The 114,659-nt window shown below is 73.6% G+C and carries 95 protein-coding genes, 3 pseudogenes and 1 riboswitch (1 of these 99 running past the window's edge); of the genes and pseudogenes, 52 read left to right on the top strand and 46 right to left on the bottom strand.

Features of this window, described 5'->3' with window-relative positions; translation table 11 throughout:
* On the bottom strand, window positions 1-817 hold the 5' portion of the coding sequence (locus tag ACIQWA_RS33145; RefSeq protein ID WP_402488827.1) for a permease. It extends 206 nt beyond the left edge of the window; 817 of the gene's 1,023 nt are visible here — the first part of the coding sequence; its start codon is at window positions 815-817; its stop codon lies beyond the left edge, outside the window.
* 103 nt (window positions 818-920) lie between these two features.
* A pseudogene (locus ACIQWA_RS33140) lies at window positions 921-1,400 on the bottom strand (ATP-binding cassette domain-containing protein); the annotation flags it as partial.
* A gap of 327 nt (window positions 1,401-1,727) precedes the next feature.
* On the opposite strand from ACIQWA_RS33140, the gene ACIQWA_RS33135 reads away from it, so the two are divergent.
* Both ACIQWA_RS33135 and ACIQWA_RS33130 read left to right on the top strand, forming a co-directional pair.
* Window positions 1,728-3,329 carry an alpha/beta hydrolase gene (locus ACIQWA_RS33135; RefSeq protein WP_402488825.1) on the top strand — a complete coding sequence of 534 codons (1,602 nt, stop codon included), beginning with the start codon at window positions 1,728-1,730 and terminating at the stop codon, window positions 3,327-3,329.
* A 356-nt stretch (window positions 3,330-3,685) separates the two neighbouring features.
* Window positions 3,686-4,036, top strand: coding sequence for a hypothetical protein (locus ACIQWA_RS33130; RefSeq protein ID WP_402488823.1), 351 nt, complete (start codon window positions 3,686-3,688; stop codon window positions 4,034-4,036).
* A gap of 548 nt (window positions 4,037-4,584) precedes the next feature.
* On the opposite strand, the gene ACIQWA_RS33125 is transcribed toward ACIQWA_RS33130, so the two are convergent.
* Both ACIQWA_RS33125 and ACIQWA_RS33120 read right to left on the bottom strand, forming a co-directional pair.
* On the bottom strand, window positions 4,585-5,526 hold the full coding sequence (locus tag ACIQWA_RS33125) for a hypothetical protein (RefSeq protein ID WP_402488820.1): 942 nt from the start codon (window positions 5,524-5,526) through the stop codon (window positions 4,585-4,587).
* Between the two features lie 176 nt (window positions 5,527-5,702).
* A complete protein-coding gene (locus ACIQWA_RS33120) occupies window positions 5,703-5,966 on the bottom strand; it encodes a hypothetical protein (protein ID WP_402488817.1) in 264 nt (87 codons plus the stop codon).
* Window positions 5,967-6,883: 917 nt separating this feature from the next.
* On the opposite strand from ACIQWA_RS33120, the gene ACIQWA_RS33115 reads away from it, so the two are divergent.
* On the top strand, window positions 6,884-7,792 hold the full coding sequence (locus ACIQWA_RS33115; RefSeq protein ID WP_402488814.1) for a hypothetical protein: 909 nt from the start codon (window positions 6,884-6,886) through the stop codon (window positions 7,790-7,792).
* A 94-nt stretch (window positions 7,793-7,886) separates the two neighbouring features.
* Here ACIQWA_RS33115 and ACIQWA_RS33110 read toward each other — a convergent pair.
* Window positions 7,887-8,147 (bottom strand): annotated as a pseudogene (locus tag ACIQWA_RS33110) (TetR/AcrR family transcriptional regulator); the annotation flags it as partial.
* 34 nt (window positions 8,148-8,181) lie between these two features.
* On the opposite strand from ACIQWA_RS33110, the gene ACIQWA_RS33105 reads away from it, so the two are divergent.
* Window positions 8,182-8,505 (top strand): hypothetical protein, encoded by a 324-nt coding sequence (locus tag ACIQWA_RS33105; RefSeq protein ID WP_402488812.1) that lies wholly within the window; start codon window positions 8,182-8,184, stop codon window positions 8,503-8,505.
* A 499-nt stretch (window positions 8,506-9,004) separates the two neighbouring features.
* Here the strand turns inward: ACIQWA_RS33105 and ACIQWA_RS33100 are convergent, their stop codons facing one another.
* On the bottom strand, window positions 9,005-9,976 hold the full coding sequence (locus ACIQWA_RS33100; protein WP_402488810.1) for a pirin family protein: 972 nt from the start codon (window positions 9,974-9,976) through the stop codon (window positions 9,005-9,007).
* Between the two features lie 165 nt (window positions 9,977-10,141).
* On the opposite strand from ACIQWA_RS33100, the gene ACIQWA_RS33095 reads away from it, so the two are divergent.
* On the top strand, window positions 10,142-10,633 hold the full coding sequence (locus ACIQWA_RS33095; RefSeq protein ID WP_402488808.1) for a carboxymuconolactone decarboxylase family protein: 492 nt from the start codon (window positions 10,142-10,144) through the stop codon (window positions 10,631-10,633).
* 221 nt (window positions 10,634-10,854) lie between these two features.
* Window positions 10,855-12,063, top strand: coding sequence for a serine hydrolase domain-containing protein (locus ACIQWA_RS33090; RefSeq protein ID WP_402488805.1), 1,209 nt, complete (start codon window positions 10,855-10,857; stop codon window positions 12,061-12,063).
* 36 nt (window positions 12,064-12,099) lie between these two features.
* Here the strand turns inward: ACIQWA_RS33090 and ACIQWA_RS33085 are convergent, their stop codons facing one another.
* The 3 genes from ACIQWA_RS33085 to ACIQWA_RS33075 are packed head-to-tail and all read right to left on the bottom strand — an operon-like array spanning window position 12,100 to window position 16,409.
* Window positions 12,100-14,745, bottom strand: a complete 2,646-nt coding sequence (locus ACIQWA_RS33085) for a CHAT domain-containing protein (protein ID WP_402488802.1) — start codon at window positions 14,743-14,745, stop codon at window positions 12,100-12,102.
* A gap of 34 nt (window positions 14,746-14,779) precedes the next feature.
* Window positions 14,780-15,616 carry a hypothetical protein gene (locus ACIQWA_RS33080; protein ID WP_402488799.1) on the bottom strand — a complete coding sequence of 279 codons (837 nt, stop codon included), beginning with the start codon at window positions 15,614-15,616 and terminating at the stop codon, window positions 14,780-14,782.
* Window position 15,617: 1 nt separating this feature from the next.
* Complete coding sequence (locus ACIQWA_RS33075; protein WP_402488797.1) at window positions 15,618-16,409, bottom strand: hypothetical protein; 792 nt, start codon at window positions 16,407-16,409, stop codon at window positions 15,618-15,620.
* A 247-nt stretch (window positions 16,410-16,656) separates the two neighbouring features.
* Here ACIQWA_RS33075 and ACIQWA_RS33070 point away from each other — a divergent pair, with 247 nt between their 5' ends.
* The 3 genes from ACIQWA_RS33070 to thrS all read left to right on the top strand — a co-directional run bounded on the left by ACIQWA_RS33070 (window position 16,657) and on the right by thrS (window position 20,825).
* Window positions 16,657-18,549 carry a protein kinase gene (locus tag ACIQWA_RS33070; RefSeq protein WP_402488794.1) on the top strand — a complete coding sequence of 631 codons (1,893 nt, stop codon included), beginning with the start codon at window positions 16,657-16,659 and terminating at the stop codon, window positions 18,547-18,549.
* A 30-nt stretch (window positions 18,550-18,579) separates the two neighbouring features.
* Entirely contained in the window at window positions 18,580-19,314 is a 735-nt protein-coding gene (locus ACIQWA_RS33065) for a leucine-rich repeat domain-containing protein (protein WP_402488949.1), read from the top strand.
* A gap of 200 nt (window positions 19,315-19,514) precedes the next feature.
* Entirely contained in the window at window positions 19,515-20,825 is a 1,311-nt protein-coding gene (thrS, locus tag ACIQWA_RS33060; RefSeq protein WP_402488792.1) for a threonine--tRNA ligase, read from the top strand.
* A 150-nt stretch (window positions 20,826-20,975) separates the two neighbouring features.
* Here the strand turns inward: thrS and ACIQWA_RS33055 are convergent, their stop codons facing one another.
* A complete protein-coding gene (locus ACIQWA_RS33055; protein ID WP_402488790.1) occupies window positions 20,976-21,386 on the bottom strand; it encodes a VOC family protein in 411 nt (136 codons plus the stop codon).
* Window positions 21,387-21,457: 71 nt separating this feature from the next.
* Between ACIQWA_RS33055 and ACIQWA_RS33050 the strand changes: the two genes are divergently transcribed.
* Window positions 21,458-21,934, top strand: coding sequence for a MarR family winged helix-turn-helix transcriptional regulator (locus tag ACIQWA_RS33050; protein ID WP_402488787.1), 477 nt, complete (start codon window positions 21,458-21,460; stop codon window positions 21,932-21,934).
* A 25-nt stretch (window positions 21,935-21,959) separates the two neighbouring features.
* Here the strand turns inward: ACIQWA_RS33050 and ACIQWA_RS33045 are convergent, their stop codons facing one another.
* Window positions 21,960-22,655 (bottom strand): C40 family peptidase, encoded by a 696-nt coding sequence (locus tag ACIQWA_RS33045; protein ID WP_402488784.1) that lies wholly within the window; start codon window positions 22,653-22,655, stop codon window positions 21,960-21,962.
* A gap of 241 nt (window positions 22,656-22,896) precedes the next feature.
* On the opposite strand from ACIQWA_RS33045, the gene ACIQWA_RS33040 reads away from it, so the two are divergent.
* Window positions 22,897-23,301, top strand: coding sequence for a RidA family protein (locus ACIQWA_RS33040; protein WP_402488782.1), 405 nt, complete (start codon window positions 22,897-22,899; stop codon window positions 23,299-23,301).
* A 13-nt stretch (window positions 23,302-23,314) separates the two neighbouring features.
* Here ACIQWA_RS33040 and ACIQWA_RS33035 read toward each other — a convergent pair whose 3' ends face one another.
* A complete protein-coding gene (locus ACIQWA_RS33035) occupies window positions 23,315-23,809 on the bottom strand; it encodes an SRPBCC family protein (protein ID WP_402488779.1) in 495 nt (164 codons plus the stop codon).
* The gene (locus ACIQWA_RS33030; protein WP_402488776.1) at window positions 23,806-24,282 is read right to left on the bottom strand and encodes an ArsR/SmtB family transcription factor; all 477 of its coding nucleotides are present in this window, start codon (window positions 24,280-24,282) and stop codon (window positions 23,806-23,808) included. Before ACIQWA_RS33030 ends, ACIQWA_RS33035 begins: the two co-directional genes overlap by 4 nt.
* 385 nt (window positions 24,283-24,667) lie before the next feature.
* On the opposite strand from ACIQWA_RS33030, the gene ACIQWA_RS33025 reads away from it, so the two are divergent.
* The 4 genes from ACIQWA_RS33025 to ACIQWA_RS33010 all read left to right on the top strand — a co-directional run bounded on the left by ACIQWA_RS33025 (window position 24,668) and on the right by ACIQWA_RS33010 (window position 29,535).
* Window positions 24,668-25,372 carry a ScbR family autoregulator-binding transcription factor gene (locus ACIQWA_RS33025; RefSeq protein WP_402488774.1) on the top strand — a complete coding sequence of 235 codons (705 nt, stop codon included), beginning with the start codon at window positions 24,668-24,670 and terminating at the stop codon, window positions 25,370-25,372.
* Between the two features lie 178 nt (window positions 25,373-25,550).
* A complete protein-coding gene (locus ACIQWA_RS33020; RefSeq protein WP_402488771.1) occupies window positions 25,551-26,255 on the top strand; it encodes a histone-like nucleoid-structuring protein Lsr2 in 705 nt (234 codons plus the stop codon).
* Between the two features lie 119 nt (window positions 26,256-26,374).
* Window positions 26,375-28,471 carry an NAD-dependent DNA ligase LigA gene (ligA, locus tag ACIQWA_RS33015; protein WP_402488768.1) on the top strand — a complete coding sequence of 699 codons (2,097 nt, stop codon included), beginning with the start codon at window positions 26,375-26,377 and terminating at the stop codon, window positions 28,469-28,471.
* Window positions 28,472-28,743: 272 nt separating this feature from the next.
* Window positions 28,744-29,535 (top strand): putative protein N(5)-glutamine methyltransferase, encoded by a 792-nt coding sequence (locus ACIQWA_RS33010; protein WP_402488765.1) that lies wholly within the window; start codon window positions 28,744-28,746, stop codon window positions 29,533-29,535.
* A 122-nt stretch (window positions 29,536-29,657) separates the two neighbouring features.
* Here the strand turns inward: ACIQWA_RS33010 and ACIQWA_RS33005 are convergent, their stop codons facing one another.
* Window positions 29,658-30,095, bottom strand: a complete 438-nt coding sequence (locus tag ACIQWA_RS33005; RefSeq protein WP_402488762.1) for a PPOX class F420-dependent oxidoreductase — start codon at window positions 30,093-30,095, stop codon at window positions 29,658-29,660.
* 198 nt (window positions 30,096-30,293) lie between these two features.
* On the opposite strand from ACIQWA_RS33005, the gene ACIQWA_RS33000 reads away from it, so the two are divergent.
* Complete coding sequence (locus ACIQWA_RS33000) at window positions 30,294-30,740, top strand: hypothetical protein (RefSeq protein ID WP_360232591.1); 447 nt, start codon at window positions 30,294-30,296, stop codon at window positions 30,738-30,740.
* A gap of 118 nt (window positions 30,741-30,858) precedes the next feature.
* Here ACIQWA_RS33000 and ACIQWA_RS32995 read toward each other — a convergent pair whose 3' ends face one another.
* Together ACIQWA_RS32995 and ACIQWA_RS32990 are read right to left on the bottom strand one after the other, a co-directional pair.
* On the bottom strand, window positions 30,859-32,280 hold the full coding sequence (locus tag ACIQWA_RS32995; protein ID WP_402488759.1) for a pyridoxal phosphate-dependent decarboxylase family protein: 1,422 nt from the start codon (window positions 32,278-32,280) through the stop codon (window positions 30,859-30,861).
* 175 nt (window positions 32,281-32,455) lie between these two features.
* A complete protein-coding gene (locus tag ACIQWA_RS32990; RefSeq protein WP_402488756.1) occupies window positions 32,456-33,529 on the bottom strand; it encodes a serine hydrolase domain-containing protein in 1,074 nt (357 codons plus the stop codon).
* 264 nt (window positions 33,530-33,793) lie between these two features.
* On the opposite strand from ACIQWA_RS32990, the gene ACIQWA_RS32985 reads away from it, so the two are divergent.
* The gene (locus ACIQWA_RS32985) at window positions 33,794-34,534 is read left to right on the top strand and encodes a MarR family transcriptional regulator (RefSeq protein WP_402488754.1); all 741 of its coding nucleotides are present in this window, start codon (window positions 33,794-33,796) and stop codon (window positions 34,532-34,534) included.
* Between the two features lie 101 nt (window positions 34,535-34,635).
* Here ACIQWA_RS32985 and ACIQWA_RS32980 read toward each other — a convergent pair whose 3' ends face one another.
* Both ACIQWA_RS32980 and ACIQWA_RS32975 read right to left on the bottom strand, forming a co-directional pair.
* A complete protein-coding gene (locus tag ACIQWA_RS32980; RefSeq protein ID WP_402488751.1) occupies window positions 34,636-35,919 on the bottom strand; it encodes an MFS transporter in 1,284 nt (427 codons plus the stop codon).
* A 41-nt stretch (window positions 35,920-35,960) separates the two neighbouring features.
* Complete coding sequence (locus ACIQWA_RS32975) at window positions 35,961-36,599, bottom strand: helix-turn-helix domain-containing protein (protein WP_402488748.1); 639 nt, start codon at window positions 36,597-36,599, stop codon at window positions 35,961-35,963.
* 96 nt (window positions 36,600-36,695) lie between these two features.
* On the opposite strand from ACIQWA_RS32975, the gene ACIQWA_RS32970 reads away from it, so the two are divergent.
* Window positions 36,696-37,433, top strand: a complete 738-nt coding sequence (locus ACIQWA_RS32970) for a VOC family protein (protein ID WP_402488745.1) — start codon at window positions 36,696-36,698, stop codon at window positions 37,431-37,433.
* Window positions 37,434-37,618: 185 nt separating this feature from the next.
* Window positions 37,619-37,888, top strand: a complete 270-nt coding sequence (locus ACIQWA_RS32965) for a hypothetical protein (RefSeq protein WP_402488743.1) — start codon at window positions 37,619-37,621, stop codon at window positions 37,886-37,888.
* A 117-nt stretch (window positions 37,889-38,005) separates the two neighbouring features.
* Here ACIQWA_RS32965 and ACIQWA_RS32960 read toward each other — a convergent pair whose 3' ends face one another.
* The 7 genes from ACIQWA_RS32960 to ACIQWA_RS32930 all read right to left on the bottom strand — a co-directional run bounded on the left by ACIQWA_RS32960 (window position 38,006) and on the right by ACIQWA_RS32930 (window position 47,427).
* Entirely contained in the window at window positions 38,006-40,960 is a 2,955-nt protein-coding gene (locus ACIQWA_RS32960) for a poly(A) polymerase (RefSeq protein ID WP_402488740.1), read from the bottom strand.
* Window positions 40,960-42,810: an RNA ligase family protein gene (locus ACIQWA_RS32955; protein ID WP_402488737.1), complete on the bottom strand. Its 1,851-nt coding sequence runs from the start codon at window positions 42,808-42,810 to the stop codon at window positions 40,960-40,962. Before ACIQWA_RS32955 ends, ACIQWA_RS32960 begins: the two co-directional genes overlap by 1 nt.
* A 158-nt stretch (window positions 42,811-42,968) precedes the next feature.
* The gene (locus tag ACIQWA_RS32950) at window positions 42,969-44,396 is read right to left on the bottom strand and encodes a M1 family metallopeptidase (RefSeq protein WP_402488734.1); all 1,428 of its coding nucleotides are present in this window, start codon (window positions 44,394-44,396) and stop codon (window positions 42,969-42,971) included.
* A 265-nt stretch (window positions 44,397-44,661) separates the two neighbouring features.
* On the bottom strand, window positions 44,662-45,897 hold the full coding sequence (locus ACIQWA_RS32945) for a hydroxymethylcytosylglucuronate/cytosylglucuronate synthase (RefSeq protein ID WP_402488732.1): 1,236 nt from the start codon (window positions 45,895-45,897) through the stop codon (window positions 44,662-44,664).
* A 292-nt stretch (window positions 45,898-46,189) separates the two neighbouring features.
* Window positions 46,190-46,594, bottom strand: coding sequence for an ArsR/SmtB family transcription factor (locus tag ACIQWA_RS32940; protein WP_402488729.1), 405 nt, complete (start codon window positions 46,592-46,594; stop codon window positions 46,190-46,192).
* On the bottom strand, window positions 46,591-47,037 hold the full coding sequence (locus ACIQWA_RS32935) for an SRPBCC domain-containing protein (RefSeq protein WP_402488728.1): 447 nt from the start codon (window positions 47,035-47,037) through the stop codon (window positions 46,591-46,593). Before ACIQWA_RS32935 ends, ACIQWA_RS32940 begins: the two co-directional genes overlap by 4 nt.
* Window positions 47,038-47,169: 132 nt before the next feature.
* Complete coding sequence (locus tag ACIQWA_RS32930; protein ID WP_402488726.1) at window positions 47,170-47,427, bottom strand: hypothetical protein; 258 nt, start codon at window positions 47,425-47,427, stop codon at window positions 47,170-47,172.
* Between the two features lie 242 nt (window positions 47,428-47,669).
* Here ACIQWA_RS32930 and ACIQWA_RS32925 point away from each other — a divergent pair, with 242 nt between their 5' ends.
* The gene (locus ACIQWA_RS32925) at window positions 47,670-48,068 is read left to right on the top strand and encodes a hypothetical protein (protein ID WP_402488723.1); all 399 of its coding nucleotides are present in this window, start codon (window positions 47,670-47,672) and stop codon (window positions 48,066-48,068) included.
* A gap of 60 nt (window positions 48,069-48,128) precedes the next feature.
* Here the strand turns inward: ACIQWA_RS32925 and ACIQWA_RS32920 are convergent, their stop codons facing one another.
* Both ACIQWA_RS32920 and ACIQWA_RS32915 read right to left on the bottom strand, forming a co-directional pair.
* Window positions 48,129-48,584, bottom strand: coding sequence for a MarR family winged helix-turn-helix transcriptional regulator (locus tag ACIQWA_RS32920; protein WP_402488720.1), 456 nt, complete (start codon window positions 48,582-48,584; stop codon window positions 48,129-48,131).
* Window positions 48,585-48,592: 8 nt separating this feature from the next.
* Complete coding sequence (locus tag ACIQWA_RS32915; RefSeq protein WP_402488716.1) at window positions 48,593-48,886, bottom strand: transporter suffix domain-containing protein; 294 nt, start codon at window positions 48,884-48,886, stop codon at window positions 48,593-48,595.
* Window positions 48,887-49,001: 115 nt separating this feature from the next.
* A riboswitch (SAM riboswitch) is annotated at window positions 49,002-49,144 on the top strand.
* A 199-nt stretch (window positions 49,145-49,343) separates the two neighbouring features.
* Here ACIQWA_RS32915 and ACIQWA_RS32910 point away from each other — a divergent pair.
* Complete coding sequence (locus ACIQWA_RS32910) at window positions 49,344-50,057, top strand: IclR family transcriptional regulator (protein ID WP_360232538.1); 714 nt, start codon at window positions 49,344-49,346, stop codon at window positions 50,055-50,057.
* An 89-nt stretch (window positions 50,058-50,146) separates the two neighbouring features.
* Here ACIQWA_RS32910 and ACIQWA_RS32905 read toward each other — a convergent pair whose 3' ends face one another.
* From ACIQWA_RS32905 to ACIQWA_RS32895, 3 genes are all read right to left on the bottom strand, one after another.
* Window positions 50,147-51,769: a sialidase family protein gene (locus tag ACIQWA_RS32905; protein WP_402488713.1), complete on the bottom strand. Its 1,623-nt coding sequence runs from the start codon at window positions 51,767-51,769 to the stop codon at window positions 50,147-50,149.
* A gap of 266 nt (window positions 51,770-52,035) precedes the next feature.
* Complete coding sequence (locus tag ACIQWA_RS32900) at window positions 52,036-54,375, bottom strand: SAM-dependent methyltransferase (protein ID WP_402488710.1); 2,340 nt, start codon at window positions 54,373-54,375, stop codon at window positions 52,036-52,038.
* Between the two features lie 16 nt (window positions 54,376-54,391).
* Window positions 54,392-54,658: a hypothetical protein gene (locus ACIQWA_RS32895; protein ID WP_402488707.1), complete on the bottom strand. Its 267-nt coding sequence runs from the start codon at window positions 54,656-54,658 to the stop codon at window positions 54,392-54,394.
* Window positions 54,659-54,853: 195 nt separating this feature from the next.
* Between ACIQWA_RS32895 and ACIQWA_RS32890 the strand changes: the two genes are divergently transcribed.
* A complete protein-coding gene (locus tag ACIQWA_RS32890) occupies window positions 54,854-55,570 on the top strand; it encodes a flavodoxin family protein (RefSeq protein WP_402488704.1) in 717 nt (238 codons plus the stop codon).
* 87 nt (window positions 55,571-55,657) lie between these two features.
* Here the strand turns inward: ACIQWA_RS32890 and ACIQWA_RS32885 are convergent, their stop codons facing one another.
* From ACIQWA_RS32885 to ACIQWA_RS32840, 10 genes are all read right to left on the bottom strand, one after another.
* A complete protein-coding gene (locus ACIQWA_RS32885; RefSeq protein WP_402488701.1) occupies window positions 55,658-56,872 on the bottom strand; it encodes a saccharopine dehydrogenase family protein in 1,215 nt (404 codons plus the stop codon).
* Window positions 56,873-56,950: 78 nt separating this feature from the next.
* Window positions 56,951-57,742 carry an amino acid ABC transporter ATP-binding protein gene (locus tag ACIQWA_RS32880; RefSeq protein WP_402488699.1) on the bottom strand — a complete coding sequence of 264 codons (792 nt, stop codon included), beginning with the start codon at window positions 57,740-57,742 and terminating at the stop codon, window positions 56,951-56,953.
* Window positions 57,735-58,523, bottom strand: a complete 789-nt coding sequence (locus ACIQWA_RS32875) for an amino acid ABC transporter permease (protein ID WP_402488696.1) — start codon at window positions 58,521-58,523, stop codon at window positions 57,735-57,737. Before ACIQWA_RS32875 ends, ACIQWA_RS32880 begins: the two co-directional genes overlap by 8 nt.
* 72 nt (window positions 58,524-58,595) lie before the next feature.
* Entirely contained in the window at window positions 58,596-59,480 is an 885-nt protein-coding gene (locus tag ACIQWA_RS32870; RefSeq protein ID WP_402488694.1) for an ABC transporter substrate-binding protein, read from the bottom strand.
* 398 nt (window positions 59,481-59,878) lie between these two features.
* Window positions 59,879-61,237: an MFS transporter gene (locus ACIQWA_RS32865; protein ID WP_402488691.1), complete on the bottom strand. Its 1,359-nt coding sequence runs from the start codon at window positions 61,235-61,237 to the stop codon at window positions 59,879-59,881.
* Window positions 61,230-62,432, bottom strand: coding sequence for a cytochrome P450 (locus tag ACIQWA_RS32860; protein WP_402488688.1), 1,203 nt, complete (start codon window positions 62,430-62,432; stop codon window positions 61,230-61,232). The genes ACIQWA_RS32865 and ACIQWA_RS32860 overlap by 8 nt, the downstream gene beginning before the upstream one ends.
* Window positions 62,433-62,532: 100 nt before the next feature.
* Window positions 62,533-63,222: a DUF5825 family protein gene (locus tag ACIQWA_RS32855; protein ID WP_402488686.1), complete on the bottom strand. Its 690-nt coding sequence runs from the start codon at window positions 63,220-63,222 to the stop codon at window positions 62,533-62,535.
* A complete protein-coding gene (locus ACIQWA_RS32850; RefSeq protein WP_402488683.1) occupies window positions 63,203-65,143 on the bottom strand; it encodes a RiPP maturation radical SAM C-methyltransferase in 1,941 nt (646 codons plus the stop codon). The genes ACIQWA_RS32855 and ACIQWA_RS32850 overlap by 20 nt, the downstream gene beginning before the upstream one ends.
* Before the next feature lie 152 nt (window positions 65,144-65,295).
* Entirely contained in the window at window positions 65,296-65,457 is a 162-nt protein-coding gene (locus ACIQWA_RS32845) for a hypothetical protein (RefSeq protein ID WP_402488680.1), read from the bottom strand.
* Window positions 65,454-67,379, bottom strand: a complete 1,926-nt coding sequence (locus ACIQWA_RS32840) for an alpha/beta hydrolase family protein (protein WP_402488677.1) — start codon at window positions 67,377-67,379, stop codon at window positions 65,454-65,456. Before ACIQWA_RS32840 ends, ACIQWA_RS32845 begins: the two co-directional genes overlap by 4 nt.
* Before the next feature lie 352 nt (window positions 67,380-67,731).
* Here ACIQWA_RS32840 and ACIQWA_RS32835 point away from each other — a divergent pair, with 352 nt between their 5' ends.
* Window positions 67,732-68,799, top strand: a complete 1,068-nt coding sequence (locus ACIQWA_RS32835; RefSeq protein WP_402488946.1) for a polyprenyl synthetase family protein — start codon at window positions 67,732-67,734, stop codon at window positions 68,797-68,799.
* A gap of 75 nt (window positions 68,800-68,874) precedes the next feature.
* Here the strand turns inward: ACIQWA_RS32835 and ACIQWA_RS32830 are convergent, their stop codons facing one another.
* Window positions 68,875-69,786, bottom strand: a complete 912-nt coding sequence (locus ACIQWA_RS32830) for a LysR family transcriptional regulator (protein ID WP_402488674.1) — start codon at window positions 69,784-69,786, stop codon at window positions 68,875-68,877.
* A 102-nt stretch (window positions 69,787-69,888) separates the two neighbouring features.
* On the opposite strand from ACIQWA_RS32830, the gene ACIQWA_RS32825 reads away from it, so the two are divergent.
* The 25 genes and pseudogenes from ACIQWA_RS32825 (at window position 69,889) to ACIQWA_RS32705 (ending at window position 102,175) form a co-directional block, all read left to right on the top strand.
* Entirely contained in the window at window positions 69,889-70,251 is a 363-nt protein-coding gene (locus ACIQWA_RS32825; RefSeq protein ID WP_402488672.1) for a DUF485 domain-containing protein, read from the top strand.
* On the top strand, window positions 70,248-72,008 hold the full coding sequence (locus tag ACIQWA_RS32820) for a cation acetate symporter (protein ID WP_402488669.1): 1,761 nt from the start codon (window positions 70,248-70,250) through the stop codon (window positions 72,006-72,008). Before ACIQWA_RS32825 ends, ACIQWA_RS32820 begins: the two co-directional genes overlap by 4 nt.
* A 2-nt stretch (window positions 72,009-72,010) precedes the next feature.
* A complete protein-coding gene (locus ACIQWA_RS32815; RefSeq protein WP_402488667.1) occupies window positions 72,011-72,598 on the top strand; it encodes a cysteine dioxygenase in 588 nt (195 codons plus the stop codon).
* A gap of 178 nt (window positions 72,599-72,776) precedes the next feature.
* Entirely contained in the window at window positions 72,777-73,502 is a 726-nt protein-coding gene (locus tag ACIQWA_RS32810; RefSeq protein ID WP_402488664.1) for a hypothetical protein, read from the top strand.
* Window positions 73,503-74,276: 774 nt separating this feature from the next.
* Complete coding sequence (locus tag ACIQWA_RS32805) at window positions 74,277-75,788, top strand: sugar transferase (RefSeq protein WP_402488943.1); 1,512 nt, start codon at window positions 74,277-74,279, stop codon at window positions 75,786-75,788.
* A 97-nt stretch (window positions 75,789-75,885) separates the two neighbouring features.
* Window positions 75,886-77,202, top strand: a complete 1,317-nt coding sequence (locus ACIQWA_RS32800) for a nucleotide sugar dehydrogenase (protein WP_402488661.1) — start codon at window positions 75,886-75,888, stop codon at window positions 77,200-77,202.
* Window positions 77,203-77,206: 4 nt separating this feature from the next.
* Window positions 77,207-78,484 (top strand): glycosyltransferase family 4 protein, encoded by a 1,278-nt coding sequence (locus ACIQWA_RS32795; protein WP_402488658.1) that lies wholly within the window; start codon window positions 77,207-77,209, stop codon window positions 78,482-78,484.
* Entirely contained in the window at window positions 78,481-79,860 is a 1,380-nt protein-coding gene (locus ACIQWA_RS32790; RefSeq protein WP_402488656.1) for a Wzz/FepE/Etk N-terminal domain-containing protein, read from the top strand. Before ACIQWA_RS32795 ends, ACIQWA_RS32790 begins: the two co-directional genes overlap by 4 nt.
* Window positions 79,861-79,865: 5 nt before the next feature.
* Window positions 79,866-81,422 (top strand): Wzz/FepE/Etk N-terminal domain-containing protein, encoded by a 1,557-nt coding sequence (locus ACIQWA_RS32785; RefSeq protein WP_402488653.1) that lies wholly within the window; start codon window positions 79,866-79,868, stop codon window positions 81,420-81,422.
* A gap of 3 nt (window positions 81,423-81,425) precedes the next feature.
* On the top strand, window positions 81,426-83,345 hold the full coding sequence (asnB, locus tag ACIQWA_RS32780) for an asparagine synthase (glutamine-hydrolyzing) (protein WP_402488651.1): 1,920 nt from the start codon (window positions 81,426-81,428) through the stop codon (window positions 83,343-83,345).
* Window positions 83,346-83,442: 97 nt separating this feature from the next.
* Entirely contained in the window at window positions 83,443-85,662 is a 2,220-nt protein-coding gene (locus ACIQWA_RS32775; protein WP_402488648.1) for a bi-domain-containing oxidoreductase, read from the top strand.
* Window positions 85,659-87,623 (top strand): alginate lyase family protein, encoded by a 1,965-nt coding sequence (locus tag ACIQWA_RS32770; RefSeq protein WP_402488646.1) that lies wholly within the window; start codon window positions 85,659-85,661, stop codon window positions 87,621-87,623. The genes ACIQWA_RS32775 and ACIQWA_RS32770 overlap by 4 nt, the downstream gene beginning before the upstream one ends.
* 15 nt (window positions 87,624-87,638) lie before the next feature.
* Entirely contained in the window at window positions 87,639-89,168 is a 1,530-nt protein-coding gene (locus ACIQWA_RS32765) for a right-handed parallel beta-helix repeat-containing protein (RefSeq protein ID WP_402488643.1), read from the top strand.
* A gap of 1 nt (window position 89,169) precedes the next feature.
* Complete coding sequence (locus ACIQWA_RS32760; RefSeq protein ID WP_402488640.1) at window positions 89,170-90,450, top strand: O-antigen ligase domain-containing protein; 1,281 nt, start codon at window positions 89,170-89,172, stop codon at window positions 90,448-90,450.
* A gap of 1 nt (window position 90,451) precedes the next feature.
* On the top strand, window positions 90,452-91,726 hold the full coding sequence (locus ACIQWA_RS32755) for a glycosyltransferase (protein ID WP_402488637.1): 1,275 nt from the start codon (window positions 90,452-90,454) through the stop codon (window positions 91,724-91,726).
* A complete protein-coding gene (locus ACIQWA_RS32750; RefSeq protein WP_402488635.1) occupies window positions 91,723-92,958 on the top strand; it encodes a class I SAM-dependent methyltransferase in 1,236 nt (411 codons plus the stop codon). Before ACIQWA_RS32755 ends, ACIQWA_RS32750 begins: the two co-directional genes overlap by 4 nt.
* Window positions 92,955-93,752: a glucose-1-phosphate cytidylyltransferase gene (locus ACIQWA_RS32745; RefSeq protein WP_360232448.1), complete on the top strand. Its 798-nt coding sequence runs from the start codon at window positions 92,955-92,957 to the stop codon at window positions 93,750-93,752. Before ACIQWA_RS32750 ends, ACIQWA_RS32745 begins: the two co-directional genes overlap by 4 nt.
* Window positions 93,749-94,390 (top strand): annotated as a pseudogene (locus ACIQWA_RS32740) (PIG-L deacetylase family protein); the annotation flags it as partial. The gene ACIQWA_RS32745 and the pseudogene ACIQWA_RS32740, both read left to right, overlap by 4 nt.
* A gap of 69 nt (window positions 94,391-94,459) precedes the next feature.
* A complete protein-coding gene (locus tag ACIQWA_RS32735; RefSeq protein WP_402488631.1) occupies window positions 94,460-95,485 on the top strand; it encodes an NAD-dependent epimerase/dehydratase family protein in 1,026 nt (341 codons plus the stop codon).
* The gene (locus tag ACIQWA_RS32730; RefSeq protein ID WP_402488628.1) at window positions 95,473-96,756 is read left to right on the top strand and encodes a DUF4910 domain-containing protein; all 1,284 of its coding nucleotides are present in this window, start codon (window positions 95,473-95,475) and stop codon (window positions 96,754-96,756) included. The genes ACIQWA_RS32735 and ACIQWA_RS32730 overlap by 13 nt, the downstream gene beginning before the upstream one ends.
* A gap of 5 nt (window positions 96,757-96,761) precedes the next feature.
* Window positions 96,762-98,132, top strand: coding sequence for a hypothetical protein (locus ACIQWA_RS32725; RefSeq protein WP_402488625.1), 1,371 nt, complete (start codon window positions 96,762-96,764; stop codon window positions 98,130-98,132).
* Entirely contained in the window at window positions 98,129-99,076 is a 948-nt protein-coding gene (locus tag ACIQWA_RS32720; RefSeq protein ID WP_402488622.1) for a glycosyltransferase family 2 protein, read from the top strand. Before ACIQWA_RS32725 ends, ACIQWA_RS32720 begins: the two co-directional genes overlap by 4 nt.
* Window positions 99,073-100,299 (top strand): polysaccharide pyruvyl transferase family protein, encoded by a 1,227-nt coding sequence (locus ACIQWA_RS32715; RefSeq protein ID WP_402488619.1) that lies wholly within the window; start codon window positions 99,073-99,075, stop codon window positions 100,297-100,299. Before ACIQWA_RS32720 ends, ACIQWA_RS32715 begins: the two co-directional genes overlap by 4 nt.
* Window positions 100,296-100,844 (top strand): dTDP-4-dehydrorhamnose 3,5-epimerase family protein, encoded by a 549-nt coding sequence (locus ACIQWA_RS32710; protein ID WP_402488616.1) that lies wholly within the window; start codon window positions 100,296-100,298, stop codon window positions 100,842-100,844. The genes ACIQWA_RS32715 and ACIQWA_RS32710 overlap by 4 nt, the downstream gene beginning before the upstream one ends.
* 5 nt (window positions 100,845-100,849) lie before the next feature.
* A complete protein-coding gene (locus ACIQWA_RS32705) occupies window positions 100,850-102,175 on the top strand; it encodes a glutamate-1-semialdehyde 2,1-aminomutase (RefSeq protein ID WP_402488613.1) in 1,326 nt (441 codons plus the stop codon).
* 2 nt (window positions 102,176-102,177) lie between these two features.
* Here the strand turns inward: ACIQWA_RS32705 and ACIQWA_RS32700 are convergent, their stop codons facing one another.
* The 5 genes from ACIQWA_RS32700 to ACIQWA_RS32680 form a co-directional block, all read right to left on the bottom strand.
* Window positions 102,178-102,801, bottom strand: coding sequence for a phosphatase PAP2 family protein (locus ACIQWA_RS32700; RefSeq protein WP_402488610.1), 624 nt, complete (start codon window positions 102,799-102,801; stop codon window positions 102,178-102,180).
* Window positions 102,802-103,060: 259 nt separating this feature from the next.
* On the bottom strand, window positions 103,061-104,248 hold the full coding sequence (locus tag ACIQWA_RS32695) for a CaiB/BaiF CoA transferase family protein (RefSeq protein WP_402488607.1): 1,188 nt from the start codon (window positions 104,246-104,248) through the stop codon (window positions 103,061-103,063).
* Between the two features lie 58 nt (window positions 104,249-104,306).
* Entirely contained in the window at window positions 104,307-104,915 is a 609-nt protein-coding gene (locus ACIQWA_RS32690) for a hypothetical protein (RefSeq protein WP_402488604.1), read from the bottom strand.
* 195 nt (window positions 104,916-105,110) lie between these two features.
* Window positions 105,111-107,741, bottom strand: coding sequence for an RICIN domain-containing protein (locus tag ACIQWA_RS32685; RefSeq protein WP_402488601.1), 2,631 nt, complete (start codon window positions 107,739-107,741; stop codon window positions 105,111-105,113).
* Between the two features lie 129 nt (window positions 107,742-107,870).
* A complete protein-coding gene (locus tag ACIQWA_RS32680; protein WP_402488599.1) occupies window positions 107,871-109,151 on the bottom strand; it encodes an ROK family protein in 1,281 nt (426 codons plus the stop codon).
* A gap of 159 nt (window positions 109,152-109,310) precedes the next feature.
* On the opposite strand from ACIQWA_RS32680, the gene ACIQWA_RS32675 reads away from it, so the two are divergent.
* Genes ACIQWA_RS32675 through ACIQWA_RS32660 form a run of 4 tightly spaced genes read left to right on the top strand, consistent with a single transcriptional unit; the run spans window position 109,311 to window position 114,518 of the window.
* Window positions 109,311-110,624: an ABC transporter substrate-binding protein gene (locus tag ACIQWA_RS32675; RefSeq protein WP_402488596.1), complete on the top strand. Its 1,314-nt coding sequence runs from the start codon at window positions 109,311-109,313 to the stop codon at window positions 110,622-110,624.
* A gap of 35 nt (window positions 110,625-110,659) precedes the next feature.
* Complete coding sequence (locus tag ACIQWA_RS32670; protein ID WP_402488593.1) at window positions 110,660-111,604, top strand: carbohydrate ABC transporter permease; 945 nt, start codon at window positions 110,660-110,662, stop codon at window positions 111,602-111,604.
* Entirely contained in the window at window positions 111,601-112,491 is an 891-nt protein-coding gene (locus ACIQWA_RS32665) for a carbohydrate ABC transporter permease (protein WP_402488591.1), read from the top strand. The genes ACIQWA_RS32670 and ACIQWA_RS32665 overlap by 4 nt, the downstream gene beginning before the upstream one ends.
* 11 nt (window positions 112,492-112,502) lie before the next feature.
* Window positions 112,503-114,518, top strand: a complete 2,016-nt coding sequence (locus tag ACIQWA_RS32660; RefSeq protein ID WP_402488588.1) for a hypothetical protein — start codon at window positions 112,503-112,505, stop codon at window positions 114,516-114,518.
* Window positions 114,519-114,659: the final 141 nt, after the last annotated feature.

Raw genomic sequence — 114,659 nt, 5'->3', positions numbered from 1 at the left:
CCGAGCAGACCGCCAGGACGACGGCGAGGAAGGCCAGCATCAGCACGCCGATCCACGGCGAGTCGGTGAACGCCCGCAGCACTGACGGCGGGACGAGCACGTTGAACGTCGCGGCGGCCGCGCCGCCGACCACCAGGAAGCCGCCGGCGTGCAGGAAGTCGTGCTGCAGGCCGCGGCGGAACTCGTCCAGCGGGTTACGCCCCGTGCTGCCCTGGTCGGCCGGGCCCTTGGGGAGCTTCAGCCACTCCGGCCGACCGAAGGCGACCCAGAGCCAGCCCATGGCGGCCGACGTGACGAGGGAGGCCAGCAGCCGGGCGACCACCATCTCGGGTTTGCCGGGGAACGCGATGGCCGTCGAGACCAGGACCACCGGGTTGACGGCGGGTGCCGACAGCAGGAAGGCGAGGGCGGCGGCGGGGGCCACCCCGCGTTTCATCAGGCTCCCGGCCACCGGGACGGAGGCGCACTCGCACCCGGGCAGGACGGCCCCGGCCGCGCTGGCCACCGGGACGGCCAGCGCCGGGTTCTTCGGCAGCAGCCGGGCGAATACCCGCGCCGGGACGAACGCCCCGATCGCCGCCGACACCACGGTGCCCAGCACCAGGAACGGCACACCCTGTACGACGATGGCCACCAGCAGCGTCCGCCAGGCCTGTAGGACGCCGGAGTCCCACCCGCGGACCAGGGCGAACGCCGCCGCTGCGGTGAGCCCCACCGCTCCTGTCAGCAGCACGCCCCGACCTGGACCTGGGCGCGGCGGGGTTGCCGCCCGTGCCGCCGGTGCCTGTCGGGCGCTGCTGAGACTCGTCTCCACCACGGTGACCGCTCCTCAGTCCACTCGCCGCGGCCGCGCGGCGAGACCTGTCTGCGCACCGTTATGCGGTGGGCGGGGACAGGTTAGCGCTGATAATCATCTTCATCTAGGGCTTCATTGGCAGCCCGTCCTTCGGTAGGGTTCCCGGCACCGACGGCTCGGCCTGCGCCGGCGGCAGCTGCCACCGACGGGCCGTCAGCTGGGCTGCCCACATGCGCGCATACCGGCCTTCGGGGTCGGCGAGCAGCTCGGTGTGGGTGCCGCGCTGGGCGATGCGGCCGTCGTCGACGACGACGATCTGGTCCGCACCGACCACGGTGGACAGCCGGTGGGCGATGACCACCACCATCCTGCCGGCCACCAGGTGGTCGATGGCCTGCTGCACCGCCACCTCTGACTCGGTGTCGAGCGCGGCCGTCGGCTCGTCGAGCAGGACCACGGGCGCGTCCTTGAGAATGGCCCGCGCGATGGAGATCCGCTGGCGCTCGCCCCCGGAGAGCGCGGAGCCGATCTCGCCGACCCGGGTCTCGTACCGCAGCGGCAGCCGGTCGACGAACTCGTGCACGTTGGCCGCGCGGGCGGCGGCACTCGCAAGGCGACCAGGATAATCCGATGTGCGGCCCGGGCCGCCTTCATCAAATCCTCAGCGCCGCTCGGCAATCATCTGTGACGTCACAGCGGAGCGAACCGGCAAGGACCAAGCAGCGCGGCCGTTCGCCCGGGAGACACGTGGGCGGACCGGCACGCGGCGCCGTGAGACACCCCCGGGCGCAATCCCCCACGCGCCCGGCCACGGGCCCGGCGGATGGAGCCCTCGGCCCAGCTGCCCCGGGCCGCCGAGGTGGTGCCGGCGCCGCTGATCACCGTGGGCGCCGTCCGCATCAACCCTGCCAAGTTCCTTTGGAGCACTCCCATGAAGCACCCGACGAGCAAGCGTGCCGGCCTGATCCTGGCCCTGGCCGCACTCGGCGTCACGGCACTTGCCGGATGCATCCCGGCGTACGGGGACACGGCTGCGGAGGGCGCCGACACGGCGCCGACCGATTCCGCGCAGCAGGGCGCTTTGCAGACCTTCTACCGACAGAAGCCGACCTGGACCACGTGCGGCGAGCTGCAGTGCGCCACGTTGACCGTCCCAATGGACTACGCGCACCCGGAGACCGGCCAGACCTTCACCCTGCCGCTGGCCAGATCCGTCACGGCGGACCCCGCCCAGCGCATGGGCTCCCTGGTCTTCAACCCCGGCGGACCGGGCGCGTCCGGGGTCGAGCGACTGAAGTCCGGCGGCCTCTCCTTCTTCAGCGAACGGGCGCGCGCCCGCTTCGACATCGTCAGCTTCGACCCCCGGGGCGTGGCCGGCAGCAAGCCGGCCATCGACTGCGGCTCCTCCGACTCCGCCGACCAGGACCAGCCCGAATCCGACTCCGCCTCGATGAGTGCGTATCCGAAGACCGCAGCCGAACGCAGCGCCGCGCTCGCTTACGCCGAGAAGCAGGTCGCCTCCTGCAAGGCCCGCAGCGGAGCCATCCTGCCGCACGTCGGGACACTGGACGCAGCCCGCGACATGGACGTGCTGCGCGCGGCCCTCGGCGACGAGAAGCTCAGCTACCTCGGCTGGTCCTACGGCACCTACCTCGGCACGGTCTACGGCGAATTGTTCCCGCACCGGGTCCGCGCACTCGCCCTCGACGGTGCCTTCGACCCCTCACTCGCCTGGTTCGAGGCCACCCTCCAGCAGGGCAAAGCGTTCCGGGAGTCGGTGGACGACTACGCTCGGAAGTGCGTCACCGTGGTCCACGACGCCTGCCCCGCCACCACCCCGGACGGCATCCACAAGGTGATCACCGACCTGCTCCGGCGGACGGCCAAGCACCCGCTGCGTATCAAGGGCACCACCGAGCGGCTCGACCAGAACATGCTGCTCACCGCCCTCACCATGTCGATGTACACACCCGAGTCCCAGTGGCAGGAGCTATCGAAGGCGCTGCGCGCCGCGCGGGGCGGTGACGGGACGAAACTCGCCGAGATCGCCAGCCCCGGCATAGCCGCCCAGTCCGCCCAGGACGACAGCTCCGACCCGGGCAGCTCGGGCGAGCAGGCGCCCGACAACTCCTCCGTCGCCATTACCGCCGTCAGCTGCCTCGACCAGCCACACCCAAGGGACCCGCAGCCCTACTGGGAGCTGCTGGAGCGCGCCGACCAGGAATCCGGGGCCTTCGGCACATCCCTCGTGCTCGCCGAACTCAACTGTAAGGACTGGCCGACCGGACAGCAGCAGCCGCACCGCGTGAACGCCAAGAGCCTGCCCCCGATCCTGGTCGTCGGCACCACCGGCGACCCGGCCACGCCCTACCAGTGGTCGCAGAGCCTCGCCGACCAACTGCCCGGCGGCATGCTGCTCACCTTCAAGGGGACCGGCCACACCGCCTACGGCCGCGGCAACGCCTGCGTCGACGACGCCGTGGACGCCTATCTCATCGACCTCAAGCCGGTCCCGAGCGGGACGGCCTGCTGAACGGCCGGCACTCCCGTCGCGCCACGCTCGCCCCCGCTCACAGCTCGCACCACTGGAGACCTTTCACATGCCCATCGACATGTCCCTGGACTCCCTGTCCGCGTCAACGCTACCAGCCCTGCAGCGCGACGATCCGGCCGAAGTAGGCGGCTACCGGATGCACGCCCGGCTCGGCGCAGGCGGCATGGGGCGGGTCTACCTGTCGTTCACCGACGCGCTGTGGGGGCTCGGTCGCCTGCGCGGTGACATCCCGGGCCACGTCCGCCGGGGCCCTCGCCGCCCACGTCAAGCCGCGCACCCTCGGCACCGGGCCGGCGCTTGCCCGCGCCACCCGAGTGATCGTGCCCTCCGCGGTCGTGCGCGACGAGTTGGCCGACTGGGGCCCGCGCAACCTGCGGGTCGTTCCCAACGCGCTTCTGCCCGACGCCGCCGTGGCCCCTCCCCCGTCGGAGCTCCGCGAGCAGCTGCGCCGCACCGGCCCGGTGCGCGTCCTCGCCCGGCTCGGGCCGGAGAAAGGTGTGCTCGACCTGATGGAGGGCGCCTCCGACTGGGACCGGCCCGTCGAAGTGGCGCTCGCAGAAGCCGGATTCGAGGTCGACGAGGGCTCGCAATCCGAACTCCCAGCTACCGCGAAATCAAGACCCGACGAGCGGGGCGCTCGCTCTCGACATGATCCAGATGCGCTAACGCCGATGCCCTGGCATTGACCATCGACCATCTCGCCGGGTCTGCTGATCACGGGGGCATCCTCCGGACGTCGGCAGCGATTTCGCCGCCGCTGACCCAGCGGCTCTGGGCATGCCTGCGGACCTTGCTCAGACTGCTGTCGCTCCGCCATCGTGCGTGCTCGTCGCGGCGAGCGAGGTCACCAAGGTGCTGGCCGCTACCTCGCGCTGTCCCGGACCGGTAACCGTGACGGCCACCTGGAGCGGTACCCCGAGCCGTTTCGGCGTGAACGGTGGCCTGACCGTGGATTACGCGAACAGCTATCGGCGGGATTCCGGGCGGGGCCTGAAGCGGTCCGCGGTCGCCACGAGGAAAATGCCTGCCAGAAGTCCGGCGGCGCTGCGGCCCCAGAGGGATGTCGAGGCCCCGGGTACGAGCAACAGCACCGCCGCCACGAGTACCAGCACCGCCCGGCAGGATGAACGCCAACGGGACGCCGTGGCGGTGGCCGGTCGCCTGCCGAAGACGGAGAACTCCAGAGCCGCGCCCGCAAGGACGCCTCCGATTGCCATGATGGATTCCGGGCTCATCACTTGCAGTACCCGCCGGAGTAGTAGTACGGAACTACGGGTCCCACCCACTCCGGATACTTCACGGCTATGCACTTGTCCATCGCTATCGCGACGCCGGCGAACGCCGCGATCCCGTTGTTGACCGGCAGCAGCTTCCCGGCCAGTCGGGCCCACCTTCCGGTGAGAAAGGCACCGACGGCTCCGCCTGCGGCGATCCGGTTGGTCTCGTTCTTGTTGAAGCGAATGGTGCCGAAGACGGTTCCGCCCCGGACCTGGGGGTCGGCGACGACCGGGAACGCCGTCTCGGCGGTGAACCCGACAGTCTGCACGAGGCTGGAGCCCTCCAGGCGGTACGAAGTCGGCACGGCATTTCCGTTGGCGTCCTTGGCCCAGGGCGGGGCGATGGTGCCCACGACGATCTCGGCCCCGTCGGAGGGCACGGTGAGCTCCACACCGCCGTCCTCCTGGAGCACGGCCACCGCTCCCTCCGGCAAGGCGAGCGGGAAGCGCCACTCACTGGGTGCCGATGCGTCCTTCATCGTCACCAGGGCCCGTACACCTCCGCTTCCGGTGGGTTGTACCGCCAGATCCGCCGACGGTGCGGCGCCCGGGTACACGACCGTGCCGGCGCCGGCCGCCACGCCCGGGACGTTCGCGCTCCGCGGCAGTCCGATCGAGATCGCGGCGACACCGTCCACCGCCAGGTCCACCGACCCCGACGAGTTCGTCGGCGCCGTCACCGTGACGGATCCCGACGTAGTGTCGGTCGCCGTCACGCCGGCCGCCCCGGCGGCCTGGGCAAGGTCGGCCACACCTGTGGCCTTCTCCACGATCGCGGCGGCCTGTTCCGCTCCGGCGGGCCCGTTGCCCGCGAGTGCGACCGGGGCCGCGCACACTGTGAGCGAGCCCGCAAGCGCAACCGTCAGCGTGGTGCACGCCAGCCGCTGGATCCTGAACACGTGAAATCCTCCTCATACGTCAACCGGGACATGTCATCAGATCTCCGCAGAGCGGGCGCCGCCCGCGCCCAGGGCCTGCGATGCACGGATCCGACACCGTGCTGATTCAACGGCGGGCATTGCCCACAGTCAGGTGCCGCACGCGCGGACGGGCCTGCTGGCCGTGCGATACCCCGTCAGGCAGCAGCCGGCGGCGAGAACGTCAGGTCGTAGCCGAACTCGTCGATGCCGGCCAAGAACATCAAGCGCACGGTCAGTGATCCGTGATGGACCGGTCGGCCGGGCGTCACCTCCGCTTCCGGCGCACCTTCGGCGGCCGGGGCCGGCACGGTCGCGGCGGTGAGGAATCCACCGTCGGAGACGTCCGCCGCTCTGACCGGCCGCGCCGTCGCCGCGCTGGCCGACAGGGCGGCGATCCTGGACCCGGCACGAGATGACACGGAACTCCCTTTGGATGAAGTCGCAGGCGGAGCGCCTGATGCCGCGGGCCGCCCCTCGGAAGAGGGCTGCCGAGCGACGGCGCTATGGCCTGGTATGGAGGTACTTCACGCCTGGAGGAGACAAGCATCCTGCAGCGCGCTGATGCTGGGTCAGTTTGCATGAGGGGAGATGAGGTTTGCATGAGGTGGATCCCCGTTCACGCGGCGCACACGGGGGGGCGGGTGACTCTGGCGGCAAGCTCGGCGGCGGCCACGCTTGGTGGGCGATACGGGAACGTGGCTGGGAACAGCACACCGGGCACACCGCGCTGAGGGCGCCCGGCGGACGCCCTCAGCAGCTGACGCTGTCGGGGATTTGGAGGACCCGGAATCAGATCCCGTCTCCGGACCGAACGCACCTTCAGCGGCGAGACGGGACGGGTGAATCGGCTCCGTTCCTACAGGTTGCGGGTCAGGTCGCCGCTGGACATCAGGTACGGAGTGTGGGCTTGCGGGTGCCCGTGTCGAGTGGAAGATCATTCACGGATCGCCACCAGAACCAATTCAGAGAGCGCCGCCACCGGAGCATGGATGGTCACCGGGACCAAGGCCAGTGCAGCAGGGCGTTCGGTGCGGCTGCGGCAACGCCCGTGGACACCGCGCCCACCGCGGTGCGCAGGGCCAGGTCTACGAGGTCCCGGCATCGACTCGTGGCCTGGGTGCGGGGCGGGCCCCGGCCGGGTTCGGGGTTGGGTTCGGGTTCGGGCGCCGGCGGCGCGGAAGACGGGCACGGTGGTACATGAAGCCTCCAGGGGGGCGGTTCAGGTCGGGGCCGACCGGGAAGTCCGGTCCGTCGCGGCCGCCTGTTCCCGTTGTCCCACGCAGGCTGATGGCGATCCCAGCTCGCGGCGGCCGATCTCGGGTGTAAGTTCCACGGCGTGACGAACGGTCAGGCCGGCGGGGAGCCGGGAACGGCTGATGATCTGGTCGCGGATGCGCTCGGGCTGGGTGTTCAGGCGACCGCGAGGATGATCACCGACTACGTGGAGGTCGGGCTGCTCGCCCCTCCGCGGTACCGCAAGACCACGCAGCGCGGCAGCGACCAGTGGCTGTTCCCGCCGGAGCAGCGCCGCCTGTTCTACGAGCTGTGCCGGGCCAAGCAGCGATCTCCCTTGCCGCGGGTGCCGCACCGCACCATGGTCCCGGTGGTCCTGCACATCTGGCTGACCGACGACACGGTTATCCCCGTCGAGCAGGCCCGGCGGGCGCTGCGCACCCACGCCCGCGCCGCCGGCATCAGTGCGGAGGACCGGCGCCGGAAGAGCGCGAACCAGGTCGTTGAGCAGTTCGCCCACCCGACCGCCACGGCCGCGCAGCGCCTCCGGCTGGCTCGGCTGCTACGAGAGGGCGAGCAGACCCGACGCCCGGACTGGTACGCGGTCGCGGATGCCCTCGCGGCTGTGGCCAGCCCGTGGCGCGGCGAGGGCCCGGCCGAGATCGTCCGTGGTTTCGGGCCGCCCCAGATGCCGCTCACGACGGATCAGGTGGTGGCGATGTGGGAAGCCCACTGGGCGGTCACCCGGCAGCTGAGAACCGAGTCCGTGTCCGAGGGCAAGCTCCTGGAAGCCCGCGAGGCGGCACGGAAGGACTGGGCCGGGTATGCGGCGCAGCGGCCCGCCCTGATGCGCGGCGCCGGCCACCTGGCACACATCTTCGACGTTCCCGAAGATCAGGAGCAGACGCCCCGGCAGCACGTCAACGGCTTCCTCGCCGTCGTCGCCCACGCGTTGGGCGAGATGCGGCCGGCGTTCCAGCGAGCCGCTGAGCGGGCCCACGCCCGGTCCTGAACCAGGCACCGGTACGAGCTGGCCGCCGCTGCGGAGATGGGCCACAGGCGCGAGCGCTGCCTGTGCGCCTTCAATGGTCGGTGGGGTGAGCCTCTCAGCCGGTTCCGGGTGGGCGCGGGTTGTCGGGGTACACCGCGTCCAGCAGGTCGCGGACGAAGCGGTCGGGGTCGTCCAGTCCGGCGGCGGCCAGGACGGCGGGGCCGTCGGCCAGCACGCGGGGGATGGCGCCGTGCAGGGCCAGGGTGACGGCTGCGGCCCGTTGCGGGGTGACGGGCAGGCGGGCGGCCCGCTGGGCCCCCTCCAGGCCGGCGAGGTCGGCGGCGGCTACCACACCGAGGACCTCGGACAGCGTGGGGCAGGCCGGCGGCTTCACCAACGGTCCCAACCGCGTGAAGACCTGCACCGGGAAGGTCGGCGCCGCCACTGTGGACAACAACTGGACGATGACGCTGGCCTACTCCACCGCCCCATTCCAGCTGATCACCCACCGCAAGACACCGAAGGGGTCAGGCGACCCGCACCAGGACGGGCTCACCTCTCCAACGACCTCTACGAACCAGGACGAGGACCGGTGCGAAGTCGGCTGGCGGACGTCTGACGGATACGCTGCTGTCCTCGAATCCGAACCGAACGGCCACGCCGACTGCATCATCGGCGCACGATTCGCCCGGGACCTGGCTCCCAAACTGGCCGGCGGAACACGGACCGCCTGACCGGCTTGCCTGTGCTGCAGGGGAAGACCGTCGAGACGCGGCAGCCCCGGAGAACCGTTCCCCGGGGGCTGCGTACCGGCAGGGGCCCCGAACCTCCCCTCAACTCCCAAGCTGATGGGCCGTCATCCATTGGCCCCACTGGCGGGCGGCTTCCAGGGGGCCGGGACCAGGGCGGCGAGCTGCAGCAGCCGTGCTTCCGGCTCGGGCAGTGACGCGAGGGCGAGCGCGGTGGTCATCGGGACACTCTCCGGGTCGGTTGAGTTCAGGCGGGGTGTGAGGAGGGGGCGCGCGGGGTGAGGACGGCCTCGCCGGCGGCCAGGCCCACGGCCAGGGGATTGCCTCCGCAAGCGTGGGCGAGGGCTTCGGCGGCGGCCGACTCGGCCGCGCCGAGTGCGGAAGCGAGTGCCGACGGGGGCGCTTCGAGGTGAGCGCAGGGGTACTTCGGGTCGGGGGTGTGGTGGCTCGGGCCACCACACCCCCCGATCGCCTAACGTGCAGGTCAGTGCACGTTTCCGCGGGGCTTCAGCGGGAGTCCCGGGAGCTCCGGGGCGGGCAGGCGATCGCCGGGGTAGCCCTCGACGGCGCCGAAGCGGTCGGGGTTCGCGGAGCTCATCCACTCCTCCCGGGCTCGGGTAATGTCTTGCTGAGACCGCCCGATGAAGTTCCACCACATGACGATCTGCTCCTCGAAGGGGGTGCCGCCGAGGAGGACGAGGCGGGTCGGGGCGTCGGCGGTGTTGGTGAGGGTCAGGGTGGTGGTGCCGGGGGCGAGGTAGCCGAGGTCGCCCGGGTGGAGCTCGGTGGTGGCGAGGCGGACGTCGCCGTGGTCGACGAGGACGCCGTGCTCGAAGGCCGGGTCGACGGCCAGGGTGACGGTGGCGTGCGGGGCGAGGGTGAGTTCGGCGCCGAGCAGCGGGGTGAAGGTGGGGACGGGGGAGGTACAGCCGGCCAGGGTGCCGAGGAAGACGCGGACCTCGGCGCCGTCCAGGGCGACGGGTTCGGGGACGTGATGGTGGAAGTCCCGCGCGGTGTAGCGGTGTTCGTCGGGCAGCACGACCCAGAGCTGGACGCCGTGCAGGACGGTGGTCGCGGGGGTGGAGACCTCGGAGTGGCAGATGCCGTGGCCGGAGGTCATCAGGTTGAGTTCGCCCGGGCGGACGAAGGCGTGGACGCCGAGACTGTCCCGGTGCTCGATCTCGCCGGAGAAGAGCCAGCTGACGGTCTGCAGGCCGGTGTGGGGGTGCGGGGCGACGTCCATGCCGCCGGTGCGGGCGACGTCGTCGGGTCCGTAGTGGTCGACGAAGCACCAGGCGCCGATCAGTCGGCGGGAGCGGTGCGGCAGGGTGCGGCGGACGGTCATCGCGCGCGGTCCGCCGAGCGGGACGTCGCGGGGGGACAGCACCTCGACGTACGGGTCCTGCTGGTCCTGCGGTACGGCGACGGGGCGCGGCTCGGTCTCGGCGGTGCTCACGGCGGTGGTCCCTCCCTGGATGGTGTCGACTGCTGGGTGATGCCGGCCGGGCGATGTCGGCCGGGCGATGTCGACTGCTGGGTAGTTCTAGATTCAACTATTATGGCATGGCAGAGTGTCGAACGGCAGCGAGCCAATGATCGCAGTGGGAGTCGAGGAGTCCAGGTGAGTGCTGAAGTGACGGTGGATCCGGCGGCGCGGCGGGTGTTCGTCGACAAGCAGAGCCCCAAGGCCTACAAGGCGCTGCTCGCCGCCGCCGAGGCGGCCAAGGAGGTCGCGGCCGAGGCCGGGCTGGACCGGCGGCTGGTGGAACTGGTCAACCTGCGGGTCTCCCAGATCAACGGCTGTGCCTACTGCCTGCACGTGCACACCCGGGCCGCGCTGCGCGAGGGCGAGACCACCCAGCGCCTGGGCGTGCTCCCGGCCTGGCGGGACACCGAGCTGTTCACCGCCCGCGAGCGTGCGGCGCTGGCCCTGGCGGAGGCGACCACGAACCCGGCGGACGCGGCGCTCCAGGCGGCCGCGTACGGGCTGGCGCGGGAGGTGTTCACCGAGGAGGAGCTCTCGGCGGCGATCTGGGTGGCGATCACGATCAACTCCTTCAACCGGGTGTCGATCATGAGCAAGCACCCGGTCCGTCCGATGCCGGGGCTCTGACGTCCGGGGGTCCTGGCGCCCGGGGCTCCTGGGCTGGGGCGGGGGTCGGTCGGATCCTCCGTTCGGCCTAGCGTCTACGGTGGTGGGAGTACGACCGATTCCTCCCGGTGGAGGATGACGGATCATCACGGCAGGGGCGAGGCTGTGGACTCGGAGGCGGGCGGGGGCCCGCCGTGGACGAGGGGGGTCGCATGGTACGTCGTACGGGTTCGGGTCCCGTGATGGTGGTGGTAGCGGCGGTCTGTCTGGCGCTGGCCGGGCCGGTCGTCTCGGCGGGGGCCGTCGAGCCGCCTGCCGCCGTCGCGGCCGAGGATGCCGCGCGCACGGCAGCGCTGAAAGCGGTGACCGACGCCGGGGCGGCCGCGGCCATCGCCGAGGTCCGCGACGAGAACGGGGTCTGGCGCGCGGGCACAGGCGTCGCCGACCTCGCGACCGGCGCCCCGGTGCGCGTGGACGGCCGCTTCCGCGCCGGGAGTATCACCAAGACGTTCACCGCCACCACGGTGCTGCAACTGGTGGGGGAGGGCCGGCTCGGTCTGGACGACTCGGTGGAGCACCACCTACCGGGGATGGTTCCGAACGGCGGGCGGATCACCGTCCGTCAGCTGCTCAACCACAGCTCCGGCCTGTGGGATCCGACCAATGAGCCGGGCGGGTTGTTCCCGCACACCACGGATCCGGGCGAGATCCGGAACTGGCTCGACCAGGGCGGGCTGACCCGCAGCATCACCCCGGCCCAGGTGGTGGCCGCCTCGGTGGCGCACGCGCCCAACTTCCCGCCGGGGGCCAGGTTCAGCTACTCCAACGTCAACTACACCCTGCTCGGCATGATCATCGAAACGGTGACCGGCCGCACCTACGCCCAGGAGATCACCGCACGCATCCTGCGGCCGCTCGGGATGACCGGAACGTACTTCCCCGGTACGGCCACCGACATCCGGGGCCCGCACGCCCACGGCTACTGGACGCTTGCCGAGGGCCCGGCCCCGGAGGACCGCAGCGACCGGGACGTCACGGTGGAGAGCGTCACGTGGGCGAACTCCGCGGGCGAGCTGATATCCACCCTGTCCGACCTGAACCGCTTCGAACGGGCCCTGCTGGGCGGGCGGTTGCTGTCGCCCGAGCTGATGCGGCAGATGACGACCACCATCCCGGCGCAGTCCGACGGCGGGCCCGTGAGCCTCTCGTACGGGCTCGGGCTGGCCCGGCTGGAGCTGTCCTGCGGGCCGGTGTACGGGCATGACGGCGGGATGCCCGGGTTCGCCTCCCAGCTGTGGAGCAAGGGGGACCGGCAGGTCGCGATGTCCGTGACGTCCAGGGGTGACGAGGCACAGGCGGTGCAGCAACTCGTCGCGCAGGGCGGCTTCCTGGAGGAGGCCCTCTGCGGCAGGAACCAGGGCGGGGGTGAGGTCCGGCCGAAGCTCGGCTGAGCGGGTCGCGACTGACGCGGTGACCGTCGCGCGCCCTCACCACGGAAGAGGTGCGGGGTCGCCGAAGAGCGCGAAGGGCGCCCACGCGACGGGCTCCGGGAAGCGGCGACGTACGGCCTGTTGGGCCCGGCGCAGTGCCGCGGTCCTGGAGGCCCCGCGCCGCAGCGCGCGGTAGAACTCGCACATCAACTGCACCGTCGGCTCGCTGGGAACGTCCCAGACGCTCACCAGGACGGACCGGGCGCCGGCGATCTCGAAGGTGCGGCGAAGGCCGAACACGCCCTCGCCCGGGTGGTAGGAGCCGAGGCCGGTGACACAGGCGGAGAGCACGACCAACTCGGTGCCGAGCAGGTCGAGGTCGTAGACGTCGGAGGCGGTGAGGATGCCGGTTCCCAGGCTGTCGGCGGGCTCCTGCCCGGCGAGGAAGGTGTTCGCGCCCGCCAGGGCCAGACCGGTGCAGAGGAGCGGGTCCACGGCAGGGCCCGGGGTGCGCGCCGCGTCGGGGGTGCCCGTTGGGTCGGGGGCGCCCGTCGGGTCGGGGGTGCCCGTCGGATCGGGAGGTGGGCCGCTCGGTGAGTCGGGCCCCGGTCCCGCGCCCGGTCGTCGGGTACCGGCCGGGCGCAGCGGTTCGGCCAGGGCGTAGCCGTGCGTCGCCAGGTGGAGGATCAGCGGACTCCGGACCGTGCGCAGCCGGGAGGCCGAGGCGTCCGGGCCGGTGTGCAGCTCGGCGCCGATGTGGTCGGCGATCCACCGCCCTTCGGCCCCGGTCTCCGGCAGTGGTGCGAACGGGCCCCCGTCGAGCGCGGTGCCGCCGGATCCGTAGTCGATGTCGGCGAACACGACCGGCGGCGCGGGGCGGGGCCCGTAGCGGCCGCGCAGCAGGTCCCGGCCGGTGGTCAGGAAACCGATCTCGAACGTGTCCAGCAGTCGGCTGCCGTCGGGCGAGGGGAGGGCGGCGAAGGGAAGGAGGTTGAGGCTCCCGTCCGGTGAGATGAGCAGCCGGTGGACTCCGGTCAGGGCGGCGTCGATCCGCTGGATCAGCACCCGGTGGAGCTCCAGGCCCAGCGCCCGTTCCCCGGCGTCCTGGTGCCGGAGGAGCTCACGCCAGCGTCGGACGCCCTCGTCCAGTGCGCCGGCGGTGTCGTGGGCGAAGAGCCGGGGCGGTGACCCCGGTGTGAACACCAGGCTCAGTACGGCGGCTTCGTCGCCCATCTCCGCCCGGTAGTACTCGATGAGCGCGGTACCGGGCGGGAGGGCGGCGGTCACCGCCTGCCAGGTCGGCAGGGCCGCCCGGGTGCCGCCGGGGTCAGGGTTAGGGCCAGTGCCGGCGCCAGTGTGGGAGAGCCGGTCGGCTAGCAGCATCTCCAGGCGGCCCTGCCGCGCCCTGAGGTCCTGGACGCGCCGGCCCGCGTTCGGCCGCAGGGAGTCGCCGTCGAGCGTCAGACGCCGCAACTCGTGCCGCACGGCGCGGAGTTCGGTGGCGACGGCCGCGATCCGAGGCTCCGGGCCGTTGGACAGCATCGCGCGGTCGCGGGCCACGGCCTCCGCGACGACGGCCTTGCGCCGCAGTACGGCGTTCGCCAGGAGCTCCAGCAGCTCCGCGCCCGGCTCCAAGCCGGTGGCGGAGAGCAGGACGACGACGAAGGTGTCCAGTCTGCCGAGGAGGGTCCGTGCGTAGGCGAGCCGTTGCACCTCGGAGGAGGCGGCGAAGACCTCGGCCAGGTGGGCGTCCTCGATGTCGAACTGCTCCCGCAACAGGGCGGCGGCCTCGCCGGACCTCCCGGTTTCGAGGCAGAGCATCCCGAGGCTGAACAGCGAGTCGGTCATCGCCACCCGGTTGGGGTCCGCCAGTTGGTGCCTGCGGGCGATCACGGCACGGTAGAGCTGTTCCGCCCGTTCCCGTTCGCCCAGGGAGTGGTGCACCAGGGCGAGGAGGTCGAAGGTGGTGAGCTGGTCCTCGGTTGCCGTCTCGGGGGTGAGGTGCGCTGCGGCGGCCCGGGCGTACGCCAACGCCCGGGCGAGGCGTCCTTGCCGCCGACACCGCTGCCCCATGCCGGTCCGCAGCGAACGCAGCAGCTCCGGTGTGGTCTCCGGGTCGTCGGCGGCCGCCGAGAGTGCCGCGTCCAGGTGCTCGTCCGGGACCTCCAGGCCGTACCGGGCGGTCGCGACCAGGGCCACCGCCGCCCTGAGGGGTGAGGGGCGGGGGCGGGCCCCGGCCACCTCGGCGGCCTGGAGCGCCAGTTCGAGGGCCCGGGCGGCGTTGCCCAGGCGGTCCTCCTCGGAGGCCTGCTCGATCAGTGTCCGGAACGTCACATCGGGGTCGTCCGGTTCTCCTCCGGCCTGCGGGCGGGCGTCGTGCGCGAGTTCGAAGAGCATCCGCCGGCTCGGGGAGTGGCCGTTCTCCTGCTCCAGGGCGGCGAAGTTGCGCAACATGACGGCGGAGGGCGCCGCCTCCGCCGCCAGTTCCCGGTAGATCGACCGGGCGACGTCGGGGTCGCCGTGGAGCTGGTGGTAGGCGGCGAGGTTGCCGCGCGCCTCGGCGAGGTGCGCGCCGGCCGAGGGGCCGGCCGCCGTGAGGAGTTCGACCGCTTCGGTCAGCACGGCCTCGGCGCGCGGATCGCCGTCGAGGGCCAACAGCTTGCCCAGGTTGGCGAGGGTGATCCCCAGGTCGATGTCCGGCATCCGCGCTTCACACCGTGCCTCTCGACCGCACCGCTCACGCCCCTCGGCGCCGCAGTTCGACCGCTTCCTCCAACAGCGCCCGGGCCGCCGCGTCGTGCCCTGCCCTGTGCAGGGTGACGGCGAGTTGGTTCAGCGTCCTGGAGAGCGCGGCCGGGTCGGAGCCGAGGATCTCCCGGGCGTAGCGTTCCGCGGCCTTCGCGAACTCTCCCACCTGACCGGGGCCTTCCGCTCGGCGCAGTGCCTCGGCGTAGGTGGCGAGCCAGGGCGGCAGCAGGGTGACCGGTCCGTGCTCCTGGACGTGGTGCACGGCCATGCCGGCGACGGCGAGCGCGTCGGGATGGGCGCCCGTTTCCTCGGCGATGCCGTGCATGGTGGCGAGGTGGCGCAGGCAGCCCTCGGCGTCCTGCATCCGGTGGCACAGCTCCTGGGCCGTGCTGGTGTACTGCCAAGCCTGCTGGTGCCGGGACAGCCGGCGGGCCAGTCCGCCCATCCACTCGTAGCAGGTGGCCTGTCCGACCTCGGGCGGCCTGGACAGTACCTGCCCGCTCGACAGGAGCCCGGTCAGCAGCGCGAGCGCCTGCTCGTGCCCGCCCTGCCGGGAGAGCTCCTCGCACTGGGCGAGGGTCCGGTTGAGGGTCTCCGAGACGGCGACGCCGGGCAGCGGGACGCCCAGGCGCTCGGCGACCGCGAACGACGCCCGTCCGTACCGCTGCACCGCGGCCGGGTCGTGGCGGAGCTCCGCCGGTACGGTGAACCGGGCGGGGAAGTCGGCGCGCAGCTGGTCCCCGTGGATCCGGCAGAGCCGGTCCAGCAGCTCCGAGTCCCCGGCGCTGACGGCTGCTTCGAGCTCGTACCAGAGGTGAGCGCTCATCTCATGCTCCGACGTCCTCGTAGGTGAGTTCCGCGAACACATGACTCTCGGCCGTCCTGGTCTCGGCCGCCCTATCTGCCGCGGTCGCGCCGACCGGGCTCCCACCGACCGGGCTCCCGGGCGTGCTCCCGGCCGGGCCGCGGCCGCCGAACTCCTTGCGGCCGAACAGCCGGGGACGCACGCCGGACACCCGGAACAGGGGCGTGAGGCCGTCCGGGGCGATCACCTTCACGCCGACGCCCTTGGACCCGACGATGCTCAGCCCCGCGGACGCGGAGGCGAGCGGGATCGTCCCCGAGAGCGCCTCCGCGGAGGCGGAGAGGTCGATGCTGGCGCCCTGCTGCTGGGAGACGAGGATCACGGCGGGGCCGGTGGCGACCACTTCGGTGACCACGACCTGGGTGCCCGGCCACCGCCCGGCCGCCGCCAGGTCGAGCACGCGCCGCCCGAGCGCCTCGCGGTCGGCGATCTCGCTGATCCGGCACGACCGCGCCTGGAAGACGATGCCGTGCCGGCGGCTGAACGACACCGCGATGCGGGCGAGCGGCCCGCCGTCGGCGTCCGTCGAGACGGCGACCTCGGCGGCCGAGCTGTAGTCCAGGTCCACGGCCCGCTCGCGCTCCCGCACCGCGAATCCGATGCCGAGCTCGGCGAGCGAGGTCAACCGCTCGAACCGGTCCCGGTGCAGGCGGCCGACGTCGCCGAGTTCGAGGTGGGTGTTGGGCAGCCAGCTGGACAGGTAGTCGAACTCCGCGCGGAGTTCTTCCGAGTACTGTTCATGGATCGCGGGCACGCACCCTCCCCCTGGACGCCGGAACCGCCGGCAGTCGGCATCGTAGGCCAGCGCCGGGACCGGCGGGGCGCAAACGGGGACGCCCGACTTCGCTGCCTGGCAACCGCCGCTGCACCGGCGGCCGGGCGGGCCGACACAATGGTGCTCCGGGCCGGGCGGAGCACTTCAGGTGTCAGGTGAAGGTGCCAGGTGCCAGGTGCCAGGTGCCGGGTGCCGGGTGTCAGGATTCAGGGGGAGGGGAGCGCGTGTGAACGTGGCCGGAGGGCTGGTCGACGGCCGGTACCGCCTCGCGGCGCCGCTGGGGCGCGGCGGCATGGGGGAGGTGTGGCTCGCCGAGGACGTCAGGCTCGCCCGGCGGGTGGCGGTGAAGTTCCTGCCCCGGGGCCTCGACCCGGAGGAGGACGGGGAGGCGGTGGCCCGCTTCCACCGCGAGGCCCGGGTGGCCGCGGGGCTCCAGCACCCCGGCCTGGTCCAGGTCTTCGACAACGGCGAGCAGGACGGTCAGCTGTTCCTGGTGATGGAGCTGCTGCACGGCCGGGACCTGCGCACCGTCCTGCGGGAGGACGGACCGCTGCCGGTGCGCCGGGCGGTCGAGCTGGCCGCGCAGACCGCCGAGGCGCTGTCCTGCGCCCACCGGGCCGGCATCGTTCACCGGGACGTCAAACCCGCCAACCTGATGCTGCTCCCGGACGGCCGGGTCAAGGTCTGCGACTTCGGCCTCGCCGGCTACCTCCGCTCGGCCACCGGCCTGACCCGCTCCGGCGTCGTCATGGGCACCCCGGACTACATGTCCCCCGAGCAGTGCCGGGGCCGGCAGGTGGACGAGCGGTCCGACCTGTACGCGCTGGGCTGCGTGCTGCTCGCGCTGCTCACCGGGAAGCCGCCGTTCCCCGGCCGCCGGGACGTCTGGGCGGTGCTGCAGGACCACCTGCGGACCCCGCCGCCACGACTGGCCGAGCGGCGCCCGGACGTGCCGGAGGCGCTGGACGGGCTGGTCGCGGAGCTGCTCGCCAAGGACCCGGCGGACCGGCCGCGCTTCGCCGGGGAGGTGGCCGACCGGCTCAGGGCGCTGCTCGCCCCGGGTGCTCCGGTCCCGGTCCCGGTCCCGGCCCCTGGCCCGCCCTCAGCTTCCGCCGCACCCACCGGCCCCGGGTACCGGATCGAGGTGTTCCAGAACGAGTACCAGCCGCCGGACACGACCGAGGTGGACGCGATCCTGACCGTGCACGGCGCCGCGCTCGACCAGGCGCACGCGGTGGTCGCGGCGCCGCAGGCCGTGGTGTTCCTGGTCGGCCTCTCCGAGGGCCTCTCACCGGCGGACTTCCGCGCCGTGACCGACGCGGTGGCGGCCGCCGTCGACACCCTGGACGACGAGGTCCGGTTCGGCATCGTCGAGGGCTCCGAGTACGCGCGGATGCTCTACCCGGACACCAGGCGGCTGGTCCGCGCCACCCCCGCGACCAAGGCCGAGGCCCGCGCCGCGCTCGGCGGGCTGGCGCCGCTGCGCGCGGCCGCCTTCGGGAGGTGGATCCGGCTGGCCGACCAACTGCTCGCCGGGCACCAGGACGCCGACCGCACCGCCGTGCTCCTGATGGACGGACGGGACGACGCCGAGGAGCCGGCCGAACTCGCGGCCGTGCTCGCCTCCTGCGCGGGTCGCTTCCGTTGCCACGTCCGCGGCATCGGCACGGACTGGGAGGTCGCCCAGGGCCGCGCCGTCTCCGCGGCACTGGCCGGCACCCTCGACCTCGTCCGGCTGCCCGACACGCCCGAGGCGGCCGCCATGGAGCGGCGCGAACTCACCGGGATCGTCCAGGGCAGCCGTCGGGCCCGCGGCCGCGACCTCGCGCTGCGCGTCACGACGCCGGCCGGAGCCGGGGTCGGCTTCCTCAAACAGCTCGTGCCCGCGCCGGCGGACCTGACCGCCGCCGGGCACCCGGTCGGACCAGGCGCGACGGAGTACCGGGTGGACGTCCCGGACGGCAGCACCTGCGACTACCACCTGCAGGTTCTGCTGCCGCCCGGCCCGGCCACTTCGGACCTCACCGCCGCCACCGTGGAACTCGTCCAGCTCCCGCCGGCCGGCGACGGCCGGACCCTGACCCGCGCCGAAGTGCGGTTCGTGCCCACGCCGGAGTAGCGGAGGCGGACAATGGCGGATGTGACAGACATGACGCTCAACCTCTGGCGGCAGCCGCTCGGCCCGGTGGCCGCCGAGGTGCTCAGCGCGGTGTGGGACCGCAACGACCTGACCGTGCTCATCCTCGCGGAAGGCGCGCTCTCCGAACTCCCGCCCGGCATCAGCCGGTTGATGCGGCTGCGCACCCTCGACCTCGGCCACAACCTGTTCACCGAGGTGCCCGCCGAACTGACCCGGCTCACCTGGCTCCGGGACTTCCTCTACCTGCACGACAACCAGCTGACCGTCCTGCCGGACGACATCGGCAAGCTCACCGAACTCCGCTACCTCAACGTCGGCGAGAACAAGCTCACCGAGCTCCCGTTCGCCATCGGCAAGATGACCGAGCTGGTCGAACTGCGCGCCCAGCACAACCGGCTCACCGCCCTGCCGGAGTCCATCGGCGCCCTCGGCGAGCTGCGCGAACTCTGGCTGCGCGGCAACGAGTTGACCGCCCTCCCGGCCTCCTTCGGACTGCTCTCCGAACTGCGCGAGCTGGAACTGCGGGAGAACGCCCTCGCCGAGCTGCCCGCCGTCCTGGCCGGACTGCCGCGGCTGCGCCGGATCGACCTGCGCAGCAACGGGATCACCGCACTGCCCGACTGGCTGGCCGACCCGGCCGCGCTGCCCGCGTTGGAGAAGCTCGACCTGCGGTGGAACGACGTCCAGGTGACGGAGCGCGTGCGGGAGGCGCTCGCCGAGCGCGGCTGCGCCCTGCTGATGTGAGCTCTCCCATAAAGATCAACGCGAACGTCCGGGTGCTGCTACCGTGGAGGGCATGAAGCGCGCTGCACTCGCCACGACGACGCCGGAGAGAGTCCCGGCGCGCTGACTGCTGACCAAGTCCGAAGCCCCGGGGCGAGTGCCCCGGGGCTTCGTCGTTCCCGGTCCCACTCGCCCGCGCAACCCGAGTGGAGACCACCCCGATGAACGACCGCCTCATGAACGACCGCCTCGCTCCCGCGAACGACCGCCCCGCGAACGACCGCCCCGCGCACGACCGCCCCGCGCACGACCACCGCAAGCTCGGCCGCGAGCTCGACCTCTTCGACACCGACCCGCTGATGGGCTCCGGCCTGCCGTACTGGCTGCCCGACGGCGCCGCGATCCGGCACACCCTGGAGGAGTTCATCCGCGGCCGCGAGCGCCGGGCCGGCTACCGCCACGTCTACTCGCCGGTGCTCGGCAAGCGCGAGCTGTACGAGATCTCCGGTCACTGGGACCACTACCGCGAGGACATGTTCCCGCCCATGCAACTCGGCTCGGAGGAGATGGTGCTGCGCCCGAGCCTGTGTCCGCACCACGCGCTGATCTTCCGCTCCCGCCCGCACAGCTACCGCGAGCTCCCGCTGCGGATGGCCGAGTTGGGCGGCATGTACCGCTCCGAGCTGTCCGGTGTGCTCGGTGGCCTGACCAGGGTCCGGGCGATCCAGCTGAACGATGCGCACGTCTTCTGCACCCCGGAGCAGGCCGCCGACGAGGCCGTCGCCGCCCTGGAGCTGATCCGCGAGGCGCACCGGGCGCTCGGCATCGTGCCGGTCCGCTACCGGCTGTCGCTGCCCGGCGAGGGCGGCAAGTACGTGGCCGACCCGCAGCTGTGGCAGCGGGCCACCGCGCTGCTGACCGACGTGCTGGAGCGCTCCGGGGTGCCGTTCGAGGCGGCGGAGGGCGAGGCCGCGTTCTACGGGCCCAAGATCGACGTGCAGATCGCCGACGGTGCCGGGCGCGAGTTCACCCTCTCCACCGTCCAGATCGACTTCCACCAGCCCGAGCGCTTCAACCTGCACTACATCGGCGCGGACGGCGCCAAGCACCGCCCGGTGATGGTGCACCGCAGTGTGATCGGCAGCGTCGAACGGGTGGTCGCCCACCTGATCGAGCTGTACGGCGGTGCGTTCCCGGCCTGGCTGGCGCCGGCCCAGGTGGTGCTGCTGCCGATCTCCGAAGCCGAGCTGCCGCAGGCCGAGCGGCTGCGGCAGCGCTGCCTCGACCTCGGGCTGCGGGCCGAGGTCGCCGGACCGGAGCACGGCAGCCTGGGCGCTCGGATCCGGGAGGCCCGGTTGGTGCCCTACCAGGCGGTGATCGGTGCCAGGGAGGCTGCGGACGGCCGGGTCGCGCTGCGGCTGCGGGACGGCCGCCGGCTGGAGCCGATGGCGGCCGAGCAGGCCTGGGCGCGGATCGGCGCGCTGGTGGCGGACTGCAGCGCCGAGCTGTGGCGGGACGCGCCGGCCGGGTGAACCGGGAGCTGCAGGTCTTCCACCGCTGAGCGACCGGCCACCGCCCAGCGACCGGCCACCGCTGAGCGGCCGTGCCACCGCTGAGCGGCCGTGCCACCGCCGAGCGGTCGTGCCACCGCTGACCGCCGGGGGATTCGCGGCCCCCGGCGGTCAGTAGGACTGGAGCTCGATCAAGTGGCCCTCGGGGTCGCGCAGGTGGGCGCTGCGCAGGTCGGGGCCCCACTCGGGGCGGTCGGTGGCCGGGACGGCGAGGACACCGCCGTGCTGGAGGCAGAGGGCGAGCGCCTCGTCCACGTCGTCGACCCGGAAGACCAGCATCGCGGTGTCCTGGGTGGGGGTGGCCGGGCGGGCGGGCAGTCCGGTGGTGCCCAGCGTGGCGGACATCGCGGCGCGGTCGTAGAGCGACAGGACGGCCTGCTCGTCGACGTCCCAGTTGGCGTACGGGCCCTCGGGTGCGCCCTTGACCAGGGTGGCGCCGGTGAGAGCGGGGAGGACGGCGCGGTAGAAGCCGAAGGTCTCGGCGAAGCGGGTGACGAGCAGGCGGGGGTAGAGGGCGTCCACGGTCGGGCTCCAGGCGGGATCTGAATCAGTGGGTATCCACCCACTATAGGGATCGCCCCTAGAATTTCGCCATGGCCTCCGAGAACCCCGCCCCGCCCGACGCGCTGCCGCCGACACTGCTGGGCCTCAGCACCTTCCTGCTCGCCCGGATCGGCCGCGCCGCGCGGGCGGAGCTCGCCGGGCAACTGGCCGAACGCGGCCTGCGGCTCTGGGACATGGCTGTGCTGGCAGCCCTCGTCGACTTCGGGCCCCAGGTGCAGCGCGACCTGGTCCGGCGGCTGGGCATCGATCCGAGCGACCTCGCCAAGGTCGCCGACCAGCTCGGCGCGGCCGGGTACGTCGAGCGCAGCCGGGACCAGGCGGACCGCCGGCGGGTCTCGGTGTCGGTCACCGCCGAGGGGCGGGCACTGCTCGCCGAACTGGAGGCGCGGGCGCGGGCGGTGCAGGACGAGGTGCTGGCCCCGCTCGACCCGGCGGAGCGCCGGGTGCTGCACGAACTGCTGCTGCGCGTGGAGCACGGGTCGCCGGAGTGGCGCGCCCCCGCGTGATCCGCCGGGCGAGCTGGGGCATGTCTCAGCCGGGCAGCACCCCGGGGCGGCGGGCGCCGGCGAACTCGCCTGCCCAGCGCGGGACGTCGAGCACGTGCTCGACCCGGGCGATCAGGGTGCCGGTCCGCTCGGCGTGGATCATCGCGCCGTCGCCGGTGTAGATGCCGACGTGGTGCAGCGGGGCGTCGGGGCGGGAGAAGAAGAGCAGGTCGCCGGGGGCCAGCGCGTCACGTTCGACCGGGGTGCTGCGGTTGAACTGGGCCACGGTGTAGTGCGCGAGCTCGACGGTGCCCTGGCTGGCGCGGTACCAGCAGTAGAGGGACAGCCCGCTGCAGTCGAAGCCGACCGTGCTCTCACCCAGGCACACGCCGTTCAGGTAGCCGTTCTCGCCGTCGCAGAAGCCGAGGCTCGGGCCCAGCCGGTCGCCGCCGCCCCAGGCGTACGGAAGGCCGAGCTGGGCCTCGGCCACCGTGACGACCCGCCGGCCGAGGGTGGCGGCGGGGTCGGCGGCAACGGGGTCGGTGGGCGTCGGGTCAGTGGGAGTGGGATCGGCGGGAGCGGGGTGGGCGGGAGCGGGGTGGGAGTCGGACGGCGGTGCGGCGTGGGCGGGTTGGGGCGCGGCGGCGAGGGCCGGGGTGAGGCCGGCGCCGAGGGCGAGGCCGAGCATGCGGCGACGTCCGACACCGGAAGCCCGGTCGCGGTCGGGGGGTTGGGACTCCATCGGTCGACTCCTCCTGGCGGGGCGTGGCCGGTCGCGGCCGATGGTGGTCGATCGTGGCGCCGGCGTGGGTCGGCACCAGGATCGGGGCCCGAGGGGGTCGTCCGCCATCACCCGCAACGGTGAATCGTGGGCACACGGGCCTTGGCACGGACGGGACTTCGCCCAAAATCGGTTTGACGTCCGTTCGTGCGAGGCCAACGATGAGCGCGAACGTTCGGTCGCGATCCCCTCGGAGGGCCCCATGAACAGCGCGGTCAAGCTGGTCCGCAACACCCGCCTGACCCAGGCCGTCGACTACGCCTACGCGGCGGTGGTGGACGCCCCGGTCCGCTCGCTCTGGCTCGCCGGGGCCTGTCCGTTGGACGAGGAGGGCCGCACGGTCGCGGTCGGCGACTACGAGGGCCAGGCCCACCAGGTGATGCGCAATCTGATAACCGTGCTGGAGGACGCGGGCGCGGGGCTCACGGACATCGCGCGGACCACCGTGTACGTGGCCTCCGGCGACCAGGCGGACTTGGTGAAGGTGTGGAACGTGTACCGGGAGTACCTGGGGGACCATGACGCCCCCAGCACGCTGCTCGGCGTCTCGGTGCTCGGCTACACGGACCAACTGGTGGAGGTGGAGGCGGTGGCCGTGCTGCCATGACGGACCCGGGCGCTCAGGAGGCGGCGGCGGCGAGCAGGGCGTCCAGCTTCCGGTAGCCCTCGGTCACGCCGCGCTCCATTCCGCTGGCCAGGATCGCGTCCCGGGCCACCAGGCTGTCGACCACCGACAGGACGGTGACCCGGGTGCGGCCCTCGCCGACGGGCTCGAAGACGGCGGTGTCCAGCGAGACGCCGTCCGGCACGCCCTCGAAGGTGAAGGTCTGAACGAGTCGGGTCGCCGGCCGGACTTCGTGGAAGGAGCCGTAGAAGGCGGCGACCTCCTGCCCCTCGCGGTGCACGGAGTAGCGGTAGTGGCCGCCGGTGCGGGCCTCCCACTCGTCGATCTTGAGGTCGAGGTCCTCGGGGCCGAGCCACTGCGCGACCAGCCCGGGCTCGATCCAGGCCCGGAAGACCCGCTCCTGCGGGGCGTCGAACTCGCGGACGATCCGAATGGTGGGCAGTGCGGGGTCCGCCTCGATGCGGGTCTCGCGGCCGGTGGTGGAGGTCATGACGGGTCTCCTTCGGTCTCGGTGGGTGCGGTGGGTGCGGTGGGTGCGGTGGGTGCGGTGAGGCGGGCGGTGCGGGAGTGGGCGCCGGTGTCCGGGGCCGGATCCGGGACTGGGGCCGGGGCGGCGTCGTCGGTGGCGTCGGTGGCGGCGGTGTCGCCCATGGCTGCGAGGAGGGCGTCCAGGCGGCCGAAGCGGGCCTCGGCCCGGCGGCGGTAGCGCTCGATCCAGCTCGTCATCAAGTCGAACACCTGCGGCTCCAGGTGGCACGGCCGCCGCTGGGCGTCCCGGCTGCGCCTGACCAGTCCGGCCTCCTCCAGGACCTTGAGGTGCTTGGAGACGGCCTGCATGGACATCGCGTAGGACTCCGCCAACTCGCCGACGGTCGCGTCCCGGACCGAGAGCCGGGCGACGATGTCGCGCCGGGTCGGATCGGCCAGGGCGACGAACGCCCGGGAGAGCTGGTCGACGGCCACGGTGGCACCTCTGTTCTTCCTCAACCGATTGGTTGAGGACAACGCTACTCCGGCATGCCTGCGTGTTCAACCGATTGGTTGCGGAAGTCGTGGAGTGGAGTTCCGGCGGGTGTGTTCCGCGGAGGGAGCAGAAGAAACCGTTCATTCGGTTTCTCGGCGGCTGTGGGGGCGGCAGTCGTTCCTCCGGGCCGATCTCCCAGAGGTGTGGCCCCTGATCGCCAAGTCGGGAGTGGCGGACCGTTGACGGCAACTGTCGGGTCAGGCGGGGGAAGAGAGGGTGGGTCGGCTGCTTCGTCGGCATCGCCTTGTCGCCCGAAGGGTGCCCTTAGCTAAGATACGGGGTGTTTGGTTTTGTTTTTCCGGAGCTCAGGGCGGGGTGGTTGCGGTGGTACGGCAGGAACGGGCGCTCCGGACGCGTCGGCTGATCCTGGAGGCTGCGGCGTCGGTCTTCGACGAGTTCGGCTACGAGGGCGCGACCATCGGGGAGGTGGTCGCCCGGGCGGGCGTGACGCGCGGTGCGGTGTACTTCCATTTCGCCTCGAAGCGGGACCTCGCGCAGGGAGTCGTCGAGGAGCAGTTCGTCCAGGACGGCGTGCCGGAACGGAGCTGCAAACTCCAGGAGTTCGTGGACACCGGGATGGTCGTGGCGCACCTGATGCCGCGTGATCCGCTGCTCAGCGCCGGCGCCCGGCTCTCGCTCGGCCAGGACGTGCTCGACGACTTCGGTGGCGGTGCGATCCCCGGCTGGATCAGCCGGATGGAGGCGCTGCTGGTCGCCGCCGGCGAACGGGGCGAACTGCTGCCGCACGTCGTCCCGGCCGACACCGCCTGGCTGATCACCGCTGCCTGGACGGGTGTTCAGATCCAGTCGCAGAAGCTGTCCGGCCGGGCCGACCTGGAACTGCGGGTGTCCGGGCTGTTCCAGCACCTGATGCCGAGCGTCGCGGTGCCCGGGGTGCTCGGCTCGTTGCAGATGGGGCCGGACCGCGGGGGGCAGGTGGTCGCCGAGGTCGCGGCGGCCCGGGCGGCGGAGCGCGCTGCTGACGGGTCGTCGGCGGAGGTTGGAGTACGGGTGGCAACGGGGCTGTGAAAAACAGCGCGTGCGGTTTTTTATGGACTAGCTGGATGTCCTGTTTTTCGCGGATGACGGTTGACCCGGAGGTGTCGGCCCGGACCCCAGATCTCCGGGTCGAGCGTTCCTGTCAGTGGCCATGCCTACGGTTCCTCCCATACGTATTCCACAGCCGTCGCACACGAAGGGCACTCCGATGAGCCAGGCAGAAGACGTTCGGGAGGCGTGGGCCCGGGTGACCACATGGCTCGAGCGGAACGACCCCGGGGTCTTCGCCACCCTCGGCGGTCCGGGGAGCCAGGAGGCCATCGACCGGGCCGAAGCGCGCATGGGGTTGGAGCTGCCGGCGCCGGTACGGCAATGGCTCCTGGTGAACGACGTGGATGTCGACGAGCGCCCCGAGTTCCCGGGTTCCCTGGTGCGGCGGGGGTGCGAGGTGCCCGTTCCCGGTGGAACCCTCCTGCTCGGCCTGGAGGACATCCAGCGGGTCTATCTCAGGCAGCTCGCCATGGAGCGGATGGAACCGTCCGAAGACGCCGACCACCCGCTCTGGCGCCAGGAGTGGCTACCGATCGCCGCCGATCGCGACGGCCTCTACGGGACGTTCCTGGACACGGCCAACGGGACGATCGGGACATGGGCAGATGCGGATCTGCCGGAGGAAGGGGTGCTGGCCTCGCTGTCCGCGCTCTTCCACCGGGCGGCGGACCTGCTGGAAGGAGTCAGCACCGGGGACTGGAGTGGCCCCGGGGCTCCCGCCCGGCCCCTCAGACGCGACGAACCCCACCCGGAGGGCGAGGCGATACGCCGATGGGCCCACGCCCACGGCATCACCGTGAACGACCGCGGACGGATCCCCTCGCACATCCGCGACGCCTACAAGGAACATGACCAGCCGTAGCCGGTCCGACGCCGGTCCGCGCCCGCCCACCCGGGCCGCTCGGCCGATCGGGTACCCGTGCCCGGGCCCGCCCGCGCCGGGCCGGGTCGAATGTCAGTGCGCCTCGCCATGATGGCGGTATGAAGGACGCAGCCACCACGGCCACCCCCGCCATCCCCGCCTCTCCGCAGGCCTACGCCGACGCCGTCGCCACCGCCGTCCGGGCCGCCGCGGCGTACTACGGTGACGGCTCCACCCCGCTCGGGGACGACGAGTACGACGCCCTGGTCCGGGGGATCGAGGCCTACGAGCGGGAGCACCCCGAGCAGGTGCTGCCCGAGTCGCCCACCGGCAAGGTGGCCGGCGGCGCGGTCGTCGGCGACGTCCCGCACAGCACGCCGATGCTCTCGCTCGACAACGTCTTCTCCGCCGAGGAGCTGGAGTCCTGGGCCGCCGGGCTGGAGCGCCGACTCGGCAGACCGGTCACGGCCTGGTGCGTCGAGCCCAAGCTGGACGGCCTCGCCGTGGCCGCCCGCTACCGGGCCGGCCGGCTGCACCAGGTGCTCACCCGGGGCGACGGCCTGGCCGGGGAGGACATCACCCACGCCGCCGACGCCGTGCTAGGCCTGCCCGCCCGGCTCAGCGAGCCGCTCGACCTGGAACTGCGCGGCGAGGTGCTGCTCACCCACGAACAGTTCGAACAGGCCAACGCCCAGCGCACCGCCCACGGCGCCATCCCCTTCGCCCACCCGCGCAGCGGCGCCGCCGGCACCCTGCGGGCCAAGGACCGCCCGTACCGGGTCGAGCTCACCTTCTTCGGCTACGACGCCCACGGCCTGCCCGGCCTCGACCACGTCGCGCTGCTCGCCCGCCTCGCCGAGCTCGGCGCCAACACCGCCGCCACGACCGCGGCCGCTCCCCTCCGCTGCGCCACGCTCGCCGAGGCCGAGCAGCGGATCGAGGAGATCGCCGCGCTGCGTGCCGCGCTGCCCTTCGGCATCGACGGCGTCGTGGTCAAGGCGGACGCGGTCGCCGACCAGGAGGAGGCCGGCTCCGGCTCCCGCGCGCCACGCTGGGCGGTCGCCCGTAAGCTCCAGGCCCAGCACAAGGTCACCCGGCTGCTCGCCGTGGAGTGGAACGTCGGCCGCACCGGGATCATCGCGCCCCGCGCGGTGCTCGAGCCCGTGGTGATCGACGGCGTCACCGTCACCTACGCGACCCTGCACAATCCCGCCGACATCGAGCGGCGCGGGCTGATGCTCGGCGACCAGGTGTTCGTCTACCGCGCCGGCGACGTCATCCCGCGGGTCGAGGCGCCGCTGGTGGACGAGCGCACCGGCGCCGAGCAGCCGATCGCCTTCCCCGAGGTCTGCCCGCGCTGCGGCGACGCCATCGACCGCTCGGAGCAGCGCTGGCGCTGTGTGCGCGGCCGCGGCTGCCAGGCCGTCGCCTCGGTGATCTACGCGGCCGGGCGCGACCAGCTCGACATCGAGGGCCTCGGCGGGACCCGGGCCGTCCAGTTGGTCGAATCCGGGCTGGTCGCCGACCTCGCCGACCTCTTCACCCTGACCAAGGAACAACTGCTCACGCTGGAGCGGATGGGCGACACCAGTGCGGACAAGCTGCTCGCCGCCATCGAGACCGCCCGCACCCGCCCGCTGAACCGGGTGTTCTGCGCCCTCGGCATCCGGGGCACCGGGCGGACGATGTCGCGCCGGATCGCCGCGCACTTCGGCAGCATGGCCGCGATCCGGGCCGCCGACGCGGAGGCGCTGGCGGGCGTGGACGGCATCGGGGCCGAGAAGGCGGCCGTGATCGTCGCCGAACTCGCAGATGTGGCAGTGCTGTTGGACCGGCTGGCGGAGCAGGGGGTGGGGACGGCGGTCACCGAGCCGCTGATCGCGGTCGCGGCCGCAGCCGCTCCCGGCACTGGGGCCGAGGGCGGGGCGGGCGAAGGCGCTGCGGGCGAGGGCGCGGCGGTGGCCGGTCCGTTGGCCGGGCAGAGCGTCGTGGTGACCGGGAGCATGACCGGCGTCCTGGCCGAGCTCTCCCGCAACGCGATGAACGAGCTGATCGAGCGGGCGGGCGGCAAGGCCTCCTCCTCGGTGTCCAAGCGCACCACCCTGCTGGTCGCGGGCGAGAAGGCGGGCTCCAAGCGGGCCAAGGCGGAGGAGCTCGGGGTGCCGGTCACCACCCCGGAGGAGTTCGCCGTCCTGGTCGCCGACTTCCTCGGCTGATCGGGAAGCCTGACCGCACCGCCGCCCGCGCGGCTCAGTGGCCGGTCGGCGGGCCCGGTCGGTGCGGTAGGGTGGCCGACGCTGTACACGACGAACACGACCGCGAGCCAGGGAGGTGAGACCCATTACCGGTATGTCCGAGCGGGTGCTCCCGGAGCGCGACCGTGCGGGCGCATCGCGCGCGTAGCGCGGGCGCACCGACGCGGCGTCGGCCCTGGCGGGAGCCCTGACGGAGTCCTCCGTTCTCCTCCTGTCCTGCCCTAGGGGTCCCTTTGTCGGTCTTCTCCTCCGCCGCTCTCCGTTCCTCCGTTGTCTCCCGACTGCGCGCCGCCGGTTGCGTGTTCGCCGAGGACGAGGCCCGGATCCTGCTTGCTGCTGCCGCCTCGCCCGCCGAACTGGCCGCCATGGTCCGGGCCCGTGCCCAGGGCCGACCGCTCGAACACGTCGTCGGCTGGGCCGAGTTCGCGGGTCTGCGGATCGCCGTCGACCCCGGCGTGTTCGTCCCGCGCCGACGCAGCGAGTTCCTGGTCGCCGAGGCTGCCCGACTCGCCGGCCCCGGCGCCGTGGTGGTCGACCTGTGCTGCGGCAGCGGTGCCCTCGGCGCCGCCGTGGCGGCACAGGTCGACCACCCGGTCGAGCTGTACGCCGCCGACCTCGACCCCGCCGCCGTCCGCTGCGCCCGGCGCAACCTGGCCGGGACGGGCGCGCGGGTCTACGAGGGCGACCTCTTCGCGCCCCTGCCCCAGGCGCTGCGCGGGCGGGTGGAGGTGCTGATCGCCAACGTCCCGTACGTACCGACCGCAGACGTCGAGCTGTTGCCGCCCGAGGCGCGACTGCACGAGGCCCGGCCAGCCTTGGACGGCGGTGCGGACGGACTGGACGTACTGCGCCGGGTGGCCGCGGCGGCGCCCGGGTGGCTGGCGGTGGGCGGGGCGCTGTTGTTCGAGACCAGCGAGCGGCAGGCGGCCGGTGCGCTGGAGGTGGCCCGGGCGGCGGGGCTGGCGGCGCAGGTGAGCCGCGAGGAGGAGCTGGACGCCACGGTCGTCACGGCGACCCGGGACTGACCCGTCGTCCGTGGGTGGTCGTCCGCTTGCGGTCAACGGCCCGGCCACCGTTCCCCCGTGACGGTGGCCGGGCCGGGCCGGGCCGGGCCGATTGGTCGGTCGGTCGGTTGCCGGTCGCCCGGTCAGATCCGGGCGCCGTACACGTGGTCGACCGGGACCGTGAGCAGCACCCGCCTGTCGGCGACCATGACCTCGCGGTAGTCCGCCCAGTCGGGGTGTTCGCCGGCCGCCCGGCGGTAGTAGTCGACCAGGGCCTCGACCTCGGGACCGTCGGGGTCGAGGCCCGGTCCGGTGAGGGTGGCGGTGCCCTCGGCGGTGGCCCAGGAGCGTCCGTCCGGCGCGGTCACCTCCAGGCTGACCCGCGGGTCCCGGCGCAGGTTCGCGGTCTTCGCGAGCCCCTCCCGGGTGGAGATCAGGATGACGTTCGCCTCGCGGTCGTAGTACGGCAGCACCGGCGAGAGCTGGGGTCGGCCGTCGGCCTTGATGGTGGCGAGGATGCCGAGGCGGCTCTGTGCGAGGAGGTCGTAGGGGTCGTACGGGTGGCGCGTGGTGGCGGTCATGGCAGCATCATCGGGCTTCACACCGGTGTGAAGGTCAAGCCCGGCAGGCGTGTTGTGCCGCTGACGCCTGGTTGGCCCCGAAAGATGAGGATCTGCGGAATCGCCGGTCGTCGCCGCCGTACCGGGGCTAGGGTCGGGAGCCGACGGTGCGTGACGATCCGTCACCGAGTGCTGATCCGAAGCGAGGGAGCACGTGCGATGGCTGCCGACTACCGGCCCAGGGAAGTGCTGGAGTTCTCCGACGACCTGCACCACCAGGACGTCACCCCGTTGCAGGCCTTCCTGTCCGCCCGTCTCGGCGAGGTGGTCGAGGCCCAGCCCGAGGGCAGCACCGCCCGCTTCGCGGCCGAGCGCCTCGCCTACGTCACCCTCCACGACTGCATCCACCTCGGCGACCTCCTCGTCGCCTGGCGCGAGGTGGTGCTCGCGGACCGGATGGATGTGCCCGGGGAGACCCAACGGCTGCGCCAGGACGTGATGTTGTGGTGGGAACGGCTGTGCGGGACGGCCGACGGCTTCCGCGACCACCCCGACCACAACCCCCGGTGGCGGGCGCTGCGGTTCCTGAACCTCGCCCATGCCGAGCTGATGGCCGGCCTGACGGACCTGTCGCGGGGCGGGTACGGGGACGGGGCGCATCCGTGAGTGCCTGAACGCCGGAGCCACCTGAGCCGCCGGATCTGCCGGAGCCGCCGGAGCCGCCGAAACGCCGGAACCGCCCGAACCCCGGCCGGCGTACGGGCGCTGGCCGGGGTCGGGATGCTCAGGCGTCGGCCGCACCGCTCGAGCCGGCCGCGATGATCACGGCGGTCGCGGTGGAGAGCGCGGCGGCCGTCCGTCGCACGTCCGCCTCCGTGGTGCGCCAGTTGCTGAACGCCGCGCGCAGGGCGGGCAGGCCGGCGTAGCGGGTCGGGGTGAGGAAGGCCTCCGCGGAGAGCTCGGCGGCGAGGGCGGCGAGGCGCTCCGGGGTGGGGCCCTCGGCGAGGGTGAAGCAGACGACGTTGAGGCGGACCGGCGCGAGCAGTCGCAGGCCGTCGATGGCCTCGACCGCCGCGCCGAGCGCACGGGCCCCGGCGACGTTGCGCTCCACGATCTCGCGGTGGCCGGCCCGACCGTAGGCGCGCAGGGTGAACCAGGCGGCCAGGGCGCGCAGGCGGTGCGAGTTCTCCGGGGTCAGGTGCACCAGGTCGGGGTGGTCGCCGACCGGGCCGAGGTAGGCGGCGGCGTTCTGGAAGACCCGGGCCTGGAGGTCGCGGCGGCGGGTGAACTGCACGGCGCTGTCGTAAGGCACGTTGAGCCACTTGTGCAGGTCCACGCAGACCGAGTCGGCGAGGTCGAGCCCGGCGACCAGCTCGGCGTGGTGGGGGGAGAGCGCGGCGAAGGCGCCGAAGGCGGCGTCCACGTGCAGCCAGAACCCGTACCGCTCGCGGAGGGCGGCGATCGCCCGCAGGTCGTCGAAGTCGACGGTGTTCACGGTGCCCGCGTTGGCGACCACGACGCACGGGCCGTCGGCCTCGGCGAGGGCCCGCTCCAGGGCGGCCACGTCCACGGCCTCCCGGCCGGCCAGGGTGGGGACGGTGCTCAGCGCGGTGCGGCCGAGTCCCAGGACGGACAGCGCCTTGGCCACGCTGGAGTGCGCGCTGCCCGACAGGACCCGGACCCGGCCCAGCGCGGCGACCCCGTCCTCGGCCACGTCGACCCCGAGGCGTTCGCCGAGCCACTCGCGGGCGATCGCCAGGCCGACGGTGTTGGACTGGGTGGCGCCGCTGACGAAGGTGCCGCTGTGCGCGGGGGAGAGCCCGAACAGCTCGCGCAGCCAGCCGACGGTCTCCCGCTCCAGGTCCTGACCGGCCGGGTCGAGCGAGGAGTTGGAGTTCTGGTCGGCGGTGGCGGTCAGCCAGTCGCCCACCAGTGCGGCCGGGGTCGCCCCGCCCGTCACGAACCCGAAGTAGCGCGGCCCGGCGCCGGCCGACAGCCGTGGTTCCCAGCGCTCGCCGAACTCGGCCAGGGCCGCCCGCAGTCCGTCGGCGTCCTCGCGCAGCGGCACCGACGGCATCGGTCGGCGGGCCTCCTTCGGGATGACCGGCCGGTCGTCGAGCCCGCCGAGGAAATCGACGGCCCGCTGCCGGGCCTCCTCCAGCAGGGCGGGCAACTGGTCGAGGTCGGCGGCGAGTTCGCGGTGCATGGGTTCTCCGTTGATCGGTGGCCAGGCCGACGCTAGCGGAGGACGGAGCGGGCGTCGCGGGCCAATTCACTGCCGGTGGCCCTGGCGGTCGCGGTGTGGAACTGCCGGGCCGGTCGCGGGGCAACCCGGGGCGCTTGAAAGCCCAGCGGAGGGGCACTGAATGCGGTCGGGCGCGTCACCGGGTCTCGGCGGGGGGAAACTGCGCCTCAAGTACCTTGAAGAAGGCGGCGAGCGGGTTGACCCAGTCGCCGTTCACGTTGCAGACGACCAGGTGCTTGCCGTCGCGGGTGCCCATCACGTACGTCCAGGAGCCGTTGAGTGCGCCGCCGCCGCCGAAGACGGTGACGCCGTTGGGCAGGGTCTGCTCGAAGGTGCCCATGCCGTACCTGGTGTTGGGGATCCAGCCCGATCCTTCGGTCGAGACGGTGGCCCACATCTCGGCCTGCAGGGCGGGCGAGAAGAGTTCCCCGCCGAGCAGGGCGCCGAAGAAGCGGCCGAGGTCGCCGGTGGTGGAGACGATGCCGCCGGCGGCCCAGCCCAGCGACGTGTCCCATTCGGTCACGTCGTAGACCTTGGCGTCGGGGTCGCCGACCGGCAGCTTCGTGTACATCCGGGGGTGCGGCCCGCTGATGGTCGTCTCGGCGCCGGGGAGGTAGGTGCCCGTCAGGCCGAGCGGGTGGAGGATCAGCCGGGAGAGTTCCTCGGCGAAGCTGCGGCCGCTGGCCCGCTCGATGATCAGGCCGAGGAGCATGTAGTTGGCGTTGGAGTATCGGAAGGCGGTGCCCGGCGCGAAGTAGGGCGGGTACTTCATGGCGAGCTGGATGAGCTGTTCGGGGGTCCACTTGTCGAAGCGGTGGGTGAGGTACCCGGTGGTGATGTAGCGGTTCATCATGTCCGGGTCGTCGAAGGCGTAGTTGACGAGGCCGCTGGTCTGGTGCAGCAGGTGCCTCACGGTGATGGCGCTGCCGTCGTTGCCGTTTCCCTGGACCAGGCCGGGCAGCCACTGCTCCACGGTGTCGTCCAGGCGCAGCCGGTGTTCGTCCACGAGCTTGAAGGCCACGGTGGCGGTGAACGCCTTGGTGAGGCTGCCGATGTAGAACTGCTCGCCCCGGGTGCGTGCGCGCCCGGTCTCGATGTCGGCCACCCCGGCGGTGCCGAACCAGCTTCGGTCGCCGTCTCGGACCTCGGCAACGATGCCGGGCAGGCCCTCGGCGACTGCCTGCTCAAGAGCGTCCTGGATCTTGTTCATGACGTCGTTCCTCTCGGGTTCGCGGGGCGGTGTCGGCCGCTCCGCGATCGGGTTTCGGTATGCGTCAAAAGCTATGGTGCGTTCGATATTCGGTCAATCAAAACATCGGCCAGATTCCACATTTGGGCAGGTGGAGAGCGTGCAAGTGGTGCAATGGCCTTGATGTCGAATGCACCGAGCCCTCTCGTTTGTTGCAATGAGATGGGGATGAACGCACACTGATCGGCGACGTGACCGAGAGGGACCGAGACGGGGAGAACGCCGATGCCAGGAGGAAGGCTCAACCACCAGGAACGCCGGACCATCGCGGAGGGACTGGCCGAAGGGCTCGCCTACGGCGAGATCGCCAGAGGCCTGGACCGGCCGACCTCGACCGTCACCAGGGAGATCAACCGCAACGGCGGACCCGCCGGCTACCGGGCGGACCAGGCACACCGGGCCACCGAGCGGCGCGCCCGCCGCCGCAGAACCGCCCCGGCACAGGCGCCGCCGGTCGAAACCGACGCCCACGGACGCGACCGGGGGACGGTGCACGACTTCGAGGAACAGTTCACCGCACTACTCGTCCAGACGGGACTGCCGAAGACGGCGGCCAGAGTGCTGGGTTGCCTGTACGCCGCTGACACCGGCAGTCGCACCGCGGCAGAACTGGTACAGCGTCTCCAGGTCAGCCCCGCGACGATCTCCCTGGCCGTGCACTACCTGGAGGAGCAGGAACTCATCCGGCGCGAACGCGACCCAGGAAAGCGCCACCAACGCTACGTCATCGACGACGACGTCTGGTTCCGGGCCATGCTCGCCAGCGCCAACGCCAACGCGCTGCTCGCCGAGGCCGCCCACCAGGGCGCCCGGACACTCGGTGCCACCACGCCCGCCGGTATGAGACTCGCCGAGATGGGCCGGTTCCTCACCCATGTCGGCCAGGACCTGGTCACATCGGCCGAGCACTGGCGAGAGGCGTTCTCGGCCGGGGTGGCCTCTGGAGCCGCAGACCACCTGCGGTGAGAAGCCTCGCCGCCTGGCTCGGGCACCCCGAGTTCCGCATGGTCAAGTGACCACTGGCCGAGCCCAGTTGACGGCCACGGGGCGAACCGTGGCGCCGGGCGCTACCGGCGGGGCAGTTCGGCCTGGCGGACGGGGCGGGAGGTGAGGGCGTGGAGTGCGCCCAGGGAGGAGAGGGTGCCGCAGGCGAGGAAGACCGGGGCTGCGCCCCAGGTGCCGATGGCGGCGCCGACCAGGGGGTAGCTGAGCGGGGCGAGGCCGACCATGGTGAGCATGACGACGGAGGTGACCCGGCCCAGGTAGGCGGGGTCGGCGGTGGTCTGGACGAGGGCACCGTCCAGGGTGCCGAAGACGCCCGCGTTCAGGCCGACCAGTGCGGCGAGCACCGCGGCGGACCACAGGGTCGGGGCCAGGCCCATGGCGGCTGCGCCGATGCTGCCCAGCAGCAGGGTGACGGCCATGGTGAGCCCGGCGCGGGGCAGTCGGCCGACGACGGCGAGCAGGGTGGCGCCGACGGTGGCGCCCGCGCCGAAGCAGGCGACGATCAGGCCGTAGCCGGACGGGCCCCAGCCGCGTTCGGCGTTGAGGAGGACCATGCCGACGTTCAGGGTGCCGGTCAGGCCGAGCTCGCAGACGGCCCCGACGAGGACCAGCGGGCCGAGCAGGCGGTGGCGGCGGATGTAGCGCAGCCCGTCGGCGAGGTCCGTGCGGGCGGAGGTGCGGTCGGTCGAGCTGGTGGCGGTGGTGTCGCCCGGGGGTGGGTCGAGGGGGCGGATGCGGACCGAGAGGAGGAGGGGCAGTGAGAGGGCGAACAGCGCACCCGCGACGGTGAAGGCGGTCGCCGGGCCGCCGAGGCCCATGGCCAGGCCGCCGATCGGCGGGCCGGCGATCTGGCCGAGGCGCATCGCGAGCGAACGCAGTCCGGTGACCCGGGCCAGCTGGTCGGGGCCGGTGATCCGGGGCGGCAGGGCGCCGACGGCGGGTACGAACAGGGCGTCCACGGCGCCGAACACCAGCGCCACCGCGACCAGCAGCCAGAGGGCGGGCGTGGTCAGGGCGATGGCGGCCGCGACCGAGAGGATGAGCAGGCAGCGCAGGGCGTCGCTGCCGAGGATCACCCGGCGGGGATCGAACCGGTCGGCGACCACTCCGCCGCCGAGCATCAGCACCGCCCGGGGCAGCGCCCCCGCGGCCATCACCAGGCCGACCTCGGCGGGCCCGGCGGCCCGTTGGGCGGACCAGCCGAGGGCGAGGAAGTAGACGCTGTCGCCCACCAGGGAGGCGGTGTAGGCGGTGAGCCAGCGCAGGACGTTGGGGTCCCGGTGGGCGGGCGCGTTCCCGGGGGCGGCGGCGGGGCGTATCGGAGGGGTCGTCTCCAGCGTGGCCATGGCGGGGCTCCGAGGGGTCGGGGCGGGCGTGGGTGGCGGTGTCAGGGGCGGAACGGGAAGCCGTACACGTGGACGGACACGTGTTCGCGCCCCTCAGTGGCGCCGGCCGCGCGTGCGGCCTTGCCGCGCTCCCGCCAGCGTCGGCTGAGCTCCTGCAACTCGCCGCCCAGCTCGGCGAGTTCGGCGGCCGTGAGGTCGAGCAGCCACTCGGCGGTGAACGCGGCGTCCGTCCACTCCGAGCCCCAGGCGGAGCTCTGGTCCAGGTAGTTGCGGTACTGGGCGGCCCGGCTGTCGACCAGGCTGCGGCTGACGGCGCCGACGGCGGCCGCGCCCTCGGGGGTGCCGGAGAGGTCCGACTCGCGGAAGCTCCAGCCCTCCTCGGAGGAGACCTGCCACCAGCGCTCGCGTCCGTCGCCGCTCTGCGTGGCCGCCTCGGTGACGAAGCCGTGCTCGGCGAGTTTGCGCAGGTGGTAGCTGACCAGGGACGGCGCCTGGTCGACCTGTTCGCCGAGCTGGGAGGCGGTGGCGGTGCCGGCCAGGTAGAGCAGGCGGTAGAGCTGCATGCGCAGGGGGTTGGTGAACGCCTTGAGGCGGGAGAGGTCGGTGATCCACTCGGACGGGGGTTGCTGCTGTGGCTTCTGAGGGTGCTGGGGGTTCTGGGGTTCGGCTGGCTCGGGCATGCCTTCACCGTAGATCCGAAAGGAATGTTGCGCAATGAAAACTGCGCAACGAATATTTCCGATCTTTCCGGAGCGGAGCCTTCTAGGATCTTGGTCATGGCGACGAGACTCGTGCAGATCAACATGAAGGCCCGCGACGATGCGGCGCTCGGCCGGTTCTGGGCGGAGGCGCTCGGCTGGGGCATCGACCACGAGGCGCCCGGGGTGACCAACCTCGAACCCGTGGGCTTCGCCTATCCCGCCCCGGCGGCGGTCTGCATCGACCTGGTCGTCAGCGAGGAGCCCAAGACGGTGAAGAACCGGGTCCACCTCGACCTGGCCACCACCTCGGACGCCCACCAGGCGGAGCTGGTCGCGCGCCTGACGGACCTCGGCGCCACGCTCGCCGACGTGGGGCAGGGCGACGTCCCCTGGACGGTCATGGCCGACCCCGAGGGCAACGAGTTCTGCGTCCTGGAACCCCGTGAGGTGTACCGGGACACCGGGCCGATCGCCGCGGTGGTGGTCGACTGCGCCGACCCGCGAGGAATGGCCGGGTTCTGGGGCGAGGCGATGGACTGGACGGTGCACGAGGTCACCGACGGTTTCGCGTCGATGCGCTCCGCCCGGGGCGTCGGCCCCTACCTGGAGTTCATCCGGACGTCCGATGCCAAGAGCGGGTGGAACCGCGTCCACCTCGACGTCAGCCCCTACCGCGGTGACGACCCGGCGGCGGAGGAGGCCCGGCTGCGCGCCCTGGGCGCCACCGACCCCGGGATCGACCAGTCCGCGATCTCCTGGACGATCCTGGTCGACCCGGAGGGCAACGAGTTCTGCCTGCTCAGTCCGCGCTGAGACGGGGTGGGGGAGCCGGTCCTGCTCGGGTCGGCGACCGGTGTGGCGTCGCGGGATGACGGGTCCGGGCGGTGGGTGGTTCACTCGTCCATTGGATTGACGCGAACATGACGTGCGTCGTTGTCGGGCCCGGATCCGCGGTGCCAGGATCGGCGCACTGTCCGTACGAACCAATGGGAGAACCCATGAGGATGCGTACCGCTCTGCCCGTCGCCCTGCTCACCGCGGTCGGCCTGTTCGCCGGCGTCAACACCGCCACGGCGGCGGGCGGCGGCTACCCCGGCTTCCAGTGCTTCAAGACCGCCGACCGCGACGTGTACTGCAGCGACGCCAAGGTCAAGAACCACGCCACGGGCGCCGCCTGGATCGCGTCCTGCCCGGCCGACGTCGTCGCGCGCATCAGCGGCAAGCCGTACATCGCGGCCTCGCGCCCCGCCTCGGCGCACAGCTGTTGATCGTCCGAGGTTGCTGACGGGCCCGCCCGGCGGACATCCGCCGGGCGGGTTCGGTGGTTCCCGGGTTCGGTGGTTCCCGTGGTCGCCGGGGCCCGGGCCCAGGTCTCGGGTCTCGGGTCAGCGGGTGAGGGTCGGGACGGCGCCGCACTCGACGTGCTCGACCCGGACGCCGGGCAGCCCGCGGGACCAGGCCGCGGCCACCTTGGCGAGCTCGGCGCGGGGGAGCGGTGCGGGGCCGAGGCCGATCGGGAAGTGGGTGCGGCCGTCGCGGCTCCGGTAGGGCTGGGGCCAGGCGTGGAGCCGGGTGGCGCCGGCCTCCTCCAGGGCGGTGAGGAGGCTGCGAAGGCGGCCGCGCGCGGGGCCGGTGGACTCCTCGTCGGCGGACACCACGGCCCAGGCGGCGTGGCGACGGTGCAGCGGGGGCGGGGTGAGCAGGGCGGGCCAGGGGTCGGGATCGCTGGTGGTGAGCTCCCAGGCGCGGTAGAGCTCCTCGGTGAGCTGGTCCCGGGTGTCCGGTCCGACCTGGGTGGTGCAGCTGCGGACGGGGGTGGAGGGGGTGAGGACGGTCAGTGGTCCCAGCGGTCCCCGGGCTGATTCGGAGCCGGACTTCCCGGTGGTGGCTTCCGCGGCGGCGGACTCCCCGGTGAGGGCGACGGGTTGGCGCCAGTCCCAGGAGGCCCAGGTTTCGGTGAAGCGCTGGAACAGGTCGTCCTCCGGAGTGTCCGGCAGGTCGAGGACGGTCCGCGCGGCGAGCACCGACCAGGCCAGCGAAGGCAGTTGACCGAACGGCGCGCCGTCCAGGCCGCGAGCCCGGGCCCAGGACTTGACCTGCCGCGCCAGCCGGACGAACCGCGGCCGTAGCCCGCCGAGCGCGGAGAGGATCGCCTCGGCGTCGGTGACCGCGCTCAGCGCGACGGCCGCCGCCTCGCCCAGCTCGGCGCGCCGGGCGACCGCCTCGGCGGGGTCGAGGGTGCCGGTGAACACCACGACGAGGTCGACGGTCAGCCCGGCCGCCTCCAGTCGTAGCCCCGGCACCCGGGCGCCGCGCACCTCGCGGAGCCCACGGGCCTGCGGCAGGGCGGCCGCCACCCGGGCCATCACCCGGGCCAGCACTCCGGGCAGGTCGGCCGGGCCGGGCAGCGCCGCCACCAGGTCCAGGTCGCCGCCGTCCAGCTGACAGCCGAGCCGCCGCGAGCCGACCTGGTGGACCACCCCCTCGGGCAGCGCGGCGGCCAGTCGGCGGGTCAACTCGTCCGCGACGGCGGTGCGTTGCGGGGACTCGGGGTGGAGCGACACCGTCGGCTCCGCCGGCAGTACCCGCACCTCGCCCGTCCCCAGCGAGACCACCGCGCGTGGGCGCATCGGCTCCTCTCCCCGGCGGGACAGCACCACCAGCTCGCCCACCCGGGCGTCCGTCCCGTGCAACCGGGCGGCGCAGTCGGCGGCCACCCGCTGGGGGTCGTCGCTGCGCCCGAGGCTCAGGTGCGGGGTGTAACCCTCGGCGCGGCCCCGGCAGCGGGGGAAGCGGCGTTGCAGGGCGTGCCGCAGCGCCGCCCAGGGTTCGGCCGCGGTGGCGGCCGGGTCCAGCCAGATCGTCGCGTCCTCGCGGTGGCCGAAGGTGTGCACGCCCTCCAGCCGGGCGGTGAACGGGGCCACCTCGGCGGTGGCCGCGCCGAGCAGCGGCAGCGCGCGGTCGAACTCGGACTCCGGTACGAAGCCGAACAGCAGGTTGACGTGCGGGGGCCAGCGGCGCAGCTGCGGGTCGTACGCGGCGCGCAGCTCCTGGATGGGCGGCCACAGCTCCTCGGGCGGCAGCCAGGCGACGGCCGTCCGGACGGTGGGCGCGGCGTCGAGGGAGTCCGGAGAGGCGGCACCGCCGGGGGAGTCCGGGGAGGCGGCACCGTCGAGGGCGAGGTCGACGGCCACGCCGTAGTGGTCGGAGGGGTGGAGGCCGTCGGCGGTGGGCCGGTCGCCGAGCAGGGTGGCGGCGGAGGCGCGGGCCCGGTCGGCGCGGTACAGGACGCGGTCGATCCGGCCCGGGTGGCCGGTGAGGGAGGAGACGGCGGCGAGCGGGTTGACCGTCGGGTCGAAGGTGGGGGTGTCGTCGCCCGGGCCGTGCACCTGGGCCCAGGCGTCCCGGAGGCCGAGTGCGGCGGCCGGGCCGGCCGGGCCGGAGCGGGCGTCGTTGAAGTCGCCGAGCAGCAGCAGTTCGCCCTCGACACCGGCCAGGCCCTCGGCCAGCCGGGCGAGTTCGGCCTGGCGGCGGGCGGGGCCGTCCGTCGAGTGGTCACTGCTGAGGTGGACGGCGGCGACGGTCAGCGGCGCGTCGGCGGTGCGGACGGTGACGGCCGTGACGGCCTTGTGCGAGCCCAGCGCGTGCCGGCCGGCCTCCAGGACGGGGAGACGGCTGAGCACCAGCAGGCCGTACTCGGGCACGTCGCGACCGGACGGGTCGGCGCCGAGGACATAGCGCTCGCGGACCCAGGGCTCGGCCAGCAGCTGGACGACCAGGGCGGGCTCGACCTCCTGGAGCGCGATGACGTCGGCGTCGGCGGCGGCCAGTTCGGCGAGCAGCAGCGGTCGGCGGCGGGCGGTGGCGATCCGGTCGGCGTCGTAGCGGTCCCACAGGGTGTTCCAGGTGACCACGCGGAGGGTGCCGGTGGTGGAGGTGGTGCCGGTGGTGGAGGCGGTGCTGGCGGTGCCGGCGGTGGAGGTGCCGGCTCCGCCCGGGGTGCCCGCTGCGGTGTGGTGGGGCTGCCAGCCGCCGTCCGGCCGCCAGGCGTACGGGGTGGTGGCGGTGAAGAAGGGCGCGGGCAGGTGGCGCGGTTCGGCGCGGTGGCCGGCCTCGGTGGTGTCGAGGACATCCACGCCGGTGGCGCGGTCCCACACCACGACGCCGTCGGCCTCGACCTGGTGCACCCGGTGCCAGGGGATCTCGCCGGAGGCCAGGAAGGCCTCCAGCGGGACGCGCTCGGTGCGGTCGTCGCGTTGGCGCACGCCCAGGGTGAACCGGGCCGGGTCGAAGCGGGCGTCCCAGCGGATCCGCTGGCAGACCTGTTCGATGGGGCGCATCAGTCCTCCTCGGAGTCGAGCGTGCCCGCCGTGTCCTCCACGGTGCCACCGGGACCGAGGTACCACGTGCGGTGCGCCTGCCCGGGGTAGGGCGGGTTGAAGCGGTGCAGTTGGGCGGAGAGCACCTCGGGCGGCACCGGGTGCGGGCGTACGGCGTTGCGGCGCAGCAGCTCCTGCTCGCCGACCAGCAGCACCACCTGGGTGAGCAGGGCGTCGCGGCGCCGGGCGGTGCCGTGGACGTGGGAGCGCTGCTCGCGGTTGAGCGAGGTGGCGTCCCAGACCACGGTGGCGGCCCGGTCGGCCAGGGCGGAGTCCAACCGTGCCAGCGCGGTGCGCAGCACCTCGGGGTTGTTGCGCTGGTCGGCCCGCGAGCCGCGGGCGGCGCGCAGGTCGTCCAGGCTGATCCGGGCCGAGACGCCGGGCAGGGCGGCCGCGAAGGTGCTCTTTCCGCTGCCGGACGGGCCGCTCAGGTGGACCAGCCGGGGGAAGCGGCCGTCGCGCCAGCGCCAGGTGGCGGCCACCGCCTCCTCGACGGTGCTGATCCGGCCGAGCGCGTAGGCCTCGCGGGCCTGGGCCCAGCAGCGGTCGGCGGCGTCGGAGCTGCCCGGGCCGTCGGGGCCGTCGGGGCCATCGGCGGCGAGGTCGGCGAGGGCCTCGCGCAGGCCGGTGCGCAGCCAGGCCAGCGGGTCGGGGTCGAGCAGTCCGGAGTCCTCGGCGTGCAGGGCCGACCAGGCGACCTGCTCGCGCTCGGCGGGCCCGGCGGCGGCGGCCGCGGCCACCGCGTGCAGCACACCGAGGTCGGCGGCGCTCGCGAGTCGGACCAGCCCGGCGCGGCGTTCGGTGTCCGGGTACGGCTGCTGGAGGCCGGGGTGCAGCCCGACCAGGTCGGCGACCCGGCGGGCCAGGGGCAGGCCCAGGCGGTCGGCGAGCCGGGGCGCGAGCGACTCCCGGCGGGCGGAGCGCAGCGCGGTGGCCAGCACGCCGGCCAGTCGGGCGTCGCCGGTGCGACCGAGTTCGTCGAGGCGGGCGGAGACGTCGGCCAGCTCCTCCGACCGGCGGTCGGGGCCGGGCGGGGTGCCGGGGGCGGTCGGGGCGCCGGGTTCGGTCGGGGCGCCGGGTGTGGGCGCAGCGGTGAGTTCGGGCGCGGCGTTGAGTTCGGGCAGGTCCAAGGCCTCGGCCAGCAGCGGGAGTTCGGGCAGTCGGCCGGACCGGATGTCCCAGAGCGGGGCGTCGGGGCCGAGGCCGTTCTCCACCACGGCGGCGTGCATCCAGTGGGTGGCGGTCCGTACGTGCTGCGGGCGGACCCACTTGGCGACCCGCGCGCCGAACTCGCCCCGGGGGAAGCCCCGGACGGTCCGGACCACGTAGCCCTCCTGGCGGTCGAGGTCCAGCCGCAGGGTGCGCAGGGCCCGTTCGTCGAAGCGGCCGCGCCAGAGCACCCGGGGGGTGGGTATGCCGAGGCGGCGCAGGAAGCGCACGGTGGCGTCCCAGTCGAGGCACTCGTCCCGGTCCGTCCAGACCGAGAAGCCGTAGAACCAGCTGTCCAGGTCGGTGTACGGGATGGAGTGCCGGGCGAACAGGTTCTCGCCGCAGATCCGCCAGCCGTCCGGGATGCGGGCGCCGACCCGGTTCTGCAGGCCCTTGACCCAGGCACGGGAGGGGTGGTGGGCGGAGTCCAGCGAGCGGGCGTGCAGGCCGTCGGGGTAGAGGGTGGTGTTCTCGCCGTCCAGCTTCTCGGTGACCACGACCTCCGCCCCGGCCAGGCCGGAGAGGTCCCCGGTCCGTACGTCGTCCGCCGCAGCCCCCGGTGACCAGGGGAGATGCGGCGTCCGGGGGTAGTGCACACGCATGCTGGGCTCCCTGAACGTCCTTGATCCGGCGGCAACTGTAGGAGCCGCCGGGACGGGAGGGCCACCGATTAACGCGGCTGGTGGGGGCGCTGACGGGGCTGCCGCTGGGGGTCCGGTCGGGTGTGGAACGGGAGCAGGGTCCGGCGTGGGTTCGGGGATCAGTCGATGCGGTGCTCCTTCCAGAAGGGCGTCAGGTCGGCGGACGTCGCGGCCTGGGCGGCGGCCTTGAACTCGGCAGTGGTGGAGACGCCGAACCAGTGGGCGCGGGCGTAGTCGTGCAGCAGCGCGGACATCGTGTCCGTGCCGATCAGCCGGCTCAGTTCGTGCAGGGCGCAGGAGCCGTGGTCGTAGATGACCGCCTCGTAGCGGTCGGGGTGGGCGTCCCAGTAGCTCATCGGGTTGGTGAGGCGTTCGGCCGGGCTCCGGAAGGGAGTCGCGGCGGTGCAGCCCTCCTTCGTCCGGCCCAGCTCGACGTCCATGGCGTACTCGGCGAAGGACTCGTCCAGCCAGGGCGCGCGGTACTGGTCGTCACCGACGATGCCGTACCACCACTGGTGCGCCAGCTCGTGGATGACGGCGGAGGGGCGGATCCGGTCGAGGACGAAGGCCGGGTACTCCATGCCGCCGAACCCGAAGGCGTCGTCGAGGACGGTGGCGACGTCCCCGTACGGGTAGGGGCCGTAGCGGGCGGAGTGGTCGTCGATGGTCCGCAGGGAGAGGTCCAGCATCGCGCGGGCGTCTGCGGCGGAGACGCTGCTGACCGAGTAGACGGCGACCCGGACGCCGTCGCCGGACCGGCCCTCGATCCGATGGAACGGCCCGGCGGCCCAGGCGAATTCGCGGACCTGCCGGGCACCGATCCGGGTGACCGTGCGGCCCTGGGTGCCGGGGGTGTCGACGGCGGTGCCGGTGGCGGGCACCAGGACCTCGGTGGGGTGGTCGAGGGTGACGGCGAAGTCGGAGGCGAGGCCGTAGAACGACTCGCCGAGCTCGCTGTACCGGTCCAGGTGCCAGCCCGACCCGTCGCGGACGGCGAGGACGGGCAGGGCGTTGCCGATGAAGCTGAACGCGCCGTCCCGGCCGAAGCGGTCGAGGCCGTCGGGGACGTCGATGCCGAGGTCGAACTCGACCGTGTCGGAAGCGCCCCGGGGCAGTGGGCGAGCCAGCGGGACGCGCAGGGCGGTGCAGTCGACCTCCGGGCTGCCGTCCAGACCGGTCACCCGGACGGACGGGGTCGCGCAGCCGCCGCGGAAGTTGTCCCAGAGCCGCAGGTACACCTCGTGCAGGGGTTCCGGTGAGGTGTTGGTGAACACGATCCGCTCGTGGCCGCGCCAGTGCGCACCCGTGGCGTCGCTGCTCAACTCCACGGTGTAGGTGGGGGCGCCGGGGGTGCGGGTCGGGTCGGCGGGGGCGCGGCCGGGTGGTGCGGCGCCCACCGACAGGAGCACGGCGAGGACGGAGAGCAGCGGAAGGAGGAGGCGCCGTGGGCCGGACGGCGCATCGGACCGGTCGAGGAGTCGTTGGACGGTGGTGGTGAACCGGGCGGATGTGACCGGCCGGAAGGGCGGGCCGGTGGACTTCATCATGAGGACCTCGGAAGTCTCGGAAGTCTCGGGGATGTCGGGGATGTCGGGAGCAGGGCCGCAAGCGCGGGTGCTGGAGGGGGTGGTCAGCGCGCACGCCGCTGTCCCGACGCGCCATGCCCGGCCTGCCGGGGCGGGCAGCGCGTCGCCGGCACCGTGCCTGAGAACGGCCACGACCAGCCCGGGGACACGCAGCAGCCCTCCGTCGGGGTGATCCGCCGGGCCGGCCGCTGGGTCTGCCGTCGGCTGGGCCGCCGAGTCGGCCTGGTCAGTGGAGCGGCTGGTCGGCTCCCGGGGAGTCGGCCAGGAGCCGCAGCAGGACGTCGGCGACCTGGGCCGCACCGGCGGTGCCGACCGCGCTCGTCAATGCCGTCCAGTCCGGGCCGGGTGGAACCGCGGCAGCCCCGTCGGACAGCCGTTTGAGCTTCTCGACCAGGCCTTGCCGTACGGCCGCGGACGTACGGTGGCGGCCGAGGTCGACGGCGCGGGCGATGCCGCCGTGGATCAGGTCGAGGGCCTTGCGCTCGCCGTGGGCGCGCAGGGCCAGTGCCTCCTCCTCGTCGAACACCTCCTGGGGCCAACGGAGGCGGACGTCGGTGCCGAGCGCCCGGCTGTGGAAGCGGCCGTTGAAGATCTGGCTGAGGTTCTGCGGCGGCAGACAGAGCGTCGGGGTGCCGAGTTGCCCGGCCTCCAGGAGGGTGGTCAGCCCGGGGGAGGTGAGCAGTACGTCGCAGTCGGCGAGGCGGTGCAGGAACTCCTGGTGGCGGAGGGCGCCGACGGTGGTGACGGGCGGGTGGGCGCAGGAGTCGACGAGTTGCGCGGCCAGCCAGGCCGGCAGGTTGCCCGCGATGTGCACCTCGGTGACCCCGCTCGCGGTCAGTGCCTCCAGTGCGGCGGGCAGGACGAGCTGGGGATAGCTCGCCCAGTCCGTGAGGTGGGGCGCGCGCAGCCCGCCGAGGTTGAGCAGGGCGCGCCGGGGGTGCGGCGTGGGAGGGCTGCCGCGGGCGGCGCCGCCGTCGGCGATCACGGCGTCCACCCAGCGGAGCCGGTGCACGTCGGCCAGCACCCCGGCGCCCTCCGGCGGCAGCTCCACGCACCGCTGGGCGCAGTACACCTCGGCGTCCAGCGGGAGGTCGGGCCGGTCGCCGTCCGTCCAGAGGAACGGCAGGCTGTCCACGAACACCACCGGCACCCCGCAGGCCCGCAGCGCGTTGGCCAGCGCGCCGTCCAGCACCACCAGTGCCGCCCGCACGCGCTGCGCCTGGACGATCCGGGCCAGTTCCTGGTCGGACCGCTCGTCCGGGAGGTCGAACCAGCGCTCCACCGGCTGTTCGGCGAGCAGCTGTCTGCCCAGCCCGGAGGCCAGGCCGATGAATCTCAGCCGCTCGCCGCCGCGGGCCCGGAGGGCGGACAGCACCGCGCTCAACTTCCCCGAGCTGCCCCAGCCGAACTCCACCCCGGCCACGGCGACCGTCGTCGTGGCCCTCGCCGTCGTGGCCCCCACTGTCGTGGTCCCCGCCGTCGTGGCCTCTGCCCTCGTGATCCCCGTGCTCGCCCGCATCCCTGTCAACTCCCCCGCCCGTACCGGATCTTCTGTCGCTCCGTATTCGTACCAGGCGCGCGGAGAAGGGTCGGTTCGACTACCTACGGAAAAGCGAGAGCTAACCACCCCGAAAGGTGAAGCTCCCGTTCGGTGCATTGACGAACGGAGGGGTCGACGGGCAGGTGAACGGCCGGTCGGTCGGCGGCTCGGCGACCGGCCGCACCCGGGGCGTGCCGTCAGGCGGTCGACCTGGTCAGACTCCTCCGTGGGGCTGTTCCGGTGGGCGTGACGCGTCGTCACGACCTGTTCGCGACTCCCGCTCCGCCGCCTCGGCGACGTGCTTGATGTGCGCCAGTCTGCGGTCCCAGTCGGCGGCGAGCGAGGCCATCCAGCGCGCCGTGGTGTCGAGCGCCGCGGGCCGCACCGTGTAGCGCACCTCGCGCCCGGCGCGGCCGCTGCTCACCAGCCCGGCGGCGTCCAGGACGGCGAGGTGCTTGACCACGGCCTGGCGCGAGACGGGAAGGTGCCGGGCGAGCGTCGTCGCGGTGGCCTCCCCCTGCGCGGCGATCAGTTCGAGCAGCCGGCGTCGCGTCGGGTCGGCCAGGGCCGCGAGTACGGTGTCGACCGCTTCGACGGCGCCGTGGGGTTGGTCGGTCACGCGGCGGGCTGTTCGGCGCGCGTCCTGAGCGCGTCGAGCTCCTGGCGCCAGCCGCCGGTGTTGTCCTCGACCGCCTTGCCGCGCAGTTCCTCGGACCCGGCCAGTGTCGCGAAGCCGCTCTCGACCACGCGCAGCCGCGTCCTGCCGTCCTCCGGGGTCAGGGTGAACTCGACGAGGGTGCTGTTGTCCTCGCGCAGTTCCTCCCCGGGGAACGCGCTGGCCCAGCGGTAGGCCAGGTAGGTCGGCGGCTCGACCTTCTCCACGCGCACCGGGAAGTCGCCGTACTCCGGGTTCCTGGCCACCAGTTCCTCGCCCTCCCTGGCCACGGTGCCGGGCAGGCTCGCCTTGTCGGCGACCCAGAAACCGGGCTCGGCCACCAGGGACCAGACCCGCTCCAGGGGCGCCTCGATCAGGGTCTCGCGTTCGATCCGGTCCTCGCTCATGAGGGGGCTCCTTCCATCGCGGACAGTGGGTGCAACTCCAGAGTTGCACGTCGCATCACCAGGTGCAACCCGAGGGTTGCGTCTCGCGCGGGTCCGTCGCCGAGGGGTCCGGCCTCGCCCCGTCCCGGCGGGCTATCGCCCGGGGGTGGCCTCCTCGATGGCCGCCAGCAGGCGGGTGTGGACGGCGGTGGCGGCCGCGCGGGTCGCCGGGTCCTCGTCCTTCAACAGCGGGGTGATCAGCTCGGCGGCCGCGGCGAGGACCGGCACGGGCACCGTCGCCTCGCGCAGGTGGAGGAGCTGGGAGGCGGCCCGCTCGCCGGGCGTGGCCCGGGTGCGGGCGTCGGGGATGAGGGCGGTGAGGCCCCGGGGGAGCGGCTGAGTGCTGGTCACCCGCCCCATTCTTCCGTGGCCTGGCCGTCGCCGATCACCGCGGTCGGGCAGTGCGGCCGGTCGGTGGCGGCCGCACGGTGGGGCTCCGTTCGCGGAACTTCCTCGTCAGCGGCGCTGCTCGGTGCCATCCTGTGCGAATGCCTGACGAATCGTATGAAGAGAGTGCTGCCCCGATACCCGCCACGGAGGCGGCTCCGCCCGAGGCTGCGCAGGGACCCCAACTCCGGTGGTGGAAGGCCCCGGTGGTGTTCGCGGTTGCCGGACTCGTGGTCGGCGCCGGCGCCGTCGGGCTGGCCTGGGGCGTGTCCGGGCCCGGGGACGACGAGTCGTTCACGCTGGTGGGCCAGGCGCGGATCAGTACCTCCGACCCCACCAAGTCGGGCCCCTGCAACGGGGCCAAGGACCTGGACGACGTCGACAAGGACGCCCTGGTGACCGTCCGCGACTCGGCGGGTCGGGTGGTCGCGACCGGCGCCCTGGGGCAGGGCGAGTACCACGACTCCGCCTGCCGGTTCCCGATCGTGCTGCCCGACGTGCCGGGGGGTTCGGACTCCTACTCGGTGCAGGTCCTCTGGCACCCGAGGAAGAAGGTCACGAGCGAGGAGGCGCGGGCCGGGAGTCTGGTGATCGATCTCAAGTGAGCGATCTCGAGCGAGCGATCACTTGAGGTCGCTGACGAGTGGCGTCCGGGGCGGGTGGCGTCAGCCCTCGAAGACCCGTCTCAACTTCCCGAGTGCGGACTCGATCTCCGCCATGTCCGTGGCCGAGAGCTTCGCGACGTAGGCGTCGTGGAGCTCCCGCTCGTACCGGAGCACGGTCTGTCGGTAGGCCGTGCCACGGGCCTCCAGGCGGAAGACGTGGACGCGGCCGTCCTGGGGACTGCGCTGCCGGGAGAGGTAGCCGTCCTTCTCCAGGCGCGCCAGGTGCTGGCTGACAGCGCCCTTGGACACGCCCAGGCGCTCGGCCAGGTCCTTGGGGGTGACGTTCGGGTCGGCCACGATCTGCCCGAGCACGAGGTGCTGTTGGGCGGTGAGCCCGAACTCGTCGTAGCGGGGCCCGTGCCGTTCCGAGAGGAGCCGCAGGTCCGCGAAGAGCTGGTTGAGCCGGGCGCTGCGGGCGTGCAGGTCGGCGCCGCCGGGTCTTTCGCCGGTGACCATCGGGCTCGTCACTCTGCGGTCGGCGGCTGCTCGGCGGCGCGGCTGCGCCTCCTGAGCCCCAGGCGGGACCTGACCGCCCGGACGGCTTCCTTGCCGACGCCGGCCATGCCGATGAGGGCACTCGTCTCGGCGACCACGAGTGTCCCGCCGAAGGCGGCGGCCTTGGCGCCGGAGTCCAGCGGGAGGAAGAGGATGACGAGGACGGCCACGTAGGTCAGGGCACTCAGGATGAGGAGCGCGATGCCGATCCTGAACCTGAGCGGCTTCTTTGGGGATGCTGAGGTCGCCGGGGTCGCAGTCATGGAAATAGTTTAGAAATCTAAATAATCCGTGGTCAAGGACCCCGGCGGGCTCCGGGTGCGGGGTGTTCGGGAAAGGTTTGGCGGGGCGCCCGGGAAATCTTGTATGGTACTTCGCGAATCATCCAGAGGGGTGGAGGGACCGGCCCTACGAAGCCCCGGCAACTCCCCGTTCGACCCGGCGTCCGAAGTACGCGCCGTGCCGTCCGGGGTCAGTGCCAACTCCGGCCTGTCGCCAACGTGGCGCGGGGAAGATGAGGAGACACGGTGCTCTCAGTGCTGTCCTTCGCCCGGGCGCTTCCCGCCCCGGCCCTTTCGCGTACCCGTTTCGTGCTCGGCGCAGGCGATCTGCTGTTCCCGCAGGCCTGTCCCCGCTGACCACCCCGCTCCCACCCCAACGGAGCGCCCGTGAGCCGTACCCACCCGTCGCTCACGGGATCTGAGACTGGAGTACCCGTCCATGGAGAACACGAGCGGCGTCGGCGTGCTCGACAAGATCACCTCGATCCTCGGCACCCTGGAGGCCGGCCCGGCCACCTTGGCCGGGCTGGTCGACGCCACCGGCCTGGCCCGGCCGACCGCCCACCGGATCGCCGTCGCACTGGAGCACCACCGGCTGCTCGGCCGGGACCTCCAGGGCCGGTTCGTCCTCGGCCCGCGGCTCGCCGAACTCTCGGCGGCGGCCGGTGAGGACCGTCTGCTCGCCGCGGCCGGCACCGTCCTCACCCACCTGCGCGACGTCACCGGCGAGACCGCCCAGCTGTACCGCCGGCAGGGTGAGGTCCGGATCTGCGTGGCGGCCGCAGAACGCCTCTTCGGGCTGCGGGACACCGTGCCGGTCGGGCTCGCCCTGCCGATGAAGGTCGGGTCCGCCGCCCAGGTCCTGCTGGCCTGGGAGGAACCCGAGCGGCTCCACCGCGGGCTCCAGGGTGCCCGGTTCACCGCCACCGCGCTCAGCGGGGTGCGGCGCCGGGGGTGGGCCCAGTCGATCGGCGAGCGCGAGCCCGGCGTCGCCTCCGTCTCCGCGCCGGTGCGCGGCCCGGCCGGCCGGGTGGTGGCCGCGGTCTCCGTCTCGGGGCCGATCGAACGGCTGAGCCGGCACCCGGGTGCCCGCCTGTCCCAAGCCGTCATCGAGGCGGCGGGCCACCTCACGGACGCGCTGCACCGGCCCTGACCGGGCCGTCGGCCCGGCTCGGACCTGGGCGTTCGAGGCCGAGCGGCCGCCGGCGCGGAGCGTTTCCGCGCCGCCGGCCGCCGGTCGGGTCAGCGCCGCAGGTGTTGCACGGCGCGCGGGCCGACGGCGGGCGCCCCAGCGCGCGCCCCGGTGCGCGCCGCCTGGGTGGTCGGTGCGGCCGCGCCCGGGCTGCGCAGGGTGTCCGGCCGGAAGCGGCCGCTGTACACGTCGGTGGAGTTCAGCGGGGCGCCGCTGTTGGCGGTCACCAGCACCGGGCGGACCAGGCGGCCGTCGGTGATCAGGGCCTGGTAGTCGCCGAGGAAGTGGCCCCCGGCGTAGGGCGCCTGGAGCCAGTCGAAGACCGGTGAGATCTGCCGCTCGACCGGACTGTTCTCGCCGTCGCGCGGGAAGCTGAGCAGCCAGGCGGCGGTGGGCAGCGTGGAGGTGTCGGCCGGGGTGAGGTAGCGCAGGTCGTAGTAGCTGACGGCCACGGTGCCGTCGGCCGCCACGGTGATGGACGGGGTGAACGCCGGTGCGCCCGGGGCCTGGTTGAGCCGGGTCGGGCCGCTCCAGGTCCGCCCGCCGTCCGTGGAGTGCACGAGTTGGATGGCGTCGAACCTGCCGCCGGTGGACTCCGAGCCCTCGTAGGCGAGGTACAGCTCACCGGTCTGCGGGTCGATCGCCACGCTGGGCAGGCCGGCGCCGGCCCGGAGGGACTTGGTGGCGTCGGCGGGCGCGTTCGGGTGGACCTCGGGGACGGAGGTGTCGGTGGCGACCCGGACCGGCCGGCTCCAGGTGCGGCCCTGGTCGGTGGAGCTGACCATGCCGAAGTGCACGTCGCTGACGGTGGTGGCGGTCGCGTCGGTGAAGGTGATCCAGTCGAAGAAGTCGTACAGCGTGTCGGTGCGCGGGTCGACCACGATCTGGTTGCCGATGGTCTGGGTGTTCGGCGTCGTGGCGGTGGTCACGAAGGGCTTCGCCGGGGACCAGGTCCGGCCGTGGTCCCGGGTGACGGACAGGTAGCCCGGCCCGTCGAAGACCGGGGTCGGGCCGGCGGCCTGGTCCACCCGGTCCCAGACCTGGTAGGCCACGCCCGGGTGCACGGGGTCGGCGGTGACGGCGTTCTTGTCGTCGGTGATCGCCGGGTCGTCGTCGCTGATCAGCTCGGTGACGTGCTGCCAGCTGCGCCCGCCGTCGGTGGAGGTGGCGGCGGCCACCGCGCTGCGCGCCGTGGTGGCGTCGAAGACCAGGGCGCTGGCGTACGCGGTGCCGTCGGGGCCGAAGCTCACCCAGCCGTCGGAGGCCCGCTGGTAGGCCAGCCCGCCGGGCGCACAGTGGGTGAAGGGCAGGGCCGTCTGGGTGAAGTGCACGCCGTCCGTGGTGTAGCTGGAGCTCAGGCCCCGGGCACCGCCGTTGGACCAGCGGTCCTGCTGGTAGATGGTGATCGTGTTCGCCGGATCCAGCGGGTTGGCGGCGGCGTACGGTTCCTCCTCCGCGCCCGGGTAGTTGGTGCCGTCGCCGTCCGCGCCGAGGTCGCAGGAAGCGTACGGATCGCCGGGTGAGATCACGGCGAGCGGTGCGCCGGGCGAGGCGTCGGGCGGGTTCGCGCCGGCCGCGGCCGCACCGGCCGGGGTAGGGGCACCGGCGGCGACGGCGGCGAGGAGGAGCGCTGCGGTCGCGGTGGCGAGTGGTGCCCTGGTGCGGAACTGCATGGAGACCCCCATGGTCGTCGGCGGGAGGTGCCTGGTGTCCTGGGTGGTGCTGCGCTGTGCTCTGCTCCGGTGCCGAACGGGAGTCGGCACCCGGTCGGCCGCTCGGGATGCCCGGTCGGTCGGCCGCGATGTCCGGTCGGCCGCGCGAGTCTAGCCAGCGGCAGGGGGCGCGCCAACGGTCCGCGCGGGCTCCTTACCGAGTCCGTACCATCGGCCGCCGTCCCCGCCCTGACCTGGGGTTATACGGGCCGGCCGGTGCGGTGTGTCTACCGCCCGCGCTCCCGCAGGGCCTGGTGGACGGTTCGCAGGGCGGTGGCCGACTGTTCCCAGCCGTGCCACCAGAACAGCCCGCCGTCCTGGCCGGCCTCGGTGGCGAGGGCGGTCAGGTGGGCCCAGGGGCCGAGTGGGATGCCGAACCGGGGCCGGGCGGCGAGCCGTTGGGCTGCCTCGGCCTCGACCGGGACCATGCCGACCAGTGGGAAGGGTGTGCCGTCTGCGGTCCGGCCGGTGCCGTGCAGCATCGGGTGCAGGGTGATCGGGTCGAGCAGCAGGGTGAGCTCGGCGCCGGGCACCGGGGCCGGGCCGTCCTGCCAGCCGAGGCGCCGACCGCTCGACTCGGCCTTGGGCACGGGCCGTCCGTCGAGGGTGACCCCGTCCGCCGCGATCCGCAGCCGGGCACCGGCGTCCGGCCGGGACGGCAGCCGCAGCCGGTAGTCTCCGTACAGACAGGGCGGGACGTCCGGCAGCGGTCGGTCGTAGGGGACGGTGACCGCGTCCATCTCGAAGCCCGTCGGGCCGAGCAGCACCGCCGCGGTGACGGCTTCGCCGTCGACGGTGACGTGCAGGCGCGGGAGCGCGCCGGGGGCGTCGGACACCACGTCCACCCGCACGCCCTCGGCGTGGTAAGCACCCACCAGGTCGGCGAGCGGCGGGGCCTCCGGCAGCGGGTACTCCGTCAGGCAGACAGTGCGTGCGACGGAGCCTGCCGCCTCAACGGCACCGGCAGCGCTGACGGTTCCGACGAGTCGGCGCCGCCCGTCCCGGCCGAACTCGGTGCGCAGCTCGCCGCCGCTGCCGTCCGGCTCGCGCCAGCGCAGCACGCCGCGCTCGTAGCGCGGGTCGGCGATCCGGCGGCCGTCGACGTGGACCCGGTGCCGGGGCGGGTCGGTCGCGCGGCCCAGGACGTAGACGGACAGCTCGCCGTCCGGCGTGCCGTACAGGCCCGTCCAGGGGTAGAGGGCGTCGGCCAGGACGGAGTCCAGGTCCTGGCGGAGTGACGGCCAGCCCGTGATGCCGTCCCGTAGCAGTGCGCGTGCCTCGGACCTGCGGGTGAGCAGGGTGCGCAGCCGTCGTGCGGCCTCCGGGGTGGGCCGGTGCCGTACGCCGCGGGCGGCGGCCTGGAGGGCGAGGTCCTCGCGCCTGGACAGCAGGGCGCGTTCGGCCGCGCCGAGCTCCGGCGGTGCCCAGTCGGCGACGGCGGCCGCGGGCTCGCGGACGTAGCGTTCGCGCAGGGCGCTGTCCTCGCCGAGGGCGAGGACGAAGCGGGCGCCGGGCGTGTCCTCCTGCCAGTGGTACGCGGCCGGGATGCGGAAGTCGGCGAAGCCGTCGAGGGCGGTGAGTTCCCGCGGGCCGTACTCGTCGATGGTGCGCAGCGGCCCGTCGGGCGGGCGGACGGTCTGGCCGGGCTGGAGCAGGCCGAGGCGGCGCAGCACCTGCGGGTCGGCCGGTGCGGCGGCGGTGGGGGCCAGGTACCAGGTGGAGGCGCTGGTGACGGTGCGTTGCACGGTCGGGTCGCGCAGGGCGGCGACGGTGTGCTCGGCGGTGACGGGTTCGAGGCCGCGGTAGCGGGCGCCGATGTAGTTGACCACGGTGTGGTCCGGTCCGTAGACCTCCTCCAGCCGGTCCAGCAGCACGGGCAGGTGCCGGTTGGTGAACCCGGCGCGCTGGTAGTCGAGTTCACCGACGATGCCGACCTGCCAGAGCACCAGGTGCAGGCCCGGGTCGATGCGCCGGCCGTGGATCAGCAGGTCGGAGGCCTCGAAGGTCTGCATGCCGGGGGTGCTCGGGTCCACCCCGAGGTCGGCGCAGAGCACGTCCAGGGCGCTGATGCCGGGCCGCATCACGGCGCGGTGCCCCTCCCGGCGGGCGATCCGCACGGCGCGGTGGGAGGAGAGCACGAAGATGCCCGGGTGGCCGTAGAAGACCGCGGCCACCCGGCGCCCCGCGCGGACGAAGTGCAGGACGGCTTCGGACATCTGGACGTACGTCAGGTAGCGGTCCTTGGCGTCGTCGTAGAGGACACCGAGGTCGTAGGCGTCCGGGCGCCAGGCGTTGATCCGCACCACGGTGGCCGGGTCCGCCACGCAGTGGAAGACGTGGTCGGCCTCGCGGAGCAGGCGCTCGTCGGCCCGGGTGAACCCGGCCGCCTCGATGCCCGAGCCGAGCACCGTCAACTCGCCCCTGGCGCCGCTGGATTCACCGCCGGGAGGGCCGGCGGCGGCGATCGCCCGGGTCAGGTCCGCCCACCGTTCCTGGTGCTCGTGCCGGGACGGGAACCGGTCGAAGGGGCGGCTGTAGCGGTGGGCGGAGGGGGAGTCGACGTCCATGCGCGCGGGGCTGGCCTCAGACCGTGTCGGGGGCGTCCGCGGCCACGGCGTCCACCAGCAGCGGGGGGTCGAGCTGCACGTACATCTGGACGACCTGCGGGGGCAGTGGATCCATCTGGGTGACCTGAGGCGTGGGCTCCACCGTGTCCGCGAGGTCAGCCGGGTCCGGGAGGCCCACGAGCTCCGGGCCGCAGTCCCCGGCCAGGGCGAGGTCGACGTCCACGTCGATGTCCACGACGTCGACGGGAATCCTGCTTGCGGTGAGCGTGATCACGGCGGTCACTCGTCCCCTCGGAGCCACGGTGGAAGGCGAGTTCATGCTACTGGCCGCCTGCTCGGCCGAACAGGGGTGGCGACCACCGCCCCGAGTCCGTCAGGCAACCGGCCCAGCCCCGCGCGCGCCGGCCGCCCCGGCCTGGTGAGCTGTGCGGGGGAGCCCGCCACCGACCGGCCTCCCGGACCGCCCGAAGGAGACCCCGTGCCGGACCCGACGACCTCGTACGCCGACCTGCGCGCCCTGGTGATCAACTGCACCCTCAAGCGCTCCCCGGAGCGCAGCCACACCCAGGGCCTGATCGACGTCAGCACCGGCATCATGGAGCGCCAGGGTGTGCAGGTCGAGGTGCTCAGGGCGGTGGACATCGACATCGCGACGGGCGTCTGGCCGGACATGACGGAGCACGGCTGGGAGACCGACGAGTGGCCGGTCATCTACTCGCAGGTCATGGCCGCGGACATTCTCACGCTCGCCGGACCCGTGTGGCTGGGGGACAACTCCTCCGTGATGAAGAAGGTCATCGAGCGGCTGTACGCGTGCTCGTCGATCCTGAACGAGCACGGGCAGTACGCGTACTATGGTCGGGTCGGGGGCTGCCTGATCACCGGGAACGAGGACGGCGCGAAGCACTGTGCGATGAACGTCCTGTACAGCCTCCAGCACCTCGGATACACGATCCCGCCGCAGGCCGATGCGGGCTGGGTGGGCGAGGCGGGGCCGGGGCCGTCGTACCTGGACGCCGGGTCCGGTGGGCCGGAGAACGACTTCACCAACCGCAACACCACCTTCATGACCTGGAACCAGCTCCACCTGGCCCGGATGCTCAAGGACGCCGGGGGCATCCCGGCGCACGGCAACCAGCGCTCGGAGTGGGACGCGGGCTGTCGCTTCGACTTCGAGAACCCCGAGCACCGCTGAGCCCGGCCGAATCGTACGGTCGTTGCGCGGTGTCGGGTGGGCTGGGGGCGGTTGGGTCGGCCTCGTGCGCGCGAGCCCGTGACGGAGTCAGCGGCCCGGGGCGGTGCGGGGTGGGGTGGGGAGGACGCGGAAGGAGAGGCCCGCCGCGGTGAGGCGGTCGATCAGGGGGCGGCCCATGGCGACCGCCGTGGTGAGTTGGCCGGCCAGTGGGGGGAGGTCGTCGTAGGCGAGGCAGAGGGCGGACTCGGCGAGCATCTTGGCGGTCTCCTGGTAGCCGGGGTCGCCGCCGGTGACCTCGGTGAGGAGGGTTCGGCCGTCCTGGGCCCGGGCGGCGAAGCGGACGGCGAACCAGGAGCGGGCCCGCTGCTCGGGGCCCGGGCCGTCGCCGGGTTTGCGCAGCCGCTCCAGGGCGTGGCGCAGGGTGGGGAGTTGGGCGGCCAGGGCGAGGGCCGCGACGGTGGTGAGGCCGGCCAGGGCGACCGGCAGCCGGCGGACGGCCGCGTAGTGGGTGTAGCCGAAGTCCGGGCCGTACTCGTCCAGTGCGGCGGCCGAGCGGGACACCACCAGGGGGTCGATCGTGGGCATCGGCACGGCCCAGGCGCGGGCCGCCCGGGAGTGGTGCGGTCGGCCGGTGGGGGTGCGGACCAGCCGGCCCTTCGGCCGGGGCTCGACGGCGCGGCGGGCGCGGGCGGCCCGGGCCATGGCCCGCGGCCGGGAGAGGGCCGTCAGCGCGGAGGCGAAGGTGCCGCCGGAGACGGTGCCGCCGACCCGGACGAAGCCCTCCACGGAGAGCCGGGCGGCCGGGCCGCCGCGGCGGACCAGTTCGTCGACGATGAAGAGCACGCCGAGGTCGTGCGGCACCGAGTCGAAGCCGCAGGCGTGCACCAGCCGGGCACCGCTGGCCACCGCACGCTCGTGGTGGCGGAGGTACATCCGGTCGACGAACTCCGGCTCGCCGGTGAGGTCCACGTAGTCGGTGCCGGTGTCCGCGCAGGCCGCCACCAGTGGTTCGCCGTGCCGCAGGTAGGGGCCGACGGTGGACACCACCACCCGGGCCGAGGCGGCCACCTCGCGCAGGGCCCGGCGGTCGGCGGCGTCGGCCACCAGCAGCGGGAGGTCGGCGCAGCGCGGGTCGATCCGCGCCAGCCGCGCCCGGACGGCGGCGAGCCTGTGCTCGTCCCGGCCGGCGAGGGCCCAGCGGCAGCCCTCGGGCGCGGCCCTGGCCAGGTACTCGGCGGTGAGCCCGCCGGTGAACCCGGTGGCGCCGAACAGGACGAGGTCGTACGGGCGGGGCTCGGCCATCAACGTTCCCTACTCACGGGTAATCGACTGCGCCACGCTAGGAGTCCGGCGTGGCACTGTCAACGGCCCGGGCCGGCGTCAGAGCACGTCCGCGAGGAACTGCCGCAGGCGCGGGCTGCGCGGTGCGTCGAAGACCGCCCCGGGTGGGCCGGACTCGACCACCACCCCGCCGTCCATGAAGGCGACGCTGTCGGAGACCGAGCGGGCGAAGCCCATCTCGTGGGTGACCACCACCATGGTCATGCCCGCGCGGCCGAGGTCGGCCATCAGCGACAGGACGCCCTTGACGAGTTCCGGGTCCAGGGCCGAGGTCGCCTCGTCGAAGAGCATCACCTGGGGCTCCATGGCCAGCGCGCGGGCGATCGCCACCCGCTGCTGCTGCCCGCCGGACAGCCGGGCGGGGCGTACGTCGGCCTTGTGCCGCAGGCCGACCAGGTCGAGTTGGCGCAGGGCGGTCCCGGTCGCCTCCTCGCGGGAGAGGCGCCTGAGCTTGCGGAGCGGGAGGGTGAGGTTGCGCAGGACGCTCAGGTGCGGGAAGAGGTTGAACTGCTGGAAGACCATGCCGACCTGTCGGCGCAGCAGGTCGGGGTCGCGGTGCAGGACGCTCTCGCCGTCCAGCAGGACGTCGCCGCGGTCGGGCTCCAGCAGGCGGTTGATCGTGCGCAGCAGGGTGGACTTGCCGGAGCCGGACGGGCCGATCACGGAGAGGGTGTGCCCCTCGGGGACGTCGAGGTCCACGCCGCGCAGGATCGGGGTGCCGCCCAGCGACAGGTGGAGGTCCCGGGTGGCCAGGCTGACCGGGGAGAACTGGGTGCGGGTGGTGGCGGCCGGGGTGGTGGCCGTGCTGGAGGTGGGGCGGTGGTCAGACACGTGCCGCTCCTTCGGGGACGGGGGTGGACTCGGGCGCGGGCCTGGCCTCGGAGCGGGCGGCGGCGGCCGACGGTGTGCCGCGCCCGTGGCGGAGCCGTCGGTCGATCACGTTGACCAGGTGCGTCAGCGGCACGGTGAGCAGGAGGTAGAACAGTCCGGCGAGCACCAGCGCGGACTCGTTGCCGGTGGTGGCGGCGGAGTCCTGGCCGATCCGGAAGAGGTCGCGCTGATCGGCCGTCAGCCCGAGGAAGTAGATCAGGCTGGAGTCCTTGATCAGCGCGATGAGCTGGTTCACCCAGGCCGGCAGCACCCGCCGGACGCCGAGCGGGAGGATGATCAGCCGCATCGCCGCCGCGTACGAGAAGCCGAGCGCGCGCGCCGCCTCGAACTGGCCCGCCTCCACGCTCTGGATCCCGGAGCGGAAGATCTCCCCGAAGTAGGCGGCGGCGATCAGGGACAGTGCGAGGACCCCGAGCGGGTAGGGGTCCGGCCCCCAGATCTCCATCCCCTGCGGGGCCAGCCCCACGCCGATCAGCAGGATGGTGACCGCGGCCGGAAGACCGCGGAACACGTCGGTGTAGACCCGGGCCGGCCAGCGCAGCCAGCGGGTCCGGGCGATGCCGGCCACCGCCAGCAGCAGCCCCAGGACGGTGCCGATGACGGCCGAAGTCACCGCGAGGATCAGCGTGTTGGGCACGCCGGTGGTGAGCAGGTCGGAGAGCGCGGAGCGCATCGATCCCCAGTTGAAGAACGTCTCCGCCAGCGTGCCCAGCTGGTCCACGTCGGCCTCCTTGTCGTCCGGTTCGGTGGTTCGGCGGTGGTGGGGGGTGGTGAGGGGTGGTGAGGGGGTGGGTCAGGGCGTCGGGGACGCGCCGGCCGGTGCGCCCGTGGTCGGGGCCGCCTTGACGGGCGGGTAACCGACCGAGCCGTTACCGGGCTTGAAGCCGTCCGGCACCGGGCGGCCCGGGTAGTACTGCTCCTGGAGGCGGGTCCAGGTGCCGTCCGCGATCACCTCGTCGAGGGCCTTGTTCAGCGCGGCGAGCAGCTCGGGGCGGTTCTGGGCGACGGCGAAGGCGGTCGGCGCGGAGCTGAGCTGCTTCTGGGCGAGGACCACCTTGCCGCCGCTGTCCTGGGCGCTCTTCTCACCGATCTCCGCGGGCGAGATCCAGGCCTCGGCCGTCCCGGCCTTGAGCTGGTTCAGTGCGCCGTTGTAGTCGGGCACGCGCACCGGGTTGAGGTTGTTCTTGGTCGCGTAGTCGTCCTGGACGGTCCCCTGGACGACCACGACGCGCTTGCCCGCCAGCTGGTCGAAGGAGGTGATCGGCGAACCGGCGGGGACGTCCAGGCCGAAGTAGCCGAAGTCGTAGCCGTTGGTGAAGGCCACCGTCTTCTTGCGGGCCTCGGTGACGGTGATGGACGAACTGCCCACGTCGAACTTGTGGTTGGCGACCTGCGACAGCAGCGAGGAGAAGTCCGTCGCCGCGAACTCCACCTTGAGGCCGGCCTTGGCGGCGACGGCGGTGAGCAGGTCGTTGTCGAAGCCGGTGAACTTGCCGTCCTTGAGGTACACGTTCGGCGGCGCGTCCGAGAGGGTGCCGACGCGTATCGTCCCCGGAACGGACAACTGGTACGGATTGTCGGCGGACTTCGCCGAGGAGGAGCCGCCGCCGCAGGCGGTGAGCGAGGCCAGCGAGGCGAGGACGGCGAGAGTGGTGACGAGAACCCGGCGCGGGCCCATGGAGGCTCCAGTGGTGTGGTGGTGAGGGGATGCGCGGCCGACCGGCCCGGCCCGGCCCGGCCCGGTCCGGTCCGGGACATACGGGGACCGGGGACCGTGGACCGGGGCAGGGCGAGCGGCAGCGCACGACCGCACGGATCAGGGCGGTCGTGGAAAAGGGCGAGCGGAAGAAAGGAAGGAAGAAAGGAAGGAAGAAAGGGAAAGGCAGGAAGGAAACGGGGGGACGCGAGCGCCCGGCGTCAGAGCCGGAAGAGGGCGTGCGTCAGCAGCTGGGGCGACAGCTCATCGCCGTCACACGGCGCAGGTCGATGTGCCTGCGCGAAACGAGGTAGCCAGCCATGCGGGCACTATGCGTGGTGATCGTCGGCGGAGTCAAATCCTCCGCCGACGCCACGGCCTCACAGTTCGCGGATCACGCGCCTGGTCAGCGCGTACCCGAACGCGCCGGTCAGGCACAGTCCGGTCGTCGCGAACACCGCCCGGGCCCCGAAGGCGTCCACGGCCGCGCCGGCCGCGATCACCGAGAGCGGGAAGACCCCCAGCGCGCAGAAGGTGATCGCCGCCATGACCCGGGCCAGCAGTGCGGGCGGGGTGCCCCGCTGCACGCCGGTGACGACCAGGACATTGGTCACCGTGCTGGCGCCGCCCGCCAGGAGGAGCAGCAGCACGGCGCCGACCAGGCCGGTGAACGGCACCAGGCCGATCGCCGCACCCATCACCAGGCCGGAGAGCATCGCCGTACGGCCGCGCGAGCGCAGATCGGTGAGGCCGGCCGCGAAGAGGCCGCCGACCAGCGCACCGCCGGTGAAGGCGGCCAGCAGCAGGCCGAGCCCGACGGCACCGGCGCCGAAGCCGTGGGTGGCCAGGGTCGGCAGGGCGACCCGGGTGGCGCCGCCCACCGTCAGATTGGCGATCACCGTCACCGTGAGCACCGCGCGCAGCAGTGGCGACTCCCGCAGCAGGGCACGGAAGTTCCTTGGTACGGAGGCGCGTTCGGAGATCGGGCCGGGCGGGGCGACCGGGCTGCCGCGACCGATCAGCAGCAGCGTCGCCGCCGACACGGCGAAAGTCGCCGCGTCCAGGCCCAGCGCGGCGGCCGGGTCCAGCCAGGCGACCAGCGGGCCGGCCAGCGCCGGGCCGAGCAGCCCGGCGCCGAAGGTGACCGTGCTGTTCAGCGCGTTGCCCGCGTGGAGGTCCGCGGCGGGCAGCAGGGTCGGGGTGATCGCCCAGGCGGCCGGCAGGAACACCCCGGCGCCCAGGCCGACCAGCAGTGCCAGCCCGCCGATCAGCCGGAAGTCCGCCACTCCGGCGGCGGCCACCGCGCACAGGGCGGCGGTGGCGAGCAGCCGGCCGAGGTCGGCGGCCAGCATCACCCGCCGGGCGCCGAACCGGTCGGCGAGCATACCGCCGAGCGGGGTGGCGGCCAGCCGGCCCGCGCCGTAGGCGGCGACCACCAGGCTCAGTTGACGGGCGCCGCCGGCGAGGGAGTAGACCAGCAGCGGCAGGGCGACCACCTGGAAGGCGTTGCCGAACTCCGAGGTGGCCTGCCCGATCACCAGCAGCCGGAAGCCGCGGGCGCGCAGCGGCGCCAGGCCGAACCGGGGGCGGAAGCGCAACAGCCCTGCGGCGCGGGCTGGTTGCGCGTGGCCGTCTGCTTCCGTACGTCCTCCCGGCTCCGTACGGCTGTCCGCTTCGGCGCCGCCGTCCGGTTCCGTACGGCCCTGCCCGTCGCTGCTCGTGCCGGTGCGGCTAGCCATCGAGCGACACCGGCAGCGACTCCAGGCCGCGCAGCATGATGGTGTTGCGCCAGGGCAGGGTCTCCTCCGGGGCGGCCAGCTCGATCCGGGTGAAGCGCGACAGCAGGCCGGTGAGCGCGACCTCGCTCTCCAGCCTGCCGAGGAAGGAGCCGAGGCAGCGGTGCAGGCCCTGTCCGAAGGCCAGGTGGCCGGGGTCGCCCCGGTCCAGGACCAGCCGGTCGGGGTCGGTGAAGCGGGCCGGGTCCCGGTTGGCCGCGCCGAGCGAGAGCAGTACCAGTTCGTCCGCCGGGATCTCGACGTCGTCGACCATCACGTCGGCGTTGGTGAACCTCAACGTGGCCATGCTGACCGGGGATTCGTAGCGGAGGAACTCGTCGACGGCGACCGGCATCGACGCCGGGTCGGCGCGCAGCAGGGCGAGCTGGTCGGGGTGGTGGAGCAGCGCCAGGGTGGCGGTGCCGAGCAGGTTGACGGTGGTCTCGTGGCCGCCGATCAGCAGCAGGAAGACCATCGAGAACACCTCCCGCTCGGTGAGTTCGCCGGCGTCCCGGGCCTGCACCAGGTCGGTGAGGATGTCGGCCTTCGGCGAGGACCGCCGGGCTGCCATCAACTCCCGTAGGTAGTCGTTCAGTTCCTCGGTCGCCTGGGCGAACGTCAGGTCGCCGCCCTGGGTGAGGATCGCCGTCGACCAGGTGCGGAAGGCCTGCATGTCCTCCGGGGGGAAGCCGAGCAGTTCGCAGATGATCATGATGGGCAGCGGGAAGGCGAAGTCCGTGATCAGGTCGGCGGTGCCCCGCCCGCGGAGCCCGTCCAGCAGGCCGTCGGCCGTGCGCTCGACCAGCGGCCGCATCCCGTCGACCCGTCGGCGGGTGAAGACGCCCTGGATCAGGCGGCGCAGCCGGGTGTGGTCCGGCGGATCGCTGTTGAGCATGTGGACGACCTCGGAACCGAGCGTCAGTCCGGCGCCGCGCCCGCTCGCGATGGCCTGGCTGCGGCGGACGTCCTGCCCGAAGCGCGGATCCGTCAATGCGGCCCGGACGTCCTGGTAGCGCGTCACCAGGTAGACCGGCAGCCCCTCGCCGAACTCCACGACGGAGACGGCGCCGGCCTCGCGGATCCGGGCGAGCGTGGGGTAGGGGTCGCGGATGAAGGCGGCCATCCGGGCTGCGGCGTCGTCGTCGACCGCGGTGGTCATGGATCTCTCTCCTCGGACTCGGAACTCGTGCGGCTGGGAAGCCGGGTGGCCGGGTGGCTGGGCAGCCGGATGGCTGGTTGTGGGGCCGTGGTGTAGGCCGTCAGACCGTCAGCGAGGGGAACGGCCAGCGGCGCACCCGCATCGGCAGGAACCAGGCGCGGCCCGCCTGTTCGGCGATCAGACCGGCCTCGGCGAAGTCCCGGCGGACGGCGTCCGGCAGCAGGTCGACCTCGACGCCCTCGGACAGCGCCTCCAGCTGTGCCAGGTGGCCCGGTTCGTCGATGGTGAACAGCTCCAGCGTGCCGAACCGGCGGTCCCGGACCTCGACGAAGCCGGGGCCGCGGCGGAGCACGCACTTGCTCGGGAAGTACGTGGCGCGCCAGTCGGCGAGCACCTCCTGCGGGCCACCGGTCAACTGCTCGGGCGGGTACAGGTGGTGGAACCGGCGCTGCGCCACGCAGCCGTCCGGGCAGACCGCCTGCCAGAGCACGGCCAGCCCCTGCCCGGTCGCCTCGCGCAGCAGCATCAGCGCCCGGGCGGAGGCGGCCGGGGCGTCCGCGCACAGCCGTACCGGCTCGGTCAGCCGCAGGCAGCGGACCCCGGCCCGGTGCAGCTCGATGACCTCCGCCCGCGCCGGGCCGGTCAGGGTGCGGCGGCCGAGCGCGAAGCCCGGCAACTCCCGTACGGCGGGGTCGTAGTCGAGCCAGAGCTCGACCTCCGGGGCGGCCGCGCGCCAGGCGGCGGCGCCACTACCGTGCAGCCCGGTCCGTTCAGCCGATCGGGACGGCATCGGGCACCTCCTCGGTGGGGGTACGGGTGGCGGTGAGGGGGCGGGCTTCGGCTTCGGCCTCGGGACCGTGCCGGTGCCGCATCCGCATCAGCACCTGGTTGTCGGACTCGACGGCGACCTGGAGGTAGCCGTCGCCGTCGTGGAACAGCAGGCCCAGCGCGGTGAAGTGCTCCAGCACCGGCCCGACCGCCGCCGCGCCGCCGGGGACCTTGGCGGCCAGCGCGGCGGCCGAGCGGGGCCGGTCGAGCAGCCGGAAGACGGCGAGTTCCACCGGATCGGTCAGTTCGACCGCCCGCCAGTCGTACCCGGGGCGGGTGTTGACGAGCACGATCCGTGCGCCCGCGTCCCGGTAGCTGAGCCGGCTGTCGGGGAACCGTGCGAGCCAGGTGTCCACCGCCGCGCTCAGCCGCTCCGCGAGGTCGCCGCCGATCCCGCGCGGCGGCGCGCTGAACACGTAGGCCAGTTCGTTGAGTTCGCTCTCGGGGAGGTGGTAGGTCGCGCGGTACTGGAGAGCCGGCCGGGTGATCGCGAAGCCCAGCTCGGGGCGGTCGAAGTACGGGCTGAACCGCTCGATGGCGATCCGTCCCGCTCCGGTCGGCGGGTCGAGGTGGTGCAGCACGGGCAGTTGGCGGATCACCGACTCGTAGTCGTCCGGCTGTTCGCCCGGGAAGCCGTAGAGGTAGTTCCAGGTGACCGAGACCCCGGCGCTCTGCGCGTCCCGCAGTGCGCGGACGTTCTGGCAGCCGGTCACCCCCTTGTCCATGATCCGCAGGACCCGGGTGCTCAGGTTCTCGATGCCGGGCTGGACCTGGGCCGCGCCGGAGTCGCCGAGCAGCTGGAACTGGTGGCGGCGCAGGTTGGCCTTGATCTCGAAGTGCAGCCGCAGGTCGACCGGGAGTTCGGCCAGCGATTTCAGGACGGTGTCGAAGTAGCCCATGTCCAGGATGTTGTCGACCACGTAGACGTCCAGCAGCTGGTGGCGCTCGGCGAGGGTGAGCACCTCGGCGAGGAAGTCGGCCGGTGGCTTGGAGCGGAACGCCATCGAGGACCCGTTGAGCCCGCAGAAGGTGCAGTGGTGCTTCTCGCCCCACCAGCAGCCGCGGGAACCTTCGAGGACCAGCTTGGGGTCGACCCAGCCGGCCGCGACGGAGGCGTCGAGCCGCTCGAAGAAGCCGTCGTAGCGGGGCGTGAGGATCGCGGCGGGCGGCAGCGGCCGCTCGGCCATCGGATTGGCCGTCGACCTCCCGGTGGCGTCGCGCCAGCACAGGCCGGGGACGGTGGCGGGGTCCTCGCCCGCCAGGAGTGCGGGGAAGGCGGCCTCGCCCTCGCCGCGCACCACGTAGTCCAGGAAGGGGAAGTTGCGGTGCAGCGCGGCGCCCTGCGGACCGTCGCAGTTCGCGCCGCCGAAGACCGTGCGCACCTGCGGGCAGCGCTGCTTGAGCAGCTTCGCGGCGGCGAGGCTGGCCGTGTTCTGCTGGAAGGTGGTGGTGAAGCCGACCAAGTCCGGTGGGTCGGCGGCGAGTTCGTCGACCAGTCGGGCGATGAACGCGGGGGCGAGGGCCCGGACGGACCGGGTCAGGGCGATCTCCTGCGGGCTCGCGCCGTTGGCGGCCAGGTAGGCGAAGTAGTCGGCGGAGCCGTCGCGGTCGCTGCCAGGGGCGCCACGAGGATTCTCATCGTCGTACAGTGCGCCGGCGAAGGCCCAGTCGCCCGCGCCCTGGAAGTACGACTTCTCGGAGAAGTACTGGTAGTCGTCCACGCCGAAGCCGGCGGTCCCGGCGGCCCAGTCCACGAAGTCCAGGTTGGCGTACCGCACTTCGGTCTCGTGCCCGGCCCGGGCGGCGGCCGTGTGCAGGATCCCGAGGGCCAGCGAGGGCACGTCGATCGCACCCCAGGGCATGTGCAGCAGGACGATACGCATGGTGGCCACTTCTGTCGGTCGAGGGCGGTCGAGGGCGGTTCGCGGTCGGTCACGGGACGGTCGGCGAGCGGTCGCGGTCGGTCGCGGTCTTTCGAGGACGGTCGGCGGGGTGTCGCTCCGGGGCACCGCGGGCGCCCCGGAGCGACGGTGGGTCACTTGTCCTTCTGCTCCGGCTTCGGCTTCGGCTGCCCCTTGAGGGCAGGCGCGACCACTGCGGCCTTGGTGAGGTCGAGCGAGAAGTTCTGGACCACCACGGCGCCCCGGTCACGCTCCGGGGTGCCGATCGGGTCGTTCTGGATGCTGCGTCGCTTCATGGCTGTTCACCTCCTTCCATCGGATCGGTGGGTGCCCCGGGGCGGTCGCCCCGGGGTGTCCGGGGGAGCGGTGCCGGCCAGGCGCGCCCGGCGAAGCGGACCATTGCCTCCAGCACCGATCGGTGGTCGGCGGTCCGGCGGCTGTAGTGGCCGCCGTCCACCCAGTGCAGCTCGTGCGGCACCGCCAGCCGGCGCAGGTCCGCGGCGTACCGGTCGACCTGTTCGGGCGGGCAGCGCTCGTCGGTCCGCGAGGCGACCAGCAGGACGGGCGAGCGGACCCGGTGCACGTACGAGCGCGGGTCGGCCGCGCGGTAGCGCTCGGGGACCTCGTCCGGGGTGCCGCCGAAGAGCTGGCGGTCGACCTCGCGCAGGGCGGGGGTGGTGGTGCGGTAGGTGGCGGGGTAGTCCGCGATCGGCTGGGCGGCCATGCCGAGCGTCCACAGCTCGGGCTGCGCGCCCAGCGCGAGGAGGGTCAGGTAGCCGCCCCAGGAGAATCCGCAGAGGCCGGTGCGCTCCGCGAGCGCGGTGCCGTCGGCGACCAGTTCGGCGCGGACGGCGGCCAGGTCCTCGATCTGGGCCAGGCCGACCCGGTGGCCGTAGTCGTACTGCCAGCCGGAGCCGTAGCCGGTGGAGCCGCGGTAGTTGGTGCGCACCACCGCGTAGCCGTGGCGCACCAGGGCGTTCACCCGGGGGTCGTAGGAGTCCCGGTCGTGGGTGGCGGGGCCGCCGTGGACCAGGAACAGGGTCGGCCACGGGCCGGGGCCGGCCGGCGTGCTGACGAAGCTGTGGATCCGCCCGTAGGGCTGGGGCGTCCAGCGTCTGCTGCGGCGGGTGTCGTCGTCGCGCTCCGGAGCGTGGTCCGGGGTGGGATCCGGGGCCGGGTGGAGCGGCTTCTCGGCGCCGGGGCGCAGGACCAGTGGGCGGGGCGGGGTCGACTCCCGGCTCCAGACGCAGTGCAGGGTGCCGTCCGGGGCGCAGGACAGGTCGTGGATGGTGCCGCCGGGTGTGCGGATCTCCCGGGCGGGCGTGGGCGGGGCCGGTTCGGCCGACGGGCTGAGGGCGGCCGACGGGCCGAGGTCGGCGAGGAGCAGTCGGCTCCGCCCGGCCCGCTCGTGCTGGATCAGCACCCCGTGCGGCCCCCCGTACCAGCCGGCCGAGATCTGCGAGTCGAACGACAGCTCCGGGTGTCTTCGCAGGCCTGAGTCCGCCCGCCAGGTCGCGACGGAGTACCGCTCGTCTTCCTCGACCACCAGGAGGAGCTCGGGTTCGCGCACGGCGAGGGGGTTGAACTCGATCGGCCAGAGCCGCAGTCGGGGGCTCCCGGCGAGCCGCGTCGCACCAGCTGGCGCGTTGGACGACGCATTGGACGGCACGCTGCACGGCGCGCGGTCCTCCGGCAGGTGCGACGGCGCGTCCGTCGGCCACAGGAGCACCGCGTCGTCCCCGTCGGGGCATCCGCCGAGCGCGAGCAGCCGGCCGTCCGGGGACAGGTCGGCCAGGCCCAGGTGTCCCGGCGCCGATCCGATCGGCCGGGCCTCGCCCGCAGGCGGGCCGACGTAGCAGTGCGAGGTGTCGCCGGTCCCGACGGCCACCGCCGCCAGCGCGCCGGTCCGGTCGAAGGCGACGCCGTAGGCCCGCCCGGGCGGCACACCGTGCAGTGCCGCGCCGCGCGCACCGCCCGTGAACGGCTCGCGCCACCACCGGCCCTCCCCGGCGCCGTCGGAGTCGAACCACCAGATGGCCTCGCCGTCCGGTTCGATCTCGCTCAGGTGGACGCCCTCGGGGCGATCGGTGACCACCCGGCGCCGGTCCGTCCGCCGGTCCCAGGCGACTGCCTGCCAGCGCTCCTCGACGAGCCGGGTCTCGACCGCGCGGTCGGCCGCCAGGGCGGCGAAGCCGGGGGACTGGAACGCCTGCGTCACGGACCCGGCCCTTTCGCTTCGACGGTGGGAACAGAGCGCGCTGAACGTGCCGGGGCCGGTGGACCGGTGTGAAGGCCGGGTGAACCCGCGTGAAGAAAAGGTCACTTGCGGAGGATCGCGGCCACTCTAGGAGGGTGTCGCGGTCACGACCAGACCTCTCGCACAGATGGCCGAAAGACAGCTGAGATGAATCCGCCGGCCGTCCGAGTGCCGCTGCGCCCGCCGGACAGCCGCTCCGTCCCGCCGAGCTGCCCCGCCGCCCCGACTCCGCCGCCCCGCTGAGCTGCACCGACCCCGGCGGTGCGGGCGGCCCCGGACGGATGCGAAGGTGGACGGCGTGAACGAGACGATCATGGCAGCCGCCCGCGAGCGGGCCGCCGGGCACCGGCGCCGCTTCGACCTCCGCTTCGAGGCCTACTTCGACGCCCTGCCGGAGCGCCTCGACACCCCGCCGCTCAGCCGCTTCACCCCGCGCAGCCTGGAGCTGCTCCGGGACCTCTCGCTGCGCGGCGGCAAGCGCCTGCGGGTCGCCCTGCTGTACGAGGCGGCCCGGCTCGTGACCACCGACCCGGTGCCCGGCCTGGCCGAGGCCGCGCTGAGCATCGAACTGCTCCAGACGCACGGGCTGGTCCACGACGACATCATCGACGACTCGGCCGTGCGCCGCGGCGGGCCCTCCACCTACTACGCCTACCGCCGGGAGTTCCCGGAGTCCGAGCGGACCGCGCTCGGCCTGGCCGTTCTGGCCGGGGACCTCGCCGCCTTCCTCGCGATGCGGGTCCTGCTGGAGGCGGAGGTACCCGCCGAACTGCGCCAGGCGATGCTGGAGGTCCAGTTGAACGCGGGGGCCGAGACGGTCGCCGGCCAGATCGTGGACCTCGAACGCGACTTCCGGCCGCTCCCGGACGAGGAGTTCCTGCACACCGTCTGCGAGTACAAGTCCACCCGGTACTCCGTGCTCGCCCCGCTGCGGCTGGGGCTGCTGACGGCCGGCGAGGACGTGGCCCGCCACGACGCGCGGCTGCGCCGGTACGCGACCCTGGTCGGCATCGGCGGCCAGCTGCGCGACGACTACCTCGACCTGTTCGGCGAGGAGGACGCCACCGGCAAGTCGACCGGCGCCGACCTCCGTGCGGGGCGCCGCAGTTACGCGGTGACCGCGCTGCTCACCGCGGCGGACGAGGCGCAGCGGGCCCTGGTGGAGTCCGCGCTCGGCGACCCGCAGTGCCCGGCCGCCACGGTCGACCGGGTCCGCGAACTGGCCCGGCTGCTGGGCGTGGACGGGAAGCTCCGTGCCGACATGCGCCGCTGCGCGGAGGCGGCCCGCGCGGAAGCCCAGGGCTGGCGACCGTACTGGCGGGAGGAGGCGGTGGCCTTCTTCGAGGGCCTCCCGCTGTCGAACGTGATCCCGGGCCCGTGATCCCGGGGGCGTGACCCTGGGCCCGTGATCCCGGGGGCGTGACCCTGGGCAGGTGACGGGCGTGCCCGGGCGGGATCAGAACACCCCCGGGCGCCCCGGCCCGCCGGCCTCGCCCGTCGTCCAGTCCCAGTCCGCGATGGCGTCGCGCAGCAGCCGGGCGGCGGTGGGCAGGCGTTCGCCGAGGCGCCAGTGCAGGGTGAGGGCGCGTCGGCAGTCGGGGCTGTCGACGTCGACCCACACCAGCGGGACGCGGGTGGCGGTGCGCCGGGCGAGGGCGGGCACCAGGCCGATGCCCAGGCCCGCGCTGATCAGTTCGGCGATGGCGCCGGCCTCGTCGCCCTCGCAGACGATCCGGGGCACCAGGCCCTGGGCGGCGAACAGGCGGTCCAGCAGCCGGCGCTGCCAGTGCCCGGGGCGGGCGGCGATGAAGGGCTCGTCGGCGAGCTCCTCGATGCCCACCGAGGCGCGCCCGGCCAGCGGGTGGCCGAGCGGCACGGCCAGTCCCACCTCCTCGTCGAGGAGCCGGACCGATTCCAGCCCCTCGACGGCGATCGGCTGGGAGGCGACGGCCAGGTCGACCTCCTGGGCCCGCAGCTGCCGGGCCATCTCGGCGACGGTCAGCTGGTGCAGTTCGATCTCCACGCCGGGGTGCTCGTGTTTGAACGCCGCCAGCGGGCCGCTGAAGGCCAGGAAGGTCTCCGAGGCGAGCCGGACCGTGCCCAGCCCCTCCCCGGCCGCCTCGGCCACGGCCCGCCGGCCCGCCTCCAGTTCGCCGAGGGCGCGCTCGACGTAGCCGCGGAACAGGTGCCCGGCCTCGTTCAGCCGCAGCCGCCCGCCCCGCTCGAACAGCGGTGTGCCCAGTTCGGCCTCCAGCCGGGCCACCGAGCGGCTCAACGACGGCTGGGCGACGCGCAGTTCCGCTGCCGCCCGGCTCAGGTGCTCCAGCCGCGCCACCGCCAGGAACTGGGTGAGCGTGTGCAGGTCCACCGGTGGATCCCCCCTGAGTCGGACGCGCGTTGATCGCTCGTCTACCGGGGGATCCTACGGTCGGCGCGTTCGACACGTTCCGTACCGCTCAGAAGGATTCCCATGATCGACCCGGCCGCGCCGTCGCGCGGTGACACCCCCTGGATCGGCGACGATCCGCGCTTCGCCCGACTGCGCGCCAGCTACCGCAGGTTCGTCTTCCCGGTGACGGCGGCGTTCCTGCTCTGGTTTCTGGCGTACGTGCTCTGCTCGGCCTACGCCCGCGGCTTCATGGCGGCCGAGGTCGTCGGGAACATCAATGTGGCGCTGGTCTTCGGGCTGCTGCAGTTCGTCTCCACCTTCGGCATCGCCCTGGCCTACGGCCGGTTCGCCGCCCGGCGGTTGGACCCGCTGGCCGAGGAGCTGCGCAGGGCCGCGGCTGCTCTCCCCGGCGACGAGCACGAGCTGACGGGGAGCCGGGCATGACACAGCACCTTCCGCTCGCCGCTGCCGCCACCACCACCGCCCCCACCGCCACCGGCACGGCGCAGGAGGCCTCGCACCAGGGCCTGACCATCGGCCTGTTCGTCGCCCTGGTGGCGGTGACCCTGGTCATCACCCTCTGGGCGCGGCGGAGCACCCGGGGCACCGGCGGCTTCTACACCGGCGGCGGCCAGTTCTCCGCGCTGCAGAACGGCATCGCGATCTCGGGCGACTACCTGTCCGCGGCGTCCTTCCTCGGCATCGCGGGGATCATCGCGCTCTCCGGGTACGACGGCTTCCTCTACTCCATCGGCTTCCTGGTGGCCTGGCTGGTCGCACTGCTGATGGTGGCCGAACTGCTGCGCAACACCGGCCGGTTCACCATGGCGGACGTGCTGGCGGCGCGGCTGCGCAGCGGGCCGATGCGGACCGCGGCCGGGGTGTCGACGATCGTGGTGTCGATCTTCTACCTGATCGCGCAGATGGTCGGCGCGGCGACGATCGTCGGCCAGCTGCTCGACGTCAAGGGCGCCGCCGCGCAGATCTGGACCATCGTCGGGGTCGGTGCCCTGATGATCGTCTACGTCGTGGTCGGCGGGATGAAGGGCACCACCTGGGTGCAGATCGTCAAGGCCGGGCTGCTGATCGCCGGCGCGGCCGTGATGACCGTGTGGGTGCTGGCGAAGTACGGCTTCGACCTCGGCCACCTGCTCGGGGACGCCGCCTCGGCGTCCAAGAAGGGCGAGGCCTTCCTCCGGCCCGGCCTCAAGTACGGGGCGACGGACGGCTGGTCGAAGCTGGACCTGGTCAGCCTCGGGGTGGCCCTGGTGCTGGGCACCGCGGCGCTGCCGCACGTGCTGGTGCGCTTCTACACCGTGCCGACCGGCCGCGACGCGCGGAAGTCGGTGAACTGGGCGATCGGCATCATCGGGGTCTTCTACCTGATGACCCTGGTGCTCGGCTTCGGCGCGGCCGCGCTGGTCGGCACGGCGACGATCAAGGCGAAGGACCCGTCCGGCAACACCGCCGCCACCCTGCTGGCCGAGCACCTCGGCGGGGGCGCCGGCACCACCGGGGGCTCGCTGATGCTGGCCTTCATCGCGGCGGTGGCCTTCGCCACCATCCTCGCGGTGGTCGCCGGGCTCACCCTGACCTCCTCGTCCTCCTTCGCCCACGACCTGTACGCCAGCGTGATCCGCAAGGGCCGGGCCACCGAACGGCAGGAACTGGTCACCGCGAAGGTCGCCGCCGTGGTGATCGGCGCGGTCGCGGTCGCCCTGTCGATCTTCGCCAGGGACCTCAACGTGGCCTTCCTGGTGGCCCTGGCCTTCGCCATCGCCGCCTCGGCCAACCTGCCGGCGATCCTGCTGACCCTGTTCTGGAAGCGCTTCACCACCTTCGGCGCCAAGTGCGGCATCTACGCGGGGCTGGTCGCCTCGATCGGTCTGGTGCTGCTCTCGCCGATCTGCTGGGGCGGCGCGAGCGGCACCGTCCCCGCCGTGAAGCTGACGGCCGCCCAGGCGAAGGACTGCGGGGTGGACGCGTCCAGCAAGCAGGTCGGCAACGCCAAGGCGCTGATCTCCTGCACCGCCACGGCGCCGGTGCCGTTGCAGAACCCGGGCGTCCTCTCCATCCCGATCGGGTTCGCGGCCGCCGTCCTCGGCTCGCTGGCCGGCGGTCGCCGCCGCCGGGACGAGGACGCGGACGGGCGCGGCTTCGCCGAGCTGGAGGTCCGCGCGCTCACCGGGGTGGGGAGATAGCCGTGGCCACCGGATCCAACCTCGACGAGTTCCTCGCCGACCTCGCGCGCTACGCTGCCGCCGAGGTCCTGACCGCCCAGCTCACCGCGGACACCCTGCGCAAGTACCTGCGCGCCGGGCTCATCGTCCCCGAGGACCTGTGCGCCGGTGACACCGAGGGGTACTCCCAGCGGCTGCTGCACGCCGAACGCACCCACTCCGTGGTCGCCCTGACCTGGCTGCCCGGGCAGTCCACCCCGATCCACGACCACGTCGCCTGGTGTGTGTCGGGCGTGCTGGAGGGCGTCGAGGTGGACGAGGCCTTCCGGCTGTGGCGGCTGCCCAGGTCCGGCCGCCGGGTGCTGGCACCGTACGCCCGGACGACCTGCTCGGCCGGCCGGGTGCAGCTCCTGGTGCCGCCCGACGAGGACATCCACCGGGTGTCGAACGGCGGCACCGGGCGCGCGGTCTCGCTGCACGTCTACGGTGCGGACATCTCGCAGAACATGGGCACCTCGATCAACCGGGTGTTCGGACAGGCGGTCGTGGACCGTCCGCCGGACGGGGCCCGCCTGGTCAGCTGGCGGAGCCCGGAGGGCCTCGCTCCCTGAGCTCCCTGAGCTGCGTGAGTTCCCTGAGCTCCCCGAGCTCCCCGAGCTCCCTGAGCTCCCCGAGCTCCGTGACCCGACCCCGTCCCCGTGCGCCGGGGGCCGGGGGCCGTCCGCTCCGGACGGGCCCCCGGCGCCCGCCACCCTGGTGCATCATGTCCGTCATCATTCGGGGGTTGCGATGGCGTTGTTCGAGCCGAAGTGTCCGGTGCGGCCGGACGAACGGGCCTGGATCGAGGAGTCGATGGCCTGGCTGGCGGCCGAGTTCGGCCGCGGGGTGCTGGACCGTGCCCCGGTGCTGCCCACGGCGGAGTTCTTCCCGGGGCCGTACCGGGGGTCCGCCGAGGACATCCGGGGGGTGATCGCCCTGATCTGCGGCTACCTGGACGTGCCGCCCGACCGCCTGACCATCGAGATCGAGCCGGACGACGGCGAGCAGGCGATGGTCGACGGCCTGCGGCTCAACCACAGCTCCCGCTCCGCCGCCGGGCACTACCGGCGGGAGAACGGGCGCCCGGTGATCGCCGTCGCCCAGCGCCAGGCCGCCCGCCCGGTCGCCCTGGTCGCCACCGTCGCCCACGAGTTGGGCCATGTCCGGCTCCTCGACGAGCAGCGGATCTCCCGGGACCGGCGCGACCACGAACCGCTCACCGACCTGCTGACGGTGCATTTCGGCCTCGGCGTCCTCACCGCCAACTCCGCCTTCAACTTCGAGCGGAGCGAGCGCGGTTGGTCCTACTCGCGGCTCGGCTACCTGTCCGAGCGGATGCTCGGCTACGCGCTGGCCTGCTACGCCCACCGGCGCGGCGAGACCAGGCCGGACTGGGCCCGGCACCTGACCACCAACCCGCGGGCCTACCTCAAGCAGGGCCTGCGCTACCTGGCACGGAACCCGCCGAGCGCGTGACGGCGACCGGATCCGGCCGCCGGGCCCGACGGGCCGCTGGCTGTGACTCATCGTCAGTATCCGTACGGTGAAGCCGGTTTGCCCCGCCGATCGGTCCTCCCCTCAGCATGCCCGCACCCACCGGCCCGTGCCCAGGGGGTTGCGGCCGGACGGCCGGAAGTGGCGCCCGCGGGCCCCGGCGGACCCCGGCCCAGGGCGGCCCGCCGGGCCGCGCCGCAGGTGCGTCCAAGGTGCGTCGGAGTTGCGTCGGCACAGGTCACGGCACGCCTCCCGGCGCTCCGGCAACCCCCTCCCGGGCACCCGCAGTTGGGGATGATTTCAAATCTCGAGCACCTGTTTCACACATCCCCCTCATCAGGCGCCCCGGATGCTCTACATTGATTTTCGTGCCGCACGATCGGGCGTGAGGGGCGACACGTGATGATCTACGGATCGGTCGTTGCGGACTGCCGGTAGTCACGTTTTCCGGCGGCGGGCTGGGGGTGTCCAATTCTCGACGCCCGAGCAGAGGTTCCGAGTGTGGAGAGCAACCGTCGACGTTTTCCCGCGCACTCCGGGAATTCGGCAGGACGCGCCAGTCCGCCGGTGCCCGGTGGGAAGTCCGAGTAGCGCCGCAATGGCGGATCCGCCATTTCCGGGGGCGCTGCCGTGCGCGGCCAGGAAAGGCGCGACACGGGAGGCAGCGCCTCCCGGGGGGAGGAATCAGGTGCGGGGGGCAGCCGCCTCCCGGGGGGAGGAACCGTGTGGAGCGAGCACGTCGAACCCACTGACGGCCTGGCGGGGGCGGGAGCAGGAGCGGTCGAGCAGAAGGAGGGGGAATTAGCCGGCGGGTTCGCGCCGGCCCGGGTGCGCCGCCCGGCGGGTGGGAAATTCAGCCGGTCGGAGAGCGACTGGGAGCAGCAGTACCGCCGTACCGTGATGATCAGCGATACCGTGGCCACCGCCTTCGTGGTGGCGGCCATCGGCGGCTTCTTCGGGGTCCGGGACGCGGCCAACTGGCACGAGAAATGGGGAATTCTCGCCTTCGGCACCGAACTGCTGGTGCTGGGGGCGCTCGGGACGACCCGGGCGTGGGCACCGGCGGTTCTCGGCCAGGGGGCGGAGGAATTCCGCCGACTCGGCCGTTCGCTGTTCACGGCGGCCGTCGTCCTGGCACTCGGCGGGATCGCCCTCTCCTCGCACAACATCCGGCTCTGGATCTTCGTCGCGATCCCGGCGATCACGCTCGTCACCATGACGGAGCGGTACCTGCTGCGGCTGTGGCTGCACGAGCAGCGCAACCAGGGACGGTGCCTGCGCCCGGTGCTCGCCGCCGGGAGCCCGGCCACCGTGCGCGACCTGATCGCCCGGACCCGCAAGTTCCCGCACCTGGGCTGGCGGGTGGAGGCCGTCTGCACGCCGTACGCGCTGGGGCCGAACGGCGACCGGCTGGACGGCGTACCGGTGGTCGGCCGGCTGGCGGACGTCGCCAACCACGTCCGGCGGGACGGCTACCGGGTGGTCGCGATCACGCCGGACCCGCACTGGTCGCCGGACCGGCTGCAACGGCTGGCCTGGAACCTGGAGGGCGGCGACGCCGAGATGGTGGTCGCGCCGGTGCTGATGGAGGTGGCCGGACCGCGGCTGCACGTCGACGCGGTGCTCGGGATCCCGATGCTGCGGGTCAGCATGCCCACCTTCACCGGTGGGCCGAGGGCGGTCAAGGCGGTCGTCGACCGGCTGGGCGCGGCGGTCCTGCTGGTGCTGTTCTCGCCGCTGATGCTGGTCGTCGGACTGCTCGTCGCGCTGGACAGCCGCGGCGGGGTGTTCTACCGGCAGCACCGGGTCGGCAAGGACGGCCGCCAGTTCACCCTGGTCAAGTTCCGCACCATGGTGTCCGGGGCGGACCGGGCCAAGGCCGGGCTGGCCGACCGCAACGAGGGCGCCGGTCTGCTGTTCAAGCTCCGCCGGGACCCCCGGGTGACCAGGGTCGGCGGAGTGCTGCGCCGCTACTCGCTGGACGAGCTGCCGCAGCTGCTCAACGTACTGGCCGGCTCCATGTCGCTGGTCGGCCCGCGCCCGCCGCTGCCGGAGGAGTCCGCCGCGTACGGCCCGGACATCCGGCGGCGACTGCTCGTCAAGCCCGGGCTCACCGGCCTGTGGCAGATCAGCGGGCGCAGCGACCTGCCCTGGGAGGAGGCGGTCCGGCTGGACCTGCGCTACGTGGAGGACTGGTCGCTCGCCCTGGACGCGGTGATCCTCTGGAAGACGCTGCGCGCGGTGCTCCAGGGGCAGGGGGCGTACTGATGGCCGTTGCCGTACTGATGGCCACTGCTGGGGGGCGTCGTTCCGACGACGCGCGGACGGTCGGCCGCGAGGGCCGGCCCGAGGGGAGGAACGGGTCATGAGGGTCAGCGTCCTGGGGCTCGGCTACGTGGGCTGCGTGTCGGCCGCGTGCCTGGCGAGCCTCGGTCACGAGGTGATCGGCGTGGACGTCAACCAGGTGAAGGTCGACCTGGTCAACGAGGGCAGGGCCCCGGTGGTCGAGGAGCGGATCGGCGAGCTGATCGCCGGGGTGGTGCGCTCCGGGGCGCTGCGCGCCACCACGGACGTGCGCGAGGCGGTCCTGGGCAGCGACGTGTCGCTGGTCTGCGTGGGCACGCCCTCGGCGGCCAACGGCAGCCTGTGCACCACCTACCTGGAGCGGGTCACCGAGCAGATCGGTGCGGCGGCGGCCGGGAAGGGCGGGCGGCACACCGTCGTGTTCCGCAGCACCATGCTCCCGGGCACCTGCCTCGACCTGCTGGTGCCGATCCTGGAGAAGCACCTCGGCGGCACCGCCGGGGTGGACGTCGGGGTCGCGGTCAACCCGGAGTTCCTGCGCGAGGGCACCAGCGTGCGGGACTTCTTCGACCCGCCGAAGACCGTGATCGGCGAGCTCGACGCGGCCAGCGGCGACGTGGTCGCGGCGCTCTACGAGGGCCTGCCCGGCGAGGTGTTCCGGGTGCCCGTCCCGGTGGCCGAGGCGATCAAGTACGCGGACAACGCCTTCCACGGCCTCAAGATCGGCTTCGCCAACGAGCTGGGCGCGGTGTGCCAGGCGCTCGGGGTGGACTCGCACCAGGTGGTCGACGTCTTCCTGGCCGACCGCAAGCTCAACATCAGCCCCGCCTACCTGCGGCCCGGCTTCGCCTTCGGCGGCTCCTGCCTGCCCAAGGACCTGCGCAGCCTGGTGCACGCCGCGCACCGGGCCGACGTCTCGGTGCCGATCCTCTCGCACGTGCTGGCCTCCAACGCCGACCACCTCCAGCGCGCGGTGGAGCTGGTCGAGCGCACCGGGAAGCGCCGGGTGGGCCTGTTCGGCCTGTCCTTCAAGCCCGGCACCGACGACCTCCGGGAGAGCCCGCTGGTCGAGCTCGCCGAGCGGCTCTTCGGCAAGGGCTACGACCTGCGGATCCACGACCCCAACGTGCACCTCTCCCGGCTGCTCGGGGCGAACCGGGAGTACATCGAGAACCGGCTGCCGCACCTCGCCCAGCTGCTGGTGCCCTCCGTCGCCGAGGTGCTGGAGCACGCCGAGGTGTGCGTGGTCGGGACCAGGGACGAGGCCGTGCTGGCGGCCCTGCCGCACGGCGACGGAGCGGTGATCGTCGACCTCATCCGCCTTCCGGACGCCGAGCGGCGCCGGACCGAGCCGGGGTACGTGGGCCTTGCCTGGTGACGCGATGTTCGATGAGGCGGTCGGCGGCGACGGGCGGGGACGCCGCGCGCTGATCCTGGTGGAGAACCTTTCGGTGCCGTTCGACCGGCGGGTGTGGCAGGAGTGCACCACCCTGCGCGACGCGGGCTGGCGGGTGGACGTGATCTGCCCGCAGGGCAGCAAGCGGGACACCGAACCGGAGGCCGTCATCGACGGGGTGCGGATCCACCGCTACCCGCTCCGGGCGGCCACCGGCGGCCCGGCCGGCTACCTGCGGGAGTACGGGTCCGCGCTGTGGCACACCGCCCGGCTGGCCCGCAAGGTCGGCCCGGTCGACGTCGTGCACGCCTGCAACCCGCCCGACCTGCTGTTCCTGCCCGCGCTGTGGCTGAAACGGCGCGGCGCGCGGTTCGTCTTCGACCAGCACGACCTGGTGCCCGAGCTGTACCTCTCCCGCTTCGACCGCGGCGAGGACCTGCTCTACCGGGGCGTGTGCGCACTGGAGCGGATGACCTACCGGGCCGCGGACGTGGTGCTCGCCACCAACGAGAGCTACCGGGACGTCGCGCTGCGCCGCGGCGGCAAGCGGCCGGAGTCGGTCTTCGTGGTGCGCAGCGCGCCCGACACCGCCCGCTTCCGCCCGGTGCCGCCCGAGCCGGAGTTGAAGCGCGGCCGGTCCCACCTGCTCTGCTACCTGGGCGTGATGGGGCCGCAGGACGGCGTCGACTACGCCCTGCGGGCGCTGGCGAAGCTGCGCGACGAGCAGGGGCGGACCGATTGGCACGCGGTGTTCGTGGGCGGCGGCGACACCTTCGACGCGATGGTCGAGCTGTCCCGGCGGCTCGGGCTCGCCGACCGGGTGCAGTTCACCGGCCGGGTGCCGGACGCCGACCTGGCGCGCTACCTGTCCACCGCGGACATCTGCCTCTCCCCGGACCCGCGCAATCCGCTGAACGACGTGTCGACCATGAACAAGGTCCTGGAGTACATGGTGATGGGCCGCCCGATGGTCTCCTTCGACCTCCGGGAGGCCCGGGTCTCCGCCGGTGACGCCGCCGTCTACGCGCCCGCCAACGACGAGTCCGAGTTCGCCCGGCTGGTCGCGCAGCTGATGGACGACCCGGAGAAGCGGGCCCTGATGGGCAAGGTCGGCCAGGAGCGGATCAACGGGCCGCTCGCCTGGCCGAACTCCCAGCGGGCCCTGCTCGCCGCCTACGCCGCCGCCTGCGGTGACGGCGCCCCGGCGGCGGGCGGCCGGGCGGCGGGCGGCCGGGGCCGGGCAGGGAGAAGGCGGCACCGTTGAGCGAGGACACGATCCGCCTGGTCACGATCGGCCGGATCCTGCGTCGGCGGTGGCGGCTGCTCGCCGTCCTCGCCGTGGTGGGCGCGCTCGTCGGCTACGGCAGCTCACTGCTGTTCCCGCCGAGCTACACCACCTCGGCCTCGGTGCTGCTGCCGGGCGTGTGGCAGGAGCGCGAGCTGATGACCCAGGCGGAGATCGCGACCAGTTCGGTGGTGGTCGACCGGGCGGCCGCCGCGCTCAAGTGGAACGGGGTCGACGGCACCGAGCTGCGGAGCCGGGTGAGCGCCACCGCCGCGGACGGGAACATCATCAAGATCTCGGGCACCGCCGAGACCCCGGAGCGCGCCCAGCAGCTCGCCGACCAGCTGGCCAAGCAGTTCGTCGGCTTCGCCGCGCGGATGGCGGGCGACGGCACCGACCCCGAGGCGGCCCAGCCCGAGCAGCTGCGCCAGCTGGTGACCCAGACCGGCCAGCGCATCACCGACCTGGCCAACTCGGTCGGGCCGGGGCAGACCGTGGAGAGCGTGCAGGTCCGCACCGAGCTGGAGAAGCTGCGCACCGCGCTGCAGGACGCCGTCAAGAAGCTGGACCAGGTCGACCCGGCCGCCAACAAGGCCAACATGGTCGTCATGGGCTCGGCCGCCCGGCCGACCGGCCAGGCACCGCCGACCCGGATCCAACTCGTCGCCGCCGGCGCGCTGGTGTTCCTCCTGCTCGGCGTGATCGGGCACCTGACGGCCGCCCGGATGAGCCGCCGGCTGCGCACCGAACCGGAGATCGCCGCGGCGCTGGGCGCCGAACTGCTCGGCACCGTCGACGTCCCCGGCGGGCGGGCCGCGCGGCGGCCTGCGGCGCGCGGCCCGCGCGGTCTGCTCCGCCGGGTGCTGGGCACCGACGTCCGATGGGACCTGCCGACCCCGCACGCCTGCGGCGACGAGGCCGGCCGGCAGCTGCGCCACCGGCGGGTGTGCGCCCGGATCCGGGAGCAACTGCCGCCCTCGCGCGGGCTGTTGGTGGTCGTCCCGGAGGGCGATGAGCCGGCCCGCCGGGCCGCCGACCAGCTGGCCGCCGAGGTAGGCGGCGATCCGCTGCTGCGGGTGGTCGGGGTGCCGGTCACCCGGCCGCTGGTGCCCGACCGCGAGGAGGAGGCCGGCGCCCTGGTCGTGCTCAGCGCGGGCAGCTGGACGGCGGGGGACCTGGCCGCCCTGGCCGGGGCGTGCGCGGACGCCGAGCACGAGCTGGTCGGCGTCGTGGTGGCCGACCTGGTCCAGGACGGCCCGAAGCGCCCGGCCGGCCGCCGTACCGGCCGTGCCGAGCCGGTGCTCGCGGGCGCCGCCGCGGCGCGGTCCGAAGCCGATGACGAGACGGGGGGATGATCGGGGTGACGACGAGTACGACGGGGGAGTCGTCCACCGCCGCTCCACTGCTGGACCTCCAGTCGCTGGTGGTCGTCGTGCGCAGGCGCCGCCGCCTCTGGTGCGCCCTGGCGCTGCTCGGCCTGCTGGCCGGCGCGGCGCTGGCCGTCCTGCGGCCGCCGCCGCCCAGCGCGACGGCCGAGGTGCTGGTCGCGCACGCGGCGGACCAGCCGAACGACCCAGGAACGCTGATCCGCACCGACGCCGCCCTGCTCCGGACCACCGGGATCGCCGCCAAGGCCCTCCAGGCCCTCGGCTCCACCGAGAAGCCGGAGGACTTCATGAAGGAGTACGCGGGGGCGGGCCTGACCAACAACCTGCTGGAGATCACCGTGACCGGCCGCAGCGACGCCGAGGCCCAGGCCCGCGCCAAGGCGCTGGCCGAGGCCTTCGTCGCCGACCACGTGCAGCGGATCCAGCAGGCCGCGGACGCCGAGTCCAAGGCCCTGCTCGACCAGCGCGACCGGATGCGCCAGGAACTCGACCAGGTCAACCAGCAGATCGGCGCCGGCACCCAGCCGAACGCGGCCAAGGGCCCGGCCAACCTGGAGTCGCTCTACGCCAGCCGGGCCGAACTCACCGCCCGGATCACCGACTTCGGCCAGCGCGCCGCCGAGGCCAAGGTCGGCGCGCCCCGGCTGGTGGCCGGCACCCAGATCGTGGACGCCCCGCACCCGGTGCGGCAGTCGCTGCCGAAGACGGCCGCCACCGACGCCGGGATCGGACTCGTCCTCGGGCTGTTCCTCGGCCTCGCCGTGGCCGCCGTCAGTGCCGTGGTGGCGGACCGCCCGGTGCTGCGCCGGGACATCGCGGCCCACCTCGGCGCCTCCGTGCTCGCGGAGCTGGACCGGGTGCCGCGCCGCTCGCGCGGCCGCTGGCAACTGCGCCGGACCAGGGCCGCCCGGGAGCGGGTCACCGCCACCCTGGCCCGCACCGTACGCGGCTGCGCCGAGCCGGTGTCGCTGCTGGAGCTGGGCTGTGCGCACAGCACCGGCGCGCTCGCCCTGGACCTCGCCGGGGCACTGACCGAGCAGGACGGGCCGGTGGTCGTCCTCGACGGGCTGCCCGGACCGCAGCTCGCCAAGCGCACCGCGAAGCCGGGGGAGCCGACCGTGGTCCGCGGCGAACGGGCCGGGGCCGGGGCCGGGTCCGGGGCCGGGGCCGCGCCGCCGCCGGAACGCCGGCTCGGCGTCGGCTCGGTGGCGCCCGGCACGGCCTGGACCGACCTGCGCCACCTGGGCACCCGGACGGTGCTCGTGGTCCGGGCCGGCCACGGCAGCGCGGCCTGGCTGCACACCGTGGCCCGCCGGCTCGCCGACCAGCGCATCCAGGTGCTCGGCGTGGTGCTGATCGACCCCGACCCGCGCGACCGCACCGACGGCACCCGCTGGGAGGGCCCGACCGAGGAGCCGCCCGCCCGGGACGACCGGCCGACCCGCCCGAGACGGCTGGGCCGGCGGCGGACCGAACGACTACCGGCCTGGACCGTAAGGGTCCCGGACATCGACCAGGAGGCGAGGTAGGACATGTGCGGCATCGCAGGAACGTACCGGTGGCCGGACGGGAAGGTCGTGACCGACCTGCTCACCGACACCCTCGCCCACCGCGGCCCGGACGGCGCCGGCCGGTACAGCCACGCCCTCGGCGACGGCGAGGTGCACCTGGGGCACCGCCGGCTGGCCATCGTCGACCTCTCCGGGACGGGCGCCCAGCCGATGGCCAGGGACGGCCTGGTGCTGACCTACAACGGCGAGCTGTACAACGCCCCCGAGCTGCGCGCCGAACTGGCCGCCACCGGGGTGCGCTTCCGCGGCACCTCCGACACCGAGGTGCTGCTGGAGGCCTGGCGGCGCTGGGGCACCGACTGCCTGCCCCGGCTGCGCGGCATGTTCGCCTTCGGGGTCTTCGACGAGCGGACCGGTGAGCTGGTGCTCGCCCGCGACCAGCTCGGCATCAAGCCGCTGTTCCTGCTCCGGCGCGGCGAGGGCCTGGTGTTCGCCTCCGAGCTCAAGGCGCTGGCCGCCGCCACCGGCGGCTCGCTGGAGGTGGACCACGCGGCGATGGTCGCCTCGCTGCTCTACTACTGGGTGCCGGACTCCCGGTGCGCGTACCGCGAGGCGGAGAAGCTGCCGCCGGGCAGCTGGCTGCGCTGCCGGCCCGACGGCCGGGTGGAGCGCGGCCGGTACTGGCACCTGCGGGAGGTCGCCGCCGAGGGCCGGGAGCGGGCCCGGGCCGGCGAGCTGCCGGACCTCGCCGCGATCGTCGAGGAGTCGACGCGGCGTCACCTGCTCTCCGACGTCCCGGTGGCGACCTTCCTCTCCGGCGGGCTGGACTCCAGCTACCTGACCGCGCTGGCGGCGCGCGACCGCCCCGGGATCTCCGCCTACACGATCGGCTTCCGCGCCGAGGACGCCCGGTTCGAGGCGATGCCGGACGACCTGCGCTACGCCCGCCAGGTGGCAGAGCGGTTCGGCGTCGACCTGCACGAGATCGAGATCGCCCCGGACGTACTGGACCTGCTGCCGCGGATGACCTACCACCTGGACGAGCCGATCGGCGACCCGGCCGCGATCAACACCTTCCTGATCTGCTCGGCCGCCCGGGACGCCGGGGTCAAGGTGCTGCTCTCCGGGATGGGCGCCGACGAGCTGTTCGCCGGCTACCGCAAGCACCTGGCCAACCAGCTGGCGCTGCGCTACCAGCGCGTGCCGCGCCCGCTGCGGCGCGGCCTGTCCGCCGTGGTGGACCGGCTGCCGGTGGCCACCGCCAACCGGGGGCTGCGCTCGGTGCGGTTCGCCAAGCGCTTCCTCTCCTTCGCCGACCTGCCGGAGGAGACGGCGTTCCGGCGCAGCTACACCATGTACGACCGGGCGGAACTGCTCGCCCTGGTCGACCCGGACCTCGCCGGGACGGTCCAGGACGTGCTGGACGAGCACGCCGACGTCTACCGGGACAACGACCTGGACGACTTCGTCAACCGGATGTGCCTGGGCGACGCCCGGATGTTCCTGCCGGGCCTCAACCTCGCCTACACGGACCGCTCCAGCATGGCCGCCTCGACCGAGGTGCGGGTGCCGTACGTGGACGTCGAGGTGGTCAGGGCCGCGTTCACGCTGCCCGGCGACCGCAAGATCGTCGGACGCCAGGGCAAGGCCGTGCTCAAGGAGGCGGCCGCCTCCGTGCTGCCCCGGGAGATCGTGTACCGGCCCAAGGGCCTGTTCAGCGCCCCGCTGCGGGCCTGGATGAGCCGGGACCTGGCCCCGCTGGTGCGCGAGGTGATCAACGACGGCGAGCTGGTGCGCTCCGGTTTCCTGCGTCGGGACGCGCTGGCCCGGCTGGCCGCCGAGGACGCCGCCGGACAGCAGGACTTCTCCAAGCACCTGTGGCACGTGCTGACCCTGGAGTACTGGTACCGCGGCGCGACGGCCGGCACCGCCGCCCACTGAACGGCACTCACTGAACGGCACCGCCCACTGAACGGCTCCACCGTCCACTGAACGGCTCAGCGCTCATCGAACGGCCAGAGAAGCAAGGGGACTTCCGGTGAAACAGGTTGTGCAGAACTACAAGAGCGGCGAACTGGCGGTGCTCGACGTGCCGGTGCCGGGGTGCAAGCCGGGCGGGGTGCTGGTGCGCAGTGCCTTCTCGCTGATCTCCACCGGGACCGAGCTGATGAAGGTGTCCGAGGCCGGGATGTCGATGGTGGGCAAGGCCCGCTCGCGCCCCGACCAGGTGGCCAAGGTCATGCAGAGCGTCGCCACCAACGGCCTGCCCGCCACCTACCGCAAGGTGATGGGCAAGTTGGACTCCTACACGCCGCTGGGCTACTCGCTGTGCGGGGTGGTGGAGCAGGTCGGCGCCGGGGTCGACGACGTGAAGGTCGGCGACCTGGTGGCCTGCGCGGGCAACGAGCACGCGCTGCACGCCGAGCTGAACTGGGTGCCGAAGAACCTCTACACCCCGGTGCCGGACGGCCTCGCGCCGCAGCACGCCGCCTTCGGCACCGTCGGGTCGATCGCCCTCCAGGGCGTGCGCCAGGGCGAGCCGCAGCTCGGCGAGGTGGCGCTGGTGATCGGCCTGGGGCTGATCGGGCAGCTGGTGGTGCAGCTGCTGACCGCCGCGGGCGTCCGGGTGGTCGGGGCCGACCCCGACCCGGTGCGCTGCGAACTCGCCGAGCGGCTGGGCGCGGTGGCCTGCGGGGACCCGGGCTCCGCGGTGGTGGAGACCGCCGTCGCCGAGCTGACCGACGGCCACGGCGTGGACCAGGTGTACCTGGCGGCCGGCGGCGGCAGCAACCAACCCGTCGAGCTGGCCGCGCAGTTGAGCCGGGACCGCGGCCGGGTGGTGGACATCGGCAAGTGCCGCCTCGACCTGCCGTGGAACGCCTACTACGAGAAGGAGTTGGACGTCCGGTTCTCCCGTTCGTACGGCCCCGGGCGCTACGACCCGGAGTACGAACTGGCGGGCCGGGACTACCCGATCGGCTACGTGCGCTGGACCGAGCGCCGCAACCTGGCCTGCTTCCTCGACCTCGCCGCCCGCGGCCGGGTGGACGTGGCGCCGCTGGTCTCCCACATCGCCGACTTCGACGACGCGGTGGAGACCTACCGGCGGTTGAAGGACGGCGAGTTGAAGGCCGTGGCGGTGCTGTTCCGCTACCCGGGTGCCGAAGGGGAGCGGATGGCGGAGGCCCCGACCCTGGCCGTACCCGAGGTGCGCCGCCCCGGCCGGGCCGCCGCCCCGGCACGGTCTGCCGCCCCGGTTCGGCCCGCCGGGACGCCGGTGCGGCTGGCGTTCGTCGGCGCGGGCAACTACGCGACGTCGATGCTGCTGCCGCACCTGGCCCGGCGCGAAGGCGTCGCGCTGTCCACCGTCGTCACCACCACGGCGCTGTCCGCCGCCAACGCCCAGCGCAAGTTCGGCTTCGAGCGGGCGACCACCGACCTGGACGCCGTGCTCGGCGACGACTCGATCGACGCGGTCTTCGTGGTCACCCGGCACAGCTCGCACGCCGCCCTGACCGAGCGGGCACTGCTGGCCGGCAAGCCGGTGTTCGTGGAGAAGCCACTGGCGCTCACCGAAGGCGAACTGGCGGGCGTGCTCGCCGCCGTGGAGGAGTCCGGCAACGACCGCCTCCAGGTCGGCTTCAACCGCCGGTTCGCGCCGCTGCTGCGCGAGGCCAAGCAGCGCTTCGGCACCCGCAGCGGCCCGGCCAGCCTGCGCTACCTGGTCAACGCCGGGCGGCTCCAGCACGGCAGCTGGTACCTCCAACAGGACACTGAGGGTTCGCGGTTCGCGGGCGAGGGCGGGCACTTCATCGACACGGCGAGCTGGCTGCTGGGCGCCGACCCGGTGTCGGTGTACGCCGTCGCCCCGGCCGGCAACCAGGACCTGCAGATCGTGCTGGGCTACCCGGACGGCTCCACCGCCACCCTCAGCTACGTCACCACCGGGGCGCCCGGCTTCCCCAAGGAGACGCTGGACCTGGTCGCGGACGGCAAGGTGCTCGAGCTCGACGACTTCGTCCGCGCCTCGGTGCATTTCAGCGGCGCAGCCGGCCGTAGGCGCTGGGTCAGCTCCCGGCTGCCGAAGGCCCGGGACAAGGGCCAGTCCGCCGAACTGGCCTCGTTCATCAAGGCGGTGCGGACCGGCGGGCCGATGCCGGTGCCGCTGGAGTCGCTGGTCGCCACCACGGCGGCCACCCTCGCCGTCCAGGCCGCCCTGACCAGCGGCGCGCCGGTGACCCTGGCGGGGCCGAAGTGACCACGAGCCCGGGCTGGTACCTGCGCCGGCTGTCCCGGATGGGACCGCAGGAGGTCGTCGGCCGGGCCGGCGACGTACTGCGCCGGCGGCGGTGGCGTTCCGCGCCGCCGAGCGCCCCGGCCGTCACCGGCGCCCGGTTCACCGCCGTACTGCCCGCCGGGGCGCTCGCCGCCGTCCCGGCGGACGCCGCCAAGCGCCTGGTCGCCGCGGCCGACCGGCTGATGGACGGGCACGCCGAGTTCTTCGGGGTGACGCGCGAGGACCTGGCCGCCCCGGACTGGTGGCTCGACCCGAAGACCGGCCGCCGGGCCCCGGACGGCTACGCCTTCGACCTGCCCTACCGGGACGAGGACGCGGTCGGCGACATCAAGCAGATCTGGGAGCCCTCCCGGCACCAGCACCTGACGGTGCTCGCCGCCGCCTACGCGCTGACCCGCAACGAGCGCTACGCCGAGCGGGCGGCCGAGCAGCTGCGGTCCTGGTGGCAGGCCAACCCGCCGCTGCGCGGCGTGCACTGGATCAGCGGCATCGAGCTGGGCATCCGGCTGCTGTCCTGGGTGTGGGTCCGCCGGCTGCTCGACGGCTGGCCCGGCGCGGCCGGGCTGTTCGAGGGCAACCCGGTGGCGCTGGAACAGATCTGGCACCACCAGCACTGGCTGGCCGCCTTCCCCAGCCGGGGCTCCTCGGCGAACAACCACGTGATCGCCGAGGACGCCGGGCGGTTCGCGGCGGCCTGCGCCTTCGACTGGTTCCCCGCCTCCGAGCGCTGGCGCGCCGACGCGCTGCGCTCGCTGGAGCGGCAGCTGCGCGCCAACACCTTCCCCTCCGGCCTCAACCGCGAACTGGCCACCGAGTACCACGGGCTGGTGCTGGAACTCGGCCTGGCCGCACTGGCCGAGGCGGACGCCGCAGCCGTGCCCGTCCCGCGGACCGTCCGGCTGGTGCTGCTGCGGATGACCGACGCGCTCGCGGCCGTGGTGGACGAGCGGCTGCGCCCGCCCCGCCAGGGGGACGCCGACGACGGGTACGGCCTGGTCCTGGACGGCGCGGGCACCGCTCGCTGGGGCTCGCTGCTGGCCACCGGGGAGGCCGTGTTCGGCCGGCTCGCCTGGTGGCCGGCTGTGACCGGCACCGATGTGCGCACCCCGCTGCTGGCCGCGCTGCTGCGGCCGTACGCCCAGGACGGCACGGTGGCCCGCCCGGCCGCGCGGCCGGTGCACTTCCCGGACGCGGGCATGACGGTGCTGCGTGCACCGGGGCGGAGCGGCCCGGGGGAGATCTGGTGCCGCTGCGACGGCGGCCCGCACGGCTTCCTGTCCATCGCCGCGCACGGCCATGCCGACGCGCTGTCCGTGGAGGTCCGCTACGAGGGGGTCGACGTGCTCGCCGACCCGGGCACGTACTGCTACCACGGGCAGCCCGAGTGGCGGCGCTACTTCCGCTCGACGCTGGGCCACAACACCCTGGAGCTGGGCGGCGCCGACCAGTCGGTGTCCGGCGGCCCCTTCCTGTGGACCAGGCACGCCCGCACCCGGGTCCTGGTCGCGGACACCTCCGACCCGGCGGTGGCCCGCTGGTGCGCCGAGCACGACGGCTACCGGGACACGGTGCACCGCCGCCGGGTGGAGCTGACGGCCGCCACCGGGGAGCTGCGGGTGGTCGACCAGGTGCGCGGCCCGGCGCGGGCCGTGCGCCTGGCGTTCCACCTCGGCCCGGCGGTCAGCGCCGAACTGACCGGCCACCGGGCCGTGCTGACCTGGACCAGGGACGGCCAGGACCGGTCCGCGGTGCTCGACCTGCCCGGGGAGCTGACCTGGCGGGCGCACCGCGGCGAGAGCGCGCCGCCGCTGGGCTGGCACTCGGCCGGCTTCGGCCGGAAGGAGCCCGCCACCACGCTGATCGGCACCGGAACCGCCGACGGCGAGCGGGAGTTCACCAGCGTCCTCGGGTTCCGGGGCTAGCGGGAGGAGGGGACGGTGGGGATCACCAGGTGGCGCCGGGCGGCGTCGGCCGCGTCGGTGCTGGCGCTGGCCCTGCTGGCGGCGGCCGGCTGCACCAGCACCTCGGACGCCCCGGCGGAGCCGACCGCCCCGCCGTCCCCGGCCAAGCCGGTGGCCCAGGTGTGCGACCACCCCGAGGCCGGACCGGCCACCGCCCCGGCCGGCGCGGTGACGGTCGACCCCGCGGTGGTCGGCGACCTGGCCGCGAAGACCAAGGCCAGCCCGCCGAACACCACGTTCTGGCTCGGGCCGGGAACGCACAGCCTCGAAGCGGACCGCTACGCCCAGGTCGTCCCCAAGGACGGCGACAGCTACCTCGGTGCGCCCGGCGCGGTGCTCGACGGCCACGGGACCAACCAGTACGCCTTCGGCGGCGGCGCCGGGAACGTCGCCATCCGCTACCTGACCGTGCAGGGCTTCGTCGCCCCGCAGAACGAGGGCGTGGTCAACCACGACTCGGCCGACGGCTGGGTGCTCGAGCACGCGACGATCCAGCGCAACTCCGGCGCCGGGCTGATGGCCGGCGCCCACCAGAAGGTCCGCGCCAGCTGCCTGCGCGGCAACGGGCAGTACGGCATGAACGCCTACAAGTCCGGCGCCCCGCTCGGCGACCTGCTGGTCGAGGGCAACGAGATCACTGGCAACGACACCGACCAGTGGGAGAAACGCCAGCCCGGCTGCGGCTGCACCGGGGGCGTCAAGTTCTGGGCCGTCAACGGCGCCGACGTGCTCGGCAACTGGGTGCACGACAACCGCGGCACGGGCCTGTGGGCGGACACGAACAACAACGACTTCCGGATCGAGGGCAACCTGCTGGAGTCCAACGACGGCGCCGCGCTGATCTACGAGACCAGCTACAACGCCGTCATCCGCGACAACACGCTCCGGCGCAACAACTGGGTGGACGGCCGCCGCTCCGCCGACCGCGGCGACACCTTCCCGTTCGCCACCCTCTACCTGTCCGAGTCCGGCGGCGAACCGCGGATCAAGGCGCGCACCGACAGGATCGAGATCGACCGGAACGTCCTGGAGGACAACTGGTCCGGCATCACCCTGTGGGAGAACGCCGACCGGTTCTGCAACAGCCCGGCCAACACCTCCTCCGGCGCCTGCACCCTGCTGGTCCCGGACACCGCCCGCTGCGCCCGGCCGGGCATCGCCGCCGCACCGCTCTACGACGACTGCCGCTGGAAGACCCAGCGCGTCGACATCCACGACAACCGCTTCACGCTGGACCCGTCGGTGGTCGGCTGCACCTCGACCTGCGGCCGGATGGCGGTGCTGGCCAACTACGGCACCTTCCCGGACTGGTCGCCGTACCAGGGCGAACCGGTGGCCGACGCCGTCACCGGCAGGCAGCAGAACCGCTGGCACGACAACACCTACGTCGGACCGTGGAGCTTCGTCGCCCACGACCCGAGCCGCACCCTCGACTTCGAGCAGTGGCAGGGCGCGCCGTACCAGCAGGACCAGGGCAGCACCCTCAGGCCCGGGGCCGGTGGTTGAGATGGCCGCAACCGTGACCCGCGCCCGCGCCCAGGGCCTCACCCGGGACGGCCGCCCGGCCGGCCCGCCGAGGACCGTCGAGCTGATCTGGGGCCTGCTGATCCTCAACACCCTCGGCTCCGCCGGGGCGCAGACGATCATCCCGCTGCCCCGCTCGCTGATCCAGATGGCCACCATGGGCGCCCTGGTCTCCGCGTTCGCGCTGGCGCTGCTGCTCAACCTGCGGCTGCGGATCCGGCCCAGCGCCTTCCTGTTCCTGCTCACCCTGCTGCTGGTGCTGAGCGTGATCTCCAGCGCCAATCTGCACGCCGGGTACGGCGCGCTGTTCCGCTGCTTCCGGCTGACCCTCTTCGTCGCCACCCTGTGGCTGCTCAGCCGCTGGTGGGACGGCAGCCAGAGCTTCGTCCGGTTCCACATCCGGATGTACTTCGTGGTGCTGGTCTCGGTGGCCGCCGGCCTGGTCGCCTCACCGGGCGCGGCCTTCCCCGACGTCTACGGCGGGCGGCTGGTCGGCGCGCTGTGGCCGCTCACCCCGCCGCAGATCGGGCAGTACGCGGCGGTGATCATCGGGCTCACCGTGCTGCTCCTGCTGGACCGCCGCACCACCCGGGCGAGCGCGGCGACGATCATCGTGCCCTCGCTCGTCCTGCTCGCGCTGACCCACACCCGCACCGCCACCATCGGACTGATCGCCGGGCTGCTGCTGGCGATCGGCTCGCTGCTGCTGACCAGCGCCGCCGCCCGCCGGCTGTTCGGCTGGGCGGTGCTGCTCGCCACAGTGGTCGGGGTGGGCCTGAACTCGCTGCTCCAGGCCTGGTTCCTGCGCGGCCAGAGCCAGGAGAACTTCTCCAACCTCACCGGCCGGGCCAAGGTCTGGGACGCCCTGCTGGCGGCGCCCCGGACCACCGTCGAGCAGGTCTTCGGCACGGGGCTGGGCGACAAGTCCTTCGGCGGACTGCCGATCGACAACAGCTGGCTGGCCGTCTACAACGAACAGGGCCTGGCCGGGGTCGCCGTGGTGGCCGCGGTCCTGGTCGTGCTGGGCGGCGTCGCGCTGCTGCGGCCGCCCTCGCTCGCCCGGGCCGGCGCGATCTTCCTGATCGGCTACTGCGCGATCGCCTCGTACACCGAGGCCGGGCTGGGCGACGCCTCGCCGTACCTGCTGCACCTGACCGTGGCCGCCTCGCTGCTGGCGGCGCCCGCCGAGCCCGCTCTCCGGCCGACCCCTGCTGCTCCCCGGCGGCGCACCGCGCCCCGGGCCCGGCGAACGGAGCTCACCTGACATGCGCGTCCTCGTGGTGCACAACCGCTACGCCTCGGCGCAGCCGAGCGGGGAGAACAAGGTCGTCGACCAGGAGGTGGGCCTGCTGCGGGAGGCCGGCCACCGGGTGGAGTTGTTCGAGCGGCGCAGTGACGACATCGCCCGCCGCTCGCTGCCGGGCAAGGTCGCGGTGCCGCTGCTGGTGCCGTGGAACCCGGCGGTGCGTGCGGAGTTGGCCGCCCGGCTGCGGGCCGAGCGGCCGGACGTGGTGCACGTCCACAACGTCTTCCCGCTGCTGTCGCCCGCGGTGCTGGCGGCCTGCGCGGACGCGGCCGTGCCCGCCGTCGCGACGCTGCACAACTACACCCAGGTCTGCCCGCCGGGCACCCTCCAGCGGGACGGCCGGCCGTGCACCGAGTGCGTCGGCGGCTCGCCGCTGCCCGCCGTGCGGCACGGCTGCTACCGGGGCTCCCGGCTGGCGACGGTGCCGCTGGCGGTCGGCCTGGTGGTCAACCGGCGGCGCTGGTGGACGGGGGTGGAGCGGTTCTTCTGCATCTCCGCGGCGCAGCGCGAGGTCCTGGTGCGGGCCGGGCTGCCGGCCGAACGGCTGGCGGTGAAGCACAACTTCGTACCGGAGCCGGGCACCGTCCGCACCGGCGCGGGGGAGCACCTGCTCTACCTGGGCCGGCTCGCGGAGGCCAAGGGGGTGCGGCTGCTGATGGCCGCCTGGGACCGGCTCGCCGCCGAGGGCGGGGTCGGGGTGCCGCTGGTGGTCGCGGGCGCCGGGCCGCTGGAGGCGCAGGTGCGGGCCTGGGCGGCGGGCCGGGCTGATGTGCGCTGCGTCGGCCTGTACGACCAGGCGCAGTGCCGGGAGGCCGTCGCCCGGGCGGTTGCCGTGGTGGCGCCCTCGACCTGGCTGGAGGCCTTCGGGCTGGTGGTGGTGGAGGCGATGGCGGCCGGGGTGCCGGCCGTCGCCGCCGGTCACGGCGCCTTCGTCGAACTCGTCGAGGACGGGGTGACCGGGCTGCTGCACCGGCCGGGCGAGGCGGCCTCGCTCGCGGCCTGCCTGCGCCGGATCACGGCCGATCCGGCGGTCAACCGGGAGCTGGGCCGGGCCGCCCGGCGCCGGTACGAGCAGGGGTTCAGCCCGGCCGTCGGGCTGGACCGCCTGGTGGAGGGGTACCGGGCCGCGATCGCGGCCCGGTCCGGCGGCGCGGTCGGCGCGCCGCCGGTGGGGAACGGACACGCTGGCCCGCCGCGGGGCACCCGCGCGGGCAGGGATGGGAGCAGTCAATGACACGATGCCGACTGTGCGGCTCGACGGCGATGGGGAGCGTCGTCGACCTGGGGGCGACCCCGCCGTGCGAGAGCTTCCTCGCCGCCGACCAGTTGGACCGGCCGGAGCCGGCCTACCCGCTGCACCTGCGGGTCTGCACGGACTGCTGGCTGGCGCAGATCCCGCCGCTGATCACGCCCGAGGAGACCTTCACCCAGTACGCGTACTTCTCCTCCTACTCGACCTCCTGGGTGGAGCACGCCCGGACCTTCGTCGACGGCGCCGTCCAACGGCTGGGGCTGGGCGCCGACGCCTTCGTGGTCGAGGTGGCCAGCAACGACGGCTACCTGCTGCGGCACGTGGTGGACGAGGGGATCCGCTGCCTGGGCATCGAACCGTCGGTGAACGTCGGCGCCGCCGCCCGCGAGGCCGGGGTGCCCACCCTGACCGCGTTCCTGGACCCGGAGACCGGCGCCGCCGTCCGCGCCGAACACGGCCCGGCGGACCTGGTGGTGGCCAACAACGTGTACGCCCACATCCCCGACGTGGTCGGCTTCACCCGGGGGCTGCGCGCCCTGGTCGCCGACGACGGCTGGGTCTCGATCGAGGTGCAGCACCTGCTGACCCTGATCGAGGGGAACCAGTACGACACCATCTACCACGAGCACTTCCAGTACTACACGGTCGCCTCCGCGATCCGGGCGCTGGCCAGCGGCGGGCTCACCCTGGTCGATGTCGAGCTGCTGCCCACCCACGGCGGCTCGATCCGGCTGTGGGCCCGGCCGGACGCGGCCGCCGGCGAGCCGGGCCCGCGGGTGGCCGACGTGCTGGCCCGGGAGAAGGCCGCCGGGCTCCAGGAGCTGTCCGGCTACACCGAGTTCTCCGCCCGGGTCGCCAAGGTCCGCCGGGACCTGCTGACCTTCCTGATCGGTGCGGTCGAGCGCGGCGAGACCGTGGTCGGCTACGGCGCCCCCGGCAAGGGCAACACCCTGCTCAACCACTGCGGCATCCGGCCCGACCTGCTCCCGTACACCGTCGACCGGAACCCGTACAAGCACGGCCGGTTCACCCCGGGCACCCGCATCCCGATCCTGGCGCCCGAGCAGATCGCCGCCGACCGGCCCGACTACGTGCTGGTCCTGCCGTGGAACCTGCGGGCCGAACTGGTCGAGCAGTTGTCCTTCGTGCACGAGTGGGGCGGCCGGCTGGTCTTTCCCGTCCCGGAACTGAGCATCGTCGAGGGGGAGCGGTGAAGGTCGTCCTGTTCTGCGGCGGTTACGGGCTGCGGATGCGCAGCGGAGCCTCCGACGACGTGCCCAAGCCGATGGCGATGGTCGGACCCCGGCCGCTGATCTGGCACGTGATGCGCTACTACGCCTACTACGGGCACACCGAGTTCATCCTCTGCCTCGGCTACGGCGCCCACCACATCAAGGAGTTCTTCCTCAACTACCAGGAGACGACCTCCAACGACTTCGTGCTGCGGGGCGGGCGGACGGAGCTGCTGTCGACCGACATCGCCTCCTGGACGATCACCTTCGCGCAGACCGGCATCGAGTCGCCGATCGGCGAGCGGCTGCGCCGGGTGCGCCACCACCTGGACGGCGACGAGATGTTCCTCGCCAACTACGCCGACGTGCTCACCGACGCGCCGCTGCCGGAGATGATCGACCGCTTCGCCGAGCGGGACGCCGGCGCGTCGATGATGGTGGTGCCGCCGCAGTCCTCCTTCCACTGCGTGGACCTGGGCGCGGACGGCCTGGTCGGGGGGATCACCGCGGTCAGCGACATGCCGCTGTGGGAGAACGGCGGGTACTTCGTGCTCCGCCAGGAGATCTTCGACCACATCCCGGAGAACGGCGACCTGGTCGCCGACGGCTGCACCGAACTCGCCAAGCGCGGCCGCCTGGTGGCCCACCGGCACCGCGGCTTCTGGAAGCCCACCGACACCGTGAAGGAGCGGGCCGCGCTGGACGCCGCCTACGCCCACGGCGACCGCCCCTGGGCCGTGTGGGAGCGGGACGGGGCCGCGGTGAGGACCTCGTGATCCGGCTCGGCCCCGGGCCGCTGGAGCGGATCGCCGCGGTCGGCGCGCACTGCGACGACATCGCCATCGGCGCCGGCGGCACGCTGCTGACGCTGTGCCGGGCGCGTCCCGGGCTGCGGGTGGACGCGCTGGTGCTCTCCGGCGGCGGCGGCGCACGGGAGCAGGAGGAGCAGGCCGCGCTGGCCGCCTTCTGCCCCGGCGCCGACCTGCGGCTGACGGTGCTCAAGCTGCCGGACGGCCGGCTGCCCGCGCACTGGGAGGAGGCCAAGGCCGCCGTCGAGGAGCTGCGCGGGCGCACCGACCCGCAGCTGGTCCTCGCCCCGCGCACCGTGGATGCCCACCAGGACCACCGCGGCCTGGCCCGGCTGGTCCCCACCGCGTTCCGCGACCACCTGGTGCTCGGCTACGAGATCGTCAAGTGGGACGCCGACCTCGGCCGCCCGACGGCCTACCAGCCGCTGAGCCCGGAGACCGCGGAGGAGAAGGTGCGGCTGCTGCAGGAGCACTACCCCTCGCAGCGGCACCGCCCCTGGTACGACCGGGAGGCCTTCCTCGGGCTGGCCCGGATCCGCGGCATCGAATGCCACGCCCGCTACGCCGAGGCCTTCGACGTCACCAAAGCCACGCTCGACCTCGGCGCACTCGACCTGGGCGCGCCCCACCTCGGCACGCCCCACCTCGGCACGCTCGACCCGGAGGGATGAACCTTGCGCGTACTGCTGACCGGACACCAGGGCTACCTGGGCACCGTGATGGCCCCCGTCCTCGCCGCCGCCGGACACGACGTCGTCGGCCTGGACGCCGGCCTGTTCGCGGAGTGCGTCCTCGGCCCGAAGCCCGCGGACCCGCCGGGGCGGCGGGTGGACCTGCGCGACGTGACCGCCGAGCACGTGGCCGGGGTGGACGCCGTGATCCACCTGGCCGCGCTCTCCAACGACCCGCTCGGCTCGCTCGCCCCGGACCTCACCTACGACATCAACCACCACGCCTCCGTACGGCTGGCGCGGCTGGCCCGCGAGGCCGGGGTGCGGCGCTTCCTGTACGCCTCCACCTGTTCCGTCTACGGCGCCGCCGGCGGCGACGAGCTGGTGACCGAGGACGCCCCGCTGCGCCCGGTGACCCCGTACGCGGAGTCCAAGGTACGGGTGGAGGACGACCTGCACGCCCTGGCCGACGGCGACTTCAGCCCGGTGTACCTGCGCAACGCCACCGCCTTCGGCTACTCGCCCCGGCTGCGCGCCGACATCGTGCTGAACAACCTGGTCGGCCACGCGCTGCTCTCCGGCGAGGTGCTGGTGCTCTCCGACGGCACCCCCTGGCGTCCGCTGGTGCACGCCGCCGACATCGCCCGGGCCTTCGCGGCCGCGCTGGAGGCGCCGCGCGAGGCCGTGCACGACCGGGCCTTCAACATCGGCAGCGAGGCCAACAACGTCACGGTCGCCGAGATCGCCGAACAGGTCGCCGAGGCGGTGGCCGGCGCCCAGGTGGTGATCACCGGGGAGCACGGCGCCGACCCGCGCTCCTACCGGGTGGACTTCTCCCGGTTCCGGGCCGCGCTGCCCGGCTTCGACTGCGAGTGGACGGTCAAGCAGGGCGCCGTCGAACTCGCCGAGGCCTACCGGAAGTTCGGGCTGACCAGGGAGGACTTCGAGCGGCGCTTCACCCGGCTGGCGGTGCTCCGCGAGGCCTCCGGCGCGGGCGCCGTCGACGACACCCTGCGGTGGCGCCGGTGACCGGGGTCGGCGAGCAGATGCACGCCCTGGTGGAGCGGCTGTACCCGCTCTGCCGGAGCATCACCGGCGACGGGGTGCGCGCCACCCTGGCCGTCGTCGGCGAGTACCTCCCGCTGACGGTGCACGAGGTGCCGACCGGGACGCAGGTGCTCGACTGGACGGTGCCCCAGGAGTGGAACATCCGGGACGCCTACGTCGCCGACGCCGCGGGCCACCGGGTCGTCGACCTCGCCGCGTCCAGCCTGCACGTGCTCGGCTACAGCGTGCCGGTCGCGGCCACCATGCCGCTGAGCGAGCTGCGCCCGCACCTGCACACCCTGCCGGAGCACCCCACCTGGGTGCCCTACCGGACCAGCTACTACACCCCGGACTGGGGCTTCTGCCTGGCCCAGCAGACCCTGGACGCGCTGCCCGAGGGCGACTACGAGGTGCGGATCGACTCCACCCTCGCGGACGGCCACCTCACCTACGCCGAGCACGTCGTCCCCGGGCAGGTCGCCGACGAGGTGCTCGTCTCCTGCCACGTCTGCCACCCGTCGCTGGCCAACGACAACCTGGCCGGCATCGCGGTGGCGACCTTCCTGGCCCGCGAACTGGCCGAGCGCTCGCCGTACTACACCTACCGGTTCGTCTTCGCCCCCGGCACCATCGGGGCGATCACCTGGCTGGCCCGCAACGCGGAGCGGGTGGACCGGGTCAAGCACGGCCTGGTGCTGGCCTGCGCCGGGGACCGGGGGCAACTGACGTACAAGCAGAGCCGGCGCGGCGACGCGGAGATCGACCGGGTGCTGCGGCACGTCCTGCGCGCCTCCGAACGCCCGCACCGGGTCACCGAGTTCACCCCGTACGGCTACGACGAGCGGCAGTACTGCTCGCCCGGGTTCGACCTCGGCGTGGGCTCGCTCAGCCGGACCCCGTACGCCGGGTACCCCGAGTACCACACCTCGGCGGACGACCTGGACTTCGTGAAACCGGAGGCGATGGCGGACACCCTGGCGGTCTGCCGCGAGGCCTTCGCCGTGCTCGACCGCAACCGGCGCTACCTCAACCTCAGCCCGTACGGTGAACCGCAGTTGGGCCGGCGCGGGCTGTACGACTCGCTCGGCGGGCGCAGCGACGCCAAGCAGGCCCAGCTGGCCATGCTGTGGGTGCTCAGCCTCTCCGACGGCGAGCAGAGCCTGCTGGACGTGGCCGAGCGCTCCGGGCTGCCGTTCGACACCGTCGCCGTCGCGGCCGACGCCCTGCGGGGCGCCGGGCTGATCAAGGCGTGACGCCGATGGCCACCGAGGGGGTGAAGGCCGCGGCCCCGGCAGGCCCGGCCGGGGAGCGGGCGCAGGCCCGGCCCGCCGGGCGGGGCGTGCTCGGCCGGGTGTCCTGGGGGCTGGCCGACCAGGCGGTCACCAGCATGATCAACTTCGCGGTGGGCAGCTACGTCGCCCGGGAGCTGGGGGTGCACGCGTTCGGCGTGTTCAGCCTGGCCTGGCTGACCTACGGCGTGGTGCTCAACGTCTCCCGCGGGCTGGCCACCGACCCGCTGATGGTGCGGTTCAGCGGCGTGCCGGAGGGGGCCTGGCGCGCCGCGGCGGCCCGGTCCTCCGGCACCGCACTCGCCGTCGGCGCCACCCTCGGCGCCGTCTGCCTGCTGGTCGGGCTCGGCCTCGGCGGCGACGTAGGGCCCGCGTTCGCGAGCCTCGGCCTCGCCCTGCCCGCGCTGCTGCTCCAGGACTCCCGGCGGTTCGCCTTCTTCGCCGCCGGCACCGGGCGGAAGGCCTTCGCCAACGACCTGGTGCAGGGCCTCGCGCTGATCCCGGCCATGGTGCTGGCGGCCAGGGTGGGCACCGTGGCCGCCTTCCTGCTCGCCTGGGGCGCCGCCGCGGCGGCCGCCGCCGGGTACGGCTTCCTCCAGTCCGGCGTCCGTCCCCGGGTCACCCAGGCCCGCGGCTGGCTGCGCGAGCAGCGCGACCTCGGCAGCCGCTACCTGGTCGAGAACGTCAGCCTCAGCGGCGCCGGCCAACTGCGCGCGTACGGGCTCGGCGCGATCGTCGGGGTCGGCGCGGTCGGCGCCGTCCGGGGCGCCGAACTCCTCCAGGGCCCCTTCCTCGCCCTGCTGATGGGGCTCTCCCTGGTCACCGTGGCGGAGGCGGCCCGGGTCCTGCGGCAGACACCGCAGCGGCTCGGCCGGTTCTGCCTGCTGCTCGGCGGCGGACAGGCCGGCGCCGCCCTGCTGTGGGGCTCGGCCCTGCTGCTGATGCCAGACCGGGCCGGGCAGTTCGTCCTCGGCGACGTCTGGCACTCCGCCTCCCAGCTCATCGTGCCGGCCACCCTCGGCGTCGCGGGCGCCGGCCTCGGCAGCGGCGCGGCCGCCGGGCTGCGCGCCCTCGCCGCCGCCCGGCGCAGCCTGCGCTGCCAACTCTTCGGCTCCGCCTGCTACCTGGGCGGCGGGCTCGGCGGCGCCGCCGCGGCCGGCACCGTCGGCTCCGCCTGGGGCGTCGCCACCGCCACCGCCTGCGGCGCCGCCGTCTGGTGGCTCCAGCTGCGCGCCGCCCTGCGCGAGCACCACCGCACACCCAGTTCCGACCCGAGCGCCACCCCCGACCCGAGCGCCACCCCCGACCCGAGCGCCACCCCCGAAGTGAGGACGCCGTGACCGCCGTTCCCCGACTGAGCATCGGCCTGCCCGTCCACAACGGCCAGGAGTACCTCGCCGAATCGCTCGACGCCCTGCTCGGCCAGACCTACCAGGACTTCGAACTGGTCATCTCCGACAACGCCTCGACCGACGCCACCGAGTCCATCTGCCGCGAGTACGCCGCGCGGGACCGGCGGATCCGCTACCTCCGGCTGCCCCGGAACATCGGCGCCGCGCCCAACCACAACCACGTGTTCACCCAGTGCCGCGGCGAACTCTTCAAGTGGGCCTCGCACGACGACCTGTACGCCCGGGACCTCCTCCAGCGCTGCGTCCAGGCGCTGGACGAACGGCCCGAGATCGTCCTCGCCCACTCCGGCCAGGCCGTCATCGACGAGCACGGCCGGGTGAAGGTCCCCTACGAGTACGGCCTCGCCACCGACTCGCCGCGTGCCCCGGAGCGCTTCCGCAGCCTGCTGTTCGAGCCCGGCGGCGACGACTTCTACGGGGTGATCCGGGCCGACGTGCTGCGCCGGGTCAAGCCGCACGACAGCTACCACCACGCGGACCGCACCTTCGTCGCCGAGCTCACCCTGCACGGCCCCTTCCACCAGGTGCCGGAGCTGCTCTACTTCCGCCGCGACCACCCCACCCGGGCCGAGCGGGCCAACCCCTCCAAGCGCTCCCGTTGCGTCAACCTGGACCCGCGCCGGGCCGGGCCGCTGCACCCCACGCCCCGGCTGCTCGCCGAGTACGTCTGGGGCTTCGCCGCGGCCGTCCGCCGGGCGCCGCTGTCCACCGCCGACCGGCGGGCCTGCTACGGCCACCTGGCCGCCTGGATGACCAGCCGGCTGCGGCCGGGCGCCGGCGAGCGGGTCGAGGACCGCGCCCCCGTGCCGTCGGCCGAGCCCGCCGTCTCCGTCGACGACCTGGTGGCCGGGCGCGGGGGGAGGCGGGCATGACGCCCCGAACCCCGGTGCGCGTCGGGGTGTTCGGGCTGCTCGGCTCCGGCAACCTCGGCAACGACGGCTCGCTGGAGGCCGTGCTCGGCTACCTCCGCGCCGAGCACCCGGACGCCGCGGTGGACGCGCTCTGCGGCGGGCCGGAGGTGGTCACCGCCCGCTACCGCATCCCCGCCACCCGGCTGCACTGGTACCGCGGCGAGTACCGCACCGCCGCCCGGGCCGGCGCCGTCCTCGGCAAGGGCCTGGGCAAGCTCGTCGACGCCGCCCGCACCGCCGCCTGGGTGCGCCGGCACGACGTGGTGATCGTCCCGGGCATGGGCGTCCTGGAGGCCACCCTGCCGCTGCGGCCCTGGGGCTTCCCGTACGCGCTGTTCCTGCTCTGCGCCTCCGGCCGGCTGCTGGGCACCCCGGTGGCGCTGGTCGGCGTCGGCGCCGCCCCGATCGGCAACCCCGCCACCCGGGCGCTGGTGCGCTGGTCCGCCCGGCTGGCCGCCCACCGCTCGTACCGGGACGAGCTGTCCCGCGAGGCCATGCGGGCGATGGGCGTGGACACCGCGCGGGACGAGGTCCACCCGGACATCGCCTTCGCCCTCCCGGCGCCGCCCGCCCCCGGAGCCCGGGACGGGCGGGTCTGCGTCGGCGTGATGGACTTCCACGGCGGCGACGACGACCGCGCCCGGGCCGAGACGATCCACCGGCGCTACCTCGACGGCACCACCCGCCTCGTGCGCGCGCTGGTCGAGGACGGCCGGCCGGTCCGGCTGCTCACCGGCGACGCGGTCGACGCCCGGGTGGTCGCCGCGATCGTCGAGGCCGTCGACTCCCCGCTGGTCTCCGCCTCCCCGGCCGCCTCGCTGGCCGAGCTGATGACGGAGACGGCCGCCGCCGACGCCGTGGTGGCCACCCGGTACCACAACCTGGTCTGCGCGCTGCGGACCGGCACCCCGACGCTCGCCCTCAGCTACGCGGCCAAGAGCGACGCGCTGATGGCCCGGATGGGGCTGGCCGCCTACTGCCACCCGGCCCGCGAGCTCGACGCCGACCGGCTGATCGAGCAGTTCCGGGAGCTGGAGAAGCACGCGACGGAGCTTCGGCAGACCCTCGCCGAGCGGAACCTGACGGCCACCCGCCGGCTCGACCACCAGTTCACCGCCCTGACCGCGGCCGTCTTCCCGACCGCCGACCACGCTACCGCCGACCACCTTACGGAGACCTCATGAAGGCGACCGAAGTCCCGGCGATCGCCGGCGCCTACCTGTTCGAACCGACCCCGTACGCCGACGAACGCGGCTTCTTCTGCCGCACCTTCGACGCCGAGGTGCTCCGCTCCGTGGGCATCGACCCCGACGCCTTCGTCCAGCACAGCCTGTCCCGCTCGGTACGGGGCGTGCTGCGCGGCCTGCACCTGCGCTCCGGCGCCGGCGAGGCCAAGATCGTGCGCTGCTCCTCCGGCGAGGTCTTCGACGTCGTGGTGGACCTGCGGCCCGACTCGCCGACCTACCGCAACAAGGCCTTCTTCGAGCTGTCCGGCCAGACCCAGGTCAGCGTGTACGTCCCGGCGGGCTGCGCCCACGGCTTCCAGGCGCTGACCGACGCCGACGTCTCGTACCGGATCGACCGCCCGCACGACCCGGCCGAGGACGTCACCATCGCCTTCGACGACCCGGAGCTGGCCATCCCCTGGCCGCTGCCCGCCACGTCGGTGTCCGAGCGGGACCGGAAGGCGCCGAGCCTCGCCGAGGCCCTGCGACCCGAGGAGAAGTGAGCGCCATGGCCGTCGACGACTTCCAGCTGCCCAAGTCCCGGGCGGTGAACGAGCGGCTGCACGCCCTGATCCCCGGCGGCGCCCACACCTACGCCAAGGGCGACGACCAGTATCCCGAGGACCTCGCCCCGGTGATCAGCCACGGCCATGGCGCCCACGTGTGGGACGTCGACGGCAACCGCTACGTCGAGTACGGCTCCGGCCTACGCGCCGTCAGCCTCGGCCACGCCCACCCGCGGGTGCTGGAAGCGGTGCGGCGGGAACTCGACCGCGGCAGCAACTTCGCCCGCCCGTCCATCCTCGAACTCGAGGCCGCGGAACGCTTCCTGGACACCGTGCCCACCGCCGAGATGGTGAAGTTCGCCAAGAACGGCTCCGACGTCACCACCGCCGCCGTGCGCCTCGCCCGCGCCGTCACCGGCCGCCCCCGGGTGGCCGTCTGCGGGGACCACCCGTTCTTCTCCGTCGACGACTGGTTCATCGGCACCACGCCGATGTCCGCCGGTATCCCCGACGCGATCACCGAGCTCACCGTGGCCTTCCCGTACGGCGACCTCTCCGCCACCGAGGAACTGCTCACCCGGTACCGGAACGAGATCGCCTGCCTGATCCTCGAACCGGCCGGCCACACCGAGCCGCCACCCGGCTACCTGGCCGGCCTGCGCGAACTGGCCGACCGGCACGGCTGCCTGCTGATCTTCGACGAGATGATCACCGGCCTGCGCTGGTCCCCGGCGGGCGCCCAGGGCCTCTACGGCGTCGCCCCCGACCTCTCCACCTTCGGCAAGGCATTGGGCAACGGCTTCGCCGTCTCCGCCCTCGCCGGGCGCCGCGACCTGATGGAGCACGGCGGGCTGCGCCACGACGGCGACCGGGTGTTCCTGCTCTCCACCACGCACGGTGCGGAGACCCACGCACTGGCCGCCGCGATGGCCGTGCAGACCACCTACGTCGAGGAGGGCATCACCGCCCGGCTGCACGCCCTCGGCGAGCAACTGGCCGCCGGGGTCCGCGAGGCTTCGGCCGGGATGGGCACCGGCGAGCACGTCGTCGTCCGGGGCCGGGCCAGCAACCTGGTCTACGCCACGCTCGACGAGCGCGGACAGCCCTCCCAGGAGTACCGCACCCTCTTCCTGCGCCAACTCCTCGCGGGCGGCGTGCTGGCCCCGTCCTTCGTGGTGAGCAGCGCGCTCGCCGACGCCGACATCGCCCACACCGTCGAGGCCGTTGCTGCGGCCTGCGCGGTCTACCGCAAGGCCCTGGACGCCGGGGACCCCACCCACTGGCTGGGCGGACGGCCGGTGAAGCCGGTGTTCCGGCGGAGGGTCTGAGGCTACGTCACCCCATCGGGCGCCGGCCGGCCCGCGAGCCGGTCGGCCGCCCGGTCGACCAGCCACCCGGTGGCCGGTGCCAGCGCGAGGGCGGTGCACCCGCCGGCCAGGGTGTCGGTCGCGTAGTGGGCGCCGAGGGCGACCTGTGCCCAGGCCATGGCTGCCCCGGCCGCCGCCACCGCCGCCAGCACCGGCAGTGGGCGGGCCCGGCCACCGGCCGCCGTCAGGGCCAGGACGAGGGCGAGCGCCGTGAGGAAGGCGGTGTGCCCGCTCGGGTAGGACGGGTTGTCGCCGTGGATGGTGCGGCCCACCAGGTGCTTGAGCAGGGTCGCCGCCAGCACGGGCAGGCCGACGCCGAGGACGGCGAACACCGCTGCGCGCGGCCGCCGGAGCAGCAGGCAGCCCGTCACCACCGCGCCGATCAGCACCGCGGCGCCCAGCGGCTCCCCGAGTGCGTCCAGCCCCCGGGCCGCGTACCGCCACGGCGGCTCCACCCCGTACACCGTGTCCTGGATCCGCCCGTCCACCCGGCCGGGCTGCCCCTCCCCGGCGAACCGGATCCCGAGCACCAGCACCACCAGCGCCGCGAGCCCGGAGAGCCATCCGAGCCACCCGCGCAGCACCACCAGCGCGGGCTCCGCGCGCCCGGCCGGGCCGAGGGGGCGTCCCCGGTGGGCACGCTCCCGGGTCGCGCCCGCCCTGCTCCCCGCTCCGCTGCGGCCGGCCGATCCCACGCGCGCCCCCGTCGAGTTCGGACGTCCGCCTCGCGCCAAGTGGCTGACGGATCGTCAAGTGCCGTGCACCGTGCCCCCGAAGTCGGATCCACGATACGGGCGCCCGGCGGCCGCCGGGCCGGAGAAGGCGAAACCCGTGGAGCGCTCGGCGCTACCGCCCCAGCACCCCGGCGGCGCGCAGGGCGGCGATCCGGTCGGCGGGGTAGCCGAGGGCGCGCAGGGCGGAGTCGGTGTGGGCGCCCAGGGCGGGGACGGGCCCCATCGGGAGTTCGCCCTCCGCGAAGTCGAACGGGGGCAGCAGGGAGCGGACCTCACCGGCCGGGGTGGCGACCGGGCGCCAGCGGTCGCGGGCGGCGAGCTGGGGGTGGTGCAGCAGGTCGCCGACCTCGTTCAGCCGGGCCGAGGCGATCGCGAGGGCGTCCAGGCGCTTGACCGCCTCCTCGGCCGTCATGGTCGCCGTCCGGCCGCCCACCAGGGCGTCGACCAGCCGGCGGCGGCGCACCCGGGCGACGTTGGTGGCCCAGTCGGGGTGGTCGGCGAGGTCGGGGCGGTCCAGGAAGCCGGTGGCGAGCCGGGCCCACTCGCGGTCGTTCTGGATGCCGATCATGACCTCGCGGCCGTCGGCCGTCGGGTAGGCGTCGTAGGGGGCGATGGCCGGGTGGGAGAGTCCGGCGCGGCCCGGTGCCCGCCCGGTGCCCTGGGTGTGGTGGAGCTGGTGGCCCAGCCACTCGGCGGTCGCCTCGAACATCGACACCTCGACCGCGGTGCCGCGTCCGCTGCCGGCCCGGCCGAGCAGGGCGGCGAGCGTCGCCGTCAGGGCGTACATCCCGGCGGCGATGTCCGAGGTGGGCACGCCGGTCTTGGCGGGCCGGTCCGTCGGGCCGGTCACCGAGGCGAGCCCGGACTCGCACTGGATCAGCATGTCGTAGGCGCGCTTGTCCCGGTACGGGCCGCCGGTGCCGTAGCCGGACAGGTCGACGGTGACCAACCGGGGGTGCCGGGCCCGCAGTTCGGCGGAGCCGAAGCCGAGCCGGGCGGCCGCCCCGGGGGCCAGGTTCTGCAGGAAGACGTCGGCGCCGGCCACCAGGTCGGCCAGCACGGTACGGCCCTCGGACGCCTTGAGGTCGAGGACCACCGACTCCTTGCCGCGGTTCAGCCAGACGAAGTGGCTGGCCAGGCCGTTGACGCTGCGGTCGTACCCGCGCGCGAAGTCGCCGCCGTCGGGGCGCTCGATCTTCACCACCCGGGCGCCCAGGTCGCACAGGTGCCTGGTGGCCAGGGGCGCGGCCACCGCCTGCTCCAGCGCGATCACCGTGGTACCGGTCAGCGGCAGTGACATCCGGGCTCCCTCCCTGGTGGACGATCCCCGAGCCCTACCCGCCCCCGGCGGCGTTCAGTCAAGGGTGCTCCGGCAGCCCGGTCGGCGGGGCGGCGGCCTCCTGGGGGTCGGTCTCGCGCATCAGGACGCGCCAGCCGTCCGCGCCGCCGTTGCCGTCGAGGCGCAGGCGCAGCTGTTTGACCTGCCGGGTGCGTTCGAAGTGGAGCACCACCGACTGGCGGACCGAGCCCTCGCCGTGGAACTCCGCGGTGACCGGGCCCTGGGCGCCGTCGCGGAACGCCCGGACCCAGTTCACGGCCGTGCTGCGCGCCTCGGCGGTGGAGCCGTCGGAGCTGGCCATCGTCGCCAGTGAGCCCTCGGAGCCGTCGGCGAGGCGCCAGACGATCTGCTGGGTCAGGTGCAGGGTGCCCGTGGAGGGGTAGCCGACCACGCGCAGCGGCTCGTGGGCGACGTAGTCGTTGACGTAGCGCAGGTCGTCCTCGGCCGACAGCCACCAGGCGGTGGCGGCGGAGGAGGCGAGGGCGGCGGCCAGCGCGGCGGCCGTGATCGGCTTCCACCGGCCCGCAGAGCCCTCCCGCCTCTCCCGGCCGTCCCGCCTCTCCCGCCTTGCCGGGCTCTCCGTGGGCCCGGTGGGCCCGGCCGGCCCGGCCGGCCTTGGGTCGTGCATTGCTGCTCCTTTGCCCACTGTTGAACGACAGTGCTGCGGGGAGCCTAGGGAGCGCGGCGGCCAGGCGGCGGTCGCGAAAGCGGACGAACACCGGCAAAAGTCCGGTGAGCGCCCGGAATGTTGATGGGATCGTGACGTCCGGCCGCAACCGCCCCCGGCGCTGGTCAGCGCCGGGGGCGGCCGTGTGCCGGTGGGTCAGTTCAGCGTCCACCGTTGCGACGGCGTGCCGTTGTTCGGCTGTTGGGTCAGCAGGTCGCCGTCGGCGGGCCCGGCGGTGGTCAGCAGGAGTCCGCTGCGGCGGTTGGTCAGGGTGTAGGCGCCGGAGGGGAGCCGGGTGGCCGTCCAGCGCTGGTTGTCGCCGCCGGTGCAGGTCCACTGGATCACCGGGGTGCCGGGGGCGGTGGCGCCGCCCCGGTCGTCCGCGCACAGCCGGGAGTGGACGTTGGTGAGGGTGTAGGAGCCGTCGGCCTGCCGGGCGAAGGTCCAGCTCTGGTTCAGGCCCCCGTTGGTGGTCCAGGTGTCGAGCTGGGTGCCCGGGGTGGTGGACCAGTCGGGGACGTCCAGCGCCTTGCCGGCGGTGGACAGCACATGGGTGCCGTCGAGCACCGGGGCGGCGGTGGCCGGGGTCAGGGTGAGGGTCTGGGCGGCGACCGGGCGGGTGTCGGCGGTGCTGCCGGGGTTGTCCCAGGTGCGCTGGGGGGAGGTGGTGACGGCCAGGGCCCCGGTGGTGAGGCTGAGCGCGAGGTCGCTGTAGCGGTTGACCAGGCGGTAGCCGCCGGTGGGGGTGGACGGGCCGCTGCCCGTCGGGCTGGTCACCACGGTCTGGACGGACCACTGCTGACCGACGGTCGGGTTGCCGCCGCGGGCCGAGAGCGTGGGGGCGGCGCCCCAGGCGCGCCCGGCGTTGCCGCCGGAGTCGACGCCGAGCAGCTTGCCGGAGCCGGCGTTGGCGATGGTGTAGAAGCCGTCGCCGGTGGCGGTGAAGGTCCAGTGCTGGGCGGCGGTGTCGGCGGTGGCCGAGGTGGTGAGGGCGCTCCCGTTCTGGGCCAGCGAGCGGCCGTTGCCCGCGGCGAGCCGGTACGGCACCCCGGTGGTGACGGGTGCGGCCGGCGGGGCGCCGGCGGCGGTCGGGGCGATGGTGACCTCGGCGTACTCGCCGCTGCCGGTGGAGCAGCTGTACCAGCAGTAGGAGCGGAAGGACTTGCCGAGCACGGTGGTGCCGGTCCGGCTGCCGGAGTCCACCAGCCAGCGGTACCAGGAGCTCTGCGGCCCGCCGACGGAGCCGATGTCGGTCCACTGCTGGGTAGCCAGGTCGTCGGTGACGTAGTAGTGCTGGGGCTGGTCGGAGCCGGCCTCGTTCTCGGGGGTGCCGACGTACTTGCCCAGGTAGGCGCTCCAGGCGATGTTCAGCACCGAGAGCTGTGAGGGGGCCGGCATGGTGCCGGCGGCGATCTGGGTGCGGATGCTGCCGGTCCGGCCGGGGGAGTAGCTGTCGCCGGGGGCGAGGTAGCCGATGCCGACCCCCTGGGCGGGGACGAGGTCGCTCTCGGCGCCGCCGACGCCCGGGGTGGACCAGGAGCCGTCGTGCCACTTGGTCCAGGAGGAGGCGGCCATCTTCCCGGAGATCGGCGCGCGGGCGACGTGCTCCTCGAAGCCGCCCCAGCCGCCGGTCTTGTCGACGGCCCGGGACATGTAGAACACGTAGAAGTAGCCGGAGCGGTAGTCGGTGAACAGGCGCGGGTCACCGTCGCCGTAGGAGTAGGTGGAGTTGGGGAAGGTCGTGGTGTCGCCGCGGACGGTGCTGTACGGGGTGGTGATCGCGTGGTCGGTGATGGACCAGGTGTGGCCCCGGTCCTTGGAGACGGTGGCGTCGATGGCGTCGTAGTGCAGGCCGTCGCCGAACGGCTGCGGGGTGAACTCGTTGTGGACCAGGCCGTACCACCAGCCGGTGTCGGGGTCGACCCAGACCCCGGTCAGGTCGCAGTAGTTGGGCTGGGCGTAGCCGGAGCCGGCGGGGGCGGCGGTGGCGCCGCGGCCGGTCGGGCTGTTGTTGCAGCGCCAGGTGGTGTCGCCGTTGCTGTCCCGGGGGTCGGCGGGGTTCACCGTCGTGCTGATCGGCGCGAGGGTGGCGGTGTCGAAGTTCGAGCCGCTGTAGAACTGCCAGCTGCGGCCGTCCTTGGCGCCGTACAGCGAGTGGGCGGACTGGTAGTAGAACTGCCCGTCGGTGTCGGTGTAGCCGAAGGCGGGGGTGTCGTCGGCGTTGCCGAAGGGGACGGGCTTCCCGGCCGAGAGGGTGTACGAGGCGGGCGGTGCCGCGCTGCCGCCCCAGACCTCGGTGGCGGACGGCGTGCACGGGGCGAGGCCGACGCGGGCCCCGTCCGTGGCCGAACTGCCCTGGACGGCCAGGCACTTGGCCGACTTGGCGGCGTAGACGGTGCCGTCCGGGAGCCAGCCGAACCGCTGGTTGGGGCCGGAGGTGCAGCTGTACAGCTGGAGCAGTGCGCCGGTGGCGTTGGAGGCGTCGGTGACGTCCAGGCACTTGCCGAAGGCGGTGACGCTGCCGTCGGGGTTGCGGGTCCACTGCTGGCGGGCCGAGCCGTCGCAGCCGAGCAGCTGGACGGGGTTGCCGTCGGCGGTGCCGCCGCCGGCGTCGTCCAGGCACTTGCCACCGATGGTGACCGTGCCGGTGGTGGCGGTGGCGGCACCGGGGGAGGCGGCAGCGGCGGAGGCGGGGGGTGCGGCGGCGAGCGGGAGGCAGGTCGCCGCCGCCAGGGCCAGGACCGGCACGAGCGAGGCCCGGGCCGGCCGGGACGTCGTCCGTCTCATCGGGGGGATCCTTCCGGAGGCGTGCCGCCCGCGATGTGGGGGAGGCGGCACGACTGGCGATTAGTTCCGCCAGAATCCGAACTTATTGTGGGTCATGTCAACCCCCGTGCAGCAGATCGGGGCGTACGGTCAGCGCCGCGCGGGCGTCATGGCGCTGGTCGGGTCCTGGTAGACGGCGTCCAGGGCGAGCAGCGCCCCGCCCCGGGCGGTCCCGGTCAGCCCGGTGGTGGACAGCACGATCTCGCAGCCCCCGGCGTCCGGGGCCATCACCCGCTCGCGCACCTGGGCGGTCACGCTGTCCAGCAGGTACTCGCCGAGGAAGGCGAAGTGCCCGCCGAGGACGATCAGCCGGGGGTTGAGGACGTCGGCGAGCAGCGCCAGGCCGGGGGCGAGGTTGTCGGCGATCCGCTGCACCGCGGCCAGGGTGCGGGCGTCCCCGGCGCCCGCCCGGTCGCGCAGTTCGGCCAGCCGGCGCTCCAGGTCCACCATCGGGTCCCAGACCAGGTCACCGGGGTCGGCGGCGTAGCGCAGCAGGGCACCGCGGCCGACGGTGGTCTCCCAGCAGCCGCGTCTGCCGCAGGCGCACAGCTGCTCGGAGGGCACCAGCTGGAGGTGGCCGACCTCGCCCGCGTACCCGCCCGCGCCGCGCACCAGCTGCCCGCCGGCGATGATGCCCACTCCGACGCCGGTCTGGCCGGTGACGTAGACCAGGTCGCGGACGTTGTCGGCGGAGGCGGTCACGTACTCGGCCAGCGCACCGAGCTTCGCGTCGTTCTCCAGGTGCATCTCGGGGGCGCCGGGGCCCAGCCGCTCGCGCAGGCCGGCGATGGCGGGCACGTCCCGCCAGCCGATGTTGGAGGCGAAGCCGACGGTGCCGGTGGCCATGTCGGTGGCGCCGGGCGTGGCCAGGGTGACCCCGGCGACCCGGCCGCCGTCGCGGTGCAGCGCCTCGATGCCCCGGGCGACCAGCTGGGCGGTGGTGTCCAGGGTGGCGTCGGGCCCGGCGGCCCGGACGTCGAAGGGGATCCGCTGCTCGGCGGTGACCTCGCCCTTGAGGTTGAGGGCGAGCAGGCTGACGTAGTCGACGTTGATCTCGGCGCCGACGCCGTGCACATCGCTGCCGTCGATCTCCACGGCCTGGCCGGGCCGGCCGACGGTGCCCCGGTCCCGCTCGGCCTCGCCCTCGCGGATCAGCCGGCCCTCCAGCAGTTCCGCGGTGAGGTTGGAGACGGTGGCCTTGGGCAGGCCGGTGTCCTCGGAGATGCGGGCGCGCGAGCGGGGGCCCTCGTCGCGCAGCAGCCGCAGCACCATGCCGAGGTTGGCCCGGCGGGACGACGAGCGGTCGCGGGCGACGGCCGGTCCGGCCATCGCCAGACTCCGTACGCCCGAGCCTTGAAGTGCTGCCTTCACGAACCGCTCCTCCTCCGCTGCCACCGTCACGGCCGACGCGGGCGCCGACGCAGCTCTTGACTTTATCAGGGTTGGTTCAAACAATAACCGAACGAATTGGCCGGTTCCCGTTTCGCCCCCAGGGTTCGGGCCCCGCCCTCCCGGTTCGAGGAGACAGACGTGAAGACAAGACCCGTTTCGACCGCCTCCGCGCTCGCGCTCATGACGGCCGCCGTCCTGGTGGCCGGCTGTTCCTCCGGCGGCAGCGGCAGCGGCGGTGCGGACGCCGCCTCGGGCCCGGTCAAGCTCGACTTCTGGGGCTGGGCCCCGGGTTACGAGGAGTCGGTCGCCCAGTTCAACAAGACCCACCCGGACATCCAGGTCAGCTTCGGCAAGACCGCCTCCGGCGCCAAGGGCGGCTACACCAAGATGCTCACCGCCGCCAAGGCCGGCAACGCCCCCTGCCTGGCCCAGGTCGGCTACGAGACCCTGCCCAGCTTCGCCGCGGCCGGCGCCCTCACCGACATCGGCAAGTACACCGCCGACGCCAAGGGCAAGTTCGCCGACTGGACCTGGAAGCAGGTCACCGTCGACGGCCACACCTACGGCATCCCGGTCGACACCGCACCGATGGCCCTGATGTACCGCAAGGACCTGTTCGCCAAGTACGGCATCGACAAGCCCCCGACCACCTGGGAGGAGTACGCGGCCGACGCCGCCAAGGTCCACGCCGCCGACCCCACCGTCTACCTCGGCAACTTCGGCAACGACCCCTACACCTACGCCGGCCTCGCCTGGCAGGCCGGCGCCAAGTGGTTCGGCACCGGCAACGACCAGTGGCAGGTCACCCTGAACAGCGACGCCAACCGCAAGGTCGCCTCCTACTGGCAGGACCTGCTCGACAAGAAGCTCCTCAAGACCGACCCCAGCAACGACGCCTCGCAGTTCAGCGACATGGCCAACGGCAAGATCCTCTCCGACGTCAACGCGGTCTGGGACGCGCCGATCATCGCCGGCAGCGTCAAGGACGGCGCCGGGCAGTGGGCCGTCGCCCCGATGCCGGTGTGGGACGCCGCCAACCCGGCGTACGGCAACGACGGCGGCTCGGCCACCGCCGTCCTCAAGGGCTGCGCCCACGCCAAGGAGGCCGCCGAGTTCGCCACCTGGATGAGCACCGACACCGACAGCGTCGGCAACCTGATCAAGGTCACCGGCATCTACCCGGCCGCGACCTCGGCACTCGCCCACCCCGCGCTCTCCCAGCCCGACGCCTTCTACGGCGGGCAGGTCATCTACGACGTCTTCAAGGCCGAGACCGCCCACATCACCACCGACTGGCAGTGGGGCCCGACCATGACCCAGACCTCCACCGACCTCGGCGACGGGCTCGGCAAGGCCGGCACCGGGGGCACCACCCTGCCGAACGTGCTCGCCGACGCGCAGAGCAGGACGGTGGCGGGCCTCAAGCAGCAGGGCCTCGCCGTCGCCGGCTGACCAGGCACCCGGCCCGACCAAGGAGGGACGACCCCATGACCACCGCCCTCGCCGGGCGGACAGCACCGCAGGACCGCGCCGCCCGCCCGGCCCGCCCCGCCCGCCACCGGGCCCGGACCGTCGCGCTGTTCCTCGGCCCGTTCCTGCTGCTGTTCACGGCGCTGTACCTGGCGCCGATCGGCTACACCCTCTACCAGAGCCTGTTCCGGATGCACCGCTCCGGCCTCGGCCTCTCCGCCCCCACCCAGGCCTTCGCCGGCCTCGGCAACTACGCGACGGCGCTGGGCGATCCGGCCTTCCGCGGCTCGCTGCTGCGGGTGCTGCTGATCGGCGTGGTCCAGGTGCCCGTGATGCTGCTGCTGGCCCTGGTGCTGGCCCTGCTGCTGGACGCCGGGTCGACGATGTTCAAGCGGTTCTTCCGGCTGGCCTTCTTCCTGCCGTACGCCCTGCCCGGGGTGGTCGGCGCGATCATGTGGTCCTACCTGGTCGCGCCGGGCCTGAGCCCGATCACCGCCGCCGCCCACCACCTGGGCCTGGACCTGAACCTGACCTCGGACGGCATGCTCGGCGCGACCATCGGCAACATGCTGACCTGGGGCTGGACCGGCTACAACATGCTGATCATCCACTCCGCCCTCCAGGCCATCCCGGCCGAGCTGGGCGAGGCGGCCCGGATGGACGGCTGCTCGGCCTTCGGCATCGCCTGGCGGATCAAGGTCCCGATGATCCGCCCGGCCCTGGTGCTGACCACGGTGTTCTCCATCATCGGCACCGCCCAGCTCTACAACGAGCCCGCGATCCTGCACAACGTCGCCCCCAACCTGAGCAGCAGCTACACCCCCATCTACGCCGCCTACAACGCCGTGGACGCCAACGACTTCAACCTCGCCGCCACCGAGTCCGTGGTGCTCGCGGTACTGGCGTTCGCGCTGTCCTTCGGCTTCCTCAAGCTCGTCCAGCGCCGCGGGGAGGCCCTGTGAGCACCCCCACCCACACCCGCACCAACACCCGCACCGCCCGCACGGCCCGGTACCAGGCCTCCCGCTGGCTCACCCTCGGCGTGCTGCTGATCGCCTCGGTCTACTTCCTCGCCCCGGTCTGGTGGCTGCTGGTCGCCTCGACCAAGACCAGCAGCGGACTGTTCGCCGGGAACGGCTTCTGGTTCGGCGACTTCGCCCTCGCCGACAACCTGCGGGACGTGTTCACCCGCCAGGGCGGGATCTACTGGCAGTGGCTCGGCAACAGCGCCGTCTACGCCGTGGGCGGCGCGGCCGGCTCCACCCTGATCTCCGCGATGGCCGGCTACGCACTGGCCAAGTACCGCTTCCGGGGCCGGGAGTTGACCTTCAACGGGGTGCTCGCGGCGGTGCTGGTGCCGCAGCCGCTGCTGGCCGTGCCGCTCTACCTGATGTTCTCCGAGCTGCACCTGGTCAACTCCTACTGGGCAGTGCTGCTGCCCAGCACGGTCAGCCCGTTCGGTGTCTACCTGGCCAGGATCTACGCCGCCGCCTCCGTACCGGACGAGCTGATCGAGGCCGGCCGGATCGACGGCGCGGGCGAGTTCAGGATCTTCGCCACCATCGGGCTGCGGGTGATGTCCCCGGCGCTGGTCACGGTCTTCCTGTTCCAGTTCGTCGCCATCTGGACCAACTACCTGCTGCCCGTGCTGATGCTGGCCGACGACCACCTCCAGCCGGTCACCGTCGGCGTGGTCGGCTGGCAGGCCCAGCGGGCGCTCGGCCCCGGCGCGCCGCCGCTCAACATCGTGGTCACCGCCGCCATGGTCTCCGCGATCCCGCTGGTCGTCCTGTTCCTGTCCCTGCAACGCTTCTGGCGCGCCGGCCTCACCGCCGGGAGCGTCAAATGAGGAGGCCCGGCGTGCCCGCCCGGTACCAGCTGCGGTTCCAGCTCCACCCCACCCCGGACGCCGCCGAGCGCGCCGCCGAACTCGCCTCCTTCTGCCGGGAGTCGGGCGTCGAGGAGGTCGTCCTGCTGCTCGCGGCCGAGGAGCTGTACCCCGGCCACCCGGCGGGCGCGGTCGAGGACCGGCTGTACGACACCGCCGCGACGGCCGCGGCGGTCCTGCGCGCAGCCGGGCTCGACGTCAGCCTCAACCCCTGGGTCACCCTCGGCCACGCCGACCGCGGCCGCGCTGACCGGCTCGGCTTCGCCCCGATGGTCGGCCCGGACGGCACCGTGGCCACCGCCCAGGCCTCCCCGGCCTGCCCGAGGTTCCGGTCCTGGATCACCGCCCACTACGCCCGATTCGCCGAACTCGACTTCCGCGTCCTGTGGTTGGAGGACGACTTCCGCTACCACAACCACGCTCCGCTGCCCTGGGGCGGCGGCTTCGAACCGCTGATGATGGAGCGCCTCGCCGAGCTGGTGGGGGAGCCGGTCGACCGGGAGCGGGTGGTCGCCGCCGTGACCGCCCCCGGCCCGCCGCACCCGTGGCGTGCCCTGCTCCAACAGGTCTGGCGCACCGTTCAGTTGGAGGTCGCCACCGAGGTGGCGGCGGCGGTCGCCAAGGCCTCCGACGGGCGCACGCGGCTCGGTCTGATGAGCTCCGAGCCCGGTGTCCACTCGGTCGAGGGCCGCGACTGGCCGGCCCTGTTCGACGCGCTCGCCATCGACGGGCAGGCCTGGCACCGGCCGCACTTCGCCCGCTACTCGGACGCGCCGGGCCGCGAACTCAGCTTCTCGGTCTGGATGCTGGAGGTCCAGCGGGCCCTGCGGCCGCGCTACGTGCGCAGCGCGCCGGAGGTCGAGAACTGGCCGCACACCGCGTGGTCCAAGTCCGACACCCAGACCTGGTCGGAGCTGGTGGCCGCCCAACTCGCGGGCTCCGACGCGCTGTTCCTCAACCTCCACCCGATGCAGTCCGGCGCCGCCGGGCGCTTCCCCCAGGTCGCCGAGCTGCTGCGCCGGTCCCGGCCCGCGCTGGACCTGCTTGCCGGGCCAGTGGCGCACACCCATGGTGTGACCCTGCCGGTCCGCCAGGACGCCGCCGCGCACGTCCGCACCCGCCGGGGCGGCGACCTCGCCGAACTGGCGGTCGACCCCGGCCCGGCCGCGGACCACCTGCTCCGCTACGGCGTCCCGGTCACCGCCGAGGACGGCCCGGTCCGGGTGCTGTTCGGGCAGCTCGCCTGGGCCTACGGGGACGCCGAGCTCCGGCGGATGCTCGCTGACGGCCTGCTGCTCGACGGCACCGCCGCCCACATCCTGCGGGCACGCGGATTCGGCGAACTGCTCGGGGTGACCGTCGAGGAGGTGGTCGAGCGCGGAGCCGCGGGCGGCCCCGGCCCGTACGCGCTGGAACGGGTGCTGACCGGGGAGGGCGCGGGTGCCTACCTGAGTGTCAACGTCCAGCCGGCCCTGGCCCGGCTCCGGCCGGCGGCGGGGGCCGAGACCTGGACCGAGATCCTCACCCCCGACCACCGGTTCTGGGGCGCCGGCCGGTGCGTCTTCACCAACGAGCTCGGCGGCCGGGTCGCGGTGACGGCCGCCACCGCCGTCGAGCTGCTGCCCCACGACGACGACGGGCAGCGCCTGCTGCACGCTGCCGTCCGCTACCTGGAGGGCGACGCCCCGACCCTGCCGCTGGTCACCGGCGGGCCCCATCTGATCCCGCGGCTGACCCGCACCGAGCACGGCTGGCGGCTCGCCGTCGCCAACGGCAGCGCCGACCCGGCGTACCCCCGGGTGCACCTGCCCAGCGGGGCGGTCCACGCCGAGGGCGTCCTGCTCCGGCCGCTGGCCGAGCCCGAGCAGGTCGCGACGACCGTGACCGCCGCGACGACTTCGGCCGTCGGGACCGCCGCGACCGCCGGCTTCGTCGAGGTCGCCGAGCCCCTGCCGCACCGAGGCTGGCTGCTCCTCGACTGGCGGTAGCCCCGCGTCCGGCCCGGGCCCCTCGGCTCAGGCCGACCTGACGGTAGGGAAGCGGTCGCCGCCGACGGCCCAGCGGCCGCGGCGCATCACGGCGACCAGGTCGTAGCTGTCGGAGTCGAGCACGACCAGGTCGGCGAGCTT

Source organism: Kitasatospora sp. NPDC098652, assembly GCF_044760155.1.
In the GTDB taxonomy this organism is placed as follows: Bacteria; Actinomycetota; Actinomycetes; order Streptomycetales; family Streptomycetaceae; genus Kitasatospora.
This window is presented reverse-complemented; position numbering and strand designations above follow the sequence as displayed.

Excerpts from the sequence above, each read along its gene's own strand:
- ACIQWA_RS32870 (WP_402488694.1), bottom strand. The coding sequence starts at position 59,480 with ATGGGCCCGCGCCGGGTTCTCGTCACCACTCTCGCCGTCCTCGCCTCG.
- ACIQWA_RS32980 (WP_402488751.1), bottom strand. The coding sequence starts at position 35,919 with ATGGCCACGCTGGAGACGACCCCTCCGATACGCCCCGCCGCCGCCCCC.
- asnB (WP_402488651.1), top strand. The coding sequence starts at position 81,426 with ATGTGCGGCATCGCAGGAACGTACCGGTGGCCGGACGGGAAGGTCGTG.
- ACIQWA_RS32855 (WP_402488686.1), bottom strand. The coding sequence starts at position 63,222 with ATGCCGTCCCGATCGGCTGAACGGACCGGGCTGCACGGTAGTGGCGCC.
- ACIQWA_RS33020 (WP_402488771.1), top strand. The coding sequence starts at position 25,551 with ATGAGCCAGGCAGAAGACGTTCGGGAGGCGTGGGCCCGGGTGACCACA.
- ACIQWA_RS32905 (WP_402488713.1), bottom strand. The coding sequence starts at position 51,769 with ATGCAGTTCCGCACCAGGGCACCACTCGCCACCGCGACCGCAGCGCTC.
- thrS (WP_402488792.1), top strand. The coding sequence starts at position 19,515 with ATGAACGACCGCCTCATGAACGACCGCCTCGCTCCCGCGAACGACCGC.
- ACIQWA_RS32970 (WP_402488745.1), top strand. The coding sequence starts at position 36,696 with ATGGCGACGAGACTCGTGCAGATCAACATGAAGGCCCGCGACGATGCG.
- ACIQWA_RS32860 (WP_402488688.1), bottom strand. The coding sequence starts at position 62,432 with ATGACCACCGCGGTCGACGACGACGCCGCAGCCCGGATGGCCGCCTTC.
- ACIQWA_RS33080 (WP_402488799.1), bottom strand. The coding sequence starts at position 15,616 with ATGAGCGCTCACCTCTGGTACGAGCTCGAAGCAGCCGTCAGCGCCGGG.
- ACIQWA_RS33040 (WP_402488782.1), top strand. The coding sequence starts at position 22,897 with ATGAACAGCGCGGTCAAGCTGGTCCGCAACACCCGCCTGACCCAGGCC.
- ACIQWA_RS32715 (WP_402488619.1), top strand. The coding sequence starts at position 99,073 with ATGACGCCCCGAACCCCGGTGCGCGTCGGGGTGTTCGGGCTGCTCGGC.
- ACIQWA_RS32900 (WP_402488710.1), bottom strand. The coding sequence starts at position 54,375 with ATGGACGTCGACTCCCCCTCCGCCCACCGCTACAGCCGCCCCTTCGAC.
- ACIQWA_RS32990 (WP_402488756.1), bottom strand. The coding sequence starts at position 33,529 with ATGAACAAGATCCAGGACGCTCTTGAGCAGGCAGTCGCCGAGGGCCTG.
- ACIQWA_RS32920 (WP_402488720.1), bottom strand. The coding sequence starts at position 48,584 with ATGGTCACCGGCGAAAGACCCGGCGGCGCCGACCTGCACGCCCGCAGC.
- ACIQWA_RS32985 (WP_402488754.1), top strand. The coding sequence starts at position 33,794 with ATGCCAGGAGGAAGGCTCAACCACCAGGAACGCCGGACCATCGCGGAG.
- ACIQWA_RS32685 (WP_402488601.1), bottom strand. The coding sequence starts at position 107,741 with ATGAGACGGACGACGTCCCGGCCGGCCCGGGCCTCGCTCGTGCCGGTC.
- ACIQWA_RS32965 (WP_402488743.1), top strand. The coding sequence starts at position 37,619 with ATGAGGATGCGTACCGCTCTGCCCGTCGCCCTGCTCACCGCGGTCGGC.
- ACIQWA_RS32710 (WP_402488616.1), top strand. The coding sequence starts at position 100,296 with ATGAAGGCGACCGAAGTCCCGGCGATCGCCGGCGCCTACCTGTTCGAA.
- ACIQWA_RS33000 (WP_360232591.1), top strand. The coding sequence starts at position 30,294 with ATGGCTGCCGACTACCGGCCCAGGGAAGTGCTGGAGTTCTCCGACGAC.
- ACIQWA_RS32850 (WP_402488683.1), bottom strand. The coding sequence starts at position 65,143 with ATGCGTATCGTCCTGCTGCACATGCCCTGGGGTGCGATCGACGTGCCC.
- ACIQWA_RS32910 (WP_360232538.1), top strand. The coding sequence starts at position 49,344 with ATGGAGAACACGAGCGGCGTCGGCGTGCTCGACAAGATCACCTCGATC.
- ACIQWA_RS33050 (WP_402488787.1), top strand. The coding sequence starts at position 21,458 with ATGGCCTCCGAGAACCCCGCCCCGCCCGACGCGCTGCCGCCGACACTG.
- ACIQWA_RS32795 (WP_402488658.1), top strand. The coding sequence starts at position 77,207 with ATGTTCGATGAGGCGGTCGGCGGCGACGGGCGGGGACGCCGCGCGCTG.
- ACIQWA_RS32725 (WP_402488625.1), top strand. The coding sequence starts at position 96,762 with ATGGCCACCGAGGGGGTGAAGGCCGCGGCCCCGGCAGGCCCGGCCGGG.
- ACIQWA_RS32835 (WP_402488946.1), top strand. The coding sequence starts at position 67,732 with ATGGCAGCCGCCCGCGAGCGGGCCGCCGGGCACCGGCGCCGCTTCGAC.
- ACIQWA_RS32695 (WP_402488607.1), bottom strand. The coding sequence starts at position 104,248 with ATGTCACTGCCGCTGACCGGTACCACGGTGATCGCGCTGGAGCAGGCG.
- ACIQWA_RS32885 (WP_402488701.1), bottom strand. The coding sequence starts at position 56,872 with ATGGCCGAGCCCCGCCCGTACGACCTCGTCCTGTTCGGCGCCACCGGG.
- ACIQWA_RS33045 (WP_402488784.1), bottom strand. The coding sequence starts at position 22,655 with ATGGAGTCCCAACCCCCCGACCGCGACCGGGCTTCCGGTGTCGGACGT.
- ACIQWA_RS33090 (WP_402488805.1), top strand. The coding sequence starts at position 10,855 with ATGGTGGTGGTAGCGGCGGTCTGTCTGGCGCTGGCCGGGCCGGTCGTC.
- ACIQWA_RS33035 (WP_402488779.1), bottom strand. The coding sequence starts at position 23,809 with ATGACCTCCACCACCGGCCGCGAGACCCGCATCGAGGCGGACCCCGCA.
- ACIQWA_RS32800 (WP_402488661.1), top strand. The coding sequence starts at position 75,886 with ATGAGGGTCAGCGTCCTGGGGCTCGGCTACGTGGGCTGCGTGTCGGCC.
- ACIQWA_RS32820 (WP_402488669.1), top strand. The coding sequence starts at position 70,248 with ATGACACAGCACCTTCCGCTCGCCGCTGCCGCCACCACCACCGCCCCC.
- ACIQWA_RS32955 (WP_402488737.1), bottom strand. The coding sequence starts at position 42,810 with ATGCGTGTGCACTACCCCCGGACGCCGCATCTCCCCTGGTCACCGGGG.
- ACIQWA_RS32935 (WP_402488728.1), bottom strand. The coding sequence starts at position 47,037 with ATGAGCGAGGACCGGATCGAACGCGAGACCCTGATCGAGGCGCCCCTG.
- ACIQWA_RS32915 (WP_402488716.1), bottom strand. The coding sequence starts at position 48,886 with ATGACTGCGACCCCGGCGACCTCAGCATCCCCAAAGAAGCCGCTCAGG.
- ACIQWA_RS32975 (WP_402488748.1), bottom strand. The coding sequence starts at position 36,599 with ATGCCCGAGCCAGCCGAACCCCAGAACCCCCAGCACCCTCAGAAGCCA.
- ACIQWA_RS32705 (WP_402488613.1), top strand. The coding sequence starts at position 100,850 with ATGGCCGTCGACGACTTCCAGCTGCCCAAGTCCCGGGCGGTGAACGAG.
- ligA (WP_402488768.1), top strand. The coding sequence starts at position 26,375 with ATGAAGGACGCAGCCACCACGGCCACCCCCGCCATCCCCGCCTCTCCG.
- ACIQWA_RS32865 (WP_402488691.1), bottom strand. The coding sequence starts at position 61,237 with ATGGCTAGCCGCACCGGCACGAGCAGCGACGGGCAGGGCCGTACGGAA.
- ACIQWA_RS33135 (WP_402488825.1), top strand. The coding sequence starts at position 1,728 with ATGAAGCACCCGACGAGCAAGCGTGCCGGCCTGATCCTGGCCCTGGCC.
- ACIQWA_RS32760 (WP_402488640.1), top strand. The coding sequence starts at position 89,170 with ATGGCCGCAACCGTGACCCGCGCCCGCGCCCAGGGCCTCACCCGGGAC.
- ACIQWA_RS32810 (WP_402488664.1), top strand. The coding sequence starts at position 72,777 with ATGGCGTTGTTCGAGCCGAAGTGTCCGGTGCGGCCGGACGAACGGGCC.
- ACIQWA_RS32750 (WP_402488635.1), top strand. The coding sequence starts at position 91,723 with ATGACACGATGCCGACTGTGCGGCTCGACGGCGATGGGGAGCGTCGTC.
- ACIQWA_RS32690 (WP_402488604.1), bottom strand. The coding sequence starts at position 104,915 with ATGCACGACCCAAGGCCGGCCGGGCCGGCCGGGCCCACCGGGCCCACG.
- ACIQWA_RS32845 (WP_402488680.1), bottom strand. The coding sequence starts at position 65,457 with ATGAAGCGACGCAGCATCCAGAACGACCCGATCGGCACCCCGGAGCGT.
- ACIQWA_RS32825 (WP_402488672.1), top strand. The coding sequence starts at position 69,889 with ATGATCGACCCGGCCGCGCCGTCGCGCGGTGACACCCCCTGGATCGGC.
- ACIQWA_RS33065 (WP_402488949.1), top strand. The coding sequence starts at position 18,580 with ATGACGCTCAACCTCTGGCGGCAGCCGCTCGGCCCGGTGGCCGCCGAG.
- ACIQWA_RS33085 (WP_402488802.1), bottom strand. The coding sequence starts at position 14,745 with ATGCCGGACATCGACCTGGGGATCACCCTCGCCAACCTGGGCAAGCTG.
- ACIQWA_RS32995 (WP_402488759.1), bottom strand. The coding sequence starts at position 32,280 with ATGCACCGCGAACTCGCCGCCGACCTCGACCAGTTGCCCGCCCTGCTG.
- ACIQWA_RS32960 (WP_402488740.1), bottom strand. The coding sequence starts at position 40,960 with ATGCGCCCCATCGAACAGGTCTGCCAGCGGATCCGCTGGGACGCCCGC.
- ACIQWA_RS32755 (WP_402488637.1), top strand. The coding sequence starts at position 90,452 with ATGCGCGTCCTCGTGGTGCACAACCGCTACGCCTCGGCGCAGCCGAGC.
- ACIQWA_RS33005 (WP_402488762.1), bottom strand. The coding sequence starts at position 30,095 with ATGACCGCCACCACGCGCCACCCGTACGACCCCTACGACCTCCTCGCA.
- ACIQWA_RS32670 (WP_402488593.1), top strand. The coding sequence starts at position 110,660 with ATGACCACCGCCCTCGCCGGGCGGACAGCACCGCAGGACCGCGCCGCC.
- ACIQWA_RS32950 (WP_402488734.1), bottom strand. The coding sequence starts at position 44,396 with ATGATGAAGTCCACCGGCCCGCCCTTCCGGCCGGTCACATCCGCCCGG.